General features: G+C 61.3%; 119 protein-coding genes and 2 pseudogenes (2 of these 121 running past the window's edge). 61 read left to right on the top strand and 60 right to left on the bottom strand.

Translation table 11 applies throughout. The features are described from left to right. Nucleotides 1-558: the 5' end (the start) of a bifunctional UDP-sugar hydrolase/5'-nucleotidase gene (locus Q1A91_RS00560; protein WP_299871290.1), read on the bottom strand. 999 nt of this gene lie to the left of the window's left edge; the window shows 558 of its 1557 coding nt (coding positions 1-558); its start codon is at nucleotides 556-558; its stop codon lies beyond the left edge, outside the window. Nucleotides 559-686: 128 nt separating this feature from the next. Here Q1A91_RS00560 and Q1A91_RS00565 point away from each other — a divergent pair, with 128 nt between their 5' ends. Genes Q1A91_RS00565 through Q1A91_RS00575 form a run of 3 tightly spaced genes read left to right on the top strand, consistent with a single transcriptional unit; the run spans nucleotide 687 to nucleotide 2508 of the window. Next, nucleotides 687-1037, top strand: coding sequence for a DUF952 domain-containing protein (locus Q1A91_RS00565; RefSeq protein ID WP_299871292.1), 351 nt, complete (start codon nucleotides 687-689; stop codon nucleotides 1035-1037). Beyond that, entirely contained in the window at nucleotides 1034-1465 is a 432-nt protein-coding gene (locus tag Q1A91_RS00570) for a DUF1330 domain-containing protein (RefSeq protein WP_299871294.1), read from the top strand. Before Q1A91_RS00565 ends, Q1A91_RS00570 begins: the two co-directional genes overlap by 4 nt. Next, on the top strand, nucleotides 1462-2508 hold the full coding sequence (locus tag Q1A91_RS00575) for a quinone-dependent dihydroorotate dehydrogenase (protein ID WP_299871296.1): 1047 nt from the start codon (nucleotides 1462-1464) through the stop codon (nucleotides 2506-2508). The genes Q1A91_RS00570 and Q1A91_RS00575 overlap by 4 nt, the downstream gene beginning before the upstream one ends. 249 nt (nucleotides 2509-2757) lie before the next feature. Here Q1A91_RS00575 and Q1A91_RS00580 read toward each other — a convergent pair whose 3' ends face one another. From Q1A91_RS00580 to Q1A91_RS00590, 3 genes are read right to left on the bottom strand one after another with little or no spacing between them, the layout of a single operon-like run. Next, nucleotides 2758-4092 carry an MATE family efflux transporter gene (locus tag Q1A91_RS00580; RefSeq protein ID WP_299871299.1) on the bottom strand — a complete coding sequence of 445 codons (1335 nt, stop codon included), beginning with the start codon at nucleotides 4090-4092 and terminating at the stop codon, nucleotides 2758-2760. A gap of 1 nt (nucleotide 4093) precedes the next feature. Next, on the bottom strand, nucleotides 4094-4606 hold the full coding sequence (locus Q1A91_RS00585) for a PaaI family thioesterase (protein ID WP_299871301.1): 513 nt from the start codon (nucleotides 4604-4606) through the stop codon (nucleotides 4094-4096). Beyond that, a complete protein-coding gene (locus tag Q1A91_RS00590; RefSeq protein ID WP_299871304.1) occupies nucleotides 4603-5025 on the bottom strand; it encodes a PaaI family thioesterase in 423 nt (140 codons plus the stop codon). Before Q1A91_RS00590 ends, Q1A91_RS00585 begins: the two co-directional genes overlap by 4 nt. A gap of 118 nt (nucleotides 5026-5143) precedes the next feature. On the opposite strand from Q1A91_RS00590, the gene Q1A91_RS00595 reads away from it, so the two are divergent. From Q1A91_RS00595 to Q1A91_RS00635, 9 genes are all read left to right on the top strand, one after another. Beyond that, complete coding sequence (locus Q1A91_RS00595) at nucleotides 5144-5512, top strand: MerR family DNA-binding transcriptional regulator (protein ID WP_299871307.1); 369 nt, start codon at nucleotides 5144-5146, stop codon at nucleotides 5510-5512. 433 nt (nucleotides 5513-5945) lie between these two features. Continuing rightward, nucleotides 5946-6347, top strand: coding sequence for a MerR family DNA-binding transcriptional regulator (locus Q1A91_RS00600; RefSeq protein WP_299873628.1), 402 nt, complete (start codon nucleotides 5946-5948; stop codon nucleotides 6345-6347). A gap of 53 nt (nucleotides 6348-6400) precedes the next feature. Further along, a complete protein-coding gene (locus tag Q1A91_RS00605; RefSeq protein WP_299871310.1) occupies nucleotides 6401-8182 on the top strand; it encodes an acyl-CoA dehydrogenase C-terminal domain-containing protein in 1782 nt (593 codons plus the stop codon). Between the two features lie 55 nt (nucleotides 8183-8237). Next, nucleotides 8238-8450 (top strand): hypothetical protein, encoded by a 213-nt coding sequence (locus tag Q1A91_RS00610; protein ID WP_299871313.1) that lies wholly within the window; start codon nucleotides 8238-8240, stop codon nucleotides 8448-8450. Between the two features lie 45 nt (nucleotides 8451-8495). Continuing rightward, the gene (locus tag Q1A91_RS00615; RefSeq protein WP_299871316.1) at nucleotides 8496-9653 is read left to right on the top strand and encodes an acyl-CoA dehydrogenase family protein; all 1158 of its coding nucleotides are present in this window, start codon (nucleotides 8496-8498) and stop codon (nucleotides 9651-9653) included. A gap of 161 nt (nucleotides 9654-9814) precedes the next feature. Continuing rightward, nucleotides 9815-10453, top strand: coding sequence for a glutathione S-transferase family protein (locus Q1A91_RS00620; protein WP_299871319.1), 639 nt, complete (start codon nucleotides 9815-9817; stop codon nucleotides 10451-10453). Nucleotides 10454-10478: 25 nt separating this feature from the next. After that, nucleotides 10479-11690, top strand: a complete 1212-nt coding sequence (locus tag Q1A91_RS00625) for an acetyl-CoA C-acetyltransferase (RefSeq protein ID WP_299871322.1) — start codon at nucleotides 10479-10481, stop codon at nucleotides 11688-11690. A gap of 14 nt (nucleotides 11691-11704) precedes the next feature. After that, nucleotides 11705-12208 (top strand): hypothetical protein, encoded by a 504-nt coding sequence (locus tag Q1A91_RS00630; protein WP_299871325.1) that lies wholly within the window; start codon nucleotides 11705-11707, stop codon nucleotides 12206-12208. Then, on the top strand, nucleotides 12205-14409 hold the full coding sequence (locus Q1A91_RS00635) for a 3-hydroxyacyl-CoA dehydrogenase NAD-binding domain-containing protein (protein ID WP_299871328.1): 2205 nt from the start codon (nucleotides 12205-12207) through the stop codon (nucleotides 14407-14409). Before Q1A91_RS00630 ends, Q1A91_RS00635 begins: the two co-directional genes overlap by 4 nt. A gap of 164 nt (nucleotides 14410-14573) precedes the next feature. Here the strand turns inward: Q1A91_RS00635 and Q1A91_RS00640 are convergent, their stop codons facing one another. From Q1A91_RS00640 to Q1A91_RS00650, 3 genes are all read right to left on the bottom strand, one after another. Then, complete coding sequence (locus Q1A91_RS00640) at nucleotides 14574-15197, bottom strand: Hint domain-containing protein (RefSeq protein ID WP_299871331.1); 624 nt, start codon at nucleotides 15195-15197, stop codon at nucleotides 14574-14576. Nucleotides 15198-15493: 296 nt separating this feature from the next. Next, on the bottom strand, nucleotides 15494-16141 hold the full coding sequence (locus Q1A91_RS00645; protein WP_299871334.1) for a sulfotransferase family 2 domain-containing protein: 648 nt from the start codon (nucleotides 16139-16141) through the stop codon (nucleotides 15494-15496). Nucleotides 16142-16154: 13 nt separating this feature from the next. After that, complete coding sequence (locus Q1A91_RS00650; RefSeq protein WP_299871336.1) at nucleotides 16155-17084, bottom strand: DMT family transporter; 930 nt, start codon at nucleotides 17082-17084, stop codon at nucleotides 16155-16157. Nucleotides 17085-17175: 91 nt separating this feature from the next. Here Q1A91_RS00650 and Q1A91_RS00655 point away from each other — a divergent pair, with 91 nt between their 5' ends. Next, nucleotides 17176-18804: an AMP-binding protein gene (locus tag Q1A91_RS00655; protein ID WP_299873631.1), complete on the top strand. Its 1629-nt coding sequence runs from the start codon at nucleotides 17176-17178 to the stop codon at nucleotides 18802-18804. On the opposite strand, the gene Q1A91_RS00660 is transcribed toward Q1A91_RS00655, so the two are convergent. Continuing rightward, nucleotides 18799-19266, bottom strand: a complete 468-nt coding sequence (locus Q1A91_RS00660; protein WP_299871339.1) for a GNAT family N-acetyltransferase — start codon at nucleotides 19264-19266, stop codon at nucleotides 18799-18801. The genes Q1A91_RS00655 and Q1A91_RS00660 overlap by 6 nt on opposite strands. Nucleotides 19267-19380: 114 nt before the next feature. Between Q1A91_RS00660 and Q1A91_RS00665 the strand changes: the two genes are divergently transcribed. Both Q1A91_RS00665 and Q1A91_RS00670 read left to right on the top strand, forming a co-directional pair. Continuing rightward, nucleotides 19381-20397, top strand: a complete 1017-nt coding sequence (locus Q1A91_RS00665; RefSeq protein WP_299871342.1) for a hypothetical protein — start codon at nucleotides 19381-19383, stop codon at nucleotides 20395-20397. 1 nt (nucleotide 20398) lies between these two features. Then, on the top strand, nucleotides 20399-21124 hold the full coding sequence (locus Q1A91_RS00670; protein ID WP_299871345.1) for an SGNH/GDSL hydrolase family protein: 726 nt from the start codon (nucleotides 20399-20401) through the stop codon (nucleotides 21122-21124). A gap of 1 nt (nucleotide 21125) precedes the next feature. Here Q1A91_RS00670 and Q1A91_RS00675 read toward each other — a convergent pair whose 3' ends face one another. The 5 genes from Q1A91_RS00675 to Q1A91_RS00695 form a co-directional block, all read right to left on the bottom strand. Then, nucleotides 21126-22454 (bottom strand): SPOR domain-containing protein, encoded by a 1329-nt coding sequence (locus Q1A91_RS00675; protein ID WP_299871348.1) that lies wholly within the window; start codon nucleotides 22452-22454, stop codon nucleotides 21126-21128. A gap of 109 nt (nucleotides 22455-22563) precedes the next feature. Further along, nucleotides 22564-23205: a uracil phosphoribosyltransferase gene (gene upp / locus Q1A91_RS00680; RefSeq protein WP_299871351.1), complete on the bottom strand. Its 642-nt coding sequence runs from the start codon at nucleotides 23203-23205 to the stop codon at nucleotides 22564-22566. Between the two features lie 152 nt (nucleotides 23206-23357). Continuing rightward, nucleotides 23358-24554, bottom strand: a complete 1197-nt coding sequence (locus Q1A91_RS00685) for a phosphopentomutase (RefSeq protein ID WP_299871354.1) — start codon at nucleotides 24552-24554, stop codon at nucleotides 23358-23360. Then, a complete protein-coding gene (locus tag Q1A91_RS00690; RefSeq protein ID WP_299873634.1) occupies nucleotides 24554-25858 on the bottom strand; it encodes a thymidine phosphorylase in 1305 nt (434 codons plus the stop codon). Before Q1A91_RS00690 ends, Q1A91_RS00685 begins: the two co-directional genes overlap by 1 nt. Before the next feature lie 4 nt (nucleotides 25859-25862). Continuing rightward, nucleotides 25863-26258: a cytidine deaminase gene (locus Q1A91_RS00695; protein ID WP_299871357.1), complete on the bottom strand. Its 396-nt coding sequence runs from the start codon at nucleotides 26256-26258 to the stop codon at nucleotides 25863-25865. Between the two features lie 123 nt (nucleotides 26259-26381). On the opposite strand from Q1A91_RS00695, the gene Q1A91_RS00700 reads away from it, so the two are divergent. Further along, on the top strand, nucleotides 26382-28655 hold the full coding sequence (locus Q1A91_RS00700; protein ID WP_299871360.1) for an NADP-dependent malic enzyme: 2274 nt from the start codon (nucleotides 26382-26384) through the stop codon (nucleotides 28653-28655). Between the two features lie 114 nt (nucleotides 28656-28769). On the opposite strand, the gene Q1A91_RS00705 is transcribed toward Q1A91_RS00700, so the two are convergent. Beyond that, the gene (locus Q1A91_RS00705; RefSeq protein ID WP_299871363.1) at nucleotides 28770-29531 is read right to left on the bottom strand and encodes an NAD kinase; all 762 of its coding nucleotides are present in this window, start codon (nucleotides 29529-29531) and stop codon (nucleotides 28770-28772) included. A gap of 195 nt (nucleotides 29532-29726) precedes the next feature. On the opposite strand from Q1A91_RS00705, the gene glyA reads away from it, so the two are divergent. Both glyA and Q1A91_RS00715 read left to right on the top strand, forming a co-directional pair. Beyond that, complete coding sequence (gene glyA, locus Q1A91_RS00710; protein ID WP_299871366.1) at nucleotides 29727-31004, top strand: serine hydroxymethyltransferase; 1278 nt, start codon at nucleotides 29727-29729, stop codon at nucleotides 31002-31004. Between the two features lie 104 nt (nucleotides 31005-31108). Further along, complete coding sequence (locus Q1A91_RS00715; RefSeq protein WP_299871369.1) at nucleotides 31109-31501, top strand: cupin domain-containing protein; 393 nt, start codon at nucleotides 31109-31111, stop codon at nucleotides 31499-31501. Here the strand turns inward: Q1A91_RS00715 and Q1A91_RS00720 are convergent. Then, nucleotides 31498-31848 (bottom strand): VOC family protein, encoded by a 351-nt coding sequence (locus tag Q1A91_RS00720; RefSeq protein ID WP_299871372.1) that lies wholly within the window; start codon nucleotides 31846-31848, stop codon nucleotides 31498-31500. The genes Q1A91_RS00715 and Q1A91_RS00720 overlap by 4 nt on opposite strands. 9 nt (nucleotides 31849-31857) lie before the next feature. Then, complete coding sequence (locus Q1A91_RS00725; RefSeq protein ID WP_299871374.1) at nucleotides 31858-32232, bottom strand: hypothetical protein; 375 nt, start codon at nucleotides 32230-32232, stop codon at nucleotides 31858-31860. Between the two features lie 104 nt (nucleotides 32233-32336). On the opposite strand from Q1A91_RS00725, the gene Q1A91_RS00730 reads away from it, so the two are divergent. The 3 genes from Q1A91_RS00730 (at nucleotide 32337) to Q1A91_RS00740 (ending at nucleotide 37857) form a co-directional block, all read left to right on the top strand. Next, nucleotides 32337-33050, top strand: a complete 714-nt coding sequence (locus Q1A91_RS00730; protein ID WP_299871377.1) for an alpha/beta fold hydrolase — start codon at nucleotides 32337-32339, stop codon at nucleotides 33048-33050. 127 nt (nucleotides 33051-33177) lie between these two features. After that, nucleotides 33178-36543 (top strand): carbamoyl-phosphate synthase large subunit, encoded by a 3366-nt coding sequence (carB, locus tag Q1A91_RS00735; RefSeq protein ID WP_299871380.1) that lies wholly within the window; start codon nucleotides 33178-33180, stop codon nucleotides 36541-36543. Nucleotides 36544-36732: 189 nt separating this feature from the next. Continuing rightward, on the top strand, nucleotides 36733-37857 hold the full coding sequence (locus tag Q1A91_RS00740; RefSeq protein WP_299871383.1) for a beta-ketoacyl-ACP synthase III: 1125 nt from the start codon (nucleotides 36733-36735) through the stop codon (nucleotides 37855-37857). A gap of 136 nt (nucleotides 37858-37993) precedes the next feature. On the opposite strand, the gene Q1A91_RS00745 is transcribed toward Q1A91_RS00740, so the two are convergent. Continuing rightward, entirely contained in the window at nucleotides 37994-38452 is a 459-nt protein-coding gene (locus Q1A91_RS00745) for a hypothetical protein (RefSeq protein ID WP_299873637.1), read from the bottom strand. Between the two features lie 281 nt (nucleotides 38453-38733). Here Q1A91_RS00745 and Q1A91_RS00750 point away from each other — a divergent pair, with 281 nt between their 5' ends. Further along, complete coding sequence (locus Q1A91_RS00750) at nucleotides 38734-39333, top strand: thymidine kinase (RefSeq protein WP_299871385.1); 600 nt, start codon at nucleotides 38734-38736, stop codon at nucleotides 39331-39333. Nucleotides 39334-39352: 19 nt separating this feature from the next. Here Q1A91_RS00750 and Q1A91_RS00755 read toward each other — a convergent pair whose 3' ends face one another. The 4 genes from Q1A91_RS00755 to Q1A91_RS00770 form a co-directional block, all read right to left on the bottom strand. Continuing rightward, the gene (locus Q1A91_RS00755) at nucleotides 39353-39694 is read right to left on the bottom strand and encodes a tRNA-binding protein (RefSeq protein WP_299871387.1); all 342 of its coding nucleotides are present in this window, start codon (nucleotides 39692-39694) and stop codon (nucleotides 39353-39355) included. After that, nucleotides 39684-40502: a pyrroline-5-carboxylate reductase gene (gene proC / locus Q1A91_RS00760; protein WP_299871389.1), complete on the bottom strand. Its 819-nt coding sequence runs from the start codon at nucleotides 40500-40502 to the stop codon at nucleotides 39684-39686. The genes Q1A91_RS00755 and proC overlap by 11 nt, the downstream gene beginning before the upstream one ends. A 30-nt stretch (nucleotides 40503-40532) precedes the next feature. Next, nucleotides 40533-41033 carry a YbjN domain-containing protein gene (locus tag Q1A91_RS00765; protein ID WP_299871392.1) on the bottom strand — a complete coding sequence of 167 codons (501 nt, stop codon included), beginning with the start codon at nucleotides 41031-41033 and terminating at the stop codon, nucleotides 40533-40535. Nucleotides 41034-41316: 283 nt separating this feature from the next. Beyond that, entirely contained in the window at nucleotides 41317-41562 is a 246-nt protein-coding gene (locus Q1A91_RS00770) for an accessory factor UbiK family protein (protein WP_299871395.1), read from the bottom strand. Between the two features lie 92 nt (nucleotides 41563-41654). Between Q1A91_RS00770 and lgt the strand changes: the two genes are divergently transcribed. The 5 genes from lgt to Q1A91_RS00795 all read left to right on the top strand — a co-directional run bounded on the left by lgt (nucleotide 41655) and on the right by Q1A91_RS00795 (nucleotide 45901). Beyond that, complete coding sequence (gene lgt, locus Q1A91_RS00775; protein WP_299871398.1) at nucleotides 41655-42539, top strand: prolipoprotein diacylglyceryl transferase; 885 nt, start codon at nucleotides 41655-41657, stop codon at nucleotides 42537-42539. Next, entirely contained in the window at nucleotides 42536-43594 is a 1059-nt protein-coding gene (locus Q1A91_RS00780; protein WP_299871401.1) for an SAM-dependent methyltransferase, read from the top strand. Before lgt ends, Q1A91_RS00780 begins: the two co-directional genes overlap by 4 nt. Continuing rightward, nucleotides 43591-44346 carry a peptidoglycan editing factor PgeF gene (pgeF, locus tag Q1A91_RS00785; RefSeq protein WP_299871404.1) on the top strand — a complete coding sequence of 252 codons (756 nt, stop codon included), beginning with the start codon at nucleotides 43591-43593 and terminating at the stop codon, nucleotides 44344-44346. Before Q1A91_RS00780 ends, pgeF begins: the two co-directional genes overlap by 4 nt. Nucleotides 44347-44643: 297 nt before the next feature. Beyond that, entirely contained in the window at nucleotides 44644-44790 is a 147-nt protein-coding gene (locus tag Q1A91_RS00790; RefSeq protein ID WP_299871407.1) for a hypothetical protein, read from the top strand. Between the two features lie 394 nt (nucleotides 44791-45184). Continuing rightward, the gene (locus Q1A91_RS00795) at nucleotides 45185-45901 is read left to right on the top strand and encodes a Hint domain-containing protein (RefSeq protein WP_299871410.1); all 717 of its coding nucleotides are present in this window, start codon (nucleotides 45185-45187) and stop codon (nucleotides 45899-45901) included. On the opposite strand, the gene Q1A91_RS00800 is transcribed toward Q1A91_RS00795, so the two are convergent. Continuing rightward, entirely contained in the window at nucleotides 45898-46398 is a 501-nt protein-coding gene (locus Q1A91_RS00800) for an Lrp/AsnC family transcriptional regulator (RefSeq protein ID WP_299871413.1), read from the bottom strand. The two genes, Q1A91_RS00795 and Q1A91_RS00800, sit on opposite strands and share 4 nt — an antisense overlap. Nucleotides 46399-46600: 202 nt before the next feature. Between Q1A91_RS00800 and trxB the strand changes: the two genes are divergently transcribed. The 3 genes from trxB to Q1A91_RS00815 all read left to right on the top strand — a co-directional run bounded on the left by trxB (nucleotide 46601) and on the right by Q1A91_RS00815 (nucleotide 51210). Next, nucleotides 46601-47584, top strand: coding sequence for a thioredoxin-disulfide reductase (gene trxB, locus Q1A91_RS00805; protein WP_299871416.1), 984 nt, complete (start codon nucleotides 46601-46603; stop codon nucleotides 47582-47584). Nucleotides 47585-47650: 66 nt separating this feature from the next. Next, nucleotides 47651-49366, top strand: coding sequence for an adenylate/guanylate cyclase domain-containing protein (locus Q1A91_RS00810; protein WP_299871419.1), 1716 nt, complete (start codon nucleotides 47651-47653; stop codon nucleotides 49364-49366). 134 nt (nucleotides 49367-49500) lie between these two features. Further along, complete coding sequence (locus Q1A91_RS00815; RefSeq protein WP_299871422.1) at nucleotides 49501-51210, top strand: bifunctional sulfate adenylyltransferase/adenylylsulfate kinase; 1710 nt, start codon at nucleotides 49501-49503, stop codon at nucleotides 51208-51210. Between the two features lie 42 nt (nucleotides 51211-51252). On the opposite strand, the gene Q1A91_RS00820 is transcribed toward Q1A91_RS00815, so the two are convergent. The 4 genes from Q1A91_RS00820 to Q1A91_RS00835 form a co-directional block, all read right to left on the bottom strand. Next, entirely contained in the window at nucleotides 51253-52113 is an 861-nt protein-coding gene (locus tag Q1A91_RS00820; RefSeq protein WP_299871424.1) for a glycosyltransferase family 10, read from the bottom strand. A gap of 26 nt (nucleotides 52114-52139) precedes the next feature. Next, nucleotides 52140-53024, bottom strand: a complete 885-nt coding sequence (locus Q1A91_RS00825) for a PhzF family phenazine biosynthesis protein (protein ID WP_299871427.1) — start codon at nucleotides 53022-53024, stop codon at nucleotides 52140-52142. A gap of 70 nt (nucleotides 53025-53094) precedes the next feature. Continuing rightward, nucleotides 53095-53313 carry a DUF1150 family protein gene (locus Q1A91_RS00830; protein WP_299871430.1) on the bottom strand — a complete coding sequence of 73 codons (219 nt, stop codon included), beginning with the start codon at nucleotides 53311-53313 and terminating at the stop codon, nucleotides 53095-53097. 4 nt (nucleotides 53314-53317) lie between these two features. Further along, on the bottom strand, nucleotides 53318-53731 hold the full coding sequence (locus Q1A91_RS00835) for an Hsp20 family protein (RefSeq protein WP_299871433.1): 414 nt from the start codon (nucleotides 53729-53731) through the stop codon (nucleotides 53318-53320). 213 nt (nucleotides 53732-53944) lie between these two features. Here Q1A91_RS00835 and Q1A91_RS00840 point away from each other — a divergent pair, with 213 nt between their 5' ends. The 3 genes from Q1A91_RS00840 (at nucleotide 53945) to Q1A91_RS00850 (ending at nucleotide 55797) form a co-directional block, all read left to right on the top strand. After that, entirely contained in the window at nucleotides 53945-54169 is a 225-nt protein-coding gene (locus Q1A91_RS00840) for a DUF465 domain-containing protein (RefSeq protein ID WP_299871435.1), read from the top strand. A 79-nt stretch (nucleotides 54170-54248) separates the two neighbouring features. Then, entirely contained in the window at nucleotides 54249-54737 is a 489-nt protein-coding gene (purE, locus tag Q1A91_RS00845) for a 5-(carboxyamino)imidazole ribonucleotide mutase (RefSeq protein ID WP_299871438.1), read from the top strand. After that, entirely contained in the window at nucleotides 54730-55797 is a 1068-nt protein-coding gene (locus Q1A91_RS00850) for a 5-(carboxyamino)imidazole ribonucleotide synthase (protein WP_299871441.1), read from the top strand. Before purE ends, Q1A91_RS00850 begins: the two co-directional genes overlap by 8 nt. On the opposite strand, the gene Q1A91_RS00855 is transcribed toward Q1A91_RS00850, so the two are convergent. Together Q1A91_RS00855 and Q1A91_RS00860 are read right to left on the bottom strand one after the other, a co-directional pair. Further along, nucleotides 55794-56936, bottom strand: coding sequence for an alpha-D-ribose 1-methylphosphonate 5-triphosphate diphosphatase (locus Q1A91_RS00855; RefSeq protein WP_299871444.1), 1143 nt, complete (start codon nucleotides 56934-56936; stop codon nucleotides 55794-55796). The genes Q1A91_RS00850 and Q1A91_RS00855 overlap by 4 nt on opposite strands. Nucleotide 56937: 1 nt before the next feature. Then, nucleotides 56938-57729 carry an alpha/beta fold hydrolase gene (locus Q1A91_RS00860; protein ID WP_299873640.1) on the bottom strand — a complete coding sequence of 264 codons (792 nt, stop codon included), beginning with the start codon at nucleotides 57727-57729 and terminating at the stop codon, nucleotides 56938-56940. Nucleotides 57730-57789: 60 nt separating this feature from the next. On the opposite strand from Q1A91_RS00860, the gene Q1A91_RS00865 reads away from it, so the two are divergent. Further along, on the top strand, nucleotides 57790-58245 hold the full coding sequence (locus tag Q1A91_RS00865; protein ID WP_299871447.1) for an NUDIX domain-containing protein: 456 nt from the start codon (nucleotides 57790-57792) through the stop codon (nucleotides 58243-58245). On the opposite strand, the gene Q1A91_RS00870 is transcribed toward Q1A91_RS00865, so the two are convergent. The 5 genes from Q1A91_RS00870 to groES form a co-directional block, all read right to left on the bottom strand. Beyond that, entirely contained in the window at nucleotides 58211-59059 is an 849-nt protein-coding gene (locus tag Q1A91_RS00870; protein ID WP_299871450.1) for a DMT family transporter, read from the bottom strand. The genes Q1A91_RS00865 and Q1A91_RS00870 overlap by 35 nt on opposite strands. Before the next feature lie 71 nt (nucleotides 59060-59130). Continuing rightward, nucleotides 59131-59739: a response regulator gene (locus tag Q1A91_RS00875; RefSeq protein WP_299871453.1), complete on the bottom strand. Its 609-nt coding sequence runs from the start codon at nucleotides 59737-59739 to the stop codon at nucleotides 59131-59133. A gap of 170 nt (nucleotides 59740-59909) precedes the next feature. Next, complete coding sequence (locus Q1A91_RS00880; protein WP_299871456.1) at nucleotides 59910-60659, bottom strand: ATP-binding protein; 750 nt, start codon at nucleotides 60657-60659, stop codon at nucleotides 59910-59912. A 157-nt stretch (nucleotides 60660-60816) separates the two neighbouring features. Further along, complete coding sequence (groL, locus tag Q1A91_RS00885) at nucleotides 60817-62466, bottom strand: chaperonin GroEL (protein ID WP_299871459.1); 1650 nt, start codon at nucleotides 62464-62466, stop codon at nucleotides 60817-60819. Nucleotides 62467-62543: 77 nt separating this feature from the next. Next, complete coding sequence (gene groES, locus Q1A91_RS00890; protein WP_299871461.1) at nucleotides 62544-62831, bottom strand: co-chaperone GroES; 288 nt, start codon at nucleotides 62829-62831, stop codon at nucleotides 62544-62546. A gap of 253 nt (nucleotides 62832-63084) precedes the next feature. Here groES and Q1A91_RS00895 point away from each other — a divergent pair, with 253 nt between their 5' ends. Together Q1A91_RS00895 and Q1A91_RS00900 are read left to right on the top strand one after the other, a co-directional pair. Beyond that, the gene (locus Q1A91_RS00895) at nucleotides 63085-64734 is read left to right on the top strand and encodes a Hint domain-containing protein (protein WP_299871462.1); all 1650 of its coding nucleotides are present in this window, start codon (nucleotides 63085-63087) and stop codon (nucleotides 64732-64734) included. Between the two features lie 301 nt (nucleotides 64735-65035). Next, nucleotides 65036-66016, top strand: a complete 981-nt coding sequence (locus Q1A91_RS00900; protein WP_299871464.1) for a TraB/GumN family protein — start codon at nucleotides 65036-65038, stop codon at nucleotides 66014-66016. 86 nt (nucleotides 66017-66102) lie between these two features. On the opposite strand, the gene Q1A91_RS00905 is transcribed toward Q1A91_RS00900, so the two are convergent. Further along, entirely contained in the window at nucleotides 66103-66783 is a 681-nt protein-coding gene (locus tag Q1A91_RS00905; protein ID WP_299871466.1) for a DUF2161 domain-containing phosphodiesterase, read from the bottom strand. Nucleotides 66784-66835: 52 nt separating this feature from the next. Here Q1A91_RS00905 and Q1A91_RS00910 point away from each other — a divergent pair, with 52 nt between their 5' ends. Together Q1A91_RS00910 and Q1A91_RS00915 are read left to right on the top strand one after the other, a co-directional pair. After that, on the top strand, nucleotides 66836-67189 hold the full coding sequence (locus tag Q1A91_RS00910) for an MmcQ/YjbR family DNA-binding protein (protein ID WP_299871469.1): 354 nt from the start codon (nucleotides 66836-66838) through the stop codon (nucleotides 67187-67189). 75 nt (nucleotides 67190-67264) lie between these two features. Beyond that, the gene (locus tag Q1A91_RS00915) at nucleotides 67265-68185 is read left to right on the top strand and encodes a manganese-dependent inorganic pyrophosphatase (RefSeq protein ID WP_299871472.1); all 921 of its coding nucleotides are present in this window, start codon (nucleotides 67265-67267) and stop codon (nucleotides 68183-68185) included. A gap of 23 nt (nucleotides 68186-68208) precedes the next feature. Here Q1A91_RS00915 and Q1A91_RS00920 read toward each other — a convergent pair whose 3' ends face one another. Further along, nucleotides 68209-68763, bottom strand: a complete 555-nt coding sequence (locus tag Q1A91_RS00920; RefSeq protein WP_299871474.1) for a hypothetical protein — start codon at nucleotides 68761-68763, stop codon at nucleotides 68209-68211. 100 nt (nucleotides 68764-68863) lie between these two features. Between Q1A91_RS00920 and Q1A91_RS00925 the strand changes: the two genes are divergently transcribed. From Q1A91_RS00925 to Q1A91_RS00960, 8 genes are all read left to right on the top strand, one after another. After that, nucleotides 68864-69406 carry a hypothetical protein gene (locus Q1A91_RS00925; protein WP_299871476.1) on the top strand — a complete coding sequence of 181 codons (543 nt, stop codon included), beginning with the start codon at nucleotides 68864-68866 and terminating at the stop codon, nucleotides 69404-69406. Nucleotide 69407: 1 nt separating this feature from the next. Next, on the top strand, nucleotides 69408-69620 hold the full coding sequence (locus Q1A91_RS00930; RefSeq protein WP_299871479.1) for a helix-turn-helix transcriptional regulator: 213 nt from the start codon (nucleotides 69408-69410) through the stop codon (nucleotides 69618-69620). Next, on the top strand, nucleotides 69532-70509 hold the full coding sequence (locus Q1A91_RS00935; RefSeq protein WP_299871482.1) for a crotonase/enoyl-CoA hydratase family protein: 978 nt from the start codon (nucleotides 69532-69534) through the stop codon (nucleotides 70507-70509). Before Q1A91_RS00930 ends, Q1A91_RS00935 begins: the two co-directional genes overlap by 89 nt. Before the next feature lie 63 nt (nucleotides 70510-70572). Next, nucleotides 70573-71445 carry a TIGR01459 family HAD-type hydrolase gene (locus Q1A91_RS00940; protein WP_299871484.1) on the top strand — a complete coding sequence of 291 codons (873 nt, stop codon included), beginning with the start codon at nucleotides 70573-70575 and terminating at the stop codon, nucleotides 71443-71445. A gap of 90 nt (nucleotides 71446-71535) precedes the next feature. Further along, nucleotides 71536-71979, top strand: a complete 444-nt coding sequence (locus Q1A91_RS00945) for a MaoC family dehydratase (RefSeq protein ID WP_299871487.1) — start codon at nucleotides 71536-71538, stop codon at nucleotides 71977-71979. Between the two features lie 95 nt (nucleotides 71980-72074). Continuing rightward, the gene (locus tag Q1A91_RS00950; protein WP_299871490.1) at nucleotides 72075-73007 is read left to right on the top strand and encodes a bifunctional riboflavin kinase/FAD synthetase; all 933 of its coding nucleotides are present in this window, start codon (nucleotides 72075-72077) and stop codon (nucleotides 73005-73007) included. Continuing rightward, nucleotides 73004-73471, top strand: coding sequence for a YcgN family cysteine cluster protein (locus Q1A91_RS00955; protein ID WP_299871493.1), 468 nt, complete (start codon nucleotides 73004-73006; stop codon nucleotides 73469-73471). The genes Q1A91_RS00950 and Q1A91_RS00955 overlap by 4 nt, the downstream gene beginning before the upstream one ends. Continuing rightward, nucleotides 73471-74505, top strand: coding sequence for an aminotransferase class I/II-fold pyridoxal phosphate-dependent enzyme (locus Q1A91_RS00960; protein ID WP_299871496.1), 1035 nt, complete (start codon nucleotides 73471-73473; stop codon nucleotides 74503-74505). The genes Q1A91_RS00955 and Q1A91_RS00960 overlap by 1 nt, the downstream gene beginning before the upstream one ends. A gap of 4 nt (nucleotides 74506-74509) precedes the next feature. Here Q1A91_RS00960 and Q1A91_RS00965 read toward each other — a convergent pair whose 3' ends face one another. Next, nucleotides 74510-75316 carry an alpha/beta hydrolase gene (locus Q1A91_RS00965; RefSeq protein WP_299871500.1) on the bottom strand — a complete coding sequence of 269 codons (807 nt, stop codon included), beginning with the start codon at nucleotides 75314-75316 and terminating at the stop codon, nucleotides 74510-74512. Next, entirely contained in the window at nucleotides 75313-75909 is a 597-nt protein-coding gene (locus tag Q1A91_RS00970; protein ID WP_299871503.1) for a 2-hydroxychromene-2-carboxylate isomerase, read from the bottom strand. The genes Q1A91_RS00965 and Q1A91_RS00970 overlap by 4 nt, the downstream gene beginning before the upstream one ends. 110 nt (nucleotides 75910-76019) lie before the next feature. Here Q1A91_RS00970 and Q1A91_RS00975 point away from each other — a divergent pair, with 110 nt between their 5' ends. Next, entirely contained in the window at nucleotides 76020-77036 is a 1017-nt protein-coding gene (locus Q1A91_RS00975; protein ID WP_299871505.1) for a ribose-phosphate pyrophosphokinase, read from the top strand. A gap of 28 nt (nucleotides 77037-77064) precedes the next feature. Here the strand turns inward: Q1A91_RS00975 and Q1A91_RS00980 are convergent. The 10 genes and pseudogenes from Q1A91_RS00980 to Q1A91_RS01025 form a co-directional block, all read right to left on the bottom strand. Further along, nucleotides 77065-77172 (bottom strand): annotated as a pseudogene (locus tag Q1A91_RS00980) (sugar ABC transporter ATP-binding protein); the annotation flags it as partial. Nucleotides 77173-77201: 29 nt separating this feature from the next. Continuing rightward, nucleotides 77202-78083, bottom strand: a complete 882-nt coding sequence (locus Q1A91_RS00985) for a sulfotransferase domain-containing protein (RefSeq protein WP_299871507.1) — start codon at nucleotides 78081-78083, stop codon at nucleotides 77202-77204. A 114-nt stretch (nucleotides 78084-78197) separates the two neighbouring features. Next, complete coding sequence (locus Q1A91_RS00990) at nucleotides 78198-78614, bottom strand: VOC family protein (RefSeq protein ID WP_299871510.1); 417 nt, start codon at nucleotides 78612-78614, stop codon at nucleotides 78198-78200. A gap of 94 nt (nucleotides 78615-78708) precedes the next feature. Continuing rightward, nucleotides 78709-79059 (bottom strand): H-type lectin domain-containing protein, encoded by a 351-nt coding sequence (locus Q1A91_RS00995; RefSeq protein ID WP_299871513.1) that lies wholly within the window; start codon nucleotides 79057-79059, stop codon nucleotides 78709-78711. Nucleotides 79060-79215: 156 nt separating this feature from the next. Beyond that, a complete protein-coding gene (locus Q1A91_RS01000) occupies nucleotides 79216-79644 on the bottom strand; it encodes a F0F1 ATP synthase subunit epsilon (protein ID WP_299871516.1) in 429 nt (142 codons plus the stop codon). A gap of 13 nt (nucleotides 79645-79657) precedes the next feature. Further along, on the bottom strand, nucleotides 79658-81082 hold the full coding sequence (gene atpD / locus Q1A91_RS01005) for a F0F1 ATP synthase subunit beta (protein ID WP_299871519.1): 1425 nt from the start codon (nucleotides 81080-81082) through the stop codon (nucleotides 79658-79660). Between the two features lie 18 nt (nucleotides 81083-81100). Further along, nucleotides 81101-81976 (bottom strand): F0F1 ATP synthase subunit gamma, encoded by an 876-nt coding sequence (locus Q1A91_RS01010; protein WP_299871522.1) that lies wholly within the window; start codon nucleotides 81974-81976, stop codon nucleotides 81101-81103. Nucleotides 81977-81994: 18 nt separating this feature from the next. Next, on the bottom strand, nucleotides 81995-83533 hold the full coding sequence (gene atpA / locus Q1A91_RS01015; protein ID WP_299871525.1) for a F0F1 ATP synthase subunit alpha: 1539 nt from the start codon (nucleotides 83531-83533) through the stop codon (nucleotides 81995-81997). Then, nucleotides 83534-84094 carry a F0F1 ATP synthase subunit delta gene (locus Q1A91_RS01020; RefSeq protein ID WP_299871528.1) on the bottom strand — a complete coding sequence of 187 codons (561 nt, stop codon included), beginning with the start codon at nucleotides 84092-84094 and terminating at the stop codon, nucleotides 83534-83536. Nucleotides 84095-84349: 255 nt separating this feature from the next. Further along, a complete protein-coding gene (locus Q1A91_RS01025) occupies nucleotides 84350-85123 on the bottom strand; it encodes a methyltransferase domain-containing protein (protein ID WP_299871531.1) in 774 nt (257 codons plus the stop codon). Between the two features lie 63 nt (nucleotides 85124-85186). Here Q1A91_RS01025 and gloB point away from each other — a divergent pair, with 63 nt between their 5' ends. From gloB to Q1A91_RS01040, 3 genes are all read left to right on the top strand, one after another. After that, complete coding sequence (gloB, locus tag Q1A91_RS01030) at nucleotides 85187-85954, top strand: hydroxyacylglutathione hydrolase (RefSeq protein ID WP_299871533.1); 768 nt, start codon at nucleotides 85187-85189, stop codon at nucleotides 85952-85954. Between the two features lie 252 nt (nucleotides 85955-86206). Beyond that, the gene (gene clpA, locus Q1A91_RS01035) at nucleotides 86207-88528 is read left to right on the top strand and encodes an ATP-dependent Clp protease ATP-binding subunit ClpA (RefSeq protein ID WP_299871536.1); all 2322 of its coding nucleotides are present in this window, start codon (nucleotides 86207-86209) and stop codon (nucleotides 88526-88528) included. Further along, the gene (locus Q1A91_RS01040) at nucleotides 88525-89484 is read left to right on the top strand and encodes a M23 family metallopeptidase (RefSeq protein ID WP_299871539.1); all 960 of its coding nucleotides are present in this window, start codon (nucleotides 88525-88527) and stop codon (nucleotides 89482-89484) included. The genes clpA and Q1A91_RS01040 overlap by 4 nt, the downstream gene beginning before the upstream one ends. 56 nt (nucleotides 89485-89540) lie before the next feature. On the opposite strand, the gene Q1A91_RS01045 is transcribed toward Q1A91_RS01040, so the two are convergent. The 3 genes from Q1A91_RS01045 to Q1A91_RS01055 form a co-directional block, all read right to left on the bottom strand. Next, nucleotides 89541-91520: a peptidoglycan -binding protein gene (locus Q1A91_RS01045; RefSeq protein ID WP_299871541.1), complete on the bottom strand. Its 1980-nt coding sequence runs from the start codon at nucleotides 91518-91520 to the stop codon at nucleotides 89541-89543. Nucleotides 91521-91522: 2 nt separating this feature from the next. Further along, the gene (locus Q1A91_RS01050; protein WP_299871543.1) at nucleotides 91523-92743 is read right to left on the bottom strand and encodes a biopolymer transporter ExbB; all 1221 of its coding nucleotides are present in this window, start codon (nucleotides 92741-92743) and stop codon (nucleotides 91523-91525) included. 75 nt (nucleotides 92744-92818) lie between these two features. Beyond that, nucleotides 92819-93346, bottom strand: a complete 528-nt coding sequence (locus Q1A91_RS01055) for a gamma-glutamylcyclotransferase (protein WP_299871546.1) — start codon at nucleotides 93344-93346, stop codon at nucleotides 92819-92821. Nucleotides 93347-93428: 82 nt separating this feature from the next. On the opposite strand from Q1A91_RS01055, the gene Q1A91_RS01060 reads away from it, so the two are divergent. Beyond that, nucleotides 93429-94427 carry a DUF2125 domain-containing protein gene (locus Q1A91_RS01060; RefSeq protein WP_299871549.1) on the top strand — a complete coding sequence of 333 codons (999 nt, stop codon included), beginning with the start codon at nucleotides 93429-93431 and terminating at the stop codon, nucleotides 94425-94427. Here Q1A91_RS01060 and Q1A91_RS01065 read toward each other — a convergent pair whose 3' ends face one another. The 3 genes from Q1A91_RS01065 to hisC are packed head-to-tail and all read right to left on the bottom strand — an operon-like array spanning nucleotide 94428 to nucleotide 97221. Then, nucleotides 94428-95225, bottom strand: coding sequence for an extensin family protein (locus Q1A91_RS01065; RefSeq protein ID WP_299871554.1), 798 nt, complete (start codon nucleotides 95223-95225; stop codon nucleotides 94428-94430). Then, nucleotides 95222-96142 carry a prephenate/arogenate dehydrogenase family protein gene (locus tag Q1A91_RS01070; protein ID WP_299871557.1) on the bottom strand — a complete coding sequence of 307 codons (921 nt, stop codon included), beginning with the start codon at nucleotides 96140-96142 and terminating at the stop codon, nucleotides 95222-95224. Before Q1A91_RS01070 ends, Q1A91_RS01065 begins: the two co-directional genes overlap by 4 nt. Then, nucleotides 96139-97221 carry a histidinol-phosphate transaminase gene (gene hisC, locus Q1A91_RS01075; protein WP_299871560.1) on the bottom strand — a complete coding sequence of 361 codons (1083 nt, stop codon included), beginning with the start codon at nucleotides 97219-97221 and terminating at the stop codon, nucleotides 96139-96141. The genes Q1A91_RS01070 and hisC overlap by 4 nt, the downstream gene beginning before the upstream one ends. 200 nt (nucleotides 97222-97421) lie before the next feature. On the opposite strand from hisC, the gene Q1A91_RS01080 reads away from it, so the two are divergent. Together Q1A91_RS01080 and Q1A91_RS01085 are read left to right on the top strand one after the other, a co-directional pair. After that, nucleotides 97422-98393, top strand: coding sequence for a sterol desaturase family protein (locus Q1A91_RS01080; protein WP_299871563.1), 972 nt, complete (start codon nucleotides 97422-97424; stop codon nucleotides 98391-98393). A 10-nt stretch (nucleotides 98394-98403) separates the two neighbouring features. Further along, the gene (locus tag Q1A91_RS01085; RefSeq protein ID WP_299871565.1) at nucleotides 98404-99501 is read left to right on the top strand and encodes an acyltransferase; all 1098 of its coding nucleotides are present in this window, start codon (nucleotides 98404-98406) and stop codon (nucleotides 99499-99501) included. A gap of 39 nt (nucleotides 99502-99540) precedes the next feature. On the opposite strand, the gene rpsD is transcribed toward Q1A91_RS01085, so the two are convergent. The 3 genes from rpsD to Q1A91_RS23670 form a co-directional block, all read right to left on the bottom strand. Beyond that, nucleotides 99541-100161 (bottom strand): 30S ribosomal protein S4, encoded by a 621-nt coding sequence (rpsD, locus tag Q1A91_RS01090; RefSeq protein WP_067286849.1) that lies wholly within the window; start codon nucleotides 100159-100161, stop codon nucleotides 99541-99543. A gap of 396 nt (nucleotides 100162-100557) precedes the next feature. Then, a complete protein-coding gene (locus tag Q1A91_RS01095; RefSeq protein ID WP_299871578.1) occupies nucleotides 100558-101421 on the bottom strand; it encodes an MBL fold metallo-hydrolase in 864 nt (287 codons plus the stop codon). A 107-nt stretch (nucleotides 101422-101528) separates the two neighbouring features. Further along, the gene (locus tag Q1A91_RS23670) at nucleotides 101529-101846 is read right to left on the bottom strand and encodes a hypothetical protein (RefSeq protein WP_367278621.1); all 318 of its coding nucleotides are present in this window, start codon (nucleotides 101844-101846) and stop codon (nucleotides 101529-101531) included. Between Q1A91_RS23670 and Q1A91_RS01100 the strand changes: the two genes are divergently transcribed. After that, nucleotides 101790-102026: a hypothetical protein gene (locus Q1A91_RS01100; RefSeq protein ID WP_299871581.1), complete on the top strand. Its 237-nt coding sequence runs from the start codon at nucleotides 101790-101792 to the stop codon at nucleotides 102024-102026. The two genes, Q1A91_RS23670 and Q1A91_RS01100, sit on opposite strands and share 57 nt — an antisense overlap. A 15-nt stretch (nucleotides 102027-102041) precedes the next feature. Here Q1A91_RS01100 and Q1A91_RS01105 read toward each other — a convergent pair whose 3' ends face one another. From Q1A91_RS01105 to Q1A91_RS01115, 3 genes are read right to left on the bottom strand one after another with little or no spacing between them, the layout of a single operon-like run. Then, entirely contained in the window at nucleotides 102042-102887 is an 846-nt protein-coding gene (locus tag Q1A91_RS01105) for an alpha/beta hydrolase (protein ID WP_299871584.1), read from the bottom strand. A gap of 2 nt (nucleotides 102888-102889) precedes the next feature. Continuing rightward, nucleotides 102890-103348 carry a helix-turn-helix domain-containing protein gene (locus Q1A91_RS01110; protein WP_299871587.1) on the bottom strand — a complete coding sequence of 153 codons (459 nt, stop codon included), beginning with the start codon at nucleotides 103346-103348 and terminating at the stop codon, nucleotides 102890-102892. Then, nucleotides 103338-103724 carry a PaaI family thioesterase gene (locus Q1A91_RS01115; protein WP_299871590.1) on the bottom strand — a complete coding sequence of 129 codons (387 nt, stop codon included), beginning with the start codon at nucleotides 103722-103724 and terminating at the stop codon, nucleotides 103338-103340. The genes Q1A91_RS01110 and Q1A91_RS01115 overlap by 11 nt, the downstream gene beginning before the upstream one ends. 72 nt (nucleotides 103725-103796) lie before the next feature. Between Q1A91_RS01115 and Q1A91_RS01120 the strand changes: the two genes are divergently transcribed. From Q1A91_RS01120 to Q1A91_RS01140, 5 genes and pseudogenes are all read left to right on the top strand, one after another. Next, complete coding sequence (locus Q1A91_RS01120; RefSeq protein WP_299871593.1) at nucleotides 103797-104588, top strand: enoyl-CoA hydratase/isomerase family protein; 792 nt, start codon at nucleotides 103797-103799, stop codon at nucleotides 104586-104588. Between the two features lie 13 nt (nucleotides 104589-104601). After that, a complete protein-coding gene (locus Q1A91_RS01125; protein ID WP_299871595.1) occupies nucleotides 104602-105081 on the top strand; it encodes a hypothetical protein in 480 nt (159 codons plus the stop codon). Nucleotides 105082-105083: 2 nt separating this feature from the next. Beyond that, nucleotides 105084-106001: an alpha/beta hydrolase gene (locus tag Q1A91_RS01130; protein ID WP_299871598.1), complete on the top strand. Its 918-nt coding sequence runs from the start codon at nucleotides 105084-105086 to the stop codon at nucleotides 105999-106001. Next, on the top strand, nucleotides 106001-106927 hold the full coding sequence (locus Q1A91_RS01135; protein ID WP_299871601.1) for an alpha/beta hydrolase fold domain-containing protein: 927 nt from the start codon (nucleotides 106001-106003) through the stop codon (nucleotides 106925-106927). Before Q1A91_RS01130 ends, Q1A91_RS01135 begins: the two co-directional genes overlap by 1 nt. A 248-nt stretch (nucleotides 106928-107175) precedes the next feature. Next, nucleotides 107176-108137, top strand: a pseudogene (locus Q1A91_RS01140) (alpha/beta hydrolase). A 124-nt stretch (nucleotides 108138-108261) separates the two neighbouring features. Here Q1A91_RS01140 and Q1A91_RS01145 read toward each other — a convergent pair. Further along, a complete protein-coding gene (locus Q1A91_RS01145; protein ID WP_299871607.1) occupies nucleotides 108262-108849 on the bottom strand; it encodes a DNA-3-methyladenine glycosylase I in 588 nt (195 codons plus the stop codon). Nucleotides 108850-108945: 96 nt separating this feature from the next. On the opposite strand from Q1A91_RS01145, the gene Q1A91_RS01150 reads away from it, so the two are divergent. Both Q1A91_RS01150 and Q1A91_RS01155 read left to right on the top strand, forming a co-directional pair. Next, nucleotides 108946-109788 carry an EAL domain-containing protein gene (locus tag Q1A91_RS01150; protein WP_299871610.1) on the top strand — a complete coding sequence of 281 codons (843 nt, stop codon included), beginning with the start codon at nucleotides 108946-108948 and terminating at the stop codon, nucleotides 109786-109788. A gap of 164 nt (nucleotides 109789-109952) precedes the next feature. Further along, nucleotides 109953-111024 carry the 5' portion of an acetyl-CoA C-acetyltransferase gene (locus tag Q1A91_RS01155; RefSeq protein ID WP_299871613.1) on the top strand. It continues 104 nt past the right edge of the window, so only the first 1072 of its 1176 coding nucleotides appear in the window; its start codon is at nucleotides 109953-109955; the stop codon falls past the right edge of the window.

Below are 111024 nucleotides of genomic sequence, written 5' to 3' on the forward strand. Positions count from 1 at the left end.
GTTGTCCCCCGGAGAGGCCAGCTCATCCGTGTCTTCCGGCGTGAGGCCAATGAGCCCCAGCTTTTCACCGCCCCGCTCGATCACAGTGGATTTGGCCAATGTATCCGCCAGCAGCGGCTCGGCAGAGACATCGGCGTTGGACATCAGCACCGGAAAATCAACCGCAGACATGAAGCCTGCCAGCACCTCTGGACCATCGTCGAATTCGTGGTTGCCCACAGTCATCGCATCATAGCCCATCTTGTTCATCATCTCAGCGGCGAGCTTACCTTTGTAATAGGTGTAGAACAGTGTGCCCTGAAACTGGTCTCCGCCATCCACGAGGATGGCGTTGTTGGTCTTGGCCCGTGCATCGGCGATGGCGGTCACAAGACGACCGGAGCCACCGAAACACTTGCCTTCCCCGTTATCCTCGGCAGAACAGGGGCCGTCGTATTTGCTGATCGGCTCAAATCGGGCGTGGAAATCGTTGGTGTGCAGGATCGTCAGCTTGTACTCGGCGGCGGCCATGCCTGCGCTCAGGGCAAGGGCGGCGGTTGCTGTCATGAAGTGTTTCATGTCTTGGGGCTCCCGTTGGTTTTATCTGATGCTGCATGGTGGCGCGCTGTGCACGTGGAGTCAAAGCGGATGTTGCGGCAACTGATCGGTTCTTGACCCCTGCCCAATCCGCAGGCATCACACGCCCCATGCTGATATACAAAATCCTTCGCGGCCCCGAATGGGCTGCCTTGCGCAAAGACGGGGAAACCGACGGCGCGCCGATTGATCTGGCCGATGGCTACGTGCATTTCTCAACCGCGACGCAGGCGGCGGAAACAGCGGCCAAGCATTTCGGGGGTGCGGACGACCTGATGCTGGTTGCGGTCGACATTGACCGCCTTGGGGAGGCGCTGAAGTGGGAAGTTTCCCGTGGTGGTGCCGAATTCCCGCACCTTTACGCCAAGCTCAAGCTCGACGATGTCGCCTGGGCCCAACCCCTGCCGGTGCAGGACGGTGTGCACCAGTTTCCCCCTGGTCTGGAAGAGGCCAGCACGTGACCGGCTACATCGACCCCGACCGCGCACAGTTTGAAGCCTTCAAGGCGCTGGACCGCGACACGCCAATTGAAATGCTCAACCTTGTCGCCTTCAACGATCTGGCCAATTACCCCGGCGATCACGAACTTGCCCGCGACGGGCTGACAGGCACACAGGCCTATGCGTCCTACGGCGCGCAGACCGCCACCATCCTCCAGCGCGTCGGCGGAGAGATCATCTGGCGCGCAGGATTTGAATGCACCCTCATCGGCCCGGCGGATGAAGCGTGGGACGCAATGTTCATCGCGCGCTATCCCAACGCCCGCGCTTTCCTCGCGATGGTCACCGATCCCGACTACCAAAATGCCGTTGTGCACCGCCAGGCCGCCGTGCGCACCTCGCGCCTGATCCGCACCAAAGGCAACGCACCCGGAGCGGCCTTCGGATGAACGCGCTGATGGAGCGTCTGGGCCTGACCGCCCTGCGCCAGATCGACCCCGAGCGCGCCCATGGTCTGGCGATCCGTGCCTTGCAGATGGGGCTGACACCGACACCCGGCCCGGTCACCTCTGAGCGATTGAAAACAACATTGGCGGGACTTGCCCTGCCCAATCCATTGGGTCTTGCCGCTGGTTTTGACAAAAACGCCACGGCCATCGCCCCCCTGACCCGCGCCGGGTTCGGCTTCGTTGAGGTCGGTGCCGCCACGCCCCTGCCCCAACCCGGCAACCCCCGGCCGCGCCTGTTCCGGCTGCGCGAGGATGCGGCATCAATCAACCGTTTCGGGTTCAACAATGACGGTGCAGCGGCGATCTGCACACGGTTGGCGGCGCATAAACGCGGGACCGTCCCCGTGGGGCTGAACCTTGGGGCCAACAAAACCAGCACCGACCGGGCTGCGGATTTCGCGGCTGTAATGGAAGCCGCCCGAGATCACGTGGATTTCGCAACCGTCAATGTCTCCTCCCCCAACACGGAAAAGCTGCGCGATTTGCAGGGAAAGGCGGCGCTGTCAGGGCTGCTCGAAGGGGTCATGGCCGTGCGCGGGAACACGCCGGTGTTTCTGAAAATCTCCCCTGACCTGAGTGATGCGGAACTTGCCGATGTGGCAGATGTCGCCAACACCTCGGGCGTGGCCGCGATCATCACCACCAACACGACCCTTGACCGCGACGGCCTGCGCTCGCGCCACAAGGGCGAGGCGGGCGGCCTTGCAGGCAAACCGTTGTTTGAGAAATCCACCCGCGTGCTGGCGCGGCTCTCCACCCTGACCAACCTGCCGCTCATCGGCGTTGGCGGGATCAGCACCGCGCAAGATGCCTATGACAAGATCTGCGCAGGCGCCTCGGCCTTGCAACTCTACACCGCGCTTGTCTATGGCGGCCTGTCTCTGGTGCCTGAAATCCTGTCCGGGCTCGAAAACCTGATGGCCCGCGACGGCCACACCACAATTGCCGACGCTATGGGCACCCGGACGCAGGATTGGATCTGACCTTCCCTCTGGGCTGGAGCCGCCTTTGCTTGAGCACAGGCAGGACGGAAGGATGGCGGGTTGCCAAGATGAATCGCCGAGGGCCCCGCTTGCGGGAGACGGCTATTCCTCTTGGGAAGCCGACAGCCTTCCGTCATGACAGGGATCACGCAAAGGCGGGGCCGGCCCTTCTGGGATGGTGAGCCTGAAGCGCCAAAACAAAAAATGTAATGCGGCGCAGCCGCTCAATCAGATCACTGCGCCACGGGATCATACATCGCGCTCCAAAGCCGGATACCGCATCCCCAGGGTCACCCCGCGCGCCACAAACGAAATCAGCATCGCCAACCACAACCCGTGATTGCCCAGCGTCGGCACCAACACCAAAGCCGCCACCACATACACAACAAAGGACACCACCATCATGTTGCGCATATCCGCAGACCGTGTGGCCCCGATGAAAATCCCGTCCAGCATAAACGGCGGCAGCCCGACCAGCGGCACCAGCACCATATAAGGCAGATAGTCCCGCGCCGCCTCCTGCACCTCAGGCGCCTTGACCATCAGATCAATGATCGCGCCACCGCCAAAGGCGAAGACCAGCACCAGCACGCCACTGACCACCAGCCCCCAGAACGACGTCAGCAGCGCCCCGCGCCGCAGAACCGCGCGCTGCCGCGCGCCCACGGCCTTGCCCACCAACGCCTCCGCCGAAAAGGCAAAACCGTCCAGCCCATGTGCCGTGATCATCAGAAACTGCAACAGCACCTGATTGGCCGCCAGGGTCACATCCCCCAGCCCCGATCCCATGAACAGGAACGACACAAAGATCGCCTCCAACAACAAGGACCGGATCAGAATATCCCGGTTCAGCCGGAACATCCGCAGCCAACGCAGGCCGTCAAACACCCGGCTCCAGACCCGCCACGCCACGCCCCCGAACACCGCGCGGCAAAACCACAGCCCCAGCAGCAGCCCCGACCACTCCGCAATGAACGTGGCAATCGCCACGCCGCCCACGCCCCAGCCAAGGCCCAGCACAAACCAGATATCCAGCACCATGTTCAGCCCGTTCATCCAGACCTGCAACACCAGCACCGCGCGGGTGCGCTCCTGCGCGATCAGCCAGCCGGTGATGGCATAGAGCGATATGGCCGCAGGTGCCGACCAGATGCGGATCGACATGTATTGCTGCGCCAAAGCCTCCACCTCGGCAGAGGCAGGCGCCACCGCGAACGCCGCCCAGAATATGGGCATCTGCAACGCGACCACCAGCACGCCGCCAATCCCCCCGATCAGCAGCCCGCGGGTCAACAAGGCCGCGACTTCGTCGCTGTCCCCTTCCCCCGCCGCCTGCGCGGTCAGCCCGACGGTGCCCATGCGCAAGAAGCCGAACATCCAGTAGACCGCGGAGACAATGATCGCGCCAATACCCACAGCCCCGATAGGGGCCGCAAGCCCCATCTGGCCCACAACGCCCGTGTCCACCGCCCCCAGGATCGGTACCGTGGCGTTGGAGACAACAATCGGCAACGCGATGTTCAGAACCCGGCGGTGGGTGACAACCTCCCGCGCGTGATCGACCTCTGCGGCTGTCGGTTTCATGCTACTTGTCGCGGGTGGGCATCAGGAAATGACCCGTTGCCTGCGCATAAAGCCGCGCCCGGTTGTCCTGCCAGCCTTCCACATGCACCGAGGCATACCGCCGGCCAGAGCGGTTGATCCGCGCCCGCGCATAGGCATCGCGTGGCAGGCCGGAGCGGAGGTAATCAACGGTGAAGTCAATCGTCTTGGGCAAACGCGGCAGCATTTCCGGGTCGGTGTCCGCCCCGTCCAACGCGCCGCTTTCCATGTCTTCCCAGATGATCCGCCAGTTCAGCGTCATGATCGCCGTCACCTCAAGAAAGGCCGCCGTGGCACCGCCATGCAGCGCGGGCAGCAGCGGATTGCCAATGAGCTCTTCCTTATAGGGCAGCACAGCGGTCAGCTCATCGCCCCGCCGCTCAAACTGGATGCCCAGGAACTGGATGTACGGCACCCCATCCACCATCGCGCGCAACACCGCGTCACGGCGCTGCTTGATGACCTGCACAGGCTCCACAGGGCGGCGCGCGCTCATGCCTTGCCCTCCACCGTGAAAGTGCCCGTGGCCATGGCAACCGGATTGTCCTCATCTGCGTCCATCGCTGTGGCCCGCACAAAGGCGACCGAGCGGGTCACGTGATAACAACTCGCCTTGGCGATAATCGTCTGGCCGGGGGTGGCGGCGCGCAGATACTCGATCCGCAGATCAATCGTGGCGGTGCTGCCCGTGTTCTTGGGGTGGGTCATCACCGCCGCACCGCAACAGGTATCCATCAGCGCCGACACCGCGCCGCCATGTACCACCCCAGTGCGCGGATCACCCACCAGATGATCGGCATAGGGCATGGACAGCGATACCTCCCCGTCGCGCATGGTCTCAACATGCATGCCCAAAGCGCGGGCATGGGGAAGCGCATCAATGAAACGGTGCGCCGCAGTGTTCTTGTCAGCCATAAAACGAGATCCTCAGGTTTGCCCCTTTATTGAGGGGCCACCGACAAAGGGCAAGCCGCCCATTGCTCTTCGTGAATGATCGACTTACCCTTCTATCCCACGTGGAAGGGAGGACCGCATGGCCGACAGCACACTCAACTTCAAAGAAATGTGCGCGGCATTCGACGTTACCCCGCGCACGCTGCGGTATTACGAATACATCGAACTCCTTCACCCTGACCGCGATGGCCGGGCGCGCCACTATGGCCCCCGTGAACAGGCCCGCATGAAGCTGATTCTGCGCGGCCGCAAGTTTGGCTTTGCGCTCGAAGACATCCGCCAGTGGCTGTTGATGTATGAAAAAGAGGGCACAGAACCCCAGATGCGCGTCTGGGTCGAAATGGCAGACCGGCAGTTGAAAGAGCTCGCCGACCAGCGCAAGCAGTTGGATGAAGCCATGGAAGAACTCAAACATCTGCGCGATGAAACGGCCGCCGCGCTTGATTGAACGCATTTTGGGCAATGGAAGACCCATTCAATAGCGTTGTGTTCACTCACCCAAGCCGGACCTGACAGGTAGTCCCAAACGCCTTCTTTGCATGAAGAACCGCACCATCCACAGGCCCTGATTCCCGACAAACGACAGAGATCACCAAACCTGACCCCGACACGGGCTGGCGCATTTTCGCTGTTTTTTGCCGCTTTTTTCGCCTACCCGTTGAATGCACCCCAAACTGATGCAAAATCACCGTGTTTCCCCCCGACTTGCAAGAAATCCCGGCGTTTCTACGGTTTACCTTAATTCACCTTGCGTAAACCTAAAAAGTGACGTGACGTCCCTGTTACGTCAATCAGATACCCTGTTGTATGAAACCGGAAAAGGAACCAAGTCCAGTGCAATTCAAAACGCAACAAATATCCAGATGATGGGATTTGCTATGATGAGCACTGACACCATGACGATCCGCCAGATGTGCGATGCATTTGACGTGACCCCGCGCACCCTTCGTTTCTACGAAGCCAAAGAACTGCTGTTCCCGATCCGTGAAGGACAAAAGCGCCTGTTCACAAAACGCGATCGCGCACGGCTCAAACTCATCCTGCGCGGCAAGCGCTTCGGCTTCAGCCTTGAGGAAATTCGCCAATTGCTGAACCTCTACAAGAAAGGTCAGGAGCAGAGCACCCAGATCTCCCGCGCCTATGAGATTGCCTGCGAACGCCTTGCAATGCTCGAAGCACAGCGCGTTGAGCTGACAAGCGCGATCGATGATCTCAAAGACCAGCTCAAATGGGGTGAAAAGATGATGGCCTCGCTCGGCCAGACCCGCGCAGCCGCAGAATAACGACAAGACACAGCGATACGACGACACATACGATCTTAGGGAGACAACCAGAAATGCCATCCTACACCGCCCCCACCAAAGACATGCAGTTTGTCCTGCATGACGTCCTCAACATCAGCCAGTCAGACATTCCCGGCTACAGCGATCTGGAGCCTGATTTCACCTCCGCGGTGCTGGAGGAAGCAGGCAAGCTGACCTCAGAAGTCATCGCCCCTCTGAACGTGGTGGGCGACAAGGAAGGCTGCCGTCTGGAAAATGGTGTGGTCTATACCCCCAAGGGTTTCAAGGAAGCCTTCGAGCAGGTGAAAGAAGGCGGATGGACCGGGCTGGATATGCCTGAGGAATACGGCGGGCAGAACATGCCTGTGGTCATTGGCTCTGCTGTCGGTGAATTCTTCTCCGGTGCGAACCAGGCGTTCACAATGTATCAGGGCCTGACCCACGGTGCGGCCTCTGCCATCCTTGCACACGGCACGGAAAGCCAGAAGGACACCTATCTGCCCAAGATGGTTTCCTGCGACTGGACCGGCACCATGAACCTGACGGAGCCACACTGCGGCACTGATCTGGGCCTGATGCGCACCAAGGCGGCCCCGCAGGCGGACGGCTCCTACAAGATCACCGGGCAGAAGATCTTCATCTCCGCTGGTGAACATGACATGTCGGACAACATCATTCATCTGGTGCTCGCCAAGATCGAAGGCGGCCCCGAAGGCATCGCCGGCGTGTCGCTGTTTATCGTGCCCAAGTTCATGGTCAACGATGACGGCTCTCTGGGTGAGCGTAACGGCGTCTCCGTCGGCTCCATCGAGGAGAAGATGGGCATCCACGGCAACTCCACCTGCGTGATGAACTACGACGAGGCCACCGGCTTCCTGCTGGGGACCGAACACAAAGGCATGCGCGCCATGTTCACCATGATGAACGAAGCGCGTCTGGGTGTGGGCATGCAAGGCCTGTCACAGGCCGAAGTCGCCTACCAAAACGCACTGGAATACTGCAAGGACCGCCTTCAGGGCCGTGCCGTAACCGGTGTCGAAGCCCCCGACAAACCTGCCGATCCGCTGATCGTGCACCCCGACGTGCGCCGCTCCCTGATGGATCAGAAGTCTTTTGCCGAAGGCGCCCGCGCGTTCATCCTCTGGGGTGCCACGCTGATCGACGCGGCCCACCGCAAGGGGGACAAGGACGCCGACGGTCTGGTGTCGCTGATGACCCCCGTCATCAAAGGCTTCCTGACCGATCAGGGCTACGACATGACCGTCAAGGCCCAGCAGCTTTATGGCGGTCACGGCTATATCGAGGAATGGGGCATGTCCCAGTTCACCCGCGATGCGCGGATTGCGATGATCTACGAAGGGGCAAACGGCGTTCAGGCGCTCGACCTGGTGGGCCGCAAGCTTGCGCTGGATGGCGGCAAACACGTGATGGCTTTCTTTGACATCGTGAAGAACTTCGCCAAGGAGAACGCCGGTCAGGACGCGGAATTCGACAAGGATTTCATTGAGCCGCTGAAAGCCGCTTCCAAGGACCTGCAAGCCGCAGGCATGTACTTCATGCAGAACGGCATGAAGAACCCCAACCACGCGCTGTCAGGCTCCAACGACTTCATGCACATGTTCGGCCATGTTTGCCTGGGTCTGATGTGGGCCAAGATGGGTCTGGCGTCCAAAAAGGCGCTTGCCGAAGGCACCGGTGATCCGGCGTTCTATGAAACCAAGCTGCACACCGGCCGCTACTACATGGCGCGCCAACTGCCAGCGACCGCTCTGCACCTGTCGCGCATCCAGTCGGGTGCAGACACGGTGATGGCGCTGGATGTTGCGAACTTCTGATCTTGCAGGGGGCGGGTGCAAACCTGCCCCCTTTCCCCTTTCGCGGAGAGACCTCTTGCCCAAACGCTTTCGCCTGACCCGCCGCGTCAACATCGCGATGACCGAGGACGGTTATCGCCGTTTAAAGAAATTCAGCGCCGACGCAGGGCTGGACGAAGGAGAGGCGCTGTCGTTTCTGTTTGAGAACTTCAACTCCGTGATGAACGAAGAGAACCTGATCGCGCGATTGCGGTTGTTTAACTCTGAACTTGAAGACAGAAAAAGATGATGCACGCAGTCTTCTCCCTGCCATCCAAGTCAAAGGACTGACCCCATGAAAGACGCACACCAAACCCACTCCACCTGGATGACAGAAGAGCACCGCATGATCGCGGACATGACAGCTTCTTTCATCAACAATGAATGGGCGCCCAAGTTCGAGAAATGGCGCAAGCAAGGCATGATGGACCGCGAGACGTGGAATGAAGCGGGCGAATTGGGCCTGCTCTGCCCCTCCGTGCCAGAAGAATACGGCGGTGCGGGCGGTGATTTCGGTCACGAAGCGGCGATCCTGATCGAAGGCTCCCGCGCGAACCTTGCAAGCTGGGGCCACGGCATCCATTCCGGTATCGTCGCGCACTACGTCCTCGCCTACGGCACCGAAGAGCAGAAAAAACGCTGGCTTCCCAAGATGATCACCGGTGAACTGGTCGGCGCACTGGCGATGTCCGAACCCTCCACCGGGTCAGACGTGCAGCGGATCAAGACCAAGGCCATCCGCGAAGGCAACGCCTACCGCCTGTCGGGGCAGAAAACCTTCATCACCAACGGCCAGCATGCCAACCTGATCATTGTCGCGGCAAAAACAGACCCCACCGAAGGGGCCAAGGGCGTCTCGCTGGTCATCGTCGAAACCGACGGGGCCGAAGGCTTCCAGCGCGGGCGCAACCTCGAAAAGATCGGCCTGCACGCGGGTGATACGTCTGAGCTCTTTTTCGACAACGTCGAAATCCCGCCCGAAAACATCCTCGGTCAGGAAGAAGGCAGAGGCTTCTACCAGATGATGGAGCAACTGCCACAGGAGCGCCTGATCATCGGCTGCGGTGCGGTCGGTGCCATGGAAGGCGCGGTCGCGCGCACCATCGCCTACTGCAAGGAACGCGAAGCCTTCGGCGGCCCGCTCACCCAATTCCAGAACACCCGTTTCCAACTGGCTGAATGCAAAACAAAAACCGCCGTCGCGCGCGCCTTCCTGGATGAATGCATCGCCGACCACCTGCGCGGTGAACTGACAGTCGAAAAAGCGGCCATGCAGAAATACTGGTTGACCGACACCCAGGGCGAAGTCCTCGACGTCTGCCTGCAAATGCACGGCGGTTACGGCTTCATGCAGGAATATGCCGTGGGGGAAATGTGGACGGACGCCCGCGTTCAGCGCATCTACGGTGGCACGAATGAAATCATGAAGGAACTGATCGGACGCACCCTCTGACCGGGGTGCGCAGGGCACGGCAGGAATATGAGTTTAAGAGCCAAATGAAGACCGGACCCCGCGCCCTTCCCCCGATGTGGCGCGCACCGCCATCGGCTTCATTTGGCCCATAAACTCACGGCGGGCTTGCCCGCCAGCAACGCAAACAACGGGAGAAACCCATGACCATCAAACTCCATTGCTTCGGCGAATCCGGCAACGCCTACAAAGCGGCGCTGGCATTGGAACTGTCCGGCCTCGATTGGGAGGCGGTAAAGGTCGACTTCTTCGGCGGGGAGACCCGCACGCCGGAATACCGCGCAGAGGTCAACGCGATGGGCGAAGCGCCTGTGATGATCGACGGCGACCTGCGTTTGACGCAATCGGGCGTCATTCAGGACTACGTGGCCGAGAAGTCTGGCCGCTTTGGCGGCAAGAACGCCGAGGAGCGCAGGGAGATTCTGCGCTGGGTGCTGTGGGACAATCACAAGCTCTCCTCCATGGCCGGTGTCACGCGCTTTTTGATGAACTTCCTGCCCGCAGACAAACGCCCCGCGGAAGTCATTGGTTTCAACCAGGGCCGCCTCAAGGCCGCCTATGCGGTGCTGAACGACCACCTTGAAGGCCGCGACTGGATCGTGGGTGACGGCATCACAAACGCTGACCTGTCATGCTGTGGATACCTCTACTACCCCGAACCCTTCGGCTTTGACCGTACCGACTGGCCAAACATCGACGCATGGCTCACCCGCCTGTCCGAAACACCGGGCTGGAAAGCCCCCTATGACCTGATGCCCGGCTCCCCTGCGGACCGCGCCTGACCCATAAAAACACCGGAGTATCCCCATGACCGAAGCCTATATCTACGACGCCCTGCGCACCCCGCGCGGCAAGGGCCGCAAGGACGGCTCCTTGCACGAAGTCACCGCCCTGCGCCTGTCGGCACAGACACTCAATGCCGTCAAGGAACGCAACAACCTCGAAGGCCACGCCGTCGAAGACGTGATCTGGGGCAATGTCACCCAGGTGATGGAGCAAGGCGGCTGCCTTGCCCGCTCCGCCGTGCTGGCGTCCGATCTGGATGAACGCATTCCCGGCCTCGCCATCAACCGCTTCTGCGCCTCCGGCATGGAAGCCGTGAACCTTGCCGCCAACCAGGTCAAAGGCGGCGCGGGTGATGCCTATATCGCAGGCGGTGTGGAAATGATGGGCCGCGTGGCCATGGGCAGCGACGGGGCAGCGATTGCTGTCGATCCGTCCATCGCAATGGAGCAATACTTCGTCCCGCAAGGCATCTCCGCCGACATCATCGCCACCGAGTATGGCTTCACACGGGATGAGGCCGACCGCCTCGCCGTGCAATCCCAGCAGCGCGCCGCGAAAGCCTGGGAAGAGGGTCGGTTCAACGGTTCCGTCATTACCGTGCGTGACCAGAACGGCCTCGAAATCCTGTCTCACGACGAGTACATGCGCCCCCAGACCGACATGCAGAGCCTCGGCGCCCTGAACCCCGCCTTCCAGGCGATGGGGGAAGTCATGCCCGGCTTCGACAAGATCGCGCTGATGAAATACCCGCACCTTGAGAAGATCAACCACATCCACCATGCCGGGAACTCCTCGGGTATCGTGGATGGTGCGGCGGCTGTTCTGATCGGCAATAAGGAATTCGGCGAAAAACACGGCCTCAAACCCCGCGCCCGCATCCGCGCCACCGCGAAAATCGGCACCGATCCGACCATCATGCTGACAGGCCCCGTGCCCGTGACCGAAAAGATCCTCGCGGACAACGGCATGACCATCGACGACATTGATCTGTTCGAGGTCAACGAGGCCTTCGCCTCGGTCGTCATGCGCTTCATGCAGGCCTTCGAAGTGGATGAAGCAAAGGTCAACGTCAACGGCGGCTCCATCGCGATGGGTCACCCGCTGGGCGCGACCGGTGCCATCATCATCGGAACCTTGCTGGATGAACTGGAGCGCGCGGACAAGGAAGTGGGCCTCGCGACACTGTGCATCGCCTCCGGCATGGGTGCCGCCACGATCATCGAGCGGGTGTAACAGGAGCCGGCGGCGTGAGAGCTGACAAAGACCACACAGACGAGCAGGCACTGGCGATCTATCAGGAGCATCTTGATAGCATGACCCAGGCCTTGCTCAGTGGGGATTTTGAACCCTTTGCCGCCCGCCTCGCCTTTCCGCATCAGGTCGTCACATCCAGTGATACCTTCAACATTGCGACCCGAGAACACTCCCGGAAACTCTTTGATGATTTACATGCCAGCCTCAAGGCCGAAGGGATCACTGACGTGATCCGCCTTGCACAAGAGGCCGTTTTCGTGACCCCGGATGAGATTGTCGGCACGCATGTCAGCCACAAAATGCGCCATGGCGAACGGATCATGGCCCCCTATCACAACCGCATGCGCTTCGTGCGGACACAAGAAGGCAATTGGGTCGAAACCCATTCCTCGAACGCGATCATAAACAAAGCGGGCAAGTTCTGCATTGTCACCGAAACACCCGACAATATGCCAGCACCAGAGCTGCACATACATTCGGAAAGGAAACCGAAATGACCGACTTCACCATGACCACCGACGCCGACGGCATCGCCACAATCACGTGGGATGTTGCTGGCAAATCCATGAACGTCATGTCCTTTGAGGGCCTGACCGAACTGAACGACTGCATCGACAGTGCGCTGGCCGATGACGCCATCAAAGCCATCATCATCACCTCCGGCAAGGAAGGCTCTTTCGCCGGTGGCATGGACCTGAACCTGCTGGCCAAGATGAAAGCCGACGCGGGCGATGATCCGGCCAAGGGCCTCTTTGAAGGTACGATGCAAATGCACCACATGCTGCGCAAGATCGAACGCGCGGGCATGGACCCCAAGACACTGAAGGGCGGCAAGCCTATCGCCGCCGTCCTGCCCGGCACCGCCGCAGGCATCGGTCTGGAATTGCCACTGGCCACGCACCGCATCTTTGCCGCCAACAACCCCAAGGCGCGCATCGGCCTGCCGGAAATCCTCGTTGGTATTTTCCCCGGTGCCGGCGGCACGACACGTCTTGCACGTAAACTGGGCGCGATGGCCGCCTCTCCGCTGCTGCTGGAAGGCAAGCTGCTGGCCCCTGAAGCCGCCGTCAAAGCGGGCATCATCGACGAAGTCTCCGACGATCCAATGGCCGCCGCCCGCGACTGGGTGCTGAACGCCAAGGACGCGGACCTCGTGAAACCATGGGACGCCAAGGGCTACAAAATGCCCGGCGGCGCGCCGTATCATCCCGCGGGCTTCATGACCTTCGTGGGGGCCTCCGCCATGGTCAACGGCAAGACCAAAGGCGTCTACCCTGCCGCCAAAGCCCTGCTGTCAGCCGTCTACGAAGGCGCGCTTGTGCCTTTCGATACTGCCCTCAAAGTCGAAGCGCGCTGGTTCACCTCCGTGCTGATGAACCCCTCCTCTTCTGCGATGATCCGGTCCTTGTTCATCAACAAGGAAGCCCTGGAAAAGGGCGCTGTGCGCCCCGAGGGCATCGCTGATCAAAGCGTCAAGAAGCTGGGCGTGCTGGGTGCCGGTATGATGGGCGCGGGCATCGCGCTTGTGTCCGCGCAGGCAGGCATGGAAGTGGTGCTGATCGACCGCGATCAGGAAGCGGCTGACAAGGGCAAGGCCTATGCCGCCAGCTACTTCGACAAAGGCATCGCGCGCCGCAAATCCACCGAGGAGAAGAAGGAAAAGGCGCTGGGTCTGATCAACGCCACGCCCGATCTGGATGCCCTCAAAGGCTGTGACCTGATCATCGAAGCGGTGTTCGAAGACCCCGAAGTCAAAGCCGACATGACCAAAAAGGTCGAGGCGATCATCCCCGAAGACTGCATCTTCGCCTCCAACACCTCCACCCTGCCGATCTCCGATCTGGCCAAGGCGTCGGTGCGGGCCGAGCAGTTCATCGGCATCCACTTCTTCTCCCCCGTGGAGCGGATGGCGCTGGTGGAAATCATCCGCGGCAAGGAAACCGGGGATCGTGCGACGGCCAAGGCGCTAGATTACGTCCGCCAGATCCGCAAGACGCCCATCGTGGTCAACGACGCGCGCTTCTTCTACGCCAACCGCTGCATCATCCCTTACGTCAACGAAGGCGCGCGGATGATCACCGAAGGGGTCGCACCGTGGTTCGTGGACAATGCGGCTTCAATGCTGGGCTTCCCTGTGGGGCCAATCCAGCTGACCGATGAAACCTCCATCGATCTGGGTGCAAAAATCGCACGTGCCACCAAGAAGGCGATGGGCAACGCCTATCCGGCCTCCGGTGCCGACGATCTGATCTTCTGGATGGAAGACCTCGGCCGCATGGGGCGCAAGGCCAACGCAGGCTTCTTCGACTACGACGAGAAGGGCAAGCGCACCGAGTATTGGAAAGGCATGCAGGACAAATACCCGCTGTCCGATCCGCAGCCAGAGTTGCAGGAAGTGCAGGACCGCCTGGTGTTCGTGCAGGTCCTCGAAGCGGTGCGTGCACTGGAGGAAGGCGTTCTAATGGACATCCGCGAAGGCGACGTGGGCGCGATCCTCGGCTGGGGCTTTGCCCCTTGGTCCGGTGGCCCGCTCAGCTGGCTCGACATCATCGGCACGCCTTACGCCGCTGAACGTTGTGACCAGCTTGAAGCGAAATTCGGCGAGCGGTTCAAATGCCCCGACCTGCTGCGCGAAATGGCTGCCAAGAACCAGACGTTCTATGGCCGCTTTGGAGGGGAAGCTCAGGCCGCTGCCTGATCCCCGTCCAACCGAAACGACCAGAAGGGCGCTCCCACCGGGGCGCCTTTTTTCATGCCTCCGCACGAAAATCCCGAACCCCACACCAAAAAGGGCGCGCCAGAAGCGCGCCCCTTTGGGATCAGAACGCCACCCCCTCCAAAGGGTGACATCCTCTCGGTCATTCAGACGTGCGCGGCGGCTGCAAACATCTGGTCCTCCATGACCAGCGCCTGCGCCAGATAGGCCGCATCCTCCGCGCCCATCACATCATAGGACGGAACCACCCCATTCATCATCGCATCCAGCGGCGTTGACCGGGTCGGGCAATGGATCAACGCACCGCCTTCGGCATAGATCACTTCCTCAGCCGCGAAATACACCGCGATCAACTCAATCTGTTGGGCAGGTGCGGTCCGGGTAATACCGCGAACACCGGCCAGTGAGCGCGCCGGCAAAACGGCGAAGGGATCACCATGACGGTCAGCAGCGGCGTCGCTCTCAATCAACACCCCCTGATCGGCGAGCAGCGTCAGCTCTTCGCGGTTGCCCATGGCACCGGCAGGCACTGTAACAGGCCAGATGGCGCGGTCTGTCTCAGGGGCATCGAGGAAAAACACCTTGCGGCGGATCTCGACGATCTCCTGCATGCCGTTGTCAAAGGTCAGGACCTGATCGCCAACGGCCAATGCTTCTATGGCGCGCCAGCCCAGATTGGAGGCAACCCGTGTGCCCGCCATCAGACCATGTGTCTGCAACCCAAGACCACCATCATAGGCACCGGTCATTTCAACCGTGCGGCGGTTCATTTCAGTCGCTTTGTTCTTCCATCCAAACATATCAACCATCCCCATGGTGATGCGCCCTGGCAGGGACGCTGTTGCATTTCCTGATGACCAATTGCTGTGATTCCCGTGACCAAGCCTTGGTCGAACTGCGGCGCAATTCGGGCATTGTTGCCGATACAGCGAAGAATTCTGCGGGAACTACAAGGATTAGACATGAATGCAGGGCAAAATCGCCCGCACAGACAGCCAGAGCGGCTCATTTACGGCCAAAGGGTTAAATCCTGCCGTTGCCGCAGAATCACCCCGGACGGGGCGCTTCAGTCAAAGGCATACCCAAACCGCGCAATATCCTCAGCGCAGCAGCGCGCCACCACATCCCGCAGCGCAGGTGTATAGTACGCGCCGTAGCCCTCTTCCCGCGCGGAACGGTTCACCACAGGCAAGGTCAGCTCAAACCCCAAATGGTCAAACAACGGGGCCGCATCGCTGGAAAAATGCTCCAGCCGGATACACAACCCGCCCGCATCACGCCCCTGCCCGTCCTGCAAATACCTTGCCGCTGGCCAGTCGCGCAGGCTCGCCTGCAAGGCCGCATCTGTCAGAAAGCCGTCAAAGGGCAGGCGCTTGGCCAGCGTCACAGCCGGGTGGCCAAAATCCTGTTCCTTGAGCCAATGATAATAGCTCACCACCCGGTCCCATGGATTGCGCACCATCGTGAAGGTGAAAAGCCCCGCCAGCACCACATCGGGCACCAGACCTTCAATATCGGCGCGCGTGCTGTGCTTCCACAACCGCCCGCGCGTCTGCGCCTCCCGCACCCGGCCACGGCGTTTCAGCGCCTTGGGCGTATCTCCCAGCATGATGTCGTCCTTCATCGCGCGGGCTTCCAGCGCCAGTGCCAGCGATGTCCCGCCCGTCTTCGGAATGTGAATGAACAGATAACGCCGCCCGGTGCTCAGCATCATGGCGCGCGCCCTTTCATTCCGGCACCCGGCCTGCCGCAACCGGCGTGTCTGATCGCAACCCGATCACGGCCCCCGCCACGGCAATCAGCGCCATGCCCATCAAAGCCAGCGGTGGCACGCCCTGCCCCCACAGAACAAAGGCCCAGAAGCTGGCAAAGACCAGCAGCGAATATTCAAACACCGCCACATGGCTCGCCTCGCCCAACTGGTAGCCGCGAAAAATCAAGCCGATCCCGATCAGCGATCCAACCGCCTGCACTGCAAACCAGAACAGCATCGGCCCATCCAGCGGCCCCCAGTTGCGCAGCACAAAGCCCGAATGCCCCGTGGGGGCGCCGCTGCCGTTCACCAACAGCACGCCCACCGCACCAAAGATGCCAAGCATGACAAAAAACCCCGCCGTCAGCGTCAGCGTGCTTTCCCCTTCACACCAAGCGCGCGTGGCCACAGCGCCAATCGCATAAAGCAACCCCGCCACAATCGGCAGAAACGCCACCGGGTCCAGATCACTCGGATCCGGCCGGATCACCATCAGCGCCCCGACAAATCCGATCACCACCGCCGCCCAGCGCACCGGGCCCACGTGTTTGCCCTGAAAGACAATCGAAATCAGCACCACAAACAAAGGGGAGGTAAAGAGCCCCGCCACCACAACCCCGATGGGCAGCACCGACAGGCAGCCGAAGTAAATCAACATCGCGCCCCCCTGAAACATGCTGCGCCCGGCAACGGCCCAGAACCGGCGCGGCCACAACCGCCCGCCCCACACCATCACAAGCGCCAGCAGCACCACCATCGCCATCACGGACCGCAGCATATGGAACTGCCACAGCGATCCGCGTTCAGAGATGTAGGGCACAAAGTTATCCGTCAGCCCCAGCGTCGCCATGCCGCCCAGCACCGACAGGGCCGCCAGCCCCGGATTGACCTGTCCTTGTTGCACGAAAAATTCCCCTATTCCAAAATCACTCTTCCAAAGTCACGCGGTGCCCGCAATACTCACGGGCCAGATTAACGCTTTGGGAGGGCTGGATATGGGCTGGATGCAGGACGAAACCGGGCTGGACAAATGTGCGGCCAACTATGTGCCGCTGACGCCGCTGTCACATCTGCAACGCGCCGCAAAGGTCTTCCCCAATCATCTGGCCGTGGTCTACGGCGCGCACCGCGTCACCTATGCTGAGTATCATGACCGCTGCACCCGGCTGGCAGCCGCCCTTGCCGCCATGGGCGTGGCCCCCGGCGATGTGGTCGCAACCCTGATCCCGAACCTGCCCGCCCAGGCCGAAGCCCACTTCGGCGTGCCCGCCTGCGGCGCTGTGCTCAACACCATCAACATGCGGCTGGATCAGGCGACAGTGAGCTACATCTTTGAACATGGCGGGGCCAAGGTCGCGCTGGTGGACACCCAGTTCATCGACCTCGCCGAAGCCTCCGTCGCCGCGATGGACGGCCCCACCCCCCAGATCATCGAAGTCCCCGATGCGGATGCAGGCTTCCCCGCCACCGGCCGCCATCCCCAATACGAAGACGTGCTGGCAGGCGCGGATGAGACTTTCGCGTGGCTGATGCCGCAGGACGAATGGGAAAGCATCGCGCTCAGCTATACCTCCGGCACGACGGGCAAACCCAAAGGCGTGGTGCACCACCACCGGGGGGCCTATCTGATGACCATGGGCACCGTGGTGTCCTGGCGGCTGACCCTGCACCCGGTCTACCTCACCATCGTGCCGCTCTTTCACTGCAACGGCTGGAACCATACATGGATGATGCCCGTGCTGGGCGGCACTGTGGTCTGCTGCCGCGACATCACCGCCAAGGCAATCTATGATGCGATCCAGACCCACCGTGTCACCCATTTCGGCGGCGCGCCCATCGTGCTCAACATGATCGTCAATGCGCAGGCCTCTGAACGCCACCGCTTTGATCACACGGTTGAGGTCTTTACCGCCGGCGCCCCCCCCGCCCCCGCAACCCTGTCCAAGATCGAAGCACTGGGGTTCAACGTCACACAAGTCTACGGCCTCACGGAAACCTATGGCCATGTCACCGAATGCCTCTGGCGCGGCGAAGACTGGGACGGGCTGGATGAGGCCGCCCGCGCCCAGATCAAAGCGCGTCAGGGCGTTGCCATGCCGATGATGGAAGACATCACCGTCACCGACGCTGCCATCACCCAAACCCCAATGGATGGCACCACCCAAGGCGAGATTATGATCCGCGGCAACGCAGTCATGAAAGGCTACCTCAAGAACCCCGAAGCCACGGCTGAGGCCTTTGAGGGCGGCTATTTCCACTCCGGCGACATCGCCGTGCAGCACCCCGATGGCTACATCCAGATCGCCGACCGCGCCAAGGACATCATCATCTCGGGCGGCGAAAACATCTCATCCGTCGAAGTTGAGGGCGTGCTGATGGCCCATGATGACGTGAACCTTGCCGCTGTCGTGGCCAAACCGGACGACAAATGGGGCGAAGTGCCTTGCGCCTTTGTCGAACTCAAGGCAGGGGCGACAGCGGATGAAGCCGCGCTGATCGCCTTCGCCCGCGAAACGCTTGCCGGGTTCAAAGCACCCAAACAGGTGGTCTTTCAGGAACTGCCAAAAACCTCGACGGGCAAGATCCAGAAGTTTGAGCTGCGCAAGGTGGCCGAAGCCCTATGATCCGCTGAGGTCTTTCTCAAACCGACCAATGTCCAGCGTCACCGGCCCCTGTGCGCTCTCGGTGGCGTATGGCTCTACCCTTGTCCGGACCCAGCCGCATTTCTCATAAAACCGTGCCGCGCGCCGGTTGTCCAAGGCGCAAGCCAGCCAGGCCCGGCGCGGAGCCAGCGCGGCCTCCGCCGCCGCCATCATCTCCTTCGCAACGCCCTGCCCGTGAAAGCGCGTAGCGACATAAAACTGATAGAGCTCATCTTCATTGAGGATAAAGAACCCCGCCACATCCCCCTCGGGACAGCGCATCACAAACGTGTTCGGCCACCACCGCCCCAACCGTTCCTCAAACTCCGCCGGGATGCGCGTGGCAACCAACGCCGGCGGCGCAGCAGCCGCGTGCCCCTCATGCCAGCCTGCATGCCAGACTTCTGCCAAAGCAGGCACATCTGCCGCGATCGCTCGTTCCACCTGCACAGGACTTCTCCCCTTGGTTGAAACCCGGTGACCCCATTGCCCCGTTCCATTCGCATGGTAATGTAGGGACAAAACAAAAGACAACGCAGCAGACCCGATGATCACCCAATGACGGCACTCAAGAAATACGCCCGGATCGAGGCGGCAGGCCTCTGGCGCGCGACGCCTGATGCGCAGCGTCGGGACGTGATTGTGTCGATGGGCGATGCCACCCTGACGGTCACCGACCTCAAGGATCAGCCGCTCGCCCATTGGTCGCTGGCCGCGGTGGAGCGCGCCAACCCCGGCACCCGCCCCGCCATCTACCATCCCGATGGCGATCCCGGCGAAACCCTTGAGCTGCCTGAAAACGAAGCGGAGATGATCGAGGCCATCGAAACCCTGCGCCGCGCCATCACCCGCACCCGGCCCCGTCCCGGCAGGCTCCGTCTGGCAGGGGTCGCCACGTCCATTGTTCTGGTGCTGGCCGTCGCCCTCCTGTGGCTGCCGGGGGCCATGCAGGACCACACCCTGCGCGTGGTCCCGCCCGCCAAACGCGCCAGCATCGGTGCAGCCCTTCTGGAACGGATCGAGCGTGTCTCCGGCCCCGCCTGCAATGATGAGGCAGGCCGCGCCGCCCTGAACCGCCTCGGCACGCGGCTGAGCGCGGGCAAGCTGCTGGTGCTTGAAGACATGACCCGCCCCGGCCTGCACCTGCCGGGAGGATTGATCCTGCTCGATCACAGCGTCATCGAGGATTTCGAAGAACCCGACGTCGCCGCAGGCTACGTGCTGACCGAACTTGCCCACCGCATGGCAAGCGACCCGCTGCGCGACATGCTCTCTGTGGTGGGCCTGCGCGAGAACTTTCGCCTGCTCACCACCGGTGACATCGCGCCCCATGCGCTGGACAGCTACGCCCAGCACCTGATGACCCAGACCCCCGCCGCCCCTGATCTGGCGCTGCATCTGGCGCGTTTTGAAAAGGCGCAGGTGCGCAGCACCCCCTATGCCTATGCGCTGGACATCACCGGCGAAACCACCCTGCCCCTGATCGAAGGCGACCCGATGTACGGCAGCCTGACCGAACCGCTGCTGTCGGACGCCACATGGCTGCGCCTGCAAAACATCTGCACACCATCCTGACATGAAGGAGACCTTGGCACGCCTGCTGCTGTCACCGCTGCTGGCGGCGCAAGCACTCTGGGTCATCTCCCGCGCCCTGCAATTGCCAGAGGCCGCAGGCCCCCGATCCGGGCGCATCGGCACCGGCCCTACCCTGCGCCTGCGCATCATCGGTGACAGCTCCGCAGCCGGCGTGGGCGTCGCACATCAGGATCAAGCCCTGATCGGCCAGCTGACGGCACAGCTCAGCACAGAATACCACGTTGACTGGACCCTGAGCGCCAAAACCGGCGCAACAAGCAAAAGCACCCTGACCCGCCTGCGCAGCGCACCAACGGCCCCCGCAGACATTGTGATCCTTGTGCTTGGCGTGAACGACACCACACGCCTGACCCCGGTGCAAACGTGGCGCCGCCGCCAACGCGCCCTGATGGCCCGCATTCGGTCCCTGCACGCCCCGCACCTGATCTATGTCACCGGGGTGCCTCCGCTGGGGCATTTCCCCCTGCTGCCACACCCGCTGCGCTGGACCCTGGGCCGCCACGCCACAGCGCTGGACGCTGCCCGCACCGCTGATCTGCACAGCCAGCCCGATGCAATCCCCGTCCCCTTCGATCTGGCGCCTCACCCCGATCTGATCGCCGAAGACGGCTTTCATCCGTCCGCAGCCCTCTACACCCTCTGGGCAAAAGAAATGGCCAGCCGGATCACCTCCGACTGGCCCACATCACAACAGCCGTTGTTGTAAGCTACTTGCGCGCAAATGCGTCGCTGAACCCCGCACGGCGCAGCTTTTGCAAAGCGCGCGCTGTGTTCTGACCATCTGCAAACGGCCCCGACTGCACCACCATATAGGTCTTGCCGTTCCGCCGCACCTTGCCGATGCGCGCAGGCAGCCCCATGTTTGCCACCCGCTGCGCCATGCGCTGGGCGTTGGCCGGGTTGCCAAAAGTCCCCACCTGCACCACCCGCGCCCCTGCGGGTACAGCGCGCACCTTCGGCTTTGGCGCTTCCACCTTCGGCGCGGACCGGGTCGAATAGACCGGCGTGCGCGGCGATGTGGTCACAGGAACGGCATTGCGCTTGATGCGTTTCACCACCTTGCCGTCGCGTTTCACGATTGTCACCTTGCCAATCTCGCGGCTCTGCTCTGCAAGATCCAGATAAGGATAGACCAACGGAATGGAGGCAGTCATGTCCCTGCCCGTGCGCCGGTCCACCAGCCGACGGGGCAGCGTATTGGTCCAGATCAACAGCATATCCCGGCGTCCGGTGAGGTTCTGCTCTGCCCGGTGCGGGTTCAACCGATCATCGGTCCAGGCAGGCTCATACCCTTGCGGCACCGTGACGTTCCGGGTGTTCTGGCGCTTGATCGCAACATGCTTCGGCACAATCCGCGTCTGGGAGGTCACAACCGTGCCCTGCTCTCTCACCCCGGCGCGCGGCGTATAATCACCCGCCACAATCCGCTCCTGCTGCGGGCCGCAGCGCACAGCAACGCCTGTGTCCGGCAGATATCGCTGTCCCAAAGCGGAGGCGCGCGGACAGGCTGTCGCCACGCGGCGGGTCTGCGGCTGGACCTGCGGTGTCGGTATCGGTGCCGCCGCAACCGCAACCGGCTGACGCACCACCGGCGCGGGCTGCGGCTTGGGCTTTTTGCGCACCACGCGGGGGGCCGGTGCGGGCGCGGGTCTGGGGGCCTGCGCAGTCACACGGGGCGCAGGGGCTGGCGCCGCCGCCGGCGCCACAGGCTGAGCAGGCGTCTGATCCACAGTGATCTGAACCGGTGGCTTTGCAGGCGCCGGTGCCGGAGTTGGCGCCGCCGCCCCGGCCCCCGCCAGCGACGGCTGGAACCCGCAGATCGTCTTGCGGTCGCGCGACACCCTCGGGATCCACGACACATTGCCATCAATGCCCGCGCGCACAAACACGCAGCCTTTGCTGTCAACATACTGCTTGCCCTTGTAGGAGGCCGGCGGGAATTCAGCAGGCTGCTGCTCCCGGATTTGCGCCTGACTGGCACCAATCCCGATCGATCCCGCTATCACACCTATCGCAAGTACTCTGGTCAGCTTCATATCGTGCCCCCACACAATGAGACTTCTACATATGGTAGTCACGATGCCAAAGCCCGCCGGACGAGTCCAGCGTACCGCCGCTCATCCACAGAGTTATCCACCGAAATCTTTACTTGGTCCCGAACATCCGGTCGCCCGCATCGCCCAATCCCGGCACGATATAGCCAATCTCGTTGAGCTTTTCGTCCACCGCCGCCGTCACAATCGGCACATCCGGATGCGCCTCTTTCATCCGCGCAATCCCCTCAGGTGCCGCCAACAGGCACAAAAAGCGAATGTTCGTGGCGCCTGCATCTTTCAGCAAATCAATCGCCGCCGCCGATGAATTCCCCGTCGCCAGCATCGGATCCACCGCAATCACCAATCGATCCTCCAGCGCCTCCGGTGCCTTGTAGTAATACTGCACCGGCTGCAACGTCTCTTCATCGCGGTACAGCCCCACAAACCCCACCCGCGCCGAGGGGATCAATTCCAACACCCCATCCAGCAAGCCATTGCCCGCCCGCAGGATCGATATCAACGCCAGCTTCTTGCCATCCAGCGTCGGCGCATCCATCTCACACATCGGCGTCTCGATCCGCTTGGTGGTCATCGGCAACCCGCGCGTCACCTCATAGGCCAGCAGCTGCGAAATCTCCCGCAGCAACTGCCGGAACACCGCCGTCGGCGTGCCCTTGTCGCGCATGATCGTCAGCTTGTGCTGCACCAGCGGATGATCCACCACCGTCAAATGTTCGTTTGCCTCAGCCATCACAGTTCCCCCTATTCACTTTCACGGTTCTGACCCAATGCACGCCGCAGAACAAGTCACCCTGCACATGCCCCCTCTTTTCTCCATAAATATCCCGGAGGTTTGAAGGCAGAGACTCCAAAATGAACCAAATCAAATGCCGCTTCAGCGGCTCAATTCTCCACCTGGGCGCCAGGCACCGACACCCCCAGATGCCGTGCCACCAGCGCCGCCACATCCGTGAAACCGATCTGCCCCAACGGGCCGGCCCCCTGTCCCGCCACCAGCACCGGCACTCTTTCGCGGGTGTGATCCGTGCCTACCCAGGTCGGATCATTTCCGTGATCCGCCGTCAGCACCAGCATGTCCCCCTGTCTCAATCCTGCGATCACCCCGCCGATCTCCCGATCAAACCATTCCAGCGCGCGCGCATATCCCGACACATCCCGCCGGTGACCATAATGACTGTCGAACTCGACAAAATTGGCAAAGGTCAAAGAGCTGTCCGCGGCCTCGGCCACCAGATCCTTCAGATGCCCCATCAACACCGCATCCGCGCCCTTGCGCAGGTCATCAATCCCCTGCATGGAGAATATATCGCCAATCTTTCCAATACCATACACGCGGCGTCCCGCATCCTGCACCCAGTTGGTCAGCACCGGCGCAGGCGGCACAATCGCATAGTCCCGCCGGTTCCCCGTGCGTGCAAACGCACCCGCCTCCCCCACAAAAGGCCGCGCGATCACGCGCCCCACGCGCATGGCGTGCAACCTTGGCGCGGCGGCCTCGCAGAGGGCCAACAAGCGGTCCAACCCAAAATGCGCCTCATGGGCCGCAATCTGAAACACGCTGTCGGCAGAGGTATAGCAAATCGGCCAGCCGCTTCGGATATGCGCCGCGCCAAAGGCCTCGATCACCGGCAAGCCCGACGCATGGTTATTCCCCAAGGTCCCCTCAACCCCGGCAAGTGCTGCGACATGTGCCATCAGATCCGCCGGAAACGCCGGGTCTTCATCGGGGAAGTAATGCCACTCCCAGGGCACCGGCAGCCCCGCCAATTCCCAATGGCCCGAAGGCGTATCCTTGCCCCGTGACACCTCTGTCGCCGCCCCCCAGTGGCCCTCGACAGCCCCCTCAACCACACGTCCATTGGCCAAAGCCTCCGCCTGCCAGATCCCCAGCCGCGCCAGATGCGGCAGAGAGAGCGGGCCCGACCGGCCCTCTTCCGCCTGTCCCGCCGCACAGGCCGCTGCGATATGGCCCAGCGTATTGGCCCCGGTATCCGGCACATCGCCATTGAAAAACGTATCCGCATCCGGCGCGCCGCCAATGCCCACGGAATCCATCACCACCAGAAACGCCCGTGCCATCAGCCGATCCTCTCGCGCACCAGCGCAGTCAATTCGACCGCTTCCGACCCAATCTCAATCGCGTCGCGCACCGCGCGCACCGCCTTCTCTGCCTGATCCGGCCGCGCCGCGTGCACCATCGCCAGCGTCTGCCCCTTGGCCACTTTCGCCCCCAGCGGCACCACCTCGGACAAGCCCACGCTCGGATCAATCTGATCGCTTTCCACCACGCGCCCGCCGCCAAGCCCGACCACCGCGTGACCCAGCGCCTCTCCCGCAATCGCCTGCACAACACCTGCCTCCTGCGCGGTCACCGCGCGGATCACATTGGCCTCCGGCAGGAACCGCTGCCAGGTCTCGACAAACCGCACCGGCCCGCCCATCGCGGCGATCATCTTGCCAAACCGCTCCGCTGCCGCCCCGCTATGAACCGCACCAACCACCATCTCGGCACCCGCACCGGCATCGCCAGCCAACCCCGCACGCGCCAGCAGATCACCCCCCAGCGCACCACATAAATCCACAATCGCGCCCGTCTGAGCGCCCGTCAACACCAGCATCACTTCCGCCACTTCCAGCGCATTGCCAAGGCTCGGCACCAGCGGCTGGCTCATGTCGCTGATCACCGCTGACGTCGGGCACCCCGCCGCATTCGCCGTGCCCACCAGCGCCTGCGCCAGCGCGCGCGCCTGTTCCATGTCCTTCATGAACGCGCCAGAGCCGACTTTCACATCCAACACCAACCCCTCCAGCCCGCCTGCCAGTTTCTTGGACAGGATCGAGGCGGTGATCAAATCCAGCGAATCCACGGTGGAGGTCACATCCCGCACCGCATAAAGCCGCTTGTCCGCGGGGGCGATATCCGCCGTGGCCCCCACAATCGCGCAGCCCGCCTGTGCCACCACCTCCCGAAACTGCGCCTCTTCCAGCTGGGTCGCCACACCGGGGATGGCTTCCAATTTATCCAGCGTGCCGCCCGTGTGCCCCAATCCCCGGCCGGAAATCATCGGCACAAAGGCCCCGCAGGCCGCCAGCGCCGGCGCCAAGATCAAAGACACACAATCCCCGACCCCGCCGGTCGAATGCTTGTCCAGCACCGGCCCGTCCACATCCCACGCCAACACACGCCCCGAATCCCGCATCGCCAGCGTCAGCGCAACGCGCCCTGCCTCATCCAACCCGTTGCGGCACACACCCATCGCAAAGGCCCCGGCCTGCGCGTCACTCAACCCGCCGGTCGCCAGCGCCTGCGCCGCCCATTGCACCGCCTCTACCGACAACGCCCGCCCGTGGCGCAAATCCGCAAGCAATCCAGCCGCGTCCATCGCCTCAGCTTTCCATATGCGCGGCACCAAAGGCGCCGGGCAGCAGATCACCCAGGGTGGTGAATTCCTCCACCCCGCCGGTGGTCGCCATCGTGACCGGCACATCGCCCACGCCAAACTCCGCCAGCTTCTGACGGCATCCACCGCAGGGGGTCACGGGCATCGGTGATCCTGCGATCACATAAGCCTCCGTCAGCGCCGTCTCTCCGGCTGCGACCATGGCAGCGATGGCACCGGCCTCCGCACAGGTGCCTTCGGGATAAGCCACATTTTCCACATTGCATCCCACATAAACCGTACCCGACGCCGCACGAATGGCTGCGCCCACCTTGAATCCCGAATAGGGCGCATGCGCGTTCTCGCGCACAGCCGCAGCAGCCTCTTTCAAATCTTTGACCATCTTTTTTCCTTTTTGCGGTAACTATGACAAACGCCGCGCCGCAAGGCGAGGGTTGCTGCGGCAATTGCAGCCACATAAAAAGTAGTTTAACGCTAAACTAAAAGTCCATCGGGAGGCCCATCCATGTCCGACAACGCCAATCTGCGCAGGGCAGCACTTGACTATCACGCCTTCCCAAAGCCGGGAAAACTGGAGATCCGCGCGACCAAACCGCTGGCCAATGGCCGCGATCTGGCCCGCGCCTATTCTCCCGGCGTCGCGGAAGCCTGTCTGGAGATCAAGGAAGACCCCGCCACAGCGGCGCTCTATACTTCCCGCGCCAATCTGGTTGCGGTGGTAACCAACGGCACCGCCGTTCTGGGTCTCGGCAACATCGGCGCGCTGGCCTCCAAACCGGTGATGGAGGGCAAAGCCGTCCTCTTCAAGAAATTCGCCAACATCGATTGCTTCGACATCGAAGTGGACGAAAGCGACCCCGAAAAGCTCGCCGATATCGTCTGCGCCCTTGGCCCGACCTTTGGGGCGATCAACCTTGAAGACATCAAGGCACCCGATTGTTTCACCGTCGAACGGATCTGCCGCGAACGCATGAACATCCCCGTCTTCCACGACGACCAGCACGGCACCGCCATCGTGGTGGGCGCCGCCGTGACCAACGCCCTGCACGTCGCGGGCAAGACATTCGAGGACATCAAGATCGTCTCCACCGGCGGCGGGGCTGCGGGCATTGCCTGCCTGAACATGCTGCTGAAGATGGGCGTGCGGCGAGAAAACGTCTGGCTCTGTGACATCCACGGGCTGGTCTACGAAGGCCGCGCGGTCGACATGAACCCGATCAAATCAGAGTTCGCGCAGAAATCCGACCTGCGTACGCTGGCCGATGTGATCCCCGATGCGGACCTTTTCCTCGGCCTTTCGGGCCCCGGTGTGCTCAGCCCCGATCTGGTGACCAAAATGGCCGACCGCCCGATCATCTTTGCGCTGGCCAACCCCACGCCCGAAATCCTGCCCGATCTGGCGCGCGAGGTGGCGCCGAACGCGATCATCGCCACGGGCCGTTCGGATTTTCCCAATCAGGTCAACAACGTGCTGTGTTTCCCTTTCATCTTTCGGGGCGCGCTGGATGTGGGCGCGACCACCATCAACGATGAGATGCAGCTGGCCTGCGTCGAAGGCATCGCCGCCCTTGCGCGCGCCACCACCTCCGCCGAAGCGGCTGCCGCCTATCAGGGCGAACAGATGACCTTCGGTGCGGATTACCTCATCCCCAAACCCTTCGATCCGCGCCTCATCGGCGTTGTCTCAAGTGCTGTGGCCAAAGCCGCGATGGAAACCGGCGTTGCCACACGCCCCATTGAGGATCTCGACGCCTACAAGCAAAAACTCGACGGATCGGTCTTCAAATCCGCCCTCGTGATGCGCCCGGTGTTTGAAGCCTCGCGCCTCTCCCCCCGCCGTCTGGTCTTTGCCGAAGGCGAAGACGAACGGGTGCTGCGGGCCGCGCAGGCGATCATCGAGGAAACCGTCGAAAGCCCCATCCTCATCGGCCGCCCGGACGTGATCCAGCGCCGCATCGAACACGCGGGCCTGACCCTGAAACTGGGCGACAACGTCGATCTGGTGAACCCCGAAAACGACCCCCGCTACCGCGACTATTGGGAGACCTATCACCACCTGATGTGCCGCCGGGGCGTCAGCCCTGACATTGCCCGCGCGGTCATGCGCACCAACACCACCGCCATCGGCGCGGTGATGGTGCACCGAGGCGAAGCCGACAGCCTGATCTGCGGCACCTTTGGCGAGTTCCGCTGGCATCTCAATTACGTCACGCAAGTGCTGGGGCGCGAAGGGCTCAGCCCGGATGGCGCGCTCAGCATGATGATCCTCGAAGACGGCCCCCTGTTCATTGCCGACACCCAGGTGCACCTGCATCCCGATCCTGAACAAATCGCCGAGATCGCGCGCGGCGCGGCCCGCCACGTCCGCCGCTTCGGGATTGAGCCCAAGATCGCCTTCTGCTCCCAATCGCAGTTCGGCAATCAGGGCGAAGGCACCGGCGGCCGCCTGCGTGCCGCCATCCGCCTGCTGGATGCCGAGAAGGCGGATTTCTGTTACGAGGGGGAGATGAACATCGACACCGCCCTCGACGCCGAGCTGCGCGCGCGCCAGATGCCCGAAAACCGGATGGAGGGGGCGGCCAACGTGCTGGTCTTCGCCCATGCCGATGCGGCATCAGGGGTGCGCAACATCCTGAAAATGAAGGGCGACGGGCTGGAAGTCGGCCCGATCCTGATGGGCATGGGCAACAAGGCGCATATCGTCTCGCCGTCGATCACCGCGCGGGGGTTGCTGAATGTGGGCGCGATTGCCGGGACACCTGTTGATCACTACGGCTGAGCGCGGCGCAGAAATTGAAATGCCCTGCAGGGGCATTTCAAGCCTTCGGCGAGGATATTTATAGAGAAAAGATGGGGGGCGTGGTGCCCTGCTCGTTTTGGGGGAGCGCGCCGCTCAGGTAAATTGTTCGCGGATCAGGCGTTCTTCCAACCCATGGCCCGGATCAAACAGGATCGTATGGGATACGCTGGGTTCAGACCGGATTTCAACGGCAACCACATCGCGGTGGCTGTGGCCATCCGCATCCGCCATCACCGGGCGTTTCTCCGCCTCCAGCACGTCAAAGCGCACAACCGCCTTTTTGGGCAACAGCGCCCCACGCCAGCGCCGGGGACGAAACGCGGACATCGCTGTGAGCGCCAGCACATCCGCACCAATCGGCAGGATCGGGCCATGGGCTGAATAATTGTAGGCCGTGGATCCGGCCGGTGTTGCCACCAGCGCCCCGTCACAGACCAGTTCCTGCAACCGCAGCCGCCCATCGACGGAGATTTGAAGCTTCGCCGCCTGTGGACCTGCCCGCAGCAGCGACACTTCGTTGATCGCCAGCGCCTTTGAGATGCTGCCATCCAGATGCGTGGCTTCCATCACCAGCGGATTGATCACCGCCGTCTCTGCCGCTTCCAGCCGGGCAATCAGGTCACTTTCGCCGTAAGCATTCATCAAGAACCCGATGGTGCCCCGGTTCATCCCATAGACAGGCGCGCTCAGCGATTGGGTGTCATGCAGGGTTTGCAGCATGAAGCCGTCCCCGCCCAGCGCCACGATGATCTCCGCCGCCTCCGGCGCAACATCGCCGTAGGTGCCGATCAGCGCCGCCCGCGCGGTCTGCGCCACCGGCGCGCGGCTGGCCATAAACGCAATCTTCAGCGACATGGGCGCAGCTTGGATAAAGTGGTGGGCATGGCAAGGTTTCCGATCAGGCGCATTCTGCCTGTATTCCAACCACATATTCCCAAGCACTACCAGCTTTGGCGCGCAGATCGCCCGCTGCGTCGTTTTACAACCTTCCCGCGCGACGCACTTTAAGATAAACGGCACGCCAACCACGCCTAATCAGGGAATGATCCGATGAAAGACTTCTTTACCTCCTCGCTCGCCCAAAGCGATCCCGATCTGATGGCTTCCATCACCGGAGAACTGGGCCGCCAGCGCAACGAGATTGAGCTGATCGCGTCAGAGAACATCGTCTCAGCCGCCGTGATGGAGGCGCAAGGCTCCGTGATGACCAACAAATACGCCGAAGGCTATGCCGGGCGGCGCTACTATGGCGGTTGCGAATATGTCGACGTTGCCGAACGTCTGGCGATTGAGCGTGCCTGCAAACTGTTTGGCGTCGATTTCGCCAACGTGCAGCCCAACTCCGGCTCACAGGCCAACCAGGGTGTGTTCCAGGCGCTGTTGCAGCCCGGTGATACCATTCTGGGCATGAGCCTCGACGCGGGTGGCCACCTCACGCATGGGGCCGCACCCAACCAATCGGGCAAATGGTTCAACGCCATCCAGTACGGCGTGCGCAAGCAGGACAACCTGCTGGATTACGATCAGGTGCAGGAACTGGCGACGGAGCATAAACCCAAGCTGATCATCGCTGGCGGGTCCGCCATCCCGCGCCAGATCGACTTCAAGCGCATGCGCGAGATTGCCGACAGTGTGGGCGCCTATCTGCACGTGGACATGGCCCACTTCGCGGGACTGGTGGCGGCGGGCGAACACCCCTCCCCCTTCCCTCATGCGCATGTGGCGACCACCACCACCCACAAGACGCTGCGCGGCCCGCGCGGCGGCATGATCCTCACCAATGACGAGGCGCTGGCGAAGAAATTCAACTCCGCCATTTTCCCCGGCATTCAGGGCGGCCCGCTGATGCATGTGATCGCGGCCAAGGCCGTGGCCTTTGGCGAGGCGCTCCAGCCGGAGTTCAAACGCTACATCCAGCAGGTGATCACCAACGCGCAGGCGCTGAGCGATCAGCTCATCAAGGGCGGGCTGGACACGATCACCCACGGCACCGACACCCATGTGGTGCTGGTCGACCTGCGCCCCAAAGGCGTGAAAGGCAACGCAACCGAAAAGGCACTGGGCCGCGCCCATATCACCTGCAACAAGAACGGCGTGCCCTTCGACCCCGAAAAGCCCATGGTCACCTCCGGCATCCGTCTTGGCTCTCCCGCAGGCACCACCCGCGGCTTTGGGGAGGCTGAGTTCCGCCAGATCGCGGATTGGATCATCGAAGTTGTCGACGGCCTCGCCGCCAACGGCGAAGACGGCAACGGCGCGGTCGAAGCCAAGGTAAAGGCCGAAGTGGAAGCCATGTGCGCCCGCTTCCCGCTGTACCCGAACCTCTAAGGCCCCCGGCACATTCCAAAGCAAAGCCCCGGCATTACACCATCCGGGGCTTTTGCATGTCCGGCTCACCCCCTAAGCTGCCTGCACCCCATCAGGAGAGCCCCATGATCATCCACCCCGCAGGCAGCCGCCCCTCCACCGCCGCCCCCGCCACGTATTTCACCGGCACCGTCCGCTTCGATCCGCTGATCAGCGCGCCGGAACCCGCCCGCCTGAACGGCGTGACCGTGACGTTTGAACCCGGTGCCCGCACGCATTGGCACAGCCATCCGCTGGGTCAGACCCTGATCGTGACCGCCGGATTGGGCCGCGCGCAGACCGACGGCAAAGCCATCCAGACCCTGCGCCCCGGCGATGTCGTCTGGATCCCACCGGGGGAGAAACACTGGCACGGTGCCGCGCCCGATTGCGCAATGACCCATATCGCCTTGCAGGAAGCGCAGGACGGCAGCGCTGCCGACTGGATGGAGCCGGTGACGGACGCGCAATACGGCTAGATATGCTCGGTGATGTTGATCAGCCGGCCCATCGGATCATGAACCATGAACCGCCGAATGCCCCATGGTTCTTCCGTGACCGGATAGACCAGCGCCACGCCCAGCGCCTCCGCCCGCTCAACCACCTCATCCAGATCGGTGACGAGCACACTCAGATCCGGCACCGGGCTGCCGCTGCCGCCCGATGACGCCACGCTCAGCTGCACCGGAGCCAGCTCATCCCCACCGAGCGTCACAATCCAAGTCATGTCCATCAGAATGTTCAGCGAAAACAGATCACTGTAAAACGCTGCCACCCCCTGCACATCCGCAGTGGCAAGATTGGCCACGATCCGCACAACGCTCATATCCGTCCCTCACACAAAACCGCGCCACCACATGTAGGCGATAAACGCCGCCGCCAGCAGCAGCACCTGAAAAGCAATCACCCCCAGCAGCCGCAGCAAGCGGTCGCGCCGCTGCGCATTGACGTTGATGGCGCGCAGATGGTTGGTGACCAACTCATAGGCATGCATGACCTTGGTGCGGTCAATCTGCTTGGCGGTCTTCGGACTGCGCGCCGCGCGATCCGCCGCAACCAGCACCGCCACCTGCTTGCGCGCCCAGCGCGGCAACATCCGCCGTCCCTTGCGCACCGCCTGCCCCAGATCACGCCCCTTCACCCCCAGCCGCTCTTCCATCAGCGCACGCACGGCTTCAGCCTTCATGGGAATGTCACGCATATCTGTCATGGCGCATTTTTAATCGCACTGGTGCACGTCCCGCAATGACCCTACAAAACCCCATGCTCGCGTATTCCATATTTGACACAATCGATGGCACCGCCCCGCCTCTGATGATCGTGCACGGCCTCTACGGCTCGGGGCGCAACTGGGGCGTGATCGCCAAACGCCTGTCCGACCGTGGCCCTACCATCACGCCGGATCTGCGCAACCACGGCTCCAGCCCCCGGCACGCCAGCCACAGCTACCCCGACCTCGCCGCGGATCTTGCTGACCTCATCACCCACATCGGCGGCCCCGTGGACCTCTGCGGCCACTCCATGGGCGGCAAGGCGGCCATGGCGCTGGCCCTCACCCAACCCCACCTCATCCGCAAACTGGTCATCGCTGACATCGCCCCCATCGCCTATGCCCACACCCAACAAGGCATGATCGACGCCATGCGCACCGTCGATCTCACCACCCTCACCCGCCGCTCCGACGCAGAAACCCAACTCGCCGCCGCAGGCATCGACCGCAGCCTGCAAAGCTTCTTCACCCAATCGCTCGATGTGCCCAACAAACAATGGCGCCTGAACCTCGACACGCTGGAAGCGGAGATGGACAAGATCATCGGCTGGCCCGAAGAGCTCACCGGCCCCTTCACAAACCCCACCCTCTTCCTTTCGGGGGGCGCGTCGGACTACGTCCTGCCAGACCACCGCCCCAAAATCCGCGCCCTCTTCCCCCGCGCCCGCTTCGCCAAACTCCCCGGTGCGGGCCACTGGCTCCACGCCGAAAACCCCCGCGCATTCGAAGCCTCCCTGCGCGTTTTCCTCGACGCCTGACCCTTTCCCCCTTCCAAATGGTTCAAAAAACCCGGGGGCTTGGGGGCTGGCCCCCAATTCCACCCTTGCACCCCGCGTTCCCATCCCTATAACGCGGCTAATTTGCTTATTTTCAGGGGGCGGACCAATGCCAAAAAGAACCGACATCCAGTCGATCATGATCATTGGTGCGGGTCCCATTGTCATCGGACAGGCCTGTGAATTCGACTACTCCGGCGCGCAGGCCTGCAAGGCGCTGAAAGAGGAAGGCTACCGGGTCATCCTCGTCAACTCCAACCCCGCCACCATCATGACCGATCCCGGTCTTGCGGACGCCACCTATATTGAGCCCATCACCCCCGAAATGGTCGCCAAGATCATCGAAAAGGAACGCCCCGACGCGCTCCTGCCCACCATGGGCGGCCAGACAGGCCTGAACACCTCGCTGGCCCTTGAAGAAATGGGCGTGCTCGACAAATACAACGTTGAGATGATCGGCGCCAAACGCGAAGCCATTGAAATGGCCGAAGACCGCAAGCTTTTCCGCGAAGCGATGGACCGTCTGGGCATTGAAAACCCGCGCGCCACCATCTGCACCGCGCCCAAAGATGCAGACGGGAAAAAGGACCTCGCCGCCGGTGTCGCCATCGCGCTGGAAACCCTCGAAGAGATCGGCCTGCCCGCCATCATCCGCCCCGCCTTCACCATGGGCGGCACCGGCGGTGGCGTGGCCTACAACCGTGAGGATTACGAGGCCATCTGCCGCTCCGGCATGGACGCCTCCCCCACCGGCCAGATCCTGATCGACGAATCCCTGCTCGGCTGGAAAGAATTCGAAATGGAAGTTGTGCGCGACACCGCCGACAACGCCATCATCGTCTGCGCCATCGAAAACGTGGACCCGATGGGCGTGCACACCGGCGATTCCATCACCGTGGCCCCCGCGCTCACGCTCACGGACAAAGAATATCAAATCATGCGCAACCACTCCATCGCCGTCCTGCGGGAGATTGGCGTGGAAACCGGAGGCTCCAACGTGCAATGGGCCGTGAACCCCGCCGATGGCCGCATGGTGGTGATCGAAATGAACCCGCGCGTCTCGCGCTCTTCGGCACTGGCCTCCAAGGCCACCGGTTTCCCGATCGCCAAGATTGCCGCCAAACTCGCTGTCGGCTTCACCCTGGATGAACTCGACAACGACATCACCGGCGTCACGCCCGCGTCGTTCGAACCCACAATCGACTACGTCGTCACCAAGATCCCCAAATTCGCCTTTGAGAAATTCCCCGGCTCCGAGCCGAACCTGACCACCGCGATGAAATCCGTCGGCGAAGCCATGTCCATCGGCCGCACGATCCACGAGTCCATGCAAAAGGCCCTCGCCTCGATGGAAGAAGGCCTGACCGGCTTTGATGAAATCACCATCCCCGGCGTGACCGAAGCGGACGCGGACACGCCGATGTCCCCCGACAATCGCGCCGCCATCGTCAAAGCCATCTCCCGGCAGACCCCCGACCGGTTGCGCACCATCGCGCAGGCCATGCGCCACGGCCTCTCGGATGATGACATCCACGGCGTCACCATGTTCGACCCGTGGTTCCTTGCCCGCATCCGCGAAATCATCACCGCCGAAGAGGACGTGAAGGCAAACGGCCTTCCGACCGATGAGGCAGGCCTGCGTCACTTGAAAATGATGGGCTTCACCGATGCCCGCCTGGCACATCTGGCAGGCATGAAGGAAAATCAGGTCCGCGCCACCCGCCAGGCCGCAGGCGTGGTCGCCGTCTTCAAACGCATTGATACCTGCGCCGCTGAGTTTGAAGCCCAAACCCCCTATATGTATTCCACCTACGAGGCCCCGATGATGGGCGACGTGGAATGCGAAGCGCGGCCCTCCGACCGCAAAAAGGTCGTCATCCTCGGCGGTGGCCCCAACCGCATCGGGCAAGGCATCGAATTCGACTATTGCTGCTGTCACGCCTGCTACGCTTTGACCGACGCGGGTTATGAAACCATCATGGTCAACTGCAACCCCGAAACGGTTTCAACCGACTACGACACCTCCGACCGCCTCTATTTTGAGCCTCTGACCTTTGAGCACGTCATGGAAATCCTCCGGGTGGAGCAGGAGAACGGCACGCTGCACGGCGTCATCGTCCAGTTCGGCGGTCAGACCCCTCTGAAAATCGCCGGTGCCCTGCATGAGGCTGGCATCCCCATCCTCGGCACCACCCCCGACGCCATTGACCTGGCCGAAGATCGGGAGCGTTTTCAACAGCTTGTCCAATCCCTCGGCCTCAAACAACCCAACAACGGCATCGCCAGCACCGACGCCGAAGCCTTGAGTATCGCCGAAGAGATTGGCTTCCCCCTCGTCATCCGCCCCTCCTACGTCCTCGGCGGCCGCGCCATGGAAATCGTCCGCGACATGGCCTCGCTCGAACGCTACATTTCCAGCGCCGTGGTCGTGTCCGGCGACAGCCCCGTGCTGCTCGACAGCTATCTCTCCGGTGCGGTTGAGCTGGACGTGGATGCCCTGTGTGACGGCACGGATGTGCATGTCGCAGGCATCATGCAGCACATCGAAGAAGCCGGCGTGCACTCCGGCGACAGCGCCTGCTCCCTGCCGCCCTACTCCCTCTCGAAAGAGATCATTGCCGAAGTCGAACGCCAGACCCATGCGCTGGCACGCGCCCTCAACGTTGTCGGCCTGATGAACATCCAGTTCGCGGTCAAGGACGGTGTGATCTACCTCATCGAAGTAAACCCCCGCGCCTCCCGCACCGTGCCTTTCGTCGCCAAAGCCACTGATTCAGCGATTGCCTCCATCGCCGCGCGGATCATGGCCGGCGCCAAACTCTCCGATTTCCCCATGCGCGCCCCCTATCCGGAGCAAAGCTCCTACAGTGACACCCTGCCGCTGGGCGACCCGATGACACTGGCCGATCCCAACATGCCGTGGTTCTCCGTCAAGGAAGCCGTGCTGCCCTTTGCCCGCTTCCCCGGCGTCGACACCCTGCTTGGCCCCGAAATGCGCTCCACCGGTGAAGTCATGGGCTGGGACCGCGACTTCCCCCGCGCGTTTCTCAAGGCGCAAATGGGCGCGGGCACCATCTTGCCCTCCGAAGGCTGTGCGTTCCTTTCGATCAAAGACGCCGACAAAACCGACGACATGTTGTCAGCCGCCCGGATCCTGCGCGATCAGGGCTTTACCATCGTCGCCACCCGTGGGACGGCGACCTGGCTATCGTCGCACGACATTTCTTGCGAAACGGTTAACAAGGTCTACGAAGGCCGGCCTGATATCACTGACATGATGAAAGACGGGGGCGTGCATCTGCTGATGAACACCACCGAAGGCGCGCAAGCCGTGGAAGACAGCAAGTCCATCCGCTCCATCGCGCTTTATGACAAGATCCCCTACTACACCACCGCCGCCGGGTCCTACGCCGCCGCTCTGGCCATCAAGGCCCAGGCCGAGGATGAAATCGGCGTAAAGGCGTTGCAGGGATAGGCAGACGCGCAGGTTTACCGCAATTCACATCAAATATGGCAAATCCAACCCGTTTTTGTTAACACTTTTGCCCAGGCCCCGGTGCACAGCCGGTGTACAGGTTGTGTACAGGTTGTGACTCCGGTGCAGACTTGAGTTACCCACACGAAGAACGCCCCGTAAGATACTGTGAATAAAGAAAGAAACCAGATGTACACACCCGCAATCACCGGTACAGGCGTTTTCACCCCCGATCAGGTCATCACCAACGCCGAATTGGTCGAAGCCTTTAACGCTTTTGTGGATCTCTACAACGCCGAAAATGCCGCCGCGATTGAAGCCGGTGACCTGCCCGCCAAGGAGTATTCCTCGGAGGACTTCATCTTCAAAGCCTCCGGCATCGAACAGCGCTATGTGATTGATAAAACAGGCGTGCTCGACCCCCACGTCATGCACCCCCTGCTGCGCCAGCGCGCCGATGATGAACCCTCCCTGATGGCCGAAATGGCGCTGGATGCGGCCCAAAAAGCCCTCAAGGCCGCAGGCAAAACCGCCGCTGACGTGGACGCGGTGATCTGCGCCGCTTCCAACCTCGAACGCGCCTACCCCGCTGTGGCCATCGAGATCCAGAAACTACTGAATATCAACGGCTTCGCCTTCGACATGAATGTCGCCTGCTCCTCCGCCACCTTCGGCATTCAGGCCGCTGCCGACATGGTCCGCTCCGGCTCCATCCGCTCCGCTTTGGTCGTCAATCCGGAGATCTGCTCCGCCCATCTCGAATGGCGCGACCGGGATTGCCATTTCATCTTTGGCGACGTGGCCACAGCCACCCTGATCGAACGCAGTGAAGACGCGGCAGGCGCCTATTTCGAAATAAAATCAACCCGCTGCGCGACAGATTTTTCCAACAACATCCGCAACAACAACGGCTTCCTGCGCCGCTCCCGCCCTGATGGCGTGGCCGACCGACGCGACATGCAGTTCATGCAAAACGGCCGCAAAGTCTTCAAGGAAGTGTTGCCGCTGGTGTCTGAGCACATCGCGGGACATATGGCGGGCAATGGCGTGCAAGCCGCTGATCTCAAACGCATCTGGCTGCATCAGGCAAACAAGTCAATGAATGATTTCATCGGCCGCAAAGTGCTGGGGCGCACGCCGGAGGCAGGGGAACAGCCCAACATCCTCCAGGACTATGCCAATACGTCCTCCGCCGGCTCCATCATCGCATTCTCCAAGTATTCCGAGGACTTGGCCGACGGTGATACCGGGCTGATCTGCTCTTTCGGGGCGGGATATTCCGTGGGCTCGGTGATTGTTCAACGCCACGGCTGAGAAAATCACAGCCCGTTAAGCGTCTTTTAACGAAACCCGTTTATGACCTTCGGCAACGGGCACATCCCGTTCCCAATAACGATCCACGAGGCAATCCCCCCGTCCCCGCTACCGGCCAAATCGCGAAAGGAGAGCATCAGTCACTCTCCTCCTCCAGATTGAGCTTCATATCGACCAGCACCTGTTGCAGCATGGTCGTTTCTTTCAACAGCCGTTTGGCTTCATTCACGGTGATCCGCCCGTCCTCCATGGACTGCTGATACTCCGCCATCAGCATCGCAAACCGCTGGCTGAGCGCGATCACATCCGAATTCACCCCGCCGGAGCGTTCCGAATTGGCACGGCGATCATCAAACCCAAGGGTGATCCCGCGGATCTCTGCCAGCGCGCCGGTCACATGCGGATAGCTGGCCGCCTCTTCCAGCAGGCCGACCGCGTCGATCGGCATGAAGCGGTCAGAATGTTCTTCATTATCAGAATAGTAGCGCCCCAGCGTCGCCTTGGATTTGCCGGTCAGCGTGCAGGCGCGTTCAATCCCGACGTCTTTCACAAGCGCTTCTGTGTGCTTTTTCAGATAACTGCCAATACCGGCCATACGCTTGTCCCGTCTTCTCATTCGGCCCTTTTTTCAAAGGGGAACCTACACTTGTTTTTCCCATTAATCCTTTCAGCAGTAAATGTCATTTTCTATCTGCGCCTCATGAGTAAGAAGGCGGTACGAGTAACCATTGACCCCATGATGGGTGGATGGGGTCGTAGATCTCTGCGGGTAAGGGGCCCCGCAGGCCGCCCCCCGCGGCAGCAGATCTACGTACCTGTCTCTGTCCCGACGGTTCCTACCTTGCTTGGCCGTGCGGCTGTGCGTAACACAGGCCCATGGCCAAGCTCTATTTTCACTACTCCACCATGAATGCCGGCAAATCGACGGTGCTGCTGCAAGCCGCCCACAACTATGTGGAACGCGGCATGCAGCCCTATTTGCTGACCGCCAACATCGACGACCGGGCCGGTCAGGCCCGCATCGCCTCCCGCATCGGCATTGGCGAGATGGCCGATACTTTCGCCCCCGGTGAGGACCTGTTTGCAAAGCTGAAACACCGCCTTGCGACAGGCCCCTGCGCCTGCGTCTTCATTGATGAGGCGCAATTTCTGGAACCGGAGCAAGCCTGGCAACTGGCCCGCGCCGTGGATGATCTGAGCGTGCCGGTGATGTGTTTTGGCCTGCGGGTCGATTTCCGAGGGCAGTTGTTTCCGGGATCCGCCACCCTGCTGGCGCTCGCCGATGAGATGCGCGAAGTGCGCACCATCTGCCACTGCGGCAAGAAGGCGACGATGGTCGTGCGCAAGGATGCGCAGGGCAATGTCCTGCAGGACGGCGCGCAGGTGATGATCGGCGGGAACGAAAGCTACATCTCGCTGTGCAGGCGTCATTGGCGCGAGGCCGTGGGGGATCGCACCCCGGAATCCGACTGGTAGAGCGTTGATTTACCAGCGCTTAGTGCATCTTTCCACCATTCGGAACAGCCTGATCAGGCCCCAGCAGCACAATCGCCCCCTCCGCATCTGACAGCCCCAGCACCAGCACTTCGGACATGAACGGCCCGATCTGGCGCGGCGGGAAATTCACCACGCCGATGACCTGTTTTCCGATCAGGTCGTCGGGCGTGTAATGGGCGGTGATCTGGGCGGAAGTCTTGCGCTCCCCGATCTCCGCGCCGAAATCGACCCAGAGTTTGATCGCCGGTTTGCGCGCCTCGGGGAAAGGTTCGGCACGGGTCACCGTGCCCACCCGGATATCTACCTTCAGGAAGTCATCGATGCCGATTTCATGCGTCACGGGCCAGCTCCCGCGACCGGTCCGTGGCCGCCTTCACCGCCCGAGGCAGCAGGGCAGGAAATCCGGTCTCAGCGTCCATCAGCACCTCCAGTGCGGCCTGTGTGGTGCCATTGGGGCTGGTGACGTTCACCCGTAGCTGTGCGGGGTCCTCAGCCGCCTCAGCCGCCAGCGCACCTGCCCCGGCGACTGTGGCCTTGGCCAATTGCAGCGACAGCGCGGCAGACAGGCCCTGCGCCTCTCCCGCGGCAGCCAGACATTCGATCATGTGGAACACATAGGCCGGACCGGAGCCGCTCACCCCGGTGACCGCGTCGATCTGGCTTTCAGCGTCAAGCCGCACCACCTCGCCCACCGCACTTAGCAGCGCTTCGGCCTCGTCCAGCGCCGCCGCACCAGCCGCACCGTTGCCGACAATCGCCGTGATCCCTTTTGAGATCGCTGCCGGAGTGTTCGGCATCGCACGGACCACGGGTGTATCTGCGCCAAGTGTCTGTTCAAAATAGGAAATCGGCGTGCCAGCGGCCACGGAGACAAAGACCGTCTCCCCATTGCCCAGCGCCGCCATCGACGGCAACGCATCACCCATCATCTGAGGTTTCACCGCCACCAGAACGAGGGCGGGCGCCTCCGGCAAAGGCGCATTCAGATGCACACCCTGCTCTTTCAGCCAGTCAGACGGCTGCGGGTCCTGAACCCAGACCGACCCTGTCGGCAAACCGCGTGCCAGCCATCCGGCCAGCATCGCCGATCCCATCTTTCCGCAGCCCAGCAGCACCAGACCCTGCGTTGCGATCCGACCGTCTTTCATCACCTGTCCCCCTGTTATCGGAGGAAAGTGTTACGCGTGGCCGTAGGCCTGCGCAATGGCGACCTGCAATGCCTCTTTGGGGGTTTTGTCGCCCCAGATCAGCAGTTGCAGCGAGGGGTAATACCGCTCCGCATTGAAGACAGCGGCACCGATCATCGTGTCGATCTGCTCAGGCGATGGATCGGACGCGCCGGCCAACATCAGGCCATAGCGGTAGACCATCATCTTTTGTTCCGCCCAGTAGGTGAAGGACCCTGCCCAGCATTGATCGTTGATTGCATTCAACAATTCATAGAGTTGGGGCAGTTTCTCGTCTGGCGGATCAAGATCGAAAGAGCAGATCAGACCCAGTGTTTCATCGTACCCTGACCACGCAAGCGTGATCGAATAGGTCCGCCACAAGCCATCGACGACCATCGCAATCTGATCGTCAGCAATGCGATCAAATTCCCAGGCGTTGTCATTGGCAAGTGTTTCAACAATATCGATAGGATGGAGGTCTTCCTCCAAGTAATGCTCTGTCAGCGTCATTTGCGACACCTCTTTTTATTATGTCCAACGCTGGTTTGCCTGCCCAGAATTGGATGCCTGTACCAGAGAGCGGCGGTGTTTCCGCCGTCTCTACCATATATGGTGCTTGAGTATGGGGGGCTGTGGCAACCCCCTTTCTGGGGGATAACCGCAAATACTTGCGGATAACTTCAATATCTTGTGGGTAATGCGGTTTCCCGCCCAATCCTCGCAGGGAATACGGGCACATCCCGCAGAAAAGGGGGCCGCGAAGCCCCCCTTTTGATCAAAGTGGTCGCGTCTCTCAGCCCTTGTCGGCTTCCAAAGCGTCCAGCCGCGCCTTGAGCGCTTCGTTCTCTTCCCGCGCCTTTTGTGCCATGGCGCGCACCGCGTCGAATTCTTCACGGGTCACGAAGTCCCGATCTGCCAGCCAGCGGTCCATCATACCTTTCATGGCCGTCTCGGCTTCGTCCTTGGCGCCCTGGGCCACACCCATCGCGTTTGTCATCAATTGTGAGATGTCGTCAAAAATCTTGTTGCGCGTTTGCATGCTGCTTCTCCGCTTTGCTCGACCTCTATATGGGGGCAAAGTGGCGTGCGGACAAGGTTGACTTCCCCCGCCAGGCGCGGTCAATCAGCGCTATGACCGGCATGCTCCCCTTCCCCGACATCAGCCCAGAGATTTTCAGCATCTCCCTTTTTGGCTTCACCTTTGCGCTGCGCTGGTATGCGATGGCCTATATCGTGGGCATCCTCATCGGCTGGCGGATTGCGCTGCGGGCGGTCAAAACGCCCCGTCTCTGGCGCGACGAGCGCCCGGTGATGCAGCCCCAGCAGGTCGAGGATCTGCTGTTCTGGGTGATCCTTGGTGTCATCCTCGGCGGGCGGCTGGGATATGTGCTGTTCTACCAGCCCGCCTACTACCTGTCGCACCCGGCAGAGATCTTGCAGGTCTGGCTGGGCGGCATGTCCTTCCATGGCGGCGCTCTGGGTGTGATCATTGCCTTCCTGTCATTCTGCTGGCGCAAGAAGGTGTCGGCGGTCTCCACAGGCGATATGGTCTGTCTCGGCCTCGCCCCCGGTATCCTGCTGGGACGGCTGGCGAACTTCATCAACGCGGAGCTCTGGGGCCGCCCCACCGACCTGCCCTGGGGCGTGGCCTTTCCCGGTAACGCGGCACAATATTGCCCCGATGTGGCAGGCATCTGCGCGCGCCATCCCTCGCAATTGTACGAAGCGCTGCTGGAAGGTCTGCTGCTGGGCGCTTTGCTGATCTGGATGGCATGGCGGCGCGGCACGCTGAAAACGCCGGGGCGGACTGGCGGGACGTTTCTGGCAGGCTACGGCGCGGCGCGGTTCATGGTGGAGTTTGTGCGACAGCCCGATGCGCTGTTCGCCTCCGACGGCAATCCGCTGGGGCTGGCGTGGCACATCGGGGGTTATGGCCTGACCATGGGGCAGATGCTGAGCCTGCCGATGATCGCGATTGGCCTTTACTTCATCCTGCGGTCGCGCAAGGCGGCATGAGCCTCAGGGCGCATATCGCCGCACAGATCGCGGCGGATGGGCCGATGCGGGTCGACACCTTTATGGCCATGTGCCTGCTGCATCCGACGCTTGGCTATTATACCACCCGCCCGCCCTTCGGGCAGGCCGGCGATTTCATCACCGCGCCCGAGATCAGTCAGATGTTTGGCGAGATGCTGGGCCTGTCACTGGCGCAATGCTGGCTGGATCAGGGGCAGCCCGCGCGCTTTGCCCTGGTGGAGTTCGGACCGGGACGCGGCACCTTGATGGCTGATGTTCTGCGGGCCACGCGGGGCGTGCCGGGGTTTGTCGAAGCAGCGGAGGTGATGCTGATCGAAGCGTCACCGGCATTGAGGGCCGTCCAGCGGGAGACGCTGGCGGACCATGCGGTGCGCTGGCTGGATGACCCAACCGCCCTGCCCGATCTGCCGATCTATGCCCTGGCGAATGAGTTCTTCGACGCGCTGCCCATCCGGCAATATGTGCGCGACGGCGGTGGCTGGCGGGAGCGGCACGTGGGGCTGGAGGGGGGAAGGCTCACCTTCGGTCTGGGCCCCGCACAGCCGCAACCTGCGTTGAAGGACCGGCTGGCGGATACAAAAGACGGCGATCTGATTGAGGAACGCAGCAGTGCCGCACCAATCGTGGATGGGCTGGGCCAGCGCATCACGGCACAGGGAGGTGCGGCGCTGATCATCGACTACGGCGATTGGCGCAGCTTGGGCGACACATTGCAGGCCGTGCAGGACCATGCACCTGTTGATCCCCTGCACGACCCCGGTGCGGCGGACCTGACCGCCCATGTGGATTTCGAAGCGCTTGCGGCGGCAGCCCCCTGCGCCCATTCCAGACTGACCCCGCAGGGGGTCTTTCTGGAACGGCTGGGCATCACCGCACGGGCGCAGCAGTTGGCAACATCTCTGGACGGCGCTGCGCTGGAGCAGCATATCGCCGCCCATCGGCGCTTGACCCACCCGGCGGAAATGGGAAATCTGTTCAAGGTGCTGGCGCTCTACCCTTCGGCAGGGACGCCGCCGCCGGGGACCGAAGCATGACACTTGAGATCATCACCTCCGACAGTCTTGCGCCGTTGCAGCATGGGTTCTTCACCCGGCGCGGGGGGGCCTCTTCCGGGGTGTTTGCAGGGCTGAACTGCGGACGCGGCAGCAGCGATCAGCGTGAGATTGTCACGATCAACCGCGCCCGCGTGGCCAAGGCCATGGGCGTGGCCCCTGATCATCTTGTCGGGGTGCATCAGGTGCATTCCGCGCGGGCGGTGACAGTGACAGGCCCTTTGCCCGAGACCGAAAAGGCCGACGCGCTTGTGACCGCGACACCGGGCGTTGCCCTGTCGGTGCTGACCGCAGATTGTCAGCCGGTGCTCTTTGCGGACACGCGGGCCGGTGTGATTGGTGCCGCCCATGCAGGCTGGCGCGGCGCCTTGGATGGCGTCTTGAGCGCAACCGTTGCCGCCATGGAAGATCTGGGCGCGACCCCTGCGCATATCCATGCGGTGATCGGCCCCTCCATCAGCCAGGCGGCTTACGAGGTGGGACCGGAGTTTTTCGAGGACTTCATCGCCGAAGACCCCGACTTCGCCCGTTTCTTTGCACAAGGTAAGGAAGACCGGATGATGTTCGACCTGCCCGCCTTCGGGCTGCATTGCCTGCGCGACGCCGGTGTGGGTGCCGCGGAATGGACCCGCCATTGCACCTATGCGGATGCGGAGCGGTTTTACAGCTACAGGCGGGCGACTCACGCCAAAGAAGCAGACTACGGCCGCTTGATCGCCGCGATCCGGCTTTAGCCACAACGCCAGATGCAGGCAGAAATGCGGCAATCCCCGCCAAGTGGTTGCCGCAATGCAGAGGATTCAGATGGGAAACAATCCCGCTCTTTTGTTGCGATTGGCCACACCTGAACACAATCAACTGAAAACACTCACTTTTCCAAATCAGGCAGGATCCGCCCCATTCTGTCCGCCGACCTTCTGAATTTTAGTCGATTTTCTCTGATTTCGCCCAAAACCAGCCCAAATACCCCGTCATATTCATCCTCAAGCAAGGGCAAACGTCCTACAGCAGAACAACAGAGGATCAGAACCATGAAATCGAACACACGTTTCATCAAAGGCGTCATCGCAACCGCAGCCAAGGAAGACACGGTCATGCCGTGGGCCCGTGGCGCACGCCGCGCCGCCTTCATTGCAAAGCGCAATGCCGTTGAGGCACCCAAACTCAAAGCCAGCTGATCCCGGCGCGTCCCACGCGGACGCCCACAAGAAGTTAAATGTCGGGGGACATGGGCCGTGCAAGCGTTGATTCGCTTGCGCGGTCTTTCTCATTCTCCGCACGGGATGGGGGGCCGAATGTGGCAGCCTCTTGCCGAAATAAGGAAACAGAAAGGCGCATTTCACGCAAATTGGCGCAAAATAAGGCGTAAATGTCATCGAAACTTTGACAATGCGCGGCTGGCATGGCGATTTGGTCTCCATCGAAGACTGAAGTAACGCCACCCGTTTCTTCCGTGCTGTTGGTGGGGGCCAACACGGATGTGACAAAGCTGCAAAGGCTTATCGCATGACACAACTCGCTGCCCGGGCCACGCGCCTGACCGCTACACCGCGCACTGCTGCGCATCTTCCCATGAGTGGCCCACAGGGCTACCGCGCACCGCAGGCTGCGGTCGACCACCCCATGCGCAGCTATGAAATCGCTGCCCTGCGTGCGGATGGTTCGCTCTACATCGGCCAGGACCGCGCCCCTGCACTGCCCCTGTTCGAATCTGCCTTCTCCGCTTTTGCCCGCGGCACTGTGATCCAGACGACCGAAGGCGGCATCGCTGTGGAGGATTTGCAGCCCGGCGATATGATCAACACCTCGACCGGTGAGCCGGCTGAGCTGGTCTGGATCGGTTCCACCAGCTTTGTGCCTGCGGATGCAGGCCGTCGCACACCTCTGATCCGCATCATGGCCGACAGCTTTGGTCAGGGGCGGCCCAGTTCATTCCTGACCGTCGGACCCGGCGCGCGCGTCCTGCATACGCCGCACCATCTGCGCTCGGAAGCGGGTGGCACCCGGATGCTGACACCGGTGCGTGAATTCGTGGACGGCGTGAATGTGATCGAAGTGATCCCGCCTACCCCGGTCCGCCTGTTCCACATCTGTCTGAGTCGGCACGCCGCGATCAATGCAGGCGGGATCGAGATGGAAACCTTTCATCCCGGTGCCAATGCCACCCGCATGGTATCACACACCTTGCGCGACCGGTTCCTGTCGATGTTCCCGCGTATCGGCCATGTCACCGACTTTGGCCCACTGGCGCACCCGCGCGCACCGGAAGTGGACGGTCAGCCAAGCTAAGCCTCTGCTGCCAAACGCATTTCCAGAACATCAAAGGGGACGCCGGGTTCATCCTTGGCGTCCCTGATGACAAGAGAGGTCTTTACACTGGCCACATTCGGCGTGGTCAGCAGCTCTCCGGTGAGGAATTTCTGAAAGCTGGACAGATCGGGTGCAACGCACTTGATGATGAAATCAACCTCACCGTTGAGCATGTGACACTCACGGACCAAGGGCCAGCTGCGGCACTTCTCTTCAAACGCGCTCAGGTCCACCTCTGCCTGACTGGCCAGGCCCACCATCGCGAACACCTGCACTTCAAAGCCCAGCTCGCGCGCGTCAACTTCTGCGTGATACCCTTTGATGTATCCCTGTTCCTCAAGCGTGCGGACCCGGCGCAGGCAGGGCGGCGCAGAAATACCAACGCGTTTGGCAAGTTCCACGTTGGTCATGCGCCCATCCGCCTGTAGCTCAGCCAGGATCTTCCGATCAATCGGATCAAGCCGTGTACCTGCCATTGAATGCCCCTTTCAATTTGCGATTCTTTTATCACCCCCCTTAGTGAGCGCAATAATATTTCGCATCTGCGCAATATTCTTTCAGGATACACATTTCTGTCAGCGCATTTCCGCAGCACTCTGAGACGGTGCAAGGGGGTTTAAGCGTCCGGCACAGAGGTCTATATGGACAGGGCTGCATTGCAAGATTTGGGGGTGCCAGATGGCCGACACACGCGAAACCAAGGTTCTGATCATCGGCTCCGGCCCCGCAGGGTATACGGCGGGCGTCTATGCCAGCCGCGCCATGCTGAACCCCATTCTGGTGCAGGGCATTGAGCCCGGCGGCCAGCTGACCACCACCACGGAAGTGGAAAACTGGCCCGGCGATACCGAAGTGCAGGGCCCCGACCTGATGGTGCGCATGGAAGCCCACGCCAAGGCCATGGGCACGGAGATCATCGGCGACATCATCACCGATCTCGATCTGTCCAGCCGGCCGTTCAAAGCCAAAGGCGACAGCGGTACGACCTATGTGGCGGACGCGGTGATCCTTGCCACCGGCGCGCGCGCCAAATGGCTGGGGCTGGAGACGGAAGAGAAGTTCAAGGGCTTCGGCGTCTCCGCCTGTGCGACCTGTGACGGTTTTTTCTATCGCGGGCAGGAGATCGTTGTGGTCGGCGGCGGCAACACCGCCGTGGAAGAAGCGCTGTTCCTGACCAACTTCGCCTCCAAGGTCACACTGATCCACCGCCGGGATGAGCTGCGCGCCGAAGCGATCCTGATCGACCGCTTGATGAAGAACCCCAAGATCGAACCGCTGTGGTTTCATGAATTGGCCGAAGTCTATGGCACCGACACCCCGCCCGGCGTCGAAGGCGTAAAGGTCAAACACACCAAAACCGGAGAGATCACGGACATCCCTGCCAAAGGCGTCTTCATTGCCATCGGCCACGCCCCTGCCAATGAGCTGGTCAAGGACGTGCTGGAAACCCACATGGGCGGCTATGTCGTGACCAAACCTGACAGCACCGAGACCTCCATCCCCGGTGTGTTCGCAGCGGGTGACCTGACGGACCACAAGTACCGGCAGGCGGTGACGAGCGCGGGCATGGGCTGCATGGCAGCGCTGGAGGCGGAGCGTTTTCTGGCCGAACAGGGCGAAGAGGCCGAGACGACCCCGGTGCCTGCGCAGGTTGCGGAGTAGCGCCTGTCCTGCGCTGCTTGACGTGATGCCGCCCCCCGCCCAAAGTTCTGCGTCAGGGGGCGCGGCATGAACAACCTTTGGGCAGGCAGCTGGGGCACAAAACTGCGCATCGCAAGCGGGCTGGTGCTGTTTGTCTATGCGCTGACCCATTTCCTGAACATTGGTCTGGGGCTCGTCTCGGCTGAGGTGATGGATACCGTTCAGTTGTGGCGTCAAGTCGTCACCCGCAGCATTGCGGGCAGCACCCTGCTCTACGGCGCTTTTCTGATCCATATGGCGCTGGCGCTGGTCAAGCTGGCGCGGCGCGGCACCTTGCGGATGCCGGTTTGGGAAGCCACGCAGATCGCCCTGGGCCTGTTCATCCCGGTGTTGCTGGTGGCCCATCTGATCCACACGCGCACGGCGCATGAGATTTACGACGTCAACGACACGCTCAGCTATATCATGCTGCTGCTCTACAACACCGCCGATGGCTGGAAGCAGAGCCTGCTGTTGCTGGTGGTCTGGGTGCATGGCTGCGCGGGCCTGCATTTCTGGCTGCGCGGGACGCTGTGGTGGCGGCGATCCCTGCCTGCTCTGATTGCGGGTGCAGCACTGGTGCCTGCCTTCGCCCTGACCGGGTTCCTGGTGGAAGGGCGCCGGATCAAGGCCGCTTTCGCAGATCCGGAACAGCAAGCCGGCCTGATTGAGCGCTTCAACTTTCCCGATGGAGAGACCTTTGGCCTGTTGATCGCACTCACCGGGCAAATGCGATGGGTCTTTGGGATCATCATGGCCATTGTCGCACTGGCCTATGTGGTCAAGTACATCCGCGCGCGCCGGCGTTCTGTGCGCATCAGCTATGTCGGCGGGTCGCGCATTGCCGCCCCCAAGGGGCTGACGCTGCTGGAAATGTCCCGCTTGCGCGGTGTGCCTCATGCGGCCCTGTGCGGAGGGCGCGGACGGTGCACCACCTGCCGGGTGGTGATTGAGGAAGGTGCGGAATACCTGCACCCGCCCAGCCCGGAGGAGGCCCGAAGCCTCGCGTCGGTCGGCGCGGGTCCGAACACGCGCCTTGCCTGCCAGATCAAGCCGCTGGAGCCCGCCACCGTCTTCCGCGTCTTCCAGCCTGACGGGCGGCGCAGACATCGCACCCACGCCAGTCAGGGCGAGGAGAAAGTCCTCGCCCTGCTGTTTCTGGACATGCGCGGGTTCACCGCCCGCACGACGGGGCTATTGCCCTATGACGTGGTTTTCCTGCTGAACAGGTTCTTTGACGCCATTGTCCCGTCGATCACCGCGCAGGGGGGCACTGTGGACAAATATCTGGGCGATGGTTTTCTGGCCGTCTTTGAAACAGCGGATGCGGCCAGTTCGGCCACCGCCGCCCTGCGCGCGATCGAAGGCATGGCCCAAGCGCTTGAGACATTCAACACCACGCTGGCGAGCGAAGGCCAAAGCCCTGTCGCGATTGGCATCGGTGCGCATCTGGGCGACGTGGTTCTGGGTGAAATCGGTGCCGCGCACCACGCGCCCCGCACCTTGATCGGTGACACCGTCAACACGGCCTCCCGACTGGAAGGGGTGACCAAGGAGCACAAGGTACAGGCGTTCATCTCTGCCCCGCTGCTTGCCGCTGCGGGCCATACTCTGGCCGACGAGGACATGATCGCCCTTGAACTGCGGGGGTTAACCGAACCGCTGCACGCCTGGCCGGTGAAAGAGGCCAGCACCCTGCATGCGCAGCTCAGCACGCTCAGCGAAACGGCTCAGACGGCTCTGACAGACGCAGAACGTGTCTGATCGGCATGAATTGACCTGAAACAGCGTGTTTCCACCCTGAAACACTGGACTTTTGCGCAAATCAAGGGCCATACCGCGCGCAACCGGACGCAGGCCAGCTGCGCCCCCCGTTTACGACCCAAGAAAGTGGTAGAATGCTGAACAACCTCGCCCCGATCCCCGAACTCTATGTCTCCTACGATTCCGCGCAGAAGATGAAGGAAGAGGCCGCCGATCTGGTCAGCCATGACCTGACCCCGCGCCAGATCTGCGATCTGGAACTGCTGATGAACGGGGGGTTCAACCCGCTCAAGGGGTTCCTGAGCGAGGAAGATTACACCGGCGTGGTAGAGAACATGCGCCTTGCTGACGGCACCCTGTGGCCCATGCCGATCACGCTGGACGTGTCAGAGGAATTTGCCGCCAGCATCGAGCTTGGCCAGGACATCGCCCTGCGCGATCAGGAAGGCGTGATCCTTGGCACGATGACGGTCACGGACCGCTATACACCGAACAAGGCGCGTGAGGCGGAGATGGTCTTTGGCGCGGACGACAGCGCCCATCCGGCGGTGAATTATCTGCACAATCAAGCCGGTAAGGTGTACCTGGGCGGGCCGATCACCGGCATCCAGCAGCCCGTGCATTATGATTTCCGTGGTCGCCGCGATACGCCGAACGAATTGCGCGCCTACTTCCGCAAAGTCGGCTGGCGGCGCATCGTTGCGTTTCAGACCCGCAACCCGCTGCACCGCGCGCATCAGGAACTGACCTTCCGCGCCGCCCGTGAAGCGCAAGCGAACCTGCTCATTCACCCCGTTGTCGGCATGACCAAACCCGGCGATGTGGATCATTTCACCCGCGTGCGCTGTTATGAGGCAGTGCTGGACAAATACCCTGCCGCCACCACCACCATGTCCTTGCTGAACCTTGCCATGCGCATGGCCGGCCCGCGCGAGGCGGTCTGGCACGGGCTCATTCGCAAGAACCACGGCTGCACCCATTTCATCGTCGGCCGCGATCACGCAGGCCCCGGCAAGAATTCCGCCGGGGATGATTTCTATGGCCCCTATGACGCGCAGGATCTGTTCCGCGCCCATCAGGAGGAAATGGGCATCGAGATGGTCGACTTCAAACATATGGTTTGGGTCGAGGACCGCGCCCAATACGAGCCGATGGATGAGATCAAGGACAAGGAAAAGGTCAACATCCTCAACATCTCAGGCACGGAACTGCGCCGCCGTTTGCAGGAAGGGCTGGAGATCCCTGAATGGTTCTCCTTCCCCGAGGTCGTCAAGGAATTGCGCCGCACCCGTCCACCGCGCAACAAGCAGGGTTTTACCGTGTTTTTTACCGGTTTCTCCGGTTCCGGCAAATCCACCATTGCAAACGCGCTGATGGTCAAGCTGATGGAGATGGGCGGGCGGCCAGTGACGCTGCTGGACGGCGATATCGTGCGCAAGAACCTGTCATCCGAGCTGGGGTTCTCCAAAGAGCACCGCGATCTGAACATCCGCCGCATCGGCTATGTCGCCTCTGAGATTACCAAGAACGGCGGTATCGCCATCTGCGCGCCCATCGCGCCCTATGCCACCACCCGCCGCGCTGTGCGCGAGGATGTGGAATCCTTCGGGGCCTTTGTGGAAATCCACGTCGCCACCTCCATTGAGGAATGTGAGCGCCGCGACCGCAAGGGGCTTTACAAGTTGGCGCGGGCGGGAAAGATCAAGGAATTCACAGGGATTTCAGACCCCTATGACGTTCCAGAAAGCCCTGAGTTGCGGGTTGAGACAGAGAATGTCGATGTCGACAACTGCGCGCATCAGGTGTTGTTGAAGCTGGAAAACATGGGGCTTATCTCAGGCTAGGTCGTTCTATGCGGCCTGCCCCGCGGGCCGCATTCCCCCATCCTAAAGCGTGTCGCGGATCGCACGGGCGGCCCTGCCCTCAAGATCAGCCCAATGCGCGGCTTGCACTTTAGCCGCCTTCAATGCGGGCAACATCGCATCATAGAGGCCTGCGTTTGCCGCGCGGATTGCCGCTTTCATATCCTCTGCCGTCTCACAGGCGATCACCGCACCGGGGTCGAAGAAATCACCGATGTTCGGACATCCCCAGTAGATCGGCACCGTTTCGCACAGAACTGCATCGACGATCTTCTCGGTGAAGTAATTCGGCTCGCGCATGTTCTCGATCACCACGGAAAAGCGGTACGGGGCCAGCCCGTCAGCCTTGTCTTCAAACGGCGCATAGCCGCGCCCCAGAACCGCCACATCCAGCGCCTTGTCCTTGACCAGATCGACCATGTCATGGCGCAGCAAATGGCCTTCGGTATCCCGCTTGGCGGAGGCAATCAGCGACATGTTATGCTGTTTGGAAATATCGAGGCGCGCGTGTCCCGGCACCCATGTCGTGCCAAAGGGATGCAAGATCCCATTCGGGATCGCCTTCAGAAGCGCATCATTGTGGCTGAGCACCCGGTAAAAGCGCCGGTGGGTCCAGCGCAGCAGCCTCAAATGCCGCCGGTGGATGATTTCAGGCTCGACCACCATCATGGAGACCTGCGCCGCCACGCCCCAGCGCAGTTGAAAGTGCATGTTGGTCCTGGGGTAGACAATCAGGTGATCCGCCCGCGTCAGATCGCCGACAACGCCCTTTGCAAGACGCGCAGGACGGCCCAGAGGCCAGTTCAGATCATCCAGCGATTGGTGCGCCAATGCGGGCCCAAGTCGGCCCCCATAGGGCAGTATGGCGATGGCGGGATCGGGCATGGGGCTCTCCTGATGGCTGGCCTTGCCTAACGGGTTCCATCCGGCATGAAAACATCCCCCGACATGACGACGCGCCCCTGCCCTGCGACGCGCACACCGGTGATGGCGTCGCGCGGGCCCAGCACTTCCACCTGCGCCTGGCCGGGGCGGCCCAGCCCATGTCCCTGTTCGGCAATGAACCGGGGGCTGTCGATCAGGCCTTTGGACCATAGATAGGCCGCAGCGGCCCCGGTGGCGGAGCCGGTGAAGTAATCCTCCGGCGGGCTGGGCGGGGCCAGCACGAGGCGCGCAAAGGTATCCCCTGCGGCCGTGGCACCCTCGCGGGTGATCCAGAAAGGTTCTGTCATATCAATGCTGTCCTGTCCGATGCTGGCGGCAAAGCGGGTCATGGCGTCCAGATCCAGCTGCACCCGCGCAAGCGCTGCCTTGTCGCGCAGCACGGTGATGCAAAACGCCAATCCGGTCGACACGACCTGCGGCGTGCCGATGATGTCGCTGGCGGAAAGCCCGCCCACAGCCGCCACAATCTCTGCTGGCACTTCAGGCCCGAACTGCGGGGCGACTTGGGTCATCGTCACGCTGTCCTCGCCCACATCGACCGCGACAATACCCGCGCCGGTCTCTAGCGTTAGGGGTCCCACGTCCACCAGACCGCGATGCCGCAAGGCGACGACGGTGGCGATGGTCGGATGGCCGGCAAAGGGGATTTCCCGGCTGGCGATGTAATATTTGACGTGAAAATCCGCGACCTCTGACGGGCCGGTGAAGGTGCATTCGACCAGTGATGTTTCCTGTACATAAGCTGTACACACGCCGTCAGACAAAACGGCACCCCCATGGACCACCGCACAGCCGTTGCCACCGAACACCTGATCCGTGAAGGCATCCACCCAGTCAAATTCAAACGTCATCCCGTTCCCCCAAAGAAAAAGCCGCAGGCGGAACCTGCGGCTTTTGTGACCTGCGATGCAAGAGGGGGTGTCAGTGCACCATCACCGGCGCGTAATCGTGCTGACGGGCCAGGCTGAACGCCAGCTTGCGGTTGCCCACCAGCGCCAACTGCTGCCCCTGCGCGTCATGGACGGCATAGAGGTGATCAAGCCCTTCGGCCTGCGCGCGCACTTCGCGGGGCAGATCGTCGACAAGGATCGGTTTGACATAGACCGTGCGGTCCTCCGCCTGAGCGTTTTGAGTTTCCATCGTCTTACCCTTTCTTGATCGAAATCGTCTGTACAACTGTTTCCGGCTTGGCGCGGGTCAGGTCCACGTGCAGCAGCCCGTTCTCCATCTGCGCCTCGCCCACCTCCACGCCATCGGCCAGTACAAAGCTGCGCTGGAACTGGCGGGCCGCGATGCCACGGTGCAAAAACACCCGGCCTTCGCTGTCGTCTGTCTGTCTGCCCCGGATGACCAGTTGGCGGTCCTCAACGGTGATCGACAGGTCCTGCTCCGCAAAGCCTGCAACGGCCAGCGTGATCCGGTAGCTGAAATCAGAGGTTTGTTCGATATTGAAAGGCGGATAGCCTTCGTTGCCGGATTTGGCGGTCCGTTCCAGCATCCGCTCAAGCTGCTCAAAGCCCAGCATATGCGGGTATGACCCCAGCGTCAGTTTCGTCATTGCGACACGTCCTTATCATCTCAAGCGACTGTGTGATGCGGCCCCGATTACGGCGACCTGATCATAATATGGGAAAGCAAGCCGGGGTGTGCAAGGGCAAGGGCGCCCAAGACACCGCCTAAAGGTATGGATTTATCTGGCATTGTCCTAGGCGGAAGGCCCCGAGCGCCCTATATTACAGACAACCGGAAACAAGATGGAATCACCTGATCAATGAACGCCCCCACTGACATTGCCATGAAGACGGATGACGTTTTGCGGGTGGAGCTTGAAGTGTTTCGGCGTGAACACCGCGATCTGGATGAGGCGATCAGCGCCCTGGGGGATCGCCCGACCGGGGACCAATTGACCCTGCAGCGGCTGAAAAAGCGCAAGCTGCGGCTGAAAGACGTCATTGCCCAGATCGAAGATCGCCTGACCCCGGACATCATCGCCTGAGAATTGCGCGGGCTGCGTTGCCAAGGCGCGGCACTTGGCTATAGTGCGCGCTCTGACCACGACGAAGGCGGCACACCGCATGAGCACCCCCCCTATCGGCATTATCATGGGGTCCCAATCCGATTGGGCCACCATGCGCGAAGCAGCTGCGTTGCTGGATGAGCTGGACCTGACCTATGAGACGCGGATCGTCTCGGCCCACCGGACGCCGGACCGGCTGTGGGAATATGGCAAAACCGCTGTGGACCGGGGCCTTCAGGTGATCATTGCAGGTGCAGGCGGTGCCGCACATCTGCCCGGCATGATGGCCTCCAAAACCCGCGTGCCGGTGATCGGCGTACCGGTGCAGACAAAGGCGCTGTCAGGTGTCGATTCCCTTTATTCAATTGTGCAGATGCCCAAGGGCTTTCCGGTGGCCACCATGGCCATTGGTGCTGCGGGTGCGGCCAATGCCGCCCTGATGGCGGCGGGCATTCTGGCCTTGCAAGACGCAGCACTCGCCGCCCGTCTCGACGCATGGCGCGCAGCGCTCAGCGCGTCAATCCCGCAGGAGCCGAGCGATGACTGACCCGCTGCCCGCAGGCAGCACCATCGGCATTCTGGGCGGCGGTCAGCTGGGGCGTATGCTGTCGGTTGCCGCCAGCCGTCTGGGCCTGCGCACCCATGTGTTTGAACCCGGTGCCCATCCCCCTGCGGGCGATGTGGCCCATGCGGTGACCACGGCATCCTACGAGGATGAAGCAGCCCTCAAAGCCTTCGCCACCGCCTGCGATGTGGTCACCTATGAATTCGAAAACGTGCCCACCGCCGCCCTTGATCTGATCGAGGCGCTGGTGCCCATCCGTCCGGGGCGTGAAGCGTTGCGGATCTCGCAGGATCGTCTTGTTGAGAAGACCTTTCTGCAAGACTTGGGCCTGACCGTCGCACCATTTGCGGACATCACGGATGCTGCGTCTCTCGATGCTGCCGTGGCGCGGATCGGCACCCCCGCAATCCTCAAGACCCGGCGGTTCGGGTATGACGGCAAAGGGCAGGCCCGGTTGCAGACGGCTGAGGATGCGCCAGCGGCTCTGGCCGACATGAACGGCGCGCCGGCTGTGCTGGAAGGGTTTGTTGAGTTCAGCCATGAGGTGTCGGTGATCGCTGCACGGGGTCCTGAAGGTGATGTCGCTTGTTATGATCCGGGCGAAAACGTGCACCGCGACGGGATTTTGCATACCACCACAGTGCCTGCACGGCTGAGCGCGGCGCAGCGCACGGATGCCGTATTGATGGCCGCCAAGATATTGAACGCGCTCGATTATGTCGGCGTTCTGGGGGTCGAACTCTTCGTCACACCGCAAGGCTTGATCGTGAATGAGATCGCGCCACGGGTGCACAACTCCGGGCATTGGACCCAGAACGGCTGTGCAGTGGATCAGTTTGAACAACATATCCGCGCGGTGGCGGGATGGCCTTTGGGCGATGGCACGCGATACGCGGATGTGGTGATGGAAAACCTGATTGGCCATGACATGGACCGGGTGCCGGATCTGGCGCGGGAGGCATCCACCGCGCTGCACCTCTACGGCAAAGCCGAAACCAAGCCGGGCCGCAAGATGGGCCACATCAACCGGATCAAACCCTAAGCCCAGAACCGGTCGGCGACCGCCCCGTTCATGTAGGACACCCGCCCGCCTGAGAAGGTCGCCGCGATCCGTCTGCTGTCCTTGTCCACAACGACAAAATCCGCCCGTTTGCCGGGGGTCAGTGCCCCCCGGTCCGTCAGGCCCAGCAAGGCCGCAGGCCCGGCGGATATCATCGCCCATGCCTTTGCCAGCGATACCACCCCCGCGTCGGCCAGCATGAACGCCGCGCGCCGGGGCGACGGGTAGTGATAATCCGAGGCCAGCGCATCGCAGTACCCCATAGCCACCAGATCAACCGCTGAAAGGTTGCCATTGTGCGACCCGCCGCGCACGACGTTGGGCGCGCCCATGATCACACCGTCACCCTCCTGATGCGCCGCTTCTGCGGCCTCCAGCGTTTCGGGAAACTCTGCAATCTGCACGCCGCGCGCGCGCCATGCCGCACGGGTTTCTGCCGTTTGGTCATCATGGCTGCCCATCTGCACGCCATCTGCGGCCAGCAGCGGACAGAGCGCATCCAGCGCCGCAGGCACATCCGGGCCGCGTTCGTGCAACTCCTGTATCATCGCGTGATGCTTTTCCGGGCTGCGTCCGGCTTTCAGCGCCTGCCCCACCAGCCGCCGGGGGGTCTTGCCCGCAAGCAGCCGGTCATGGGGCAGATGATCATTGAACACCAGGTAGGACACGCCCCAATCGCGCAGCTGCGCGGGCAAGGTGTCATATTGCTCCAGCAGATGCGTCTCGAACCGGACCTGGCAGCGCAGATCGGTCACCACCTGGCGGCGGATGTCGCGCACGCCCTTGAAGACCTGAGCGGCGAAATCCGGGCCGCGCATGCCGCCTTCCCAGCTGATGAACTGCGCCAGTACGGCCGTTGTGATGCCGTTTGCCGCAAGTTCCGCCTCACAGGCCACAAGCCCCGCATCAAGCTGTTTCATCGCCCCGCGCCGTTGCGCCAGATGTCGCTCAAACCCGTCGCCATGGGCATCAACAATGCCCGGCAAGACCATGAAACCACGCAAGTCGATGGAACGGCCCACAGATTTGTCCACAATACCGCCCGCGTCAAAGGACAACGTCACCGGGCGAAGCCCTTCGGGCAGCAGAACCTCTGCCCCGGTCAGATCAAGCGGTGTCATGTCAGTCGGCCTCGTCCGCGCCGGGAAGGCAGGCCCCGTCTTCGCATTGAAGCGTGTCCAGCACGCCATCAATCCAGGTCATGTTGCGTTCAAATCTGCCCCGGTTCAGGAACGCCATGGTCTGCGCAATGACCCTTGGGTTGTTCATCATAAAGGTATGTGTGACCGGCAGCACCAGATGATCCGTCATCCCCTGCACCCGTGTTGAGGCGACGGACACCTTGCCATCATCCTGCCCCGGCAGAATGGTCGAGAAATAGGGGTTGAGCGATTGCGACCCTGCGATAATGCCCGCCGGGAAGGTCACAGGCGGCAAGCGCCGCGGCAGCCCTTCGGTGCCGGTGCCCATCTGCGCCCCGGCGGGCCCGTTGATCCAGTCAAACGCCGCGATGTAGCCCAAGGTATCAACCACTTCACTGCCCTGATTGGGAGGGGCCAGCATCACCACCCGCCCTACGCGCGCGTTTCCAACCTCTGCCACCCAGCTGCGTACAAGGATGCCCCCCATGGAGTGGGTGACAAAATCAACCTTGTCCGTGCCGCAGCTGGCAACCGCATCGGGTATGGTTTCGCGCATCAGCTCCTGCACCGGTGCTTCGGTCGACGGATAGCCGGGGCGTACCACGCGGTATCCTTCCGCTTCCAATGCAGCTTCCATCAGGGCAAAGGAATTCTCCGTCCGCGCCAGCCCGTGCAGCAGCACGACGCAGCGCGCGTCCACGGGCGTTGTCTGACAGGCCGTCAGAATCGCCAGAACACCCAAAAGAAAATACCGTGTCACCATACCCATCAGATAGACTGATTTGCGCGCGCGTGAAATGCTCAACCCCTACACGTTTGCGAAAGTGAGCCGATGACCCTGCCCTGCCCCCGACTTGCCGTGCGCGCGATCCTCAAACATGAAGGGCGGCTCTTGCTGGTGAACGCCTATGCCAGCGCCGACAAACCGCTGATGTGCGCGCCGGGCGGCGGTGTGGAGCGGGGCAGCAGCCTGCCAGAGAACCTCAAGCGCGAGGTCTGGGAGGAATGCGGGCTGGACATCGCCGTGGGCGCGCCCTGTCTGGTCAACGAATTCCACGACCCCCATGGCAGCTTCCATCAGGTCGATGTCTACTTTCACTGCACATTGAACGGCCCCGCGACCATTGACCCCGCGTGGCAAGACCGGGAGGCCATCGTGAACCGCTGGCGCTGGGTGACGGCGGAGGAATTGGCGCAGATCCCGCATAAACCCGACAGCCTGACCGCCGCGGCCTTCGGGCCGGTGGTGTCTTCTATTTATGACCCGCTTGAGCCGATTGTCCGGTAACCGCCCAGCCGATCCCGCCAACCACCAAGGCGGTCGCAATCAGAATTGTCGGTCCCAAGGCTTCGCCCAGAAAAACTGCACCTGCGATCAACGCCAACACCGGCACGCTGAGCTGGACAACAGCCGCTGTCGGACCGCTGATCCGTGGCAGCACCGTATACCACAGCGCATATCCCAGACCGGACGTCAGCCCACCGCAGAGCACCCCCAAAGCAATCCCGACCACGCCAAAGTTCAACCCGGTGCCCACAAGCAGAATCACCATCAGCGGCAGGCAGAGCACGAAATTGGCAGAGGTCGCCGCCAGCGGATCAGACGCCCGTTTGCCCGCAATCGTGTAGGACGCCCAGCCCACGCCCGCACAGACCATCAACACCGCGCCCGGCATATCCGTCCCGGCCCCGCCCCCCGGCCAGAGCACGATCAAGAGACCCGCAAAGGCCGCAAGCGCGCCGATGATCTGTCGCCTTGTCGGTGCGGCGCCCGTCAACGCGGCATGGGCAAACATCGTGATCTGCACGACACCAAACAGGATCAGCGCCCCCAATCCGGCATCAAGTGTCAGATACGCAAGCGAAAATCCAATCATATAGACTGTCAGGCTGATCGCCCCCGGCAGTCTTTCGCGCCTGAAGAGCGGCAGGCTGCCGCCCCGCACGGTGATGAGCATGCTCAGCACAACAGCCCCGGCCAAGACACGGATCAGCGCAAAGCCTGACGGGTCGATATGCCCTCCATCCACAGCCAGCCGTGTCAGAATGGAATTCGCCGCGAAAGCGACCATGGTAATGGCAATCAATAAAACAAGTCTCACCCGCAAAGGCTTAGCCGCCCTTGGCAGGGTGGCCAAGGGGGCGGCACGCGATTGTGTTGTCGTTGTTGCCGTCAATGGAACACGAAATCGTCCGTTTCATGCAGCCCCGCAATCAACAGTTCGAACTCATGCGAGGGCAATCCGGCAATCTGGCGCGCGGCCGCAGGCCCCATGTGCCCGACTTGCTGATGGATCAGGGCGGACAGGTTGTCCTTTACCCGCTGGTCCTGGAGGGCGGATACCAGCCCTTCATGCAGGGCTTCGCGTTGCCATGTGGCCTGCACCGCATGTCGCTGCCCTGCCAATGTGAGCGCATTCATCATCGCGGTACGCAACATGTCAGCGTCGAGATCGGCTTTGCTGATGAAATCATGGCATCCCCGGCGCAGGGCCTGCACCTCTGTCTCGACCGCGCCGTTACCGGTGATCATGATCTTTGCCGCATCCCGGTTCTTGGGGGTCCGCAGGACGTGATCCAGCGCCTCCATCCCGTCACCGACGGGCAGACGGTAATCAATCAGGATCAGGTCATATGGGGTTTCATCCACCGCCCGATCCAGCGCTTCAATGCTGTTGACCTCATCGAGCGCGATGCTCAGATCGGTTTTTGTTGTCAGGCGCCGGATACGTTGGCAATCAAAGCTGCTGTCATCCAGCAACAGCACCCGGAGGTTTGCCATATCGGGCAGAGGAACGGGCGCTTGGGAAATGGTATCTGAGGATTGGAGCATAGGACCCTCTTTGAGTTGAAAATACACTTCAAGGAGTGACGCAGGAAGGCTGCCTATTTCTTAACGGCGCTGCGGGAGTTGTGGAAAATTCCAGACAAAACCGCAGTGCATCGCGCGCATTATGTCTGCATGCCGCTTCGGCTCAGGGTGACTTCAACCATGCAGCCTCGGCCATAGACCGAAGGGCCAACACGCGCCTCCCCCCCGTAAAGCTCTGCAATCTTGCGGACAATGGCGAGCCCCATGCCACTTCCCTCAACCTCATCGCGGGGTCTGAGCGTGGTCATCGCGCCAAAGACACGCTGCTGCATCTCTGCATCAATCCCCGGCCCGTCATCGCTGACACTGAGCACCACCAGATCAGCACGGTTTTCGGCCGTGACAACGATCTGGCCCTGATCCTTGTCGTGGTGTTTCACCGCATTGCTGAGCAGCGCGGTCAACAGTGTCAGGATATCCCGTTCCCCTATCATCAGGGAGCCGCAGTCGAGATCTGTGGTCAGCCTGAAACCCGCTGGCAGTTGAAGGGTTTCGCACACCTCTGCCAGCGCCTCCGCCACCTCGATCTGAGATATCTCCTGCATGCGGCCGATGCGGGAATAGGTCAGCAAATCAACCAGCATCCGGTCCAGACGCCCGGTATGGCGGTTCATCAGGTCGATGGATTGCGCAACGCTCCCCTCCACCTTGATCCCGGCCTCTTCCAGATCTTCAGCGATCCACTGCGGCAGTTCAAGCAACGCCCGCACGGAGGCGCGGACATCATGGCTGATCAGATAGATAAAATCGTCAATGTCCTGTGCACCGCCTTTTGTCATCACGTCCCCCCGCCCGGCGTGTAGGGTCGGTGTGGCGGAATTCATCTGCATGGGCGGCCTCTGCTGTCAGGTGGGATCGGGCTATCATGGAGATGATTTCGTTTCCCTTAACGCCTCCCCCCGCGCATGGAAAAAGGCGCATCCGAAGATGCGCCTTTCCCTGAGTTCAAAGCGGAGAATGTCCGCAGCAACGCGAAGGCGCGGCTGCTTACATCATGCCGCCCATGCCGCCCATGTCGGGCATGCCGCCGCCCATGCCGCCGCCGGCACCTTCCTTGGCGGGACGGTCTGCGACCATCGCCTCGGTGGTGATCAGCAGGCCTGCGATGGAGGCCGCATCCTGAAGCGCGGTGCGCACGACCTTTGCAGGGTCGATGACGCCGAACTTGAACAGGTCGCCATACTCTTCAGTCTGTGCGTTGAAGCCGAACGTGACATCGTCGCTCTCGCGGACTTTGCCTGCAACGACGGAGCCGTCAACGCCGGAGTTCTCGGCAATCTGACGCAGCGGCGCTTCGATGGCCTTGCGCACGATGTTGATGCCGACGCTCTGGTCGTTGTTGTCGCCTTCCATGCCTTCGAGCTTCTTGCCCGCCTGCACCAGAGCAACACCGCCGCCTACAACGATACCTTCCTGCACGGCCGCACGGGTCGCGTTCAGGGCATCGTCCACACGGTCTTTACGCTCTTTCACTTCGACTTCGGTCATGCCGCCGACGCGGATCACAGCAACACCGCCTGCCAGTTTGGCAACACGCTCTTGCAGCTTCTCACGGTCGTAGTCAGACGTGGTCTCTTCGATCTGGTTGCGGATCTGAGCGACGCGCGCTTCGATCTCAGCCTTCTCACCGGCGCCGTCCACAACAGTGGTTTCGTCCTTGGTGATGGAGACTTTCTTGGCCGAACCCAGCATGTCCATGGTCACGGACTCAAGCTTCATGCCCAGATCTTCGGAGATCACCTGACCGCCTGTGAGGATTGCGAGGTCCTGCAGCATCGCCTTGCGACGATCACCGAAACCAGGCGCCTTCACCGCAGCGATTTTCAGACCACCGCGCAGCTTGTTCACGACGAGTGTCGCCAGTGCTTCGCCTTCGACGTCTTCTGCGATGATCAGCAAAGGCTTCTGGGACTGGATGACCTGCTCAAGCAGCGGCACCATGGGCTGCAAAGAAGACAGCTTCTTCTCGTGCAGCAGGATGATCGCATCTTCCAGCTCAACAGTCATCTTGTCGGAGTTGGTGACAAAGTATGGAGAGAGGTAGCCGCGGTCGAACTGCATGCCCTCAACCACGTCTGTCTCTGTTTCCAGACCTTTGTTCTCTTCGACGGTGATCACACCCTCATTGCCAACCTTCTGCATCGCGTCTGCGATCTGACGGCCGATTTCCTTCTCACCGTTGGCGGAGATGGTGCCAACCTGTGCGACTTCGTCGCTGTCGGACACTTCACGTGCGGCGGCTTTGATGGCCTCGACAACAGTTGTTGTCGCCATGTCGATGCCGCGCTTGAGGTCCATGGGGTTCATGCCAGCGGCGACGGACTTCATACCTTCGCGCACAATGGCCTGCGCCAGCACGGTTGCGGTTGTTGTACCGTCACCGGCTTCATCGTTGGTGCGGGAAGCAACTTCCTTGACCATCTGCGCGCCCATGTTCTCGAACTTGTCCTCAAGCTCGATCTCTTTGGCCACGGAAACACCGTCTTTGGTGATGCGTGGTGCGCCGAAAGATTTGTCCAGAACCACGTTGCGGCCTTTGGGGCCCAGCGTGACTTTCACCGCGTCAGCAAGGATGTTCACACCCTTGAGCATCTTGTTGCGGGCATCTGTGTCGAATTTGACGTCCTTAGCAGCCATATTCATTCTCCATTATATCGTTAGATTAAGCATCATCCGCAGGGCGCGCATTCATTGCGCACCGTCATTCCCCGTGATCAGGCAATGATCCCCATGATGTCGCTCTCTTTCATCATCAGCATCTCTTCGCCGTCGATGGTGACTTCTGTGCCGGACCATTTGCCGAACAGGATCTTGTCGCCTGGCTTGACAGCCATCTCGATCAGCTCGCCGCTGTCTTTGCGCGCGCCTTCACCGCAAGCGACAACTTCGCCCTCGGAAGGCTTTTCCTTTGCGCTATCGGGGATGATCAACCCGCCAGCGGTTTTCTCTTCGCTCTCTGTGCGCTTTACCAGCACCCGGTCGTGAAGCGGTTTCAATGCCATCTTTGTAGCTCCTTAACGCTCAAAGTTATTACTCCCAGCCTGCCGCGCCTTTGTGTGCGGATCAGGCATTAGCACTCAAGGCAGTTGAGTGATAACGATCGGTAGTTAGGCAGGCACAGCGCGGCTGTCAACAGCGCAGTCGGCAAAAAATCATTCCAAGGCATTTGAAGCATTACATTGCTTTCGCTTCACCAACTGTTGAGCAAAAACGGGCAAGCCTGTGATCTGAACGCACAGTTGTTAGAGGTCTGACGTGGCAACAGTCAACGGCTCATCAGGGGACGACACGCTACTGGGATCCACATCGGATGACAGTATCTCAGCCGGGGACGGCCAGGATTTCGTCACAGGAAATGACGGCAACGATACCCTTCGCGGCGGCCTTGGAGACGATACACTCGAAGGCGGTACCGGGGCAGACAGCATCAGCGGCGACGCGGGCAACGACACGATCAGGGGTCAGGATGACAACGACTCCATCGACGGCGGGGATGGCTATGACGACATCTATGGGGATGCCGGGGATGACACCATTCGAGGCGGGACCGGCGACGATTTCATCGTAGCCGGCAGCGGCAATGACAGCATAGACGCGGGCGATAATTGGGACACCGTCTATGGCGGGGACGGCGACGATTCCATCGAAGGCGGTGCAGGAAACGACGACATTTACGGCGGGGCCGGGCGCGACACCATCGACGGGGGTGCGGGCGAGGACTGGCTCTATGGTGGTGCCGACAGAGACAGTGTTTCAGGCGGGAGCGGCAATGACACCGTCATTGGCGAAGAAGGCCAGGATACACTCCACGGCGGGGACGGCGATGACACGGTATCCGGCCATGAAGGGGACGACGCGCTCCATGGCGATGCCGGATCTGACAGCCTTTATGGCGGGTCGGGTGATGATTACTTCGATGGCGGTGCAGACGCTGATTTCTACTTCATGGACCGCGAGGCCGGCGGCGGTGACAATGCTCTGGCCCAGACAGACCGGGACGTGGTCCGGTTTGAACCCGGCATGGGCAACGACATCGCCTATGACTTTGAGGGCGAAAACGACTTCATCTACATCGGTGCGACGTCCGAAGCTGACATCATCGCCACGCAGACCTCTGCCACCACCTGGGTGCTGACCATTTCGGGCAACAGCACCGATTCCCTGACGCTGAACTTTGTGCCCGGCACCGAACCCGGCGACGAAGGCGATCTGCGCAATCAACTGGTCACGGACAGCGAGTATACGCCGCCACAAAACGGCAATCCGGGCTTCTTTACGCCAAGCTGTTTTACACCTGACACCAACATCCTGACCGATCACGGCCTTAAACGCATCGGCCGCCTGCGCCCCGGCGACCAGGTCATCACAGCCGATCATGGCCCCCAGACAATCCGGCACATCCTTCAGCGCAGCTATGCCCCGCATATCCTGCGGCATCAGCCATCCCTGCGGCCGGTGGTGATCGAAACGGGCAGCTTCGGCCCCGGTTTGCCCAACCGACGGCTCCATGTCTCACGCCAGCACGGGTTTGCCACATTGGATGGCGCGGCCCTTATTCGTGCGGCCCACCTTGTCGGACTGTGCAAGGGCGCGCGCATTCAGAAGAACCGGCCAAATCCGGTCCGCTATATCCATCTGGTGCTGGATCAGCATGCGCTGGTCCTGATCGAAGGGGTCTGGGCGGAAACCTATTTCAACAACGATCAAACGCTGGACATCTTGCCAAAGGACAGCGCGACAGCGCGGAACGCCATGCCACACCACACCTCACGCTGCCGCCCCCTGCTGACCCGGCGTGACATCCGCCAGACAGATCACGTTGCCCGCAACATCGGGCAACTGTCGCAGGCACGCAGCGCCGTTGTTTCCCAATCCGTCCTTGAGGACAGCCCGCAGCACGCCTAGAGCAGCCGACCCAAAACCTGAGGCCCGCAGTTGCGCAGAAAGGCCCCGGATGCGGGTGTGTTCCGGCGCAGCGCGGGCTGGTTGCCCGGTCAAGCCGGTACCGCCCGGAGACGGGGCCTTTCTGCGCAACCCGAAGGGCCAAACGGAATTCTCCCAATCCCGGCGCGACGCGTCTTGCAGGGGCAACCAGCCCAGGCTGCGCCGCGACGCTTGGTCTTGGTAAAATTCTGTTTGGCTGAGTGCTTCAGGTTTTGGGTCGGCTGCTCTAGCTTACCCGCAAGGGACCATGGAGCGTGAACCTATGCGATTGTTTTTGATACTCTTCCTGCTGATCTTGCCCGCAAGCCTGCATGCGGCCTGCACCGGCACTGATCTGCGCACGGTTCTGACTCCCGAACAACGTGCCGAGATCGCGCAGCGGCTCAACGGGGTTCCCTACGCCGAAGGCACCTATTGGACAGCGACCCGTGGCACCCGGACACTCCATATCATTGGCACGCTGCATGTGGATGACCCAAGGTTTGATCCGATGACTGCCGCCCTCGCCCCGATCATCCGTTCCGCAGATCATCTGCTTGTCGAAGCGAACGCGGAAAGCCAGGCCGCGCTGGAACAGGCCGTGGCCACGCAGCCGGAAATGCTCTTTCTTACCGATACAACCCTGATCGAACTGATGCCGGAGGACGCATGGGCCAGGTTGGCCGATGCCGCCCGCGCGCGCGGCATTCCCCCCTTCATGGCGGCAAAGTTTCAGCCCTGGTATCTGACCCTGATGCTCTCCATGTCGCCCTGCACCCTGAAATCAATGGCGCAAAGCAAGAATGGGCTGGATCAGCGGATCATGACGATTGCCGAAAACGCGGGTGTCCCGACATCCTCACTTGAACCCTTCGAGACGGTATTCCGCCTGTTCAATCAGGACCCGCTGGAAGAGCAGATCGCCCTGCTCAATCTGGGAGTTGTGCCGGTCGACGCGTCCGAGAACGCCAGCTTCACGCTGGTGGAGCAGTATTTCGATCAGGAGGTGATCGCAGCGCTTGAAACCTCCCGCGTGACCACCCGCGTCCATTTCGACATGCCGGACGCTGAATTTGACGCCCTCTTTGACGATGTCATGGATCTGATCAACATCCAGCGCAACCTGTCCTGGATCGCCCCCATTGAGGCCACCCCCGGCGACAGCATCGTCGTCGCAGCGGGCGCGCTGCATCTGGGGGGCGCGCAGGGCATTCTCAACCTGCTTGCCAAGGAAGGCTACACGCTGGAACGGCAGGCCTTTTAGAGCAGCCAACCCGCGCTGCGCCGGAACACACCCGCATCCGAGGCCTTTCTGCGCAACTGAGGGCCTCAGGTTTTGGGTTGGTTGCTCTAGGTGCCCAGCACCCGACCGCTGACGCTCACCGCTTCTGCGCCCACCGGGGTCAGGCCGTAGACGCCCTTCTCAACCTTCTCGAACCAGCCGTAGTGATCGTCGCGCATCATGCGGGTTGCGGCGGGCACGCCTGTCTCCCGCGCGACATCCGCGCCTTTGCTGGCCCCCACTTCAAACAGGTAAACCGCAATCTTGAGCGCGTCCTGCCGGTAGGCTGTGACCAGCCCCGCCCGCGTCTGCCCACCGTCATTGGGGTCGCCCTGCCTGCGGGCAAACTCCCGCAGCAGCGCGGTTTCGCGTTTCCTGGATTTGCGCGGGTTGTATGGCCCGGGATCGCAATGGACCTCGACCAGACCATCCTTCAGCCGCACCGTGATCAGCCCCAGCCCCAACCGCCGCGCCAGCGCGGTGTTGTCCTTCAACGCCTTGTGAAACCGCTTTCCGGGCTGGCGCGCCACGGCCATGTAGACCTCATCGACCACCTTCAAACGCGCGATGCACTGATGAAACAGCGCCAGCGAAAAGCCCAGCTTCAACTCCACCACAACGGGCGGCTCTGCCCCGCGCACGGCCACCACATCGGCGGCACCAATCTCGGCTTTGACCACATAGCCCTGATCCTCAAGAAACCCTTTGACGGGTAGATAGAGGTCGGTTTCACGCGGGCTATCGGACATGGGACCAACCTGCCCCATTTGCGCGCCGCTTCCAACCGTCTATGCTCCGCCCATGACCCGTGACGAACTGACCGCCTTTTGCGCTGCCCAACCGCAGGCCACCCATGTGGTCCAGTGGGGCAATGCGGATGTCTACAAGGTCGGCGGCAAGGTCTTTGCCATCATCGGCATGGGTGAAAGCGGCAATACCGTGACCTTCAAGGCGTCCGAGATGGCGTTCGAAATCCTCTCTGACAGCCCCGGCTTGCGCCCTGCCCCCTACATGGCGTCGCGCGGTCTGAAGTGGATACAGCATTACGACACACCGGGCCTGTCGGACGACAGCCTGCGCGCGCACATCAAAGCCTCCTACGACATGGTGGTGGCCGGATTGACCAGGAAGAAACGCGCGGATCTGGGCTTGTAAGCCAGGGTGGTGACAACACCGGGGCACGCGCCTATAAGGCGGCAAATCACTCCCCTTTCCTGAGGTAAACCTCCCATGACAACCCTTGTTTTTGGCCACAAATCCCCCGACACCGACAGCACCGGCAGCCCGATCATCTGGGCCTGGTATCTCAACCAGATCAAAGGCGTGAACGCCGCCCCCGCCCTGCTGGGTGAGCCCAACACCGAAGCGCTGTTCATGCTGGATCACTGGAAACTGGACAAGCCGCAGATCATTGATGGCGTGGCTGAAGGGCAGGACGTGGTGATCGTGGACACCAACAACCCTGCCGAATTGCCCGACGGCATCAACGCCGCCAACATCACCGGCATTATTGACCATCACAAGCTGGTCGGCGGTCTGGAAACTGCGGGACCCATCGAGATCCGGATTGAACCACTGGCCTGCACCGCGACCATCATGTGGAAGATGATCGGCGATGACATGGCGCAGATGCCCACAGGGGTGAAAGGCGCGATGCTGACTTGTATCCTGTCGGACACGCTGGAATTCCGCAGCCCCACAACCACACAGGAAGACAAGGCCATCGCCCATGCGCTGGCCAAGGATCTTGGCGTCGACATCCCTGCCTTTGCAGCTGAGATGTTTGCCGCCAAATCCGACGTCTCCGCCTTTTCCGAAGCGGAGTTGCTGCGCATGGACAGCAAGGAATACGCCGTTGATGGCAAGCAGTTCCGCGTCTCCGTTCTGGAAACCACCGCGCCTGCCTCTGTGCTGGACCGCAAGGATGCGCTGATGGCGGCAATGCCCGGCGTGGCGTCCGAGGATGGCGCCGATCAGGTGCTGCTGTTCGTGGTCGATATCCTCAATGAGGAAGCGACCATGCTGATCCCCAACGATCTGACCAAGAGCGTGGCCGAGAAGAGCTTTGGCGCATCGGTGTCCGGCGACACGGTTGTCCTGCCCGGCATCATGAGCCGCAAAAAGCAGATCATTCCAAACCTCAAGGTCTGAGGCCGCAGGGCTCAAGCCCCTGTTCAGCACCTTTCCAGCCGTCCAAGCAGCGCGTTCGCTTCTGCTGCGGGCAGCACGTTGAGCAAATCGCTTCTACGGGTCAGCGGCACCCAGTCGCCTGCGGGCTTGGGACGCAGCCATGTGGCGACAGGAAACGTATCGGGCATCGTTGAGATCAGACAACCGCCTGTTACCTCAATACCAAGGCTCCCTTGCCCCGCGACCTCTGCGGCGCGCAGGGCGATGATCTGGCGTTGGGCGTCGGCCATTCTGGCGGCGTCCCGCGCGTTCAGTTGCAACACATAGACCAGATCATCGGACACGGTAGCCTCAGGCGCAGATGGATCTGCGCGCACCGAAAGAGGCACCTCAATCCCGACGGCTTCGGCCTGTGCGGGATCTTCGGGCTGAAAGGCCAGACGCAACACCGCATCCCCGTCCTGCAAGCGCACACCCTGCGGGACGCTGACAGCCACCGCCAATGCGGCAGGTGGGGTTTCCAGCGGATCAAGCCGCGCAGCAGCCATCAGACCCGCCGGAGTGACACTGCCGCAAGCGGACAGAAGAACGCTGCTCAACGCAGCCAAAAGGGTTGCTTTTATCATCTGACTTGAATTCCGATTCTAAATGATTTACGACTATCTATTAATGTTAAACATTAATGTATAGGTCAAAAACATGATCGAAACTGAAACACAGTCTTTCCTGCGGTCCGCCGAAATTCTGCGCAATGCTCTGACTGCGGTGCTGGCGCTGCTGATCCTGATGGGGGCGGTTGTGGTTGTCTGGACTCTGGTTGAGACCGGCGCGGCCGGACGATGGCTTGCCGCGCAAGTGGGTCAGGACGGAGACGACGCAAGCGGCATGCAGGCCTTTGGACTTACCGCCCTTACGCTGACACAGATCGGGATCTGGTATGCCGTCGTCTGGCAAACACGCCGCATTTTCACTGCCCTGTTGATCGCGGACGCCAGCGCGGCAGGCGCTGCTGCCCGCCGCACGGCGCAATTGCTGTGGGTCGTGGTCATCTGGGGTGTGTTGGCAGCCGCCCTTGGGACCGTCGTCGCCTCCTGGCATTATCCTGAAGGGGAGCGGACCCTCGCCGTTTCTATCGGTCCGGGGCAGATCACGACCATCTTCGCGGCCCTGCTGGCCAGCTTCACCTCACATGCCTTCGTGCTGGGGGCCGCCCTTTGGCGGGACCATCGGGAAGTGATCTGAGGTGGCGATCATTGTGCGGCTCGACGTTGCGCTGGCCCAGCGCAAGATGACCTCACGCGAGCTGGCGGCAAAGGTCGGGATTTCGGAACAAAACCTATCGATCCTGCGGTCAGGCAAGGCGCGGGGTGTGCGGTTCTCAACGCTGGACGCGATTTGCAAAGTGTTGGAGTGTCAGCCGGGGGAACTGCTGGAATACGCAAGCGACGCGGATTGAGCCATGCAGGCCCCTGCCAGAACAGGAGGATGCCATGAGCACAGTAGCCTACGAAAAAGACGGACGGATTGCCCGGCTGACGCTGAACCGGCCAGAGGTAATGAACGCCATTGATGATGACATGCCGCGCGACTTGCAGGCAGCGGTGGAGCGTGCTGACGCCGATCTGGACGTGCATGTGATGGTGCTGTCGGGCGCGGGCAAGGCGTTCTGTGCAGGGTACGATCTGGCCCATTACGCCGCTGACCCGGACAACAGGGTCACCCAACCCATGCCATGGGACCCGATGCAGGATTACCAGTTCATGTGGGCCAACACGCAGGCTTTCATGTCGCTGTTCCGCGCCATGAAACCAGTGATCTGCAAGGTGCACGGGTTTGCGGTTGCAGGTGGTTCGGACATCGCCCTGTGCTGTGATCTGGTGGTGATGGCCGATGACGCGCAGATCGGCTACATGCCCGCGCGGGTCTGGGGATGCCCCACGACGGCGATGTGGGTCTACAGGCTGGGGCCGGAAAACGCCAAGCGGATGATGTTCACGGGTGACAAGATCACCGGCACGGAAGCGGCGGAGAAGGGGCTGGTGCTGAAATCCGTGCCCGCGGATCAGTTGGACGCTGAGGTGGAGGCACTGGCCGCGCGCATGGCGACCGTGCCGGTGAACCAACTGGCCATGCACAAGATGGTCATCAACCAGACCATGGAAGTCACCCTGAACCAGACCCAGCGGCTTGCCACCGTGTTTGACGGGATCACTCGCCATTCTCCCGAAGGGTTGAACTTCAAGGCCCGGTCCGAGGACGTGGGGTGGAAACAGGCGGTCGAGGAGCGCGATCAGGGCACCTTCGACTGGACGCGCAACCGGCAGATACCCGGAAACCGGGACTGAGCCGGGCCCGGTTTCATCTCCGCCGCAATTGGCCTATGCCAGCGCAACAGCTTTGGAGCCGCCATGACCCGTATCGTCGAATCCCTGTCCGAGATTTCTGCCCAATATGACGCGATGTTCGTCGATCTGTGGGGCTGTGTGCACAACGGCGTCCATGCCCTGCCCGAAGCGGTTGCAGCGTTGCAGCAGTATCGCCGCGAGGGCGGCAAGGTGGTTCTGGTCACCAACTCCCCCCGTCCCCGCGCAGGTGTGCAGAAACAACTGGTGCAATTTGGCGTGCCGGATGACGCATGGGATACTATCGCCACCTCCGGCGATTCCGCACGGTCCGCGATGTTTCTGGGCACGGTGGGGCAAAAGGTCTGGCACATCGGCTATCCGGGTGATGAACGCTTCTTTGAACCCCTGCACCTGATCGAAGACCCGATGACCATTGAAACGGTTCCGCTGGAAGAGGCCGAAGGCATCGTCTGTACTGGTCCTCAAGACCCGATGGCCGACCCGGAGGTCATGCGCCCGCAGTTCCTCTATGCCAAGCAGAAGGGGCTGAAACTGCTCTGCGCGAACCCCGATATCGTCGTGGACCGGGGCGAGGTGCGCGAGTGGTGTGCCGGCGCGCTGGCCAAGCTCTACACCGAGATGGGCGGTGAAAGCCTGTATTTCGGCAAACCCCATCCGCCGATCTATGATCTGGCCCGGCGCAGGCTGACGGCATTGGGCCGCGGCATCGCGGATGACCGAATCCTGTGCATTGGTGACGGCGTTCTGACCGACATCGCCGGTGCCATCGGGGAAGACATCGATTCCCTCTTTATCTCTGGTGGTCTGGCCGCATCAGAAACAAAAACTGGCACACAACCGGATCCTGAGGCGCTAACCACTTATCTGGAAAAGGAAATGTCCTCTCCCACCTTTACGATAGGTCACCTGCGCTGACACATTTAACGCTTGATTTTCTGCGCGCGCGAAGTAATTAAGTTCCAAACCGGACGCTCCGGTGATACTTTTATTACCGAGAGGTGTATGATGTTGGACAATCTTCCCCGTGGCACAATCGTCATCGAAGACATCGAAATCGGCATGTTCCGCTATATCCGCAAGGAAGTGACGGACGAAGATATCGAAATGTTCGCCACCATCTCCACCGACCGCAATCCGGTGCATCTGGATGATGACTATGCGCAGGATACGATCTTTCAGGGGCGTATCGCCCATGGGATGCTGACGGCCGGTCTGATCTCTGCCGTGATTGGCGAACAGCTGCCCGGTCATGGCACCGTTTATCTGGGCCAGTCGCTGAAGTTCCTGCGCCCGGTGCGCCCCGGCGATGTGGTTTATGCCGAAGTGAAAGTCACCGACATCGATCCCGCCAAGCGCATCGTGAAGATGGATTGCCATTGCTCTGTCGAAGGGAAGAAAGTGCTGGTTGGTGAAGCCACGGTGCTGGCGCCATCGCGCAAATTCGACTGAGGCGCCCGGCGCTTCTGTCGTCCTTGAGTTTACAGGCCAGATGAAGCTGGGGGGCGGCTCTTGCCCTCTGACCTTTGCGCGATTAGGCAAGGGCCATGAAGATCATCCGGCAGTACAATCAGGTTGCAAGCGAAGACCGGGGGGCCACCGCGGCCATCGGTAATTTTGACGGGGTGCACCGCGGCCACCTGTCGGTGATCGAATTGGCGCGCGACGCCCTGCCCGAGGCCCCTCTGGGCATTGTCACCTTTGAGCCGCATCCCCGCAGCCATTTCGCCCCCGACGCCCCGCCCTTTCGGTTGATGAGCGCGGAGGCGCGTGCGCACCGGCTGGAAAAGATCGGGGTGGAGCGGCTTTATGAGCTGCCGTTCGGGACTGCGCTGTCCTCCCTCACGCCTGACGCATTTGCCCGCGATGTGCTGCACGCCGGTCTGGGCCTGCGTCATGTGGTGGTCGGCGCGGATTTCTGCTTTGGCAAGGGCCGCAAAGGCACCGCAGAAGACCTCAAGGCGTTTGGCGCGCAACTGGGTTTTGACGTGACCATCGCCCCGCTGATGGCCAATGGCACACAGACCGTTTCCTCCACCGCCATCCGTGCAGCCCTCAGCGATGGACGCCCGCGCGATGCGGCCGAGATGCTGGGCCACTGGCACCGGATCGACGGGGCGGTGCTGCACGGGGAAAAGCGCGGGCGCACTTTGGGGTATCCGACGGCGAACATGTCCATCGAAGGCCTGCACCCGCCGGCCTTTGGCGTCTACGCCGTGCTGGTCGATGTTCTGGAAGGGCCGCAGGCGGGCAGCTATCACGGTGTGGCCAGCCTTGGCGTGCGCCCGATGTTCGGGGTGAACACCCCCAACATCGAAACCTATCTCTTTGATTTCAAGGGCGACCTTTACGGCAAATCCCTTTCGGTCGGCCTGGTGGAGCATCTGCGGGGTGAGGAAAAGTTCGACAGTCTCGACGCGCTCATCGCGCAGATGGATGATGACAGCGCCCGCGCTCGTGCGATCCTCAGCGCGCTATGAAACCCATCGCCGCCAAGGGCCTCACGCCGCGGTTCTGGGAGAAGAAACCGCTGACCCGGATGTCGCCCACGGAGTGGGAAGCGCTCTGTGACGGCTGTGGCAAATGCTGCCTGAACAAGCTGGAGGATGAGGACAGTGGCGAGGTTGCGCTGACCCGTGTCGCTTGCCGCCTGCTCGATGACGCCACCTGCCGCTGTGCCCATTACGAGCAGCGCCACCATTTCGTGCCCGATTGCATCGTGCTGCGCCCGGATAATCTGGACAGCCACGCCTATTGGATGCCTGAAACCTGCGCCTATCGTCTGCTGTGGCAGGGCAACCCCCTGCCCGACTGGCATCCGCTGGTGTCCGGCGATCCCGAAAGCGTGCACCGCGCGGGCATTTCCGTGCGCGGGCAGACCGTTTCGGAATTCGACACCCCGTTCGAGGAATGGGAAGACCACGTTATTGAGGAATCAACCTGATGTTTTTCGCCTCTGACAATGCAGGCCCCGCGCATCCGCAGGTGATGGAGCGTGTGATCGCCGCCAACGCAGGCCACCAGCTGCCCTACGGCAATGATGATATGATGGACGAGGTCCGCACCGGCATCCGCCGGGTGTTCGAGGCACCGGAGGCAGAGGTGTTTCTGGTCTCCACCGGGACGGCGGCCAATGCGCTGGCGCTGGCGTGTTACACCCAACCGTGGCAGACAATCTACTGTTCCAGCGTCGCCCACGTGGAAGAAGACGAATGCAACGCGCCGGAGTTTTACGCCGGTGCCGTCAAGCTTACCTGCGTGCGCACAGACGACAAGATGACGCCGGAGGCACTGGAGGCCGCAATCACGGCCCATCCCGCAGGCGACGTCCACGTTGCTCAGCCAGGCCCCGTGACGATCACGCAGGTCACGGAACGGGGCTCTGTCCATTCCCTTGCGGAACTGCAAGCCCTCACCGCTGTTGCCAAGGCCCACAATCTACCCGTCCATCTGGACGGCGCGCGCTTTGCCAATGCGCAGGCGGCACTGGGATGCACAGCGGCAGAGATGTCGTGGAAGTCCGGCGTGGACGTGGTCAGCTTTGGGGGCACCAAAAACGGGTGCATGGCGGTGGAAGCCGTTGTTTTCTTTGATCCCTCAAAGGCGTGGGAGTTTCAGCTCCGCCGCAAACGCGGCGCGCATCTTTTCTCTAAACACCGCTACCTGTCGGCGCAGATGGCCGGATATCTACAGGACGACCTGTTCCTGCGCACCGCACATCAGGCAAATGACAATGCTGCATATCTGGCGCAGTGTCTGACCAAAGCGGGCGCTGAGTTTCTGCATACCCCTGATGCCAACATGATCTTCACGCGCTTCCCAAGGTCCGTGCACCAGCGCCTCCACGATGCGGGCGCCCAATACAACCTTTGGGGCGATGTGCTGCCCGGCGCGGCGGAGGACATGGTGGCCTGCCGCCTTGTCTGCGACTGGTCCATCACACGCGATCAGATTGATACGTTCCTCGCGCACTTCTGACCGGTCAGCCCCGCGCCAGCGCGGCTTCGAACACCGCTGCCACCTCCCGTGGATGTGAAATCGGTGCCATATGCCCTGCTTCGGGGATGACCTCCACAACTGACCCCGGAATGCGGTTGTGCAACCCGTCCAGCGTCGCGGTCACCGCCCGGTGGGTGAACGCGCCGCGCACCAGTGTCACAGGCATGCGCAACCGCTCCAGCACACCGGGCGCAAGGATGCCGTCGGTGTCATCATAGAGAAGCGCATAGGTGCTGGGCACCACGTGAATGGCCCGTGCCATGGCCATGCGGCTGCGCTCGGGCATCTTGTCCCATGTGCCGCGTTCCGTGCTCCACATGCTGTTAAACGCCCGTGCGGCCCCTTCCATGTTCCCTGCATCGATCGCGTCCTGAAAGGGCTTGGCTGCCCGGTCATGATCGACCAGCGTCTCCGGTGCATCGGCCTTGGCGACCGCAAAGAAGACGGGCTCGAACGCTGTCAGCGACCGAATGCGCTCGGGATGCTTTGCCGCCAGCCGCAGCGCGGTCACCGCTCCGAAGGAATGCCCGATCACATCCATCGGAGCCGCATCCATCTGCGCCAGGGTGGTATCAAACACCGTCTGCGCAAAGTCGCTTTGCCCGTCCCATTTCGCGCTATTGCCATGGCTGGGCAAATCAGGCGCGACGAAAGTCAACCGGTCGCCCAGCAGCTTTGCCATGCCGCCCCACGCGCCACCAAACGCCAACGTGCAATGCAGGGCCAGAACGCGGCGCGGGCCCTGCCCCAGCGTGTGGACATAGGGCGCAAAGCCGGGCTGAAGGCTCACAACGCGCCCGCCAGATGCAGGTCGATATCTTCAATCCGGTCCTGCCCCCAGAACCGCTGATCCCCGACAAAATAGAACGGCGCGCCAAACACCCCCCGCTCCACCGCTTCTTCCAGGTTTCGGGCGTAGGTTTCTGCCCCTTCCAGCAAACCACTGTCCGCCAGCGCCGGATCAAATCCTGCATCGGTCAGGCACGCGCGCACCACATCATTCTCTGCGATGTCTTTTTCCTCCGCCCAGACCGCGCGGGTGATCCCATGGGCCAGCTTGCCCAGATCCCCGCCGCCTGCATTCTGCGCCGCAATGAACGCATAGGCCGCAGGCGCGCCATTTGTCGGCCAATGGGCGGGCTTGAGGTGAAACGGCATTCCCAGCTTCTTCGCCTGCCGCACCAGTTCCTGCGCGCGGTATTCAATGCGGCTGATGTGACGCTCATTCGGCAGCGTTCCACCGGTGCGCGAAAAGCCTGCGATGATGTCATAGGGCTTGTAGTTGATGGTCGCGCCATGTTTGGCCGCAACCGCCTCCAGCCGCTCCCCGGCGAGGTAGCAATAGGGGGACAGTGTCGCGAAAAAGTAGTCGATCTGTGGCATCTGGGGTCCGATCTAAAGGTGGGTTCTTGGTGGCACGTTACGGCCATGTTAAGCGGGGTTCAACGTCGCGATTCTGTTACAATTCCCGCTGCCACGGAGAGCCTTCCCCCATGCCCCTCACTTCCGAGCCCAAGCTGATTACCGGCAATGCCAACAAACCTTTGGCCCAAGCGATTGCCCGGCGCATGTCCCTGCACCGTGGCGTCAATGTCGGATTGGTCGACACACGGGTCGAACGGTTCAACGATGGTGAGATTTTCGTCGAAGTCTTCGAAAACGTGCGCGGCGAGGACATGTTCATCATCCAGTCCACCTCAAATCCCGCCAACGACAACCTGATGGAACTGCTGATCATGGCCGACGCGCTGCGCCGGTCTTCGGCCAGCCGGGTGACAGCGGTGCTGCCCTACTTCGGCTACGCCCGGCAAGACCGCCGCACCAAGGCGCGCACGCCGATCACCGCCAAGATGGTCGCGAACATGCTGGTCGGCACGGGGATCGAACGGGTGCTGACGATGGACCTGCACGCAGCCCAGATCCAGGGCTTCTTCGACATTCCCGTCGACAACCTCTACGCCTCCCCTGTCTTCGCATTGGACATCAAGACCCAGTTCAAGGACCAGATGGACAGCCTGATGGTCGTCTCCCCGGATGTGGGCGGCGTGGCCCGTGCGCGTGAATTGGCCAAACGGGTGAATGCACCTTTGGCCATCGTCGACAAACGCCGCGAGAAACCCGGTGAAGTGGCAGAAATGACCGTGATCGGGGACGTGACGGGCAAGACCTGCCTGATCGTGGATGACATTTGCGACACGGCCGGCACGCTCTGCAAGGCCGCCGAAATCCTGCTGGAGAATGGCGCGGCGGAAGTACACTCCTACATCTCCCACGGTGTGATGTCCGGCCCGGCGGTGGAACGTGTGACCAATTCAGTGATGAAATCACTGGTGATCACCGACAGCATCCAGCCCACCGAAGAGATCAAGAAAGCCAAGAACATCCGTATTGTGCCCACCGCCCCTATCTTTGCGCAGGCGATCCTGAACATCTGGAACGGGACATCTGTGTCTTCGCTGTTTGAGGCGGACACGCTGGGGCCCATCTATGACGGGATGTATCAGGGGTAACTGGCGGCACGCGGCGCGGAGGACCCGGCGCAATGCCACACAGCGCGGGCGGGCCATCGCTCATCTCTTCGCCGTCAATGTCCAGCATGCCGGCGGTGATCTCCTCCAGCCCCGCGATCATCTGTAGCAAGATCGCCCCCCGCAGCCTGACGACCAACTGTACCGTCAAATCTGCCCGGCAGATCCATACTCCAGCCATGCGCGTTCCTCGGGCGTCAGACAGCTGTCCATCACCGCATCAAAGGCGCTGATTTCTTTGTTCGTCAGGACGTCCACCCATTTTCCACTTGTGCCACTGTGAAAAAAGTCGGTGTCGGACTTCATGAATCCCGTGCCCCCGCCGGGTGCAAATCGTTCCGCATGGGCCTTCATGTTGTCAAAACCAGCAGCCTCCACCAATTGTTCAAACACATGCGGCGGGTGGCTGATGTCCAGCAGGTCGGCCACTCTGGCGATGGTGCCCGGCAAGTCACGGGTCATATCCGCGTAATGGAACATCGACACATTGGGCCGGTCCACGCGGGCCAGCGCCGCCTTGTAGTGCCGGATGATATGGGCAAGCGGCGCCGCGTCGCCGTCATATCCCTCGGCCCCCGCATCCAGAAAACGGCGAAACGTCACGCCGTCCGTATCATCTTCGGGAAACCAATGACTGAAAAATGGCATGTGGATGTTGGCGAGGTGCCTGCGATAGGAAAAATGCGCATCCAGCGGATGGCGAAAGACGCAAATGAACTGCGCATGATCATGGTGCGGCAGCCCGTCCATCGGCGTGTGGCTTTTCATGCAGCGTCTGTGGGTCATCGCTTCCAGCCGTTCAGCAACCTCCGACATCTCGCGAAAGCGAATATCGACCCAAGGCATCTTGGTGGCCAGTTCCGGTTCAACCTCAGGATCACCGGAAAGGAGCAGGGCCACGATGGTCTGCATCCATGTCGTGCCACACTTCGGAGGCGTTACGACGACCACATCATCCGGACGGATATTGACCATATCCCAGCGCCGGTTGTCGGTTAACGGACCAAGATAGAGCTTCCGGTCGGCCATGACGGTCATCCCCTGCGGTATCGGTTCATGGCATAGAGTGGCCGAACAAGGCCTCAACGCAACCAAAAACGCCCGCTGCGACGCAGACCTTGCAGGCCCCCGTGGGCACCCGCGCTACCCGTCCCGACCCGGTTCGGTTGGATCGCTTGAGAACAATGCGATCTTGTTGCCCTGAGGGTCACGCAGGTAGCCGACATAGAATTGTGGCCCATAGGCCGCGCGAAACCCCGGTGCCCCCTCATCAGCCCCACCAGCCGCAAGGGCGGCCGCATGCAGGTCACGCACTTGGGCTTGACTGCGCGCCTCAAAGGCAACCATGGAGCCGTTCCCGGCAGAAGCAGGTTTCCCATCGAAGGTGGGTTTGACATAGAAATCCGGGGAAACAGGCGGTTGACCGGGAGGGACTGGCAACACATAGCTGAGCCCCTCAGGTCCCTCATCCAGCCCGTAGCCGAGCGCAGGCAGAAAGGCAGAATAGAACCGTTTCGCGCCTGTGATGTCATCGGCACCAACTGTGACATAAGCAATCATGTGGTCTGCTTCCCTTTCCGCCCCTCTGGCAAAGGTTCAGGATCAAATCATCGCCGCACAATACGGCATGCGGGGCTAAGCACCCCTCCCCGCCTCAAATCACGTCCCAATCATCATCGTCGGGCAATGACCCGATCGCGGACCAGGCCACGCGCACACGGGCCACACGGGTGTCGCCCCAAGTGCGGAACACCATGTCGAACCCTTTCTCCGTTACCGCCTCCGCCGAGATATCCGCGCGGATCACTGTCGCGGCATCCAGATCCCAAAGCGAGATGGACACCTGCACCGTCGGCGCATCGCGATAGGGTGTATCAAACCGGATGTGCTTGCGCCGCTCGCGCTGGCCGCGGCCTGTCCACATCTCTCCCCCGTCCTCGTAGTCCGAGAACAGGATCACATCTCCGCTGTCCACACCGATGGAATGAGAGCGTAAGCGTTTCATAAACTGGGGCCGACCTGCAAAAAGTAACGAAGTTGCAAAGTGATACCCGACCTTTGCGGTACTGGAAAGGGGCCGGCGCAATCGCGCGGGCGCACACGCCCCAAACGGAAACGGCCCCGCGCGATGCGGGGCCGTCTTTCAAACAGGCATTGCAGGTTACTGCTTGGCCGTCAGACCCATATGCTCACCCATGGCGACCATGTCCGAGAGCAGTTTGGCGGCGTCATCCACCGGACCAGGCTCATTCTCAAAGGCTTCTTTCGCCTTTGAATACATGGACTTGGCTTCCTCAACCATCTCATCAAGATGCTCTTGGGTCATATCGCCTTTTGGCACCGCACGTTCCGCCAGAACGGAGACGCCATCGGCGCGGATCTCGGCAAAGCCACCGGTGACCACGTAATCCGCCGTGCCATCCGGCCCATCGACAGACAGCACACCGGGACGCAGAGTGGTGATGGTGGGGGAATGCCCCTCCATCGCCGTCATGTCGCCGTCAGCGCCGGGGATCTGGACAGACGTGACCTGCAAAGAGGCCAGCCGCCGCTCGGGCGACACCAGATCGAATTGCATTGTCTCTGCCATCACTCAGGCTCCCTTAGGCGGCGTCTGCCGCCATTTTCTCGGCTTTCGCCTTCACATCATCGATGCCGCCTACCATGTAGAACGCACCTTCGGGCAGATGGTCGTATTCGCCGGCCACAACCGCCTTGAAGGAGGCAATCGTGTCTTCCAGCGGCACCTGCACGCCGTCAGAGCCGGTAAAGACCTTCGCCACGTCAAACGGCTGGGACAGGAAACGCTCGATCTTGCGCGCACGGGCCACGGCCAGTTTGTCGTCCTCGCTGAGTTCGTCCATCCCGAGGATCGCGATGATGTCCTGAAGCGATTTGTAGCGCTGAAGCACCTGCTGCACGTCGGTCGCAACCTTGTAGTGCTCTTCCCCGATGATCAGCGGATCGAGCAGACGGGAGGTGGAACCCAGCGGGTCCACAGCCGGGTAAATACCCTTTTCCGAAATCGCACGATCCAGAACCGTGGTCGCATCAAGGTGCGCAAAGGACGTCGCAGGTGCCGGGTCAGTCAAGTCATCCGCAGGCACGTAAACGGCCTGAACGGAGGTGATGGAGCCGTTCTTGGTGGAGGAAATGCGTTCCTGCATCGCACCCATGTCGGTGGCCAGTGTTGGCTGGTAGCCCACCGCAGAAGGAATACGACCCAGCAGAGCCGACACCTCGGAACCCGCCTGTGTAAAGCGGAAGATGTTGTCCACGAAGAACAGAACGTCGGACCCGGATTCGTCGCGGAACTGCTCGGCCAGTGTCAGACCGGACAGGGCCACACGCATACGCGCACCTGGAGGTTCGTTCATCTGGCCATAGACCAGCGCAATCTTGGAAGACGTCATGTCGTCAGGGACGATAACGCCGGATTCGATCATCTCGTGATAGAGGTCGTTGCCCTCACGGGTACGCTCCCCCACGCCCGCGAAGACGGACAGACCGGAGTGCACCTTGGCGATGTTGTTGATCAGTTCCATGATCAGAACCGTCTTGCCCACACCCGCACCACCGAAGAGGCCGATCTTGCCGCCTTTGGTGTAGGGGGCCAGCAGGTCGATGACCTTGATGCCCGTGGTCAGGATTTCGGTCTCAGTGGACTGGGCGGCAAAGGACGGCGCGTCACCGTGGATGGCGCGTTTTTCATCCGTCTCAACCGGGCCCTTTTCGTCAACCGGGTCGCCGGTCACGTTCAGGATACGGCCCAATGTGGCCTTGCCCACGGGCACCTGAATGGGCGCGCCGGTGTCGGACACTGCCGCACCGCGCACCAGACCTTCGGTCGCATCCATCGCAATGGCGCGAACCGTGTTCTCACCAAGGTGCTGGGCAACTTCCAGCACCAGTGTCTTGTCCTGGTTGTCGGTGTGAAGGGCGTTCAGGATCTCGGGCAGATCGCCTTCGAACTGAACGTCAACGACAGCGCCGATGACCTGGGTGATTTTGCCGACTGCTTTTGCCATGTCGTGTCTCCGATTTGCTTACAGCGCTTCCGCGCCGGAAATGATTTCGATCAGCTCGTTCGTAATAACGGCCTGACGGGAACGGTTGTATTGGATGGTGAGGCTGTCGATCATGTCACCAGCGTTGCGCGTGGCGTTGTCCATTGCAGACATCCGCGCGCCCTGCTCCGAGGCTGCATTTTCCAGCAGGCCCGAGAAGATCGCCGTCGCCACACCACGGGGCAGCAGATCCGCAAGGATCGCTTCCTCGGAAGGCTCGTAATCGAACAGCGTGCTCGCCCCTTCATCCTCTGACGCTTCAAACGTCGCAGGAATAATCTGATGCGCGCGGGGGATCTGGCTGACGACGTTCACGAAATCCGAATAGAAGACCGTGGCCACATCAAATTCGCCCCCGTCAAAGCGGTTCAGCACGTCCTTGGCGATGCCCTGGGCGTCTGAATAGGCAAGGCGTTTCACCTCCGTCATGTCGACATGACCGACCAGATGATCCCCGAAGTCACGCTTCAGCTGATCCCGGCCTTTCTTGCCAACGGTGAGGATTTTCACCTCTTTGCCCGCCGCCAACAGCTCTTGCGCATGGGCACGGGCCTTTTTGACGATGTTGGTGTTGAAACCACCACACAGACCGCGTTCAGAGGTCATCACGACCAGCAGGTTCACCTTGTCCGAACCGGTGCCTGACAGCAGCTTGGGCGCTGAATCAGACCCGCCAACAGACGCGGCCAGCCCTGCCATCACAGCATTGAACCGCTCCGCGTAAGGGCGCGACATCTCTGCCGCTTCCTGCGCACGGCGCAGCTTGGCAGCCGCGACCATTTGCATGGCCTTAGTGATCTTGCGGGTCGATTTGACCGACGAGATCCGGTTTTTAAGGTCCTTGAGATTTGCCATGGGCCTATCTCTCCTTAATTAAGCGTGATCAGCGGCGAAAGCGTCGAGTGCTGCTTTGATTTTATCTTCCAGCTCGTCTTTCACCTTGCGGTCGTTGTTGGTGATGTCCTTGAGCAGGTCAGCGTGCTTGGACCGCAGATGGTTCAACAGCCCCTGCTCCCATGCACCCACCTGGGTCACTTCCAACTTGTCGAGATAGCCGTTGGTGCCCGCGTAGATGATGCAGACGATTTCGGCGTTGGACAGTGGCGAGTACTGCGGCTGTTTCATCAGCTCGGTCAGACGCGCACCACGGTTCAGCAGCTGCTGTGTCGCGGCATCCAGATCGGAACCAAACTGCGCAAAGGCCGCCATCTCACGGTACTGCGCGAGCGACAGTTTCACCGGACCCGCGACCGAAGACATCGCCTTGGTTTGAGCGGAGGAGCCCACACGCGAAACCGACAGACCGGTGTTCACCGCAGGACGGATGCCCTGATAGAAGAGTTCCGTTTCAAGGAAGATCTGCCCGTCGGTGATCGAAATCACGTTTGTGGGAATAAACGCGGACACGTCACCGCCTTGCGTTTCGATCACAGGCAGGGCTGTCAGGGAACCGCCGCCAAAATCTTCGCTCAGCTTCGCGGAACGCTCCAGCAGGCGGGAGTGCAGATAGAAAACGTCGCCAGGATAGGCTTCACGGCCTGGTGGGCGGCGCAGCAGCAGGGACATCTGACGATAAGACACGGCCTGCTTGGACAGGTCATCGTAGATGATCAGCGCGTGGCGGCCGTTGTCGCGGAAATGCTCTGCCATCGCTGTCGCGCAATAAGGCGCAAGGAACTGCATGGGGGCAGGTTCGGACGCGGTGGAAGCCACCACAATGGAATATTCAATCGCGCCTGTCTCTTCGAGCTTTTTCACCAGCTGCGCCACAGTGGAACGCTTCTGGCCGATCGCGACGTAGACGCAGTACATCTTCTTGCTCTCGTCGTCGCCTGCGGCCTCGTTGACCTGCGCCTGGTTCAGGATCGCGTCCAGAGCAACGGCAGTTTTACCGGTCTGACGGTCGCCAATGATCAATTCCCGCTGGCCACGGCCAATCGGGATCATCGCGTCCACGGACTTGAGGCCTGTGGCCATCGGCTCATGCACGGATTTACGCGGGATGATGCCCGGCGCTTTGACTTCGGCCAAGGCACGCTTGGTGGTGCCCAGAGGACCCTTGCCATCAATCGGGTTGCCCAGACCGTCCACAACACGGCCCAGCAGTTCGTCACCCACGGGCACGTCCACGATGGAGTTCGTCCGCTTGACGGTGTCGCCTTCCTTGATGTCCCGGTCGTTGCCGAAGATCACCACACCGACGTTGTCGGCCTCCAAGTTCAGCGCCATGCCCTGAATGTTGCCGGGGAATTCGACCATTTCACCAGCCTGAACATTGTCGAGGCCGTGTACGCGGGCGATACCGTCACCAACGGACAAAACGCGGCCCACTTCGGCCACTTCTGCTTCTTGACCAAAGTTCTTGATCTGGTCTTTCAGGATCGCAGAAATCTCTGCAGCTTGGATACCCATTTATCCGACCTCTTTCATTACATTCTGGAGGGAATTGAGCTTCGAGCGGATCGACGTGTCGATCATCTTGGAGCCCACTTTGACAATCAGACCGCCGATGAGTGTTTCATCAACAGAAGCCTGGAGCGTGACGGTCTTGCCGGTCGTCGCTTTCAGCGATTTGGCAAGTTTATCGGATTGCGCCTTGGTCAGCGCCTTGGCAGAGGTAACTTCCGCCGTGATCTCACCCTTGTCTGCCGCAATCATGTCGCGCAGCTGGCGGACCAGCTGTGGCAGCACGAACAGGCGGCGCTTGGCCGCCATCAGCGCCAGCGTGTTGCCCATCGTGGGGGAGAGTTTCATTTTCTTGGACAAAGCCGCAATCGCTGTCCCCTGCTCATCACGGCTGTACACCGGAGAAGAGATCAGGCTGCGGAAATCTTCGCTGTCGGTCAGGGCACCTTGCAGCGCCTCCAGATCGGTCTCAATGGCTTTGACGGTCTTGGCCTCTTTGGCCAGGTCAAACACGGCTGACGCATAGCGCTCCGCGATGCCGGTGGAAATCGAAGCTGTTTCGGACACGTGCATCCTCTCATTCAATCAGGCCAATTGCGCGATCTGGATCGCTTCACCGGCATGTGGGCGCGGCTTGAAACGGGTCAAGACGGCTAAATCAGGGGCCATGTAGCAGAGCATATGCTAACCCGCAACACAGTATAGTGATGGTCGTTGGAACCATTGGATACTTTGTTTGCTGCGCTCGCAGCGTCCTGCCCCCTCAAAGGGCGCGGGGTGCGGCGGTCCGACGCACCCTTGGAGAATTCACAAAAACCGAATCTATCCGCGATGCGGCATCGATCCTGCCGGGCGGGGATTTCGGCTGACGGCGGGTTCGGTCAGCCCCTCCAGCACCGATATCCGTTTGCGCGCGGTCTTCGGCGTCCCCTTGGGCGGATAGACCAGCTTGCTCGCCTCCACCATGAACGCCCCACCTGCCAGCATTGCCGGCAACACCTGCCCGACTTTCTCAAACAGCTTGGCCGATTTCATCCAGACCCGCTGCTGCGATGGAAACTGATGCAGCGCGGTTGCATGGCGTTCGGGCAGGAACTGATGCTTGCGCAACTGCGCTTCAAGCTGCCCCGGCGAATAGGGCCGCCCATATCCAAACGGCGTCCGGTCCCGGCGCGCCCAAAGCCCCGCGCGGTTGGGCACGATAAACAGCACCCTGCCCCCCGGCCCCAGCACCCGCCAGCATTCCTCCAGCAGATCGGAGGGCCGCTCACAGGTCTCAAGCCCGTGCAGCAGCACCAGCTTGTCCACGTGACCTGTCTCCAGCGGCCACAAGGTCTCTTCCGTCAGCACCGAGGTATTGGGCATGCCCGCAGGCCAGGGCATCACCCCCTGCGGTGCGGGCATCAGGGTGATCACCCGCCGCGCATCCGCCAGAAAGGGCCGCAACAAGGGTGCTGCAAAGCCAAAGCCCACCACCGTCTGCCCCTTGGCTTCCGGCCACATCTTGAGCATCCGCCCCCGCAACGACGTCTGCGCGGCGCGTCCCAACGCACTGCGGTAATAGAAATTGCGCAGGTCCTGAACATCAAGGTGCATTGCGGCCCATCGGTCTGAGTGTCACTCTGCACGTAAGGATGCAACACGCGCAAAGGAATAGCCATGGCTTATGAGTTGATCACGATCCCCTGCCTGTCAGACAATTATGCCTATCTTCTGCGCTGCGGCACGACGGGCGAGGTGGCGGTGATCGACGTCCCCGAAGCGGGGCCCATCCTGGCAGCCCTTGAGAGCCGCGGCTGGACGCCGACGCAGGTCTGGCTGACCCACCACCACTACGACCACGTGGATGGTTTGCCCGATCTGTTGACCGCCTATCCGGCACAGGTCGTCGGCGCACAGGCGGACGCGCACCGCCTGCCCCCGCTCGATCTGGCGGTTGCCGAAGGCGATACCGTCACGCTGGGCAACCTGACGGCAGAGGTGATCGACGTCTCCGGCCACACCATCGGCCACATCGCCTTTCATGTTCCGGCAGCAAAATGCGCCTTCACCGCCGACAGCCTGATGGCTCTGGGCTGTGGACGGCTGTTCGAAGGCACGCCTGCACAAATGTGGGACAGCATGCAGAAAATGCTCAAATGGCCCGACGACACAACGATCTGTTCCGGCCACGAATACACCGCCTCGAACGCAAAATTCGCCCTGACGGTTGATCCCGGTAATGCCGCACTTATCTCTAGGGCATCCGAAATTACCGCCGCCCGCGCCAAGGGTGAGCCGACAGTGCCCTCGCAACTCTCAACCGAACGCGCCACCAATCCCTTTTTGCGCCCCGCCGACCCCGGCATTCGCGCCACTCTGGGGATGCCCACCGCATCTGACGCAGACGTTTTTGCCGAAATTCGCAAACGCAAAGACAATTTTTGATCCCGTTTTGGCCCTATTCAGACCGAAGACGTTTGCAAACGTCTGTTTCGAAGCCAAAGACAATGATCGGAAACCTGCGACAAAACTGCCCAAAACACTGCGATCACGGCAATTGTGACATCATTTTTCAAGAAAACGCTTGAAGCCGCGCCGTGATCAACCAAACTCTAATACTAAGAGGCCATGGTCGGTTCAGGGGGATGCGTTATCCTACCCGCCCCCTCCCGACCCAGATCGAAAAGGAGCACGCTTGTGCCTTCATTCTCGAATACACTAGAGCAGGCAATCCACGCAGCCCTTGCGTTGGCCAATGCCCGCCGCCACGAATTCGCCACGCTAGAGCATTTGCTGCTGGCGTTGCTGGATGAACCCGATGCGGTTCAGGTGATGAAAGCCTGCTCCGTCGACGTATCCGACCTGCGCGAAACGCTGGTCGAATTCGTGGACGAGGATCTGAGCAATCTGGTCACGGACGTGGACGGCTCCGAAGCGGTGCCGACAGCCGCGTTCCAGCGGGTCATTCAGCGTGCCGCAATTCACGTCCAATCCTCCGGTCGGACCGAGGTGACAGGCGCCAACGTGCTGGTTGCCATCTTTGCCGAACGCGAAAGCAACGCGGCCTACTTCCTGCAAGAACAGGAGATGACGCGCTATGACGCGGTGAACTACATCGCACACGGTGTCGCCAAGGACCCAGCCTACGGCGAAGCCCGCCCCGTTGCAGGCGCGCCGGAGCATGAGGAAGAAGCCCAGGGCGTGACCGAGGGCGACAAGAAAGAATCCGCGCTGGCTAAATACTGCGTAGATCTCAATGCCAAGTCCCGCGATGGCGATGTCGATCCGCTGATCGGCCGCGACAGCGAAGTGGAACGCTGCATTCAGGTCCTCTGCCGCCGCCGCAAGAACAACCCACTGCTGGTGGGTGATCCGGGCGTCGGCAAAACCGCCATCGCCGAGGGGCTTGCGCGCAAGATCGTGGCAGGTGAAACGCCCGAAGTGCTTCAAAATACCACCATCTACTCCCTCGACATGGGCGCACTGCTGGCAGGCACCCGGTACCGCGGTGATTTTGAGGAACGTCTGAAAGCCGTGGTCAGCGAGTTGGAAGAGCATGACGATGCGGTGCTGTTCATTGATGAGATTCACACGGTGATCGGTGCCGGTGCCACGTCTGGTGGCGCCATGGACGCCTCCAACCTGCTGAAACCCGCGCTCGCGGGCGGCAAGCTGCGCACCATGGGCTCCACCACCTACAAGGAGTTCCGTCAGCACTTTGAAAAGGACCGCGCGCTGAGCCGCCGGTTCCAGAAGATCGACGTGAATGAGCCTTCCGTGGAAGACGCGGTGAAAATCCTGCGCGGCATCAAGCCATATTTTGAGGATCACCATTCGGTCAAATACACCTCCGACGCGATCAAAACGTCGGTGGAACTGGCGCATCGCTATATCAACGACCGCAAGCTGCCGGATTCGGCCATCGACGTGATTGACGAAGCCGGTGCCGCACAGCACCTCGTCGTCGCCTCCAAACGCCGCAAGACAATCGGCACGAAGGAGATCGAGGGCGTCGTCGCAAAAATCGCGCGCATCCCGCCCAAGAACGTCTCCAAGGATGATGTTGTGGTGCTCAAGGACCTGGAATCCTCGCTCAAGCGCGTGGTCTTCGGTCAGGACAAAGCCATTGAGGCGCTGTCCTCCGCCATCAAACTGGCCCGTGCCGGTCTGCGGGAACCTGAAAAACCCATCGGCAACTACCTCTTCGCCGGTCCAACCGGTGTGGGTAAAACCGAAGTGGCCAAGCAATTGGCAGACACGTTGGGTGTGGAACTCCTGCGTTTTGACATGTCGGAGTACATGGAGAAACACGCGGTTTCCCGTCTGATCGGTGCCCCTCCCGGATACGTCGGGTTCGATCAGGGCGGCATGCTCACGGACGGTGTCGATCAACACCCCCACTGCGTGCTGCTGCTGGATGAGATGGAAAAGGCGCACCCGGATGTCTACAACATCCTGCTTCAGGTCATGGACCACGGCCGCCTGACCGATCACAACGGCCGCACCGTGGATTTCCGCAACGTGGTGCTGATCATGACCTCCAACGCCGGTGCGACAGAGCAGGCGAAAGAAGCAATCGGCTTTGGCCGTGACCGCCGCACAGGCGAAGACACGGCGGCCATCGAACGCACCTTCACGCCGGAATTCCGCAACCGTCTGGATGCGGTGATCTCCTTCGGCGCGCTGCCCAAGGAAGTGATCCTGCGCGTGGTCGAGAAGTTCGTGCTGCAACTCGAAGCGCAACTGATGGACCGCAACGTGACCATTGAGCTTTCCAAGAAAGCCGCAGAATGGCTGGCCGACAAAGGCTACGACGACAAGATGGGCGCGCGTCCCCTGGGCCGCGTGATTCAGGAGCACATCAAAAAGCCACTGGCGGAGGAATTGCTGTTCGGCAAACTCGCCAAGGGCGGTGTGGTCAAGGTTGGCGTCAAGAAAGGTGAACTGGACCTCACGGTCCTGTCGCCGGACAAGCCGCAGATCTCTGGTGACAAGCCGCCACTTCTGACGGCCGAATGATCAGAACCGCCACAGCGGTGATCCTCATGTCCTTCGCCAGCCCTGCGCTGGCGGAGGATTTTTTACTTGAGCTGCCCATTGATTGCGATCTGGAAAGCGAAAGCTGCTTCATCCAGCAATACATGGACCGTGATCCCGGCCCCTCCTCCTCGGACTACCAGTGTTCAGGTCTCAGCTACGACGGGCACCGGGGCACCGACTTTGGCCTGCCCACCAAAGCGGATATCGCCCGGAACATCCCCGTCATCGCCTCTGCCGCAGGGCGGGTTGTGGGGTTTCGGGACGGCATGCCCGACACCGGCACCGCCGAAGATGTCGAAGGCCGCGAATGCGGCAATGGCGTGGTACTGGAACATCAAAACGGCTGGCAGACCCAATACTGCCACCTCAAACAAGGCTCCGTGAAAGTCACCCGCGGCCAGAATGTCGACGTCGGAGAGGTGCTGGGCTACGTAGGTCAATCGGGCAAAGCCGCCTTTCCCCACGTGCACCTGTCCGTGCGTAAGGACGGCACGCCCATCGACCCGTTCGACCCTGACGGCACGGTCAGCTGCAACACGCCGGGGGACAGCACCCTATGGGCTGAAACACCGATCTACCAGCCCGGCGGCCTGCTGGACGGAGGCTTCGCCGACAAGATCCCCGAATATGCCGATGTGAAGGCAGGCACGGCGGATGCGGTCCCGCTTGATCCAACCTCCCCCGCCATCGTGCTCTATACGCTCAGCTTCGGCACACAGGCCGGGGACATCATCCGCATGCGCATTGACGGGCCGAACGGCACGTTGGTGGAAAGCGATCAGGTGATAGAACGCGATCAGGCGCAGTCCTTCCGGGCCGTTGGCCAACGCAGACGCGGTAATCCGTGGCCCGGTGGAACCTACAACGGGTCCCTCAGCCTGATCCGTGACGGCGACGTGATCAGCACCATGACCCGCCAGATCACCCTCGAATAACACACCACCCCATACCCCATGAAGCGGCCACCGCAGGTGCGCAATGAATGCGCGCCCTACTTCTCGGTAAATTTCAGCTCGATCCGCCGGTTGCGCGCGCGCGCTTCATCCGTATCCGCCAGATCCACCGGCTGAAACTGACCAAACCCATTCGCCGCCAACCGGTCCGGCGCAATCCCCAGCGCGCTGATCATGTATTTGACCACCGACAGGGCCCGCGCCTGACTAAGCTCCCAGTTGTCCGCAAACTCGCCCAGCCCCGACAGCGGCACGTCATCCGTGTGACCATCCACCCGCAGCACCCAGTCAATCTCCGGCGGAATTTCATCGGCAATGCTGCGCAGAATGCCCGCGACCTTGGCGATCTCCGCCTGCCCGTCCCCGGACAGAACCACCTCACCCGGCGCGAACAACACCTCGGAGGAGAATACAAACCGGTCCCCTTCAATCCGCACACCCTCCTGCGTGCCCAACAGATCGCGCAGACGGCCAAAGAACTCTGACCGGTACTGCTCCAGATCCTTGGTCTGCTCCTGCAAGGCGCGCGCTTCGGCTTCCAGCCGCTCCCGCTCTGCCGCTTCCAAGGCTGCGCGCCTGCGTTCTTCCACCGCCACCCGCGCCAGCGCGGTGTTCAGGTCAGAGCCCAACGACTGCAATTCGATCTCCTGCGCCGCGTCCCGCGCGCGCGCATCATCCAGCAGGGCCTGCAAATCCCCCAACTGCCCGCGCAGCGCCGCGACCTGCTGGTTCAGCAATTCCGTCTGCCGTTGCGCCGCCGCGCTGGTCTCTTCCTCCGCTGACAACGCCCGCTGCGCTTCCGCCAGCAACGCCGCCCGTTTTTCAGCCTCCGTGGTGGTATCCTCCGCCAGCGTCTGCGCCGCCAGCTTCGCCGCCAAGGCCTGCGCCAGTTGCGCGCGCAACGTCTCCCGGTCCACGGCATCTGCGTCCAGATCACCGCGCAACGCGCGCAACTCTGCCTGCAATCCCGCGTTCTGCGCCGTGGCGTCCGCCAGTTGTGCCTGCAAGTCCGCCTGAGCCGCCCGCAATTGTTCCTGCTCTGCCTGCAAAAGCGCCTGCGCGTCATCCTGCTCTGCTGCCAATGCCGCCTGAATGTCCGCCCGCTGAGCCGCCAGTTCCGCTGCCGTTTCCGCCTCCTGCAACGCCAGAAGCGCAGTGCTCAACCGCGTGTCCAGTTCCCCTTCAGCCGCCCGTGCTGCGGCCAGCAACGTAAGCGTATCCTCCGCCTCCTGCCGCTGTTCCTCCAGCGCCAGCGTCATCGCCGTCAGCTCCGCATCCGCGTTCTCCAACCTTTCCCGCAACGCCTGAGCCGCTGCGGCTTCTGCCAACCGCGCGGCTTCCTCCGCGCTCAAAGCCTCTGCTTGCGTGGCCAGATCACTCTGCAAATCCGCCACCTGCGCCTCTGTCTCCGCGTTGCGGGCGCGCAGATCGACGATCAGGGCATCCAGCGCCTCCCGCCGGGCCGCCGCCAACCGCGCGGCTTCCGCCTGCGCATCCACCTCATCGCGGGCGGTGGCCAAAGCAAGGTTCAGCGCCTCCTGCGCGCTCAGCAATTGCGCCTCCCGCTCTTGCAGATCCGCCACCTGCCCGCGGGCGCTGTCCCGGTCTGCCAACAGCCCCGCAACCTGTGCTTCAAAATCCGTGATCCGCGCTTCTGCTCCGGCCAGCGCGGCGGCGGTCTGATCCCGCTCCGCCGTCAGCAGGGCAATCTGCCCCGCCTGCAATGCCACCCGGTCCTGCGCGGCAGTGAGCGAGGTGTTCAACGCCCCCAACCGCGCCTCCAACTGCGCGCTCTCGCGTTCTTCCAAACCCAGCGCCTGCGCCAGTGCCGCCACCTCTCCAGCCAGCGCGTCCAGCTCTGTCTCCTGTCCGGTGATGCGTTCGGTCAGCACGAATTGCACCACCATGAAAATGGTCAGCACAAACATCAGCACCAACAAGAGCCCGGTCATCGCGTCCACAAATCCCGGCCAGATGGAGCTTTGAAACCGCGTGCCAGTGCGCCGCGACAGGGCCATGCTCAGTCCCCCTTACCGCCGGGGCGCAGGGGGCCCGGCAGGCGGCGGCGGGCCTCTGCCATTGCGTCACCGCTCACGGCGCGGGTCAGCTGTTGCAGGTCTTGGCGCAGCTCTGCCATGGTTTCCTGCCGGCCTGCGGAAATCTCTTCGAGGATGCGCAGAATCTGCACGTCAATCGACCGCAACCGCATCCGGCTTTCCGCGTCGATCCCATCGCTGGTCTGGTTCTGCAAGGCCGCGATCATCCGGTCCTGACCGTCTGCAATCCGGTCCAGCGGCCCCTGCCCCGGCGCATGCGTCTCCATCTTCTCGGTCATGCGTTCGACCGCATCTGTCAGCTTGCCCAGCTTTTCGTCCATCAGCGCACGGTTCACATCCGTTTGCGTCAGCACCCGCTGCAAGCCCTCCATCTGCTCCGCCATCTGGTCAATCACTGCCGCGATGGCCCCGCCATCCCCGCCGCCATCGCCCGCACCTTCTTCGCCCGAGCTGAAACCCACGCGGGTGATCGAACTCAGCCAATCCTCAAGCTCCTGATAAAACCGGTTCTGCCCATGGCCTGCAAAAAGCTCCAGCAACCCCACGACCAGTGATCCCGCCAGCCCCAACAGGGACGAACCAAAGGCCACGCCCATGCCGCCCAACTGCGCTTCAAGCCCGGTCATCAGACGGTTGAACACCCCCACGCCGCCGCCATCGGACCCTTCCGAAGGCGCCAGACTGCGAATGGTGTCCACAACCGCCGGCACCGTGGTGGCCAGACCATAAAAGGTTCCCAGAAGGCCAAGGAAAATCAGCATGTTGACGATGTAGCGCGTGATCTCCCGCGCTTCATCAATCCGGCTGGCAACGGAATCCAGTATCGACCGGGTGGAGGTGGCCGACACCTGCATCCGCGCGCCCCGCTGCCGCAACAACGACGCCAAGGGGGCCAGCAACTGTGGGGCCACCGTCTCAGGGTCGGGTTTGTCAGAGGCGAAGTTCTCAATCCAGCGGACAGAGCCAATCAACTGAAAAACCTGATAAAAACAGGCCAGCACCCCGATCACGAAGACCGCGAAAATCACCCCGTTGAGATAGGGATTCTCAATGAAAATCGGCATGACAGACGGCAGCGCCAGAAACGCCCCACCCGCCGTTGCCGCAAGCACAATCAGCATCAGCGAAATCTGCCGCACCGGTTGTGAAAACTGTACTTTACCCTTTTGGTCTGGCTGCGCCATTTGGCCTTGTTCCTGACCCTTTTGCCTGTCTTTCCCGCAGCCTATACCGAAAAACGCGGCAAGCCCAAGACATTATCAAACAAGGGATTTCACCCGCGCACAGAGCCAATCAAGGTCAGCATCTTTCAGCCCGACAGAGGTCAGGTGTTCGGCCGTGTTATAGAGGTATTCCGTGTTCGGCCCGCGCCCGCCCACCGCATGGGCAATGATCTGCGCCTGTTCTTCCAGCGGCAGCCCGCCGCAATACTGCTCATGCGCCTCGTCAATGACGTAAACAACCGCTTCGACGTCGCGGCCATCGGCCAGTGTGACCTGCAATTCCTTCTCCAGATAGGCTGAGGAGATCAGCTCCCGCTCGCGCAGATACGCAATCGTCGCCTCCTCTGTGCCGTCTGCCGCGCGCAGGGCCATGCCCGTACAGGCATGATCCGGCTGATGATCCAGCGCCAGCACCAGCCCCGGTTCGTCTTCGGTCCCACGATGATGGATCGACCGCATGCAAAACGACCGCGCATACCCCGGCAGGGTGCCAATCACGCTTTCGGCCACGTCAAATCCGGGGTTCCACAACAACGATCCATACCCAAATACCCAAAGCGCCATGTGCCGCTGTCCCTTCACACTGGTTCTTGTTCAATGGTGCGGGTAAACCGCATCCATCGGATGAGTTAAAGGGGTGTTCGCCATGAGCAGAGTGATTGGTGTGTTGATGCTGGCAGCAACTCTGTGGAGCGGGTGGTGGTACATCGCCTCCAGCGCGGCAGAACGCGGCGTGCACAATTGGCTCGCCCTGCGCCAGGCGGAAGGCTGGCAGGCAGAGGCGCAAGGCGTCACGCGCAGCGGCTATCCCGTCCGGCTGAACCTGCATGTCGAAGGACCTGTACTGGCCGATCCGGCCACAGGTGTCGCGCTTGAGATGGAGCATCTGGACCTCAGCGCCCCCGCATGGTGGCCCGGTGACGTCACACTGGACCTGCCCCAAACCCCCATCCGCATGTCCAGCCCCGATGGCCCTTTGACGCTGCAAGCCAATGCGGGCCAGGCCACCCTCAACCTGCACCCCGGCCCCTCCCTGCAACTTGAAGCGATGCAGGCCACCAGCGCACTGTGGCAAATCACAGCCCCCGAAGGCGCGCTTCTCAGCGGCAGCGCCTTCACCGCCTCCATGGTGCAGGATACTGAAACCGCCGAGACCTATGCCTTCACCGTCGATGCCACGAACCTCACCCCCGGCGCATTCCTGCGGGCAGGTCTGCCCACCGACTGGCCCTCGAGTTTCGACACATTCACCGCCCGCATGCGCGTCACTTTCGACACGCCCTGGGACCGGTCTGCACTGGAAACCCGCCGCCCCCAGCCCCGCAAGATCACCATCGAAGAGGCGGACATCAAATGGGGCGCATTGCGGCACCGCGCTTCTGGCGATCTGACGATTGATGCAAGCGGCGTGCCGGAAGGCAGCGTGAGCCTACAGGTAGAGAACTGGCGGCAGGCTCTTGATATCGCTCAGGATAACGGCGCACTGGCGGCGGATTTCAGACCACAGGCGGAAACGATACTGGGCATGCTCTCCAACATGGGCGGCGATCCGGAGACGTTGAATATGACCCTGACATTCAAAGGGGGCAGCGTGGCCATGGGCCCCATCCCCCTCGGCCCCGCCCCGCGCATCATCCTGCGCTGATCACCGGCAATAACTGCCCGACCGATACCGTGCCGTATCAAAATGAAAATGATCCCGGTGGAACCGGTCCGCATTCGGCCCCAGCACGGTCCCGAACGGCCCGCAGGCATCCCGGTGCATCCGCCGCAGCGCCTTGGAACTGCCCCGCGCGTTCCAGCCGCGCAGCACCGTGACCTCAGACCCATCCGCCAGCTTGAAACCGGAGATATCAATCGCGCGGCCCTTGCCATGCTCGGATATCTTCGCCCCCTTCTGGTTGTTGCGCGTCCGGCAGGCGTAATGCGCCGCCACCCGCAGCGTTTTCAACCCGCCACCCTTGCGCGCCAGCGCCGGTTTGGCCGATTGTTCCAGCCATGTTTTCAAAGCACTCGCAGTCGTGCAATCCATGACCGACGACTGGCTCAACCCCACGCCGGACACCGACCGCACGCGCACGGCATCCGTCACCCCGCAGCCGCGAATGCGGCCGGGCACCTTGCCAATCGCCTCTCCCTGAATCGAAAGATCACCGCAAACAGCGCCCTTGCGCAGCGCCCGCTTTGCCGCGCGCCCCTCCCCTTCGACCTTCTTCGACCGAAACAGCGGACGCAACGATTGCAACAGCCCGCCGCGTTCCCGCGCCTGCTCTTGTTCCGCGCTTTGCGCAGGCTGCGCGATAGAGCCGCTGGGCTGCGACACAAGCGGTTTCTGCACCACGTTCCCGCCCCGCTGCACCGGGCGTTCCGATACCGCAGGCCCCGTGGCCTGCGCCATCTGCGCCGCACAGATAATCGCGGCAAGCAGGCCGAGGCGTTTCACGATTTGGACCCTGACCGCCCGAAGTCCGGCGCATCCGTGTCCTGCCCAGCTTCAATAATCCCCCGCCGAATGGCGCGGGTGCGGGTGAAATAATCGTGCAAATGATCGCCATCCCCCTGCCGGATTGCCCGTTGCAGCGCGAACAGCTCCTCGGTGAAGCGTCCCAAAATCTCCAGCGTCGCATCCTTGTTGGATAAAAACACATCCCGCCACATCGTCGGGTCAGAGGCCGCAATCCGCGTAAAATCCCGGAAGCCCGCTGCGGAATACTTGATCACCTCACTGTCGGTAACCCGGCGCAGATCATCGGCCACGCCCACCATCGTATAGGCAATCAGGTGCGGTGCGTGGGAGGTCACCGCGCAGACACGGTCATGATGCTCCGCTTCCAGCTCATCGGTGAAGGCCCCCATACCGTTCCACAGCGCCTTGAGCCGGTCCACCGCATCGCGGTCACTGCCGGGCACCGGAACGATCAGGCAATATTTGCCGTCGTAAAGCTCGGCAAAGCCAGACCTTGGCCCGGAATGCTCCGTCCCGGCCATCGGATGGGACGGCACAAAATGCACGCCATCGGGCAAATGCGGGGCCACGGCTTCGATCACCGCCCCTTTGACCGATCCCACATCGCTGACCGTGGCACCGGGTTTCAGATGCGGCGCGATCTCTGCTGCCACATCGCCCATGACGCCCACCGGCACGCACAACACCACCAGATCCGCGTCCTGCACGGCCTCGACCGCCGTGTCGCACACCCGGTCGCACAAGCCGATCTCCCGCGCGGTATCGCGCGTCTCCGCCGACCGGGCATAGCCTGTCACTTCCCCCGCCAGACCGTCGCGTTTCATCGCCCAGTACATGGACGACGCAATCAGACCCAACCCGATCAGGGCGACTTTTTCATATACAACGCTCATGCCGCAGCCCGCCAACGGTTCAACACATCAATCACCCGACCGGTCTGGTCCACATCGCCCACGGTAATCCGCAGCCCCTCCGGAAAGCCGTATCCCGTCACACGCCGGATCAATATCCCGTCCGCCACAAACGCCGCCTCCGCAGAAGAGGCTTCCGCCTCATCCGCGAACCGCGCCAGAACGAAGTTCGTCTCGGAAGGGTCACAGGCGATCCCCAACTGCCCGAGGGCGCCCGTCAGACGCGCCCGTTGATCCGCGTTCAGCGCCTGACACCGCGCCACCCAATCGGTATCGCGCACCGCCACTTCAGCCGCAGCCAACTGCACCGTCGACAGGTTGAAGGGCTGTCGCAACCGGTTCATCACATCGATCATCGCCTGCGGGCCATAGCCCCAGCCGATGCGCAATCCGCCCAACCCGTAGATCTTGGAAAACGTCCGCGTCATCAACACGTTGGGCCGTGTCGCGGCATAGGACGCGCCGCCGTCATAGCCATCCGTATATTCAGCATAGGCCGCATCAATCACCAGAATGATCCGCTCCGGCAGCCCCTCCACCAAGCGCGCCAGATCCGCATCCGGCAGCCGCGTGCCGGTGGGATTGCCCGGATTGGTAAGCAACACCATCTTCGTGCGTGCGGTCACCGCGCCCAAAATCGCATCCACGTCAACGCGACGCTCCGCCTCCGGCACACAGACCGGCGTCGCGCTCGCCGCGCGAATGAGCACCGGATAAAGCGAAAACCCATGTGCCGTATGGATGATCTCATCCCCCTGCCCCGCATAGGCCTGTGTGACAAACTGCAACACCTCGTCCGATCCCGCACCGCAGATCACCCGCGCCGGATCCAGCCCCCAGATCTCTCCAATCGCGGCGCGCAGGCCCGCATGATCCGTCGACGGATAGCGGTGCATCTCCACCGCCGCTGCCGCGGCCGCTTCGACAGCCGCAGGCACAGGCCCCAAAGGGTTCTCATTCGAGCTGAGCTTGAGCACATTGTCGCGCCCCGCAATCGCGGATTTGCCCCCGACATACAGCTCAATATCCATGATGCCGGGTTGTGGCGTCATCTGGGTCATGGGAATGGTCTTTCCTTGTTCTGGAGGGGTTCTAACCGCATGGGCAGGCCACTGCCAGTGGGGAATCCGTCCTGCGCCAATCTGTACGGGCCAACACCACGCACAAAGCACACTCCTGCCATTTTGGCGCCCAATTCGCGGGTTAGACAATTGCCAAACAATCCCGCCCCCACAGGGCAATTGGTGCAGAGATCGAAACAATGGAAACACTTCTGGATACATTGTCCGCAGCCCTCGGCGGGCCAAGCAGCCGCCTGTGGCCGCTGTATCTGCCCGGTATGATCCTGCTGGCCTTCTACATCTACCGTAAGGAAAAGCGCTCCGGCTCATTCCTGCGGTGGCTGTTTCCTGCGCAGATGTACCTGCACAAGTCCCACATGGTCGACATCCAGCTCTTTGTGGTCAGTCGTGTGCTCAACCTCTTGGGATTGTTCCAGAAAATTGCGATCATGTCCGCCGTCAGCGCAGGCGTTGTCGGGCTGCTGGGCGGCACTTTCTCACCCGGTATGGACCTCAGTCCGTTCATGATCGGCCTGCTGCTTTTGCTGGCCAATGACTTCTCGACCTACTGGATCCACCGCGTCCATCACGAACACCCGACGCTCTGGCCGTTCCATGCCGTGCACCACTCGGCCGAGGTGATGACCCCCATCACCGTCTACCGCAAACACCCGATCTACGATGTCTTTGCGGCGCTGGTCAAAGGCGTGGTCGTCGGCGGGGTGCAAGGCCTGCTCCTGTCGCTTTTTGTGTCAGAAATCAGCATCCCCCTGCTGCTGGGCGTCAACGCCTTCTACATGATCTTCAACGCCTTCGCCGCCAATCTGCGCCACAGCCATGTCTGGCTCAGCTTTGGCCGGGTGATGGAGCACATCTTCATCTCACCCGCCCAGCATCAGGTGCATCACTCCATCGAACTGAAACACTACAACAAGAACTACGGTGAAGTGCTGGCGATCTGGGACTGGATGTTCGGCACGCTCTACATCTGCGCCGAACGCGAGGACATCGCCTTTGGCCTGGGCGACAAGGACGGCAACCGCATCGCACAACCCCACGACAGTCTGCGCACCGCGCTGATGGTGCCCATCCGCCAGTCGCTGGCCACATTGCGCCGCAAACCCGCCAAGCAGCCTGATCCCGACCCCGCCCCGGTCACCCCGGCGGAGTAGGCGTGCCGCGATGAACAAGGGTTTTTCCAACTACCTCGACGTGCTGCGCTTCGGCGCGGCTTTCGCGGTTTTGATCTCCCACTTCGCCTACCCGCGCTTCACGGAAGGCCGCCACATCTGGGTGCGCGAGTTGAACCTCGGTTCGGACGCGGTAGTGCTGTTCTTTGTGCTCTCCGGGCTGGTCATTGCCTTTGTGGCGCAAACCAAGGACCACGGGTTCAGATCCTTCGCCTTCAACCGCGCCACGCGCATCCTGTCGGTGGCCATCCCCGCCCTGATCCTCGGCTATGCGCTGGACCGCACCGGCGCCGCCCTGTTCCCGGCCTTCTATGACAGCCTGTTCTACAACCCCCTGCCCCTCGCCGAACACCTCGCCCGCGGGCTCAGCTTCACCTCCGAGTGGGGCGGCATGCAGACCCGGCTGGGCAGCAACGGCCCCTATTGGTCATTGAGCTACGAGGTCGCCTATTACGCGCTCTTCGCCATCGCCTGGTATCTGACAGGCGCGCTGCGCACCGTGCTGCTGGCGCTGGGGGTGTGGCTGGTCGGTCTCAACATCCTGCTCTTGATGCCCGCGTGGTTGATGGGCGTCTGGGTATGGCGCTGTCTGGACCGGGGCCTGATGCCCCGGCAACGTCTCATCCCCTATCTGGTCTTCGGCCTGCCCCTCGCCTACGTCGGCGCGCAGATCACAGGTCTGCCGGAGGGGTTGCGCATGCTGACCTCGATGGCACTGCCTCTGGACACCCTCAACACCCTGCGGTTCTCCGACGAGTTTCTGTGGAACAACCTGCTGGCTGTTGGCTTTGCCCTGCACCTTCTGGGCGTCGCCGCCCTGACCCGCCGCCGCGCCGCCAGACCTGCGGGTCGCCTGATCCCTTGGCTGGCAGGCGGCAGCTTCTCCCTCTACCTTTTCCACTACCCGCTGCTGCAATTCCTCGGCCCCGCCCTGCCGGGCACGGGCACAGCACTGCTGGACGACGCTCTGCTGCTGGGGCTGGTCACGCTGACCTGCTACGCCTTCGCGGGTGTGTTTGAACGCACCCTCAAGGACCAGCGTGCATGGCTGCTGTCCCGCACAGCAGAAACGAAAAAAGCCCCGTCGTAACGACAGGGCTTTCCATGAATTTCAGTGTCGTGGCGAAGCTTAGTTCTTCGCGTAGAATTCCACGACGAGGTTTGGTTCCATCATCACCGGGTACGGCACATCGCCCAGACCGGGGGTGCGCACAAAAGTCGCGGTCATCTTGGAGTGGTCGGCCTCGATGTAATCCGGCACGTCACGCTCTGCCAGCTGTGTGGCTTCGAGCAATGCAACCATCTGCTTGGAACGGTCACGCACTTCCACAACGTCGCCTTCCTTGACGCGGTAGGAGGGGATGTTCACTTTCTTGCCGTTCACACGGACGTGGCCGTGGTTCACAAACTGGCGTGCGGCAAAAACTGTGGCCACGAACTTGGCGCGGTACACAACCGCGTCCAGACGACGCTCCAGCAGACCGATCAGGTTTTCACCGGTATCGCCCTTCACCCGCTCCGCTTCGCCGTAGATGCGGCGGAACTGCTTTTCGGTCAGGTCGCCGTAGTAGCCCTTGAGCTTCTGCTTGGCGCGCAGCTGGATACCGAAGTCGGAAAGTTTGCCTTTACGGCGCTGACCGTGCTGGCCGGGGCCATATTCGCGGCGGTTGACGGGGGACTTTGGACGGCCCCAGATGTTTTCGCCCATGCGGCGGTCGAGTTTGTGCTTGGCAGCGGTGCGTTTGGTCACGGCTGTTCTCCTTCATTACAATTTTAGCGAGTTGCCCATGGGCAATTTTGCTATTCGAAGGGCGTTGTCCTCTGGAATGATTCCCGACAGGCATCCCCTTGCGGGGGCCACCAACACCAATGAAAGCGCGGCTTTACGGGGGATTGGGGAGGGAGTCAATGGGTGTGTTTGGGAGATGTGGAGGGCGGTCGTGTTTGATCCCAAAGCGAACATGATGATTCCGCTCTGGATGTGCTCAAAACACAGGATTTTCCGCATCTGTTTATCCATGCGAGAGGCGGCGCAGCGAGAGAACAGGCTCTTCGTTCACAGTTTGACATGGAAGACGCGCCAACGGTCAACTTTCAGAAAGTCTGGTCTTTTGGTTTGCCAACCGGAGGGTGAAACCCTCAATCATCAACCACCATCGGCTTCATCCAACTTCAGGGAGACAGCACCGACAATGAGCGTCGATGGGTTCTTGTGGGACGGAAACGCAGCCATCATTTTAGCAATGAATTCAGGGGTTGAGGGTTTCTCTGCCAAGAAGTGATTGGCCTGACGCAAATAGGCGATCGTTTCTTCTATGGCGTGGATGCCGTTCTCTGCATCCGGGGTCCGGTGAGATGCCACAACAATCTGCGGCTTCAGATCAAGCAAATCTGTGAGCGTTTGAATCCAGGCCAAGCGCTTGTCATGATCACTGTCAATCAAGGTCGGGTGTACCTGATTGTAAGCAATGTCCCCTACAATGATTGCTCCAAGGCTGGGGACATGCACGTAGCTTGATCGCGTTATGTCTGATTGGCCGACTTCAACAGCCGTGATCTTGTGACCTTCGATGTCAAGAGTTCCGTCGGTAAGCTCAGGCACAACAATCGTCTGTACGATATCTTCCGAAAAGAGCGATGCCCACATCGCGCGATCGCGTCCCGTTTCCTTCTCTTCCTCAATGAATTCTATCGTTGATTTTGTAGCGACAAGGGATGCTTCAGGGAAATGCTCCAAAACGATCGAGGCCCCAATATAGTGATCAAAGTGGCCGTGCGTGATGTAGATTGTGCGCGGCCGCTTGCCCGACGCCTTTATCCAGTCAACCAGGCGCTCCGAATCCTTCAGAGTGGGAACAGCATCGACAAGGACCGCATCCTCGTCCCCGGAAATCAGCGTTGCGGTCGAGTACGGCCAAGTCCAACCCCCTTCAGGGGTCTCTGGCCCGGACGGCATGTTCAAGGCGTACTGGGGGATGTCAAATGTTTGGATTGCGAGTTGTTGTGTCATGTTTGGTTCCCTCTAGTGTTGATTTGTTCGGTCGCGCTACCCGCAAGCTCAATCGCCCTTGGCAGGGTTGTCATTGCTGGTCTGTCCTCTCACACGGATGCTCAAGTTCATCGAAGTCCCCTCAAGACTGCCGACGTAAACGCCCATTGGCTGTTGAGGTATCCGGTATGCCTGGGCAGGTTGTCTTCGATCTCACTGACACGTCTGTGACAGAACATGTGGAACGCGGGTGCCGGTGCGCGCTCTTGAGACCGCAGCGTTTGCGCAGGGATAACGATCAACTTCGGAAACAGTGGAAGGCTGATTTTCTCAACAGCCACACCGCCGCAGTCAGCGCATTTGCCCCGGCTCAAAACGGGGGGCCACTGATGAAACTGAAAGTCGATGCTGGTCTCAGGCTCCAGCGCAACGCTGCCGGAGCGCATTACCAATATGTCCCCATAGTCAGCCTGATTGTAAGCCTGACACGTCTCGCAATGGCAGAAAGCTCGAAACAATGGCGCGCCGTGAATGGTGTATTGCACGCTTCCACAAACGCATCCCCCCTTCCCTATGAATTGAGTGGAGGTCTGATCACGAGAGGTCTGCATAAGGCCTCCTCATGAAGAAACCTGGCATCCTCATTCGCTCAGGAACGCCAGAGATTCTTCCACGAACTGGTCGTGATACTGGAAGATCCCGCCGTGGCCTGCGTCCTTGTAGAGGGATAAACGTGCGTTTGGGATCCCGAGCATCAGATGCGCGGAGTTTACACTGGGCACCATAATGTCATGTTCACCATTCGCGACGAATGTCGGCATGGCAATGCGGCTGAGGTCAGGCGGCGCGCTGCTGGCGTATTCCGCAATTGCGGCGAGTTGAGCGCGGAAAGACTTGATTGAGACTTTCCTGACCCGTCCGGTTTTCTTTTCGCTCAAGCGAGAAAGGAATCTGCGCGCCGCGCGCTTGCCGTTCTCAGTGCGGGTGAAGAACAGGAAAACGCGAATATCGGTGAACGTCAGAAGGCTGCGCAGTTGATTGCGATAGGCCTGACCCGGAATGTTGCGGATGCCGATCCCGCCCCTTGGACCGATACCACCCAAAATGATTTTTTGAGCGAGTTCGGGTTCTTTGAAGACGATGTCCTGAACGACGGCGCCCCCAAGGGAGAACCCAAGCATGTAGACTTGCGCGAGGCCCAGCGCCTTGATGAACGCAATGCCGTCATCCGCCATGCCCGCGACCGTTTGCGGGGTGGCACCTTCGGAGCCACCAATTCCGCGATTGTCGAAGGTGAGGACCTGGTGCTGCGCCGCCAGCCCGTCAACGACCGATGGGTCCCAATCGTCAATTGTGCCCGCAAGATGATTGAACATCACGATCGGGACACCCGATTTCGGACCGATGGTCCGATAAGCAAACCTTGTTCCGTTCACAGAAAGAAACTGGGTTTCTGCATCGACATAGCGGGAGGTTTGCGCGTTCATTTTTATGAATTGTCCCTGGTGAGCGTTTCGGTGACGGCCGCAATGAACGAAGCCTTGTCATCCTTGATGTCTTGGATGCGGTTGCGCAGTTCGTCCGTGAGATCCAAATGCGCGTCGGACCATATGTAGATTTCTGCCATGATTGGGAGCAGACCGATCCCTTTTGGGGTGAGCCTGTAGGCAGAGCCTGATCTGGTTTGGGTCGAGTTGGACTGTTCGATGATGCCCTTTTCGGTCAGCATCTTGAGCCGGTCCGCGAGGATATTCGTCGATATCCCCTCCTCAGATTTCAGAAAATCGCCATAGGTGCGTTTTCCCACAAACATCATGTCCCTGATGATGAGAAGGGTCCATTTGTCCCCCCAGATTTCCAATGAAAGGTTGATGGGGCACCTCGATCGATTGCCTTGTTTCATTGATATTCCCCCTGATTGTTCCTGCGGCTGCACGTCATGACGCAATATGGGTCGTCGTCATGTCGAGCAATATCTTGCCATTATCGGAGGAGACTGTTGTGCGCACTGTCGAAACGGTTCGACCCTTCTTCACGAACACTGCCTTTGCATGAAGTGCGCCTTCCCGGCTGTTGGACAACATATTGGCGTTCAGGGTGATGGCCAAAGGGAAGCCCTTCATGCCAGGCGTCGGGTGTTCGCCTTGAAGCGCCAGCGTTGTCGCAACGACATCCGCGAACCAGATCATCGCACCCGCGTGCACAGTGCCAAAAGGGTTTTGGATCCCATCTTGGATCTGCATGCAGCCCGTCGCTTCACTCTCTGAAACGAACGAAACATCAAATTCGATGGATCCTTTCAGGCTGGCAGCTTGCTGTGACATATTTTCCGGCTCTCTTCTATCAGAACTTGCGTTTTGCAAGTACCAAGATTTGAAACAAAATGGAGAGGGTGAATGTCCGCAGTGAGCTACACCCACGACAATGGCATTGCCACTATTGTCCTGAACAATCCTCCTCAGAACCGGCTGAGCGACGCGTTGGTGAAGGGCCTGACCGAAGCGATAGCAGACCTTGCTGGTCGCAACGACACGCGGGTGGTCTTGTTCCGCGCGGAAGGCCCCGACTTCAGCTTTGGGGGCGACTTTCCTGCCTGGGAAGGTGTCGCGGCAGAAGACTTCTCGAAAATGATTGAGCAGGGCCTCCAGCTGATGGACCTGTTCGAGGCCCTGCCCGTCCCAATCATCATGGCGGTGCAGGGGAACTGTAGCGGTGGTGGCTTCGAAATCGCCCTGCGTGGAGACATCATTATCGCGTCGGACGACGCCCGCTTCAGCCATTCCGAGGCATCAATGGGCGTCTTCACTTTTCTCGGTGGCGTTCAACGCGTGGCGGAGCGGGTTGGACGCACCCGCGCCATTCAATGGGCCATGACCTGCGAGAAGGTCGGGGCCCAATATGCACAGGACTGTGGCCTGATAAATGAAGTGGTGCCTTTAGCTGACTTGAACGATGCGGCCCTAAAGTGGGCGGAAAAACTGGGAACGGGGGCGACCCGTGCCCATGGCGCACACAAAGCGTTGTTGCGGGCCTGGGCCAGCGGCGGCATCGAAGCCGCGGATGCAATTATCCCGGCAATGGCCGGTGAAATCCTTCATTCAGCGGATCTCCAAACAAATCTCAAAACCTTCATTGACGCCTATCGCGCAGGCCGCGAGCGCCCAAAGCTAGAATTCCAAGGAAAGTAAGGGAGAAAGCACTATGTCGTTTGATCGCGCCGCTATCGAAGAAGAAGTCCGTCACTGGTTTTTTGACGTTTATTTCAATCACTGGGTCGAGGTTGGGGCCGGCATTCGCAAGGAGGGCCCCGAGTTCATCCTGCAATACTGGGGCACCCCAATGTTTGTCACGGCGACTGAGCCGATGATTTCAGGTTGGATGATGGAAGGCCAGCAGATCGTTGATTTTCTGTCCATGCAGCACGAGGCGCTTGTGGCAGGCGGATACAGTCATACAGAGATCCCGGAGCAAAAGATCTTTGTGTACAACCCGAATGGCGCCTCGATTGAAGTGATCTGGTCGCGGCAAGCTGCGGATAACACCGAAATCCAACGTTGGGTCGTGCACTTTGAGTGCGTCCGCGTGGACGGTGTTTGGAAAGTCGTCGGCATCCAATCCTCAAAAACCGAAAAGGCGATGGACAAGAACTCTATCGATGCCGCCTGGCGACAGGGTGCATAGACGTGGCTGGTACAGATGACGCCCCGATCGTTTATCCCGCGCTGATCCTGCCTGATACGGTTGAGCGGCAGTGCATCACCCTATGGGCACGCGGTGTTGCGCTGGATGGAGATATCTACCGCCCCAAATCGCGCGCAGTTGACCAGAAAATCCCTGCCGTTGTCTTGAGCCACGGCATTGGCGGCGACAAGGAAACCACGTCCCGATATGCCGCGCTCTTTGCGTCTTCGGGAATGGTCGCATTGACATTCACCCACTCCAGTTGGGGAAACTCGCGCGGCCCGCTTCTCCCAACGGGATCGAAACCGGAGCCACATGATGCTGCGGATCACAGCGTAACGGCACAAGAAGTGCGCAATCTCCTCGACCCGCTTGATTGGGTCGACAGCTTTCGCGCAGCAATTGACTACATAGAAGGCGAGCCGGGTGTTGATACCGCCCGCATCGGCGCCTGGGGCACTAGCTATGGTGGCGGTACAGCACTCTACGCCGCAGCAGTTGACAAACGGATCAAAGCGCTGAGTGTGCAGGTCCCGGCCATCTTCAACCTACCCGAGGTTTTTGCTAACAAAGCTCGTCAGCGTGCAATTCAAATTGCGCGTGGTGAGTTTGACGCGATTCCTCAAAGCCAAGATCAGCTTCCCGGCCTGAAGGGCACGCCACATTTTGCTCGAATGGCACAATACCACGTCGGCGATATGGTGGACTTCGTCGATGTCCCGTGTCTGATCCTCGATGCCGAAAATGAGGAGATGTTCGATGTCACGCAAAGCGGCGGCCGTGCCCACGCAAAACTGAAAGAGCGCGGTGTCGAAACCTGTTACGAAGTGCTGCCGAACATCGACCATTACGGGATATATTTTGGTGGATTTGAGCGCGGAAGCACGTTGGCCAATGACTGGTTTGCAAAGCATCTGTAATGCGGGCAAGCGATCTCCACCCTGAAGTTCGAAATGCCATTCGATGGACGCCGAGGATTCCTTTCGCGCATCCAGTCCTCTTTGGACTGTCTCGCCGGCTCTACAACATCGGGTCATCCTCGAAGTTGCCCAAAGGTGTATCGGCTCACAGGGAAACACTTGTCGGCGTCGAGGTTCTGGTCATACGGCCAGAAACACCCGTAAGTGATGCAGCCATACTCTGGATGTTTGGCGGCGGGCATTGGGCCGGAAAACCGGAACACCTGAACGCGACGGCCGGACGCGCCGCACGTGATCTCGGAGTCACTGTGTTTGTCCCTGACTATCGCCTCGCGCCTGAACACCCTTTTCCCGCCGACCTCGATGATTGCTACACCGTCTGGCAATGGCTTGTGTCAAATGGCCATACCCGGGGCATCGATCCGTCGCGCATGGCACTGGCGGGGCATAGCGCGGGAGGCGGCATAGCGGCAGCGCTTGCGCAGCGCATTCTGGACAATGGTGGAACACAGCCCGTTGCCCAATGCCTCTACTACCCGATGCTGGACGACAGACCATCCGCAGACAGAAGTCTGGACAAGCCCAATCATTTCGTCTGGAACAACAAAGCGGATTACCAGTCGTGGCGTGCCTACCTGAAACCCAATCAACCAAATGCGCAGGTTCTGCCCGCCTATGCCGCGCCCGCACGTCGCCTGGATCTGTCCGGGCTGCCGACAACCTGGATCGGAATGTGCGCACTGGATCTGTTTCACCCGCAATATGCCACTTATGCCAAGCGTCTCAATGCAGATGGGGTTTCCTGCGAAATCTATGAGGTCCCCGGCGTACCGCACGCGTTTGAGGTTTTTAGTCCAAAGGCCTCCATCGCGCGGAGCTTCGAGAGTGCCGCCATTGGCTTTTTGCAAAGGGTTCTTCGGTGCTGAAAACGCGGAGCCGTGTCATAGGGAAGGTTTGCTATCCATTGCGGACGCGCGCTCAGGCAAAACCAATCTCCCGACTTGGCGTGCCAGCCGTGAGAAAGTTGGACCAAGGGATGTCACGCCTGAAGGCTGGGGTCACGTTGATGGTGTGTCTTCTATGCCTCGTGACAAGCGGATGCTCTTCCAGACTTGGCCAGGAAGAGCTGACAGTCCGTCAGAATGCCCCGCCGGAAGCCAACGAGCACAGTTTGATGATAGTCACCACGCGGGGCCGTTCCCAGACGCGGGCGGCCTTGTTCTCGCGAGAGAGATCGACCCGGACTGACTATGCAAAAGCGTTGATTTCTCTGCCCTCCGAACATGCGGATGGACGGCCCGGCGCAGCGTCAAACAATCCAGATGGTCGACAAAGGCAAGTCACGGTCCGCGAAACGGACTATTTTGAGAGTGATGACGCCTTTCTGTCAGAGTTGAACACCCGCGCACAGCGTCTTTCGGACGATAACCGGGAAGTCATCCTGTTTGTCCATGGTTACAACACACGTTTTCCAGAAGCGGTTTATCGGTTTGCACAGTTTTTTCATGACCTGGACCAACCTGCGGTGCCGGTTCTGTTTTCCTGGGCATCAGGCGGACGCTTGAGAGACTACATCTACGATCTCAACAGCGCAGCGATTGCCCGAGATGCGCTGGCAAAGACACTTGTTGAGTTGTCCGAATCCTCCGTTGACCGCATCAGTATCGTCGCGCACTCCATGGGAAGCTGGCTGTTCATGGAAACGATGCGCCAACTTCCAAGGCACGAACTGCGTCAGATAGCGGGCAAACTGGAAACAGTTGTTCTCGCAGCTCCGGACATTGATGTGATGCCTTTAAGGCTTCGCTGAGAAAGATTGGGCGGCCACCGGTGCTCTACTTTGTGATTGTGTCCCAGGATGATCAAGCACTCCGCCTCTCTCGGATACTTGCGGGAGGAATCGAACGCGTTGGCGCCTATTCGAATGACGACGAGTTGGTCGAGCTTGGTGCCATTGTCATCGATGCAACAGATCTTGAGGATGGCAATTTTGTGAATCACACCAAATTTGCTGGATTGGCGAGGCACGCGGCACGCATTCAGCAGGTGCTTGTCACAGATCATCTAGACAAGGACACAGGCCCTGTCGCGACGATCCCCGTGTTAGGCGGAGTTCTTTCAATAACCGGCGGATAGGGGCCATGTGCAAACACCGCCTCACCATCGGCCTTCGCCAAGGTCGATGGTGAGCACATTCTAGCAGATCTCAGTTACAGAAGGGTCGGCCTCCGCCGCACAGCAGCCCCCTGCCCTTCTCCCGTCACCGCCCCAACCCCGCACAAACCTCCCGCTGCGGGCACCCCGTCAAATGATCATTGATCAACCCGCAGGCCTGCATCCACGCATAGACAATCGTCGGGCCGCAGAACTTGAAGCCCTCTTTCTTGAGATCCTTCGACACTTGCTCAGACAGCGCCGTCTTGGCAGGCACATCCGCCAGCGTTGGCCAGGCATTCTGCAACGGCGTGCCCCCGACATAGTCCCACATGAACCGATCAAATCCCACGCGCTGCTCCACCTTCTGCCAGGCGCGGGCGTTCACGATTGTCGCTTCGATCTTGCCCCGGTGACGGATGATCCCCTCGTCCTGCAACAGACGCAGCACCTCCGCCTCCCCCCAGCCGGCAATCACATTGGGATCGAACCCCTCAAACGCCGCGCGGAAATTGTCGCGTTTTTTCAGGATCGTGATCCAGCTCAACCCCGCCTGAAAGCCATCGAGGATCAGCTTTTCCCACAGCGCGCGGCTGTCATATTCGGGCACACCCCATTCGGTGTCGTGATAGGCGACATAAATCGGTTCTGACCCGGCCCAGCCGCAGCGCCCGCTTGTCTCATCCGCCTGCATACCAATCCCTTCCAATGCGCGACAAATCCACGCTTTAAGCCCCTGTTATCGCCTGCTGGTGCACTCAGGCTCCGCCATCATTGAAGGGATGCTGCCATGCTGCGCAACACAAAACGACGTTTCGCTGATCTGCCGCCGGGCGCGGACAGCCCGCTGAACGCGGCAGTGGCCCAGCGCGACAAGGATGTCTTGCAGATGGTGGAAGAGGCCGTGGCCCACAACCAGACGCTGATGGCCTACCAGCCCATTATGACCGCCGGTGATCAAAGCCAGACCGCCTTTTACGAAGGCTTGATCCGCATTCTGGATCCCACCGGCCGCGTGATCCCGGCCCGGGATTTCATCACCGTGGTCGAAGACACGGAACTGGGGCGCAAGATCGACACACTCGCCCTGCGCATGGGCACAGCGGCCCTGTCGGCACATCCGCGGCTGCGGCTGTCGATCAACATGTCAGCGCGGTCCATCGGGTTCAAACCCTGGCGCACCCTGCTGAACCGGGCGATCAAACGCGACCCGACGCTAGCGGAGCGTCTGATTTTCGAGATCTCGGAAGCCTCCACCATGCTGCTGCCGGAACTGGTGGCGGATTTCATGGGCGAATATCAGAAATGGGGCGTCTGTTTTGCGATGGATCGTTTCGGCTCCGGGCACATGGCGATCCGGTATTTCCGGGATTTCTTCTTCGACGTCCTGAAAATTGACGGGCAGTTCATCCGGGGCATCTCAACCAATGCGGATAATCAGGTGATCACCTCTGCCCTGCTGGCGATGGCGCGGGAATTTGACCTGATCACCGTGGCCGAAAACGTGGAGACCGACGCAGATGCGCGGCTGGTCACCAGGCTTGGGGTCGACTGCCTGCAAGGGTATTACTTCAGTGCCCCCACCACGCAGCCCGGCTGGGCACAGCCGCAACAGCAGACCCGCGCGGGGTGACACCCGCCGGAGAAACGGCATCTGTTTGCGCTTGCAGAAACGGGTGAGTTGCCCGAAGGGAAGCCATAAGGTATAGCGCCCTCAGAAGGTGGGGGAGTCGCGGGAGCCATCGATTGGGGCCTGCGCTGTATGTTCCTCGCCAGTGACAAAGAGGACCCCCATCCATGACCAATGTCGTCATCGCATCCGCCGCCCGGACCCCTGTAGGCAGCTTCGGCGGATCATTCGCATCCGTCCCCGCCCATGACCTTGGCGCCGCCGTTCTGAAGGAACTGGTGGCACGCGCAGGCGTCGATGCGGGCGAAGTGTCCGAAACCATTCTGGGTCAGGTTCTGACCGCAGCGCAAGGTCAAAACCCTGCCCGTCAGGCGCATATCAATGCAGGTCTGCCGCAGGAAAGTGCGGCATGGTCGATCAACCAGGTCTGCGGCTCCGGTCTGCGCGCCGTGGCTTTGGGTGCTCAACACATCCAGTTGGGCGATGCGAGCATCGTGGCAGCGGGTGGTCAGGAAAACATGACCATGTCCCCCCACGCACAAAACCTGCGCCCCGGTCAGAAAATGGGTGATTTGCAGTTCATCGACACGATGATCCGCGACGGGTTGTGGGATGCGTTCAACGGCTACCACATGGGTCAGACAGCTGAAAACGTTGCAGAGAAATGGCAGATCAGCCGCGACCAGCAGGACGAATTTGCGGTCGGCTCGCAAAACAAGGCCGAAGCTGCGCAAAAAGCGGGTAAGTTCGCCGATGAGATCGTGGCCTACACCGTCAAGGGCCGCAAAGGCGACACGGTTGTGGATCAGGACGAATACATCCGCCATGGCGCGACGATGGAAGCGATGCAGAAACTGCGTCCTGCGTTTACCAAGGACGGGTCTGTCACGGCTGCCAACGCCTCTGGCCTGAATGACGGTGCGGCAGGCGCGCTGCTGATGAGCGCGGATGACGCCGAGAAGCGCGGCATTGAGCCGCTGGCGCGGATCGCGTCCTATGCGACCGCCGGTCTGGACCCTTCCATCATGGGCGTGGGCCCGATCTATGCCTCCCGCAAGGCGCTGGAAAAAGCCGGCTGGAAGGCCGAGGATCTGGATCTGGTCGAAGCCAACGAAGCCTTTGCCGCGCAGGCCTGTGCGGTCAACAAGGACATGGGCTGGGATCCGGCGATCGTGAACGTGAACGGCGGTGCGATCGCCATCGGTCACCCGATTGGCGCCTCCGGTGCCCGTATCCTCA

This window comes from uncultured Sulfitobacter sp. (assembly GCF_947500075.1).
GTDB lineage: Bacteria > Pseudomonadota > Alphaproteobacteria > Rhodobacterales > Rhodobacteraceae > Sulfitobacter.

Bases quoted from the DNA above. Each gene is read 5' to 3' on its own strand.
- Q1A91_RS00565 (WP_299871292.1), top strand. From the start codon at position 687: ATGCTGATATACAAAATCCTTCGCGGCCCCGAATGGGCTGCCTTGCGC.
- Q1A91_RS00575 (WP_299871296.1), top strand. From the start codon at position 1,462: ATGAACGCGCTGATGGAGCGTCTGGGCCTGACCGCCCTGCGCCAGATC.
- Q1A91_RS00580 (WP_299871299.1), bottom strand. From the start codon at position 4,092: ATGAAACCGACAGCCGCAGAGGTCGATCACGCGCGGGAGGTTGTCACC.
- Q1A91_RS00585 (WP_299871301.1), bottom strand. From the start codon at position 4,606: ATGAGCGCGCGCCGCCCTGTGGAGCCTGTGCAGGTCATCAAGCAGCGC.
- Q1A91_RS00590 (WP_299871304.1), bottom strand. From the start codon at position 5,025: ATGGCTGACAAGAACACTGCGGCGCACCGTTTCATTGATGCGCTTCCC.
- Q1A91_RS00595 (WP_299871307.1), top strand. From the start codon at position 5,144: ATGGCCGACAGCACACTCAACTTCAAAGAAATGTGCGCGGCATTCGAC.
- Q1A91_RS00600 (WP_299873628.1), top strand. From the start codon at position 5,946: ATGAGCACTGACACCATGACGATCCGCCAGATGTGCGATGCATTTGAC.
- Q1A91_RS00605 (WP_299871310.1), top strand. From the start codon at position 6,401: ATGCCATCCTACACCGCCCCCACCAAAGACATGCAGTTTGTCCTGCAT.
- Q1A91_RS00615 (WP_299871316.1), top strand. From the start codon at position 8,496: ATGAAAGACGCACACCAAACCCACTCCACCTGGATGACAGAAGAGCAC.
- Q1A91_RS00620 (WP_299871319.1), top strand. From the start codon at position 9,815: ATGACCATCAAACTCCATTGCTTCGGCGAATCCGGCAACGCCTACAAA.
- Q1A91_RS00625 (WP_299871322.1), top strand. From the start codon at position 10,479: ATGACCGAAGCCTATATCTACGACGCCCTGCGCACCCCGCGCGGCAAG.
- Q1A91_RS00635 (WP_299871328.1), top strand. From the start codon at position 12,205: ATGACCGACTTCACCATGACCACCGACGCCGACGGCATCGCCACAATC.
- Q1A91_RS00640 (WP_299871331.1), bottom strand. From the start codon at position 15,197: ATGAACCGCCGCACGGTTGAAATGACCGGTGCCTATGATGGTGGTCTT.
- Q1A91_RS00645 (WP_299871334.1), bottom strand. From the start codon at position 16,141: ATGATGCTGAGCACCGGGCGGCGTTATCTGTTCATTCACATTCCGAAG.
- Q1A91_RS00655 (WP_299873631.1), top strand. From the start codon at position 17,176: ATGGGCTGGATGCAGGACGAAACCGGGCTGGACAAATGTGCGGCCAAC.
- Q1A91_RS00665 (WP_299871342.1), top strand. From the start codon at position 19,381: ATGACGGCACTCAAGAAATACGCCCGGATCGAGGCGGCAGGCCTCTGG.
- Q1A91_RS00670 (WP_299871345.1), top strand. From the start codon at position 20,399: ATGAAGGAGACCTTGGCACGCCTGCTGCTGTCACCGCTGCTGGCGGCG.
- Q1A91_RS00675 (WP_299871348.1), bottom strand. From the start codon at position 22,454: ATGAAGCTGACCAGAGTACTTGCGATAGGTGTGATAGCGGGATCGATC.
- upp (WP_299871351.1), bottom strand. From the start codon at position 23,205: ATGGCTGAGGCAAACGAACATTTGACGGTGGTGGATCATCCGCTGGTG.
- Q1A91_RS00685 (WP_299871354.1), bottom strand. From the start codon at position 24,554: ATGGCACGGGCGTTTCTGGTGGTGATGGATTCCGTGGGCATTGGCGGC.
- Q1A91_RS00690 (WP_299873634.1), bottom strand. From the start codon at position 25,858: ATGGACGCGGCTGGATTGCTTGCGGATTTGCGCCACGGGCGGGCGTTG.
- Q1A91_RS00695 (WP_299871357.1), bottom strand. From the start codon at position 26,258: ATGGTCAAAGATTTGAAAGAGGCTGCTGCGGCTGTGCGCGAGAACGCG.
- Q1A91_RS00700 (WP_299871360.1), top strand. From the start codon at position 26,382: ATGTCCGACAACGCCAATCTGCGCAGGGCAGCACTTGACTATCACGCC.
- Q1A91_RS00705 (WP_299871363.1), bottom strand. From the start codon at position 29,531: ATGTCGCTGAAGATTGCGTTTATGGCCAGCCGCGCGCCGGTGGCGCAG.
- glyA (WP_299871366.1), top strand. From the start codon at position 29,727: ATGAAAGACTTCTTTACCTCCTCGCTCGCCCAAAGCGATCCCGATCTG.
- Q1A91_RS00715 (WP_299871369.1), top strand. From the start codon at position 31,109: ATGATCATCCACCCCGCAGGCAGCCGCCCCTCCACCGCCGCCCCCGCC.
- Q1A91_RS00720 (WP_299871372.1), bottom strand. From the start codon at position 31,848: ATGAGCGTTGTGCGGATCGTGGCCAATCTTGCCACTGCGGATGTGCAG.
- Q1A91_RS00725 (WP_299871374.1), bottom strand. From the start codon at position 32,232: ATGACAGATATGCGTGACATTCCCATGAAGGCTGAAGCCGTGCGTGCG.
- Q1A91_RS00730 (WP_299871377.1), top strand. From the start codon at position 32,337: ATGATCGTGCACGGCCTCTACGGCTCGGGGCGCAACTGGGGCGTGATC.
- carB (WP_299871380.1), top strand. From the start codon at position 33,178: ATGCCAAAAAGAACCGACATCCAGTCGATCATGATCATTGGTGCGGGT.
- Q1A91_RS00740 (WP_299871383.1), top strand. From the start codon at position 36,733: ATGTACACACCCGCAATCACCGGTACAGGCGTTTTCACCCCCGATCAG.
- Q1A91_RS00745 (WP_299873637.1), bottom strand. From the start codon at position 38,452: ATGGCCGGTATTGGCAGTTATCTGAAAAAGCACACAGAAGCGCTTGTG.
- Q1A91_RS00750 (WP_299871385.1), top strand. From the start codon at position 38,734: ATGGCCAAGCTCTATTTTCACTACTCCACCATGAATGCCGGCAAATCG.
- proC (WP_299871389.1), bottom strand. From the start codon at position 40,502: ATGAAAGACGGTCGGATCGCAACGCAGGGTCTGGTGCTGCTGGGCTGC.
- Q1A91_RS00765 (WP_299871392.1), bottom strand. From the start codon at position 41,033: ATGACGCTGACAGAGCATTACTTGGAGGAAGACCTCCATCCTATCGAT.
- Q1A91_RS00770 (WP_299871395.1), bottom strand. From the start codon at position 41,562: ATGCAAACGCGCAACAAGATTTTTGACGACATCTCACAATTGATGACA.
- lgt (WP_299871398.1), top strand. From the start codon at position 41,655: ATGACCGGCATGCTCCCCTTCCCCGACATCAGCCCAGAGATTTTCAGC.
- Q1A91_RS00780 (WP_299871401.1), top strand. From the start codon at position 42,536: ATGAGCCTCAGGGCGCATATCGCCGCACAGATCGCGGCGGATGGGCCG.
- pgeF (WP_299871404.1), top strand. From the start codon at position 43,591: ATGACACTTGAGATCATCACCTCCGACAGTCTTGCGCCGTTGCAGCAT.
- Q1A91_RS00790 (WP_299871407.1), top strand. From the start codon at position 44,644: ATGAAATCGAACACACGTTTCATCAAAGGCGTCATCGCAACCGCAGCC.
- Q1A91_RS00795 (WP_299871410.1), top strand. From the start codon at position 45,185: ATGAGTGGCCCACAGGGCTACCGCGCACCGCAGGCTGCGGTCGACCAC.
- Q1A91_RS00800 (WP_299871413.1), bottom strand. From the start codon at position 46,398: ATGGCAGGTACACGGCTTGATCCGATTGATCGGAAGATCCTGGCTGAG.
- trxB (WP_299871416.1), top strand. From the start codon at position 46,601: ATGGCCGACACACGCGAAACCAAGGTTCTGATCATCGGCTCCGGCCCC.
- Q1A91_RS00810 (WP_299871419.1), top strand. From the start codon at position 47,651: ATGAACAACCTTTGGGCAGGCAGCTGGGGCACAAAACTGCGCATCGCA.
- Q1A91_RS00815 (WP_299871422.1), top strand. From the start codon at position 49,501: ATGCTGAACAACCTCGCCCCGATCCCCGAACTCTATGTCTCCTACGAT.
- Q1A91_RS00820 (WP_299871424.1), bottom strand. From the start codon at position 52,113: ATGCCCGATCCCGCCATCGCCATACTGCCCTATGGGGGCCGACTTGGG.
- Q1A91_RS00825 (WP_299871427.1), bottom strand. From the start codon at position 53,024: ATGACGTTTGAATTTGACTGGGTGGATGCCTTCACGGATCAGGTGTTC.
- Q1A91_RS00830 (WP_299871430.1), bottom strand. From the start codon at position 53,313: ATGGAAACTCAAAACGCTCAGGCGGAGGACCGCACGGTCTATGTCAAA.
- Q1A91_RS00835 (WP_299871433.1), bottom strand. From the start codon at position 53,731: ATGACGAAACTGACGCTGGGGTCATACCCGCATATGCTGGGCTTTGAG.
- Q1A91_RS00840 (WP_299871435.1), top strand. From the start codon at position 53,945: ATGAACGCCCCCACTGACATTGCCATGAAGACGGATGACGTTTTGCGG.
- purE (WP_299871438.1), top strand. From the start codon at position 54,249: ATGAGCACCCCCCCTATCGGCATTATCATGGGGTCCCAATCCGATTGG.
- Q1A91_RS00850 (WP_299871441.1), top strand. From the start codon at position 54,730: ATGACTGACCCGCTGCCCGCAGGCAGCACCATCGGCATTCTGGGCGGC.
- Q1A91_RS00855 (WP_299871444.1), bottom strand. From the start codon at position 56,936: ATGACACCGCTTGATCTGACCGGGGCAGAGGTTCTGCTGCCCGAAGGG.
- Q1A91_RS00865 (WP_299871447.1), top strand. From the start codon at position 57,790: ATGACCCTGCCCTGCCCCCGACTTGCCGTGCGCGCGATCCTCAAACAT.
- Q1A91_RS00875 (WP_299871453.1), bottom strand. From the start codon at position 59,739: ATGGCAAACCTCCGGGTGCTGTTGCTGGATGACAGCAGCTTTGATTGC.
- Q1A91_RS00880 (WP_299871456.1), bottom strand. From the start codon at position 60,659: ATGCAGATGAATTCCGCCACACCGACCCTACACGCCGGGCGGGGGGAC.
- groL (WP_299871459.1), bottom strand. From the start codon at position 62,466: ATGGCTGCTAAGGACGTCAAATTCGACACAGATGCCCGCAACAAGATG.
- groES (WP_299871461.1), bottom strand. From the start codon at position 62,831: ATGGCATTGAAACCGCTTCACGACCGGGTGCTGGTAAAGCGCACAGAG.
- Q1A91_RS00900 (WP_299871464.1), top strand. From the start codon at position 65,036: ATGCGATTGTTTTTGATACTCTTCCTGCTGATCTTGCCCGCAAGCCTG.
- Q1A91_RS00905 (WP_299871466.1), bottom strand. From the start codon at position 66,783: ATGTCCGATAGCCCGCGTGAAACCGACCTCTATCTACCCGTCAAAGGG.
- Q1A91_RS00910 (WP_299871469.1), top strand. From the start codon at position 66,836: ATGACCCGTGACGAACTGACCGCCTTTTGCGCTGCCCAACCGCAGGCC.
- Q1A91_RS00915 (WP_299871472.1), top strand. From the start codon at position 67,265: ATGACAACCCTTGTTTTTGGCCACAAATCCCCCGACACCGACAGCACC.
- Q1A91_RS00925 (WP_299871476.1), top strand. From the start codon at position 68,864: ATGATCGAAACTGAAACACAGTCTTTCCTGCGGTCCGCCGAAATTCTG.
- Q1A91_RS00940 (WP_299871484.1), top strand. From the start codon at position 70,573: ATGACCCGTATCGTCGAATCCCTGTCCGAGATTTCTGCCCAATATGAC.
- Q1A91_RS00945 (WP_299871487.1), top strand. From the start codon at position 71,536: ATGTTGGACAATCTTCCCCGTGGCACAATCGTCATCGAAGACATCGAA.
- Q1A91_RS00950 (WP_299871490.1), top strand. From the start codon at position 72,075: ATGAAGATCATCCGGCAGTACAATCAGGTTGCAAGCGAAGACCGGGGG.
- Q1A91_RS00955 (WP_299871493.1), top strand. From the start codon at position 73,004: ATGAAACCCATCGCCGCCAAGGGCCTCACGCCGCGGTTCTGGGAGAAG.
- Q1A91_RS00960 (WP_299871496.1), top strand. From the start codon at position 73,471: ATGTTTTTCGCCTCTGACAATGCAGGCCCCGCGCATCCGCAGGTGATG.
- Q1A91_RS00970 (WP_299871503.1), bottom strand. From the start codon at position 75,909: ATGCCACAGATCGACTACTTTTTCGCGACACTGTCCCCCTATTGCTAC.
- Q1A91_RS00975 (WP_299871505.1), top strand. From the start codon at position 76,020: ATGCCCCTCACTTCCGAGCCCAAGCTGATTACCGGCAATGCCAACAAA.
- Q1A91_RS00985 (WP_299871507.1), bottom strand. From the start codon at position 78,083: ATGGCCGACCGGAAGCTCTATCTTGGTCCGTTAACCGACAACCGGCGC.
- Q1A91_RS00990 (WP_299871510.1), bottom strand. From the start codon at position 78,614: ATGATTGCTTATGTCACAGTTGGTGCCGATGACATCACAGGCGCGAAA.
- Q1A91_RS00995 (WP_299871513.1), bottom strand. From the start codon at position 79,059: ATGAAACGCTTACGCTCTCATTCCATCGGTGTGGACAGCGGAGATGTG.
- Q1A91_RS01000 (WP_299871516.1), bottom strand. From the start codon at position 79,644: ATGGCAGAGACAATGCAATTCGATCTGGTGTCGCCCGAGCGGCGGCTG.
- atpD (WP_299871519.1), bottom strand. From the start codon at position 81,082: ATGGCAAAAGCAGTCGGCAAAATCACCCAGGTCATCGGCGCTGTCGTT.
- Q1A91_RS01010 (WP_299871522.1), bottom strand. From the start codon at position 81,976: ATGGCAAATCTCAAGGACCTTAAAAACCGGATCTCGTCGGTCAAATCG.
- atpA (WP_299871525.1), bottom strand. From the start codon at position 83,533: ATGGGTATCCAAGCTGCAGAGATTTCTGCGATCCTGAAAGACCAGATC.
- Q1A91_RS01025 (WP_299871531.1), bottom strand. From the start codon at position 85,123: ATGCACCTTGATGTTCAGGACCTGCGCAATTTCTATTACCGCAGTGCG.
- gloB (WP_299871533.1), top strand. From the start codon at position 85,187: ATGGCTTATGAGTTGATCACGATCCCCTGCCTGTCAGACAATTATGCC.
- Q1A91_RS01040 (WP_299871539.1), top strand. From the start codon at position 88,525: ATGATCAGAACCGCCACAGCGGTGATCCTCATGTCCTTCGCCAGCCCT.
- Q1A91_RS01045 (WP_299871541.1), bottom strand. From the start codon at position 91,520: ATGGCCCTGTCGCGGCGCACTGGCACGCGGTTTCAAAGCTCCATCTGG.
- Q1A91_RS01050 (WP_299871543.1), bottom strand. From the start codon at position 92,743: ATGGCGCAGCCAGACCAAAAGGGTAAAGTACAGTTTTCACAACCGGTG.
- Q1A91_RS01055 (WP_299871546.1), bottom strand. From the start codon at position 93,346: ATGGCGCTTTGGGTATTTGGGTATGGATCGTTGTTGTGGAACCCCGGA.
- Q1A91_RS01060 (WP_299871549.1), top strand. From the start codon at position 93,429: ATGAGCAGAGTGATTGGTGTGTTGATGCTGGCAGCAACTCTGTGGAGC.
- Q1A91_RS01070 (WP_299871557.1), bottom strand. From the start codon at position 96,142: ATGAGCGTTGTATATGAAAAAGTCGCCCTGATCGGGTTGGGTCTGATT.
- hisC (WP_299871560.1), bottom strand. From the start codon at position 97,221: ATGACCCAGATGACGCCACAACCCGGCATCATGGATATTGAGCTGTAT.
- Q1A91_RS01080 (WP_299871563.1), top strand. From the start codon at position 97,422: ATGGAAACACTTCTGGATACATTGTCCGCAGCCCTCGGCGGGCCAAGC.
- Q1A91_RS01085 (WP_299871565.1), top strand. From the start codon at position 98,404: ATGAACAAGGGTTTTTCCAACTACCTCGACGTGCTGCGCTTCGGCGCG.
- Q1A91_RS01095 (WP_299871578.1), bottom strand. From the start codon at position 101,421: ATGACACAACAACTCGCAATCCAAACATTTGACATCCCCCAGTACGCC.
- Q1A91_RS01100 (WP_299871581.1), top strand. From the start codon at position 101,790: ATGAAACTGAAAGTCGATGCTGGTCTCAGGCTCCAGCGCAACGCTGCC.
- Q1A91_RS23670 (WP_367278621.1), bottom strand. From the start codon at position 101,846: ATGCGCTCCGGCAGCGTTGCGCTGGAGCCTGAGACCAGCATCGACTTT.
- Q1A91_RS01105 (WP_299871584.1), bottom strand. From the start codon at position 102,887: ATGAACGCGCAAACCTCCCGCTATGTCGATGCAGAAACCCAGTTTCTT.
- Q1A91_RS01115 (WP_299871590.1), bottom strand. From the start codon at position 103,724: ATGTCACAGCAAGCTGCCAGCCTGAAAGGATCCATCGAATTTGATGTT.
- Q1A91_RS01120 (WP_299871593.1), top strand. From the start codon at position 103,797: ATGTCCGCAGTGAGCTACACCCACGACAATGGCATTGCCACTATTGTC.
- Q1A91_RS01125 (WP_299871595.1), top strand. From the start codon at position 104,602: ATGTCGTTTGATCGCGCCGCTATCGAAGAAGAAGTCCGTCACTGGTTT.
- Q1A91_RS01135 (WP_299871601.1), top strand. From the start codon at position 106,001: ATGCGGGCAAGCGATCTCCACCCTGAAGTTCGAAATGCCATTCGATGG.
- Q1A91_RS01145 (WP_299871607.1), bottom strand. From the start codon at position 108,849: ATGCAGGCGGATGAGACAAGCGGGCGCTGCGGCTGGGCCGGGTCAGAA.
- Q1A91_RS01150 (WP_299871610.1), top strand. From the start codon at position 108,946: ATGCTGCGCAACACAAAACGACGTTTCGCTGATCTGCCGCCGGGCGCG.